The sequence below is a fragment of the Streptomyces sp. NPDC001920 genome (genome assembly GCF_053594495.1).
Map to the genome: position 1 here is coordinate 56,602 of NZ_JBSFEP010000023.1, position 97,331 is coordinate 153,932.

The following is a 97,331-nucleotide window of genomic DNA, read 5'->3' on the forward strand; positions in this document are numbered from 1 at the left end:
GACCTTCGCCGCCATGGCGGCCGGGCTGGCGGGGGCGCGGATGCTGCGCCGATTCGGCCCCCGGCGCATGGTGTGCCTCGGGTTCTGCCTGACGGCCGGCGCGGTGGTGCTGCTGACGGCGATGGGCCGCGCGGACAACTGCGCGCTGATGGTGTCCGGGTTCGTACTGCTCGGCTTCGGCCTGGAGACGACGCTCTTCGGCGCCTACGAGTCGATGCTGAGCGAGGCCCCGGCTGAGCAGGCCGGTGGGGCGGCGGCGATCGGTGAGACCTCGTACCAGCTGGGGGCCGGGATCGGGATCGCCCTGCTGGGCAGCGTGATGAACGCGGCGTACGCCCCTGGGCTCACGGGCGTCCCGGGCGTGCCGGCGTCGGCGTCCACGGCGGCCTCGCACTCGCTGGGGGAGGCCTACGAGGTCGCCGCTCAGCTGGGCGGGCCGGCCGGCGCCGCCCTGCGGCACGCCGCTCGGGACTCGTTCGTGCACGGACTGCATGTGACGTTGCTGGTGAGCGCCGGATTGCTGCTGCTGGGGGCGGCCATGGCGCTGCGGTTGCCGCGGGTGATGCAGTGCGAGGCGCCCGCGGTGGAACTGCCCAAGCCGAGGGAAGTCGCCGAGTCCCGCGTCTCCGCCTGACCGACACGGCGGGCCGCCGGGCCCGTACTGGACGCGCGGGACACCGCGTCGTAGCGTCTGGCCCGAGAGCCGTGACTAGCGCCGCTAGTTTTAGTCGTTGCTGGAGGGTGTCCCATGTCCGCGTCCGCGAAGTTGCCCCCGTTCGACCCGGCCGACCCGCTCGGTATCGACGACCTCCTTGAGCCCGAGGACCTCGCCGTCCGGGGCACCGTGCGGCAGTGGGCGGCGGATCGGGTGCTGCCGCATGTCGCCGAGTGGTACGAGAAGGGCGAGCTGCCGGGGATCCGGGAACTCGCCAGGGAACTGGGAGAGATCGGCGCCCTCGGGATGTCGCTCAGCGGGTACGGGTGCGCCGGGGCCTCCGCCGTGCAGTACGGGCTCGCCTGTCTGGAGCTGGAGGCCGCCGACTCCGGGATCCGGTCGCTCGTCTCCGTGCAGGGGTCCCTCGCGATGTACGCCATCCACCGGTTCGGGAGCGAGGAGCAGCGGCAGCGGTGGCTGCCCCGCATGGCGTCCGGTGAGGTCATCGGGTGCTTCGGGCTGACCGAGCCCGACCACGGGTCCGACCCGGCTTCCATGCGGACGTACGCGAAGAAGGACGGCTCCGACTGGGTGCTCAACGGGCGCAAGATGTGGATCACGAACGGCTCCGTCGCCGGGGTCGCCGTCGTGTGGGCGCAGACCGAGGAGGGGATCCGCGGGTTCGTCGTGCCGGCCGACAGCGCCGGGTTCTTTGCACCGGAGATCAAGCACAAGCTGTCCCTGCGCGCCTCCGTCACGAGTGAGCTTGTCATGGACGACGTACGACTGCCCGCCGATGCCGTGCTGCCCGAGGTCGTCGGGCTCAAGGGGCCGCTCAGCTGTCTGTCGCACGCCCGGTACGGGATCGTGTGGGGCGCCATGGGCGCGGCGCGGTCCTGCTTCGAGGCCGCTGTCGACTACGCGAAGTCACGGGAGCAGTTCGGCCGGCCGATCGGTGGCTTCCAGCTCACCCAGGCCAAGCTCGCCGACATGGCGCTCGAACTGCACAAGGGGATTCTGCTCGCCCATCATCTGGGGCGGCGTATGGACGCCGGCCGCCTGCGTCCCGAGCAGGTCAGCTTCGGCAAGCTCAACAACGTCCGCGAGGCCATCGACATCTGCCGTACGTCCCGGACGATCCTCGGTGCCAACGGGATCTCGCTCGAATACCCCGTGATGCGGCACGCGACCAACCTCGAATCGGTGCTCACCTACGAGGGCACCGTCGAGATGCACCAGCTCGTGCTGGGCAAGGCGCTCACCGGGCTCGACGCCTTCCGCTGAACCCCACCAGGGGGCAGGGCCGGTGAGCGGCCCTGCCTCAGCTCTGGTTGTAGAAGCCGTCCGAGCGGTGGGCGGCCGACTCCCCGTTGATGATCTCGGTGTCGGCCGGAGTCAGCAGGAACACCCGGTTGGACACGCGGTCGATCGAGCCGCGCAGACCGAAGATGAGTCCCGCCGCGAAGTCGACGACCCGCTTGGCGTCGCCGGGCTCCATGGCCGTGAGGTTCATGATGACCGGGACGCCGTCCCGGAACAGCTCGCCGATGGCGCGGGCGTCCCGGAAGCTGTCCGGGGTGACCGTGCCGATGCGGCGGCCCTTCTCCTCGGCGACATCCGTGGCCACCTTGACCCGCGGGTCGGTGACCCAGGCATCCCCGGGCTCGGTCCCCTCGGAGTAGTCGTCGTCGTAGTAACGCTCGTCATCGTTGTCGTCAACGAGGCCCAGCCAGGCACTCGCCTTGCGCACCGATCCCATGGACGCCTCCTCTCACAGCGGTCTCTCTTACATTCCGCATCCCTATGGTCATCCATGATGCGGACGTCGCGCCAAGTGGATAGACGCCGCGCGGGGGGTTTGTGACGGTACTGGTGCACAGCGAATCCGTCGAGAGCCCGTGTCCCCCAAGGGGCGTGCCACAAACGGCTGCTGACTGTGAGTGAAATATGATTCTTCACGGCGTACGGGTGATGCGGGGTGCGTACGGGTGAACGGCGCGGCCGCCGCGATCGGTGCTCCGCTGGGTACGATGCGGCAGTTCAGCGCCGCAGTGCGCCGTCGGGACCTCGGGGGGACGTCATGTTCGGAATGGTCAGGCCGTGCCGTCATCGGCTGGGAGAAAAGTTCACCGGTCAGTGGATGGCGCATCTGTGCGGGCTGTGCCTCGCGTTGCGCGGGGACCACGGCCAGTTCGCGCGGATCGTGACGAACTATGACGGTCTCCTCATTTCTGTTCTGACAGAAGCTCAGGCGGAGAAGAACAGTGAACTGCGGCGTACGGCCGGACCGTGCCCGCTGCGCGGGATGCGTACCGCGTCCGTCGCGCAGGGTGAGGGAGCGCGGCTCGCCGCCGCCGTCTCGCTGGTACTCGCCTCTGCCAAGGTGCGGGACCACGTGGCCGACGGCGACGGACTGCTGGCCCGCAGGCCGGTGGCGCTCGCCGCGCGCCGGGTGGCCGCGGGATGGGGCGCCGCCGGTGCCCGTTCCGGCTCGGCCGTGGGCTTCGACACCGCCGTGCTCGTCGACGCCGTGGACCGGCAGATCGGCATCGAGGCGCTCGCCGGGCTGGGCACGCCGATCCTCGGCGTCACCGAACCGACCGAGACGGCGACCGCCGCCGCCTTCGCGCACACCGCGGTCCTGGCCGGACGGCCGCACAACGCCGGGCCGCTGGCCGAGGCCGGGCGCCTCTTCGGGCGGTTGGCACACCTGCTGGACGCCGTGGAGGACAGGGCGGCTGACGCCGAGTCGGGTGCGTGGAACCCGCTGACGGCCACGGGGACTTCGCTCGCCGAGGCGCGGCGCCTCGCCGACGACGCCGTGCACGGGGTGCGGCTCGCGCTGCGTGAAGTGGAGTTCACGGACGCGGGGCTCGCGCATCTGCTTCTGGTGCACGAGTTGCGGCGCTCGGTGGACCGGGCGTTCGGCACGGTGCCGGTGTGCGCCTCCCACCAGCCCGGTCCCTATGGGCAGCCGCCACAGCACGGGCACGGGCAGGGGCAGGGGCCCTATGGGGTGCCGCCGCAGAATCCGTATGCCGGTGGGAATCCCTACGGGGGCCAGAGCGCGTACGCCGGTGGTGGGGGAGCGCCCGGTGGCGGTGGGGGAGCGTACGGCGGTGGGGGTGGTGGCGGCTTCGGGGGGTTCGGCGGTGGAGCGGCGCCTCAGCCCCCGAGGGGGCGGCGTGGGTTCTGGGCCGGCTGCGGGATGTTCTGGCTGCTGTGCTGCACCTGCCAGTTGTGCTGTGCGAAGGAGTACGAGGGCCCGTGGTCCCGCAAGAAGCGCGAGGGCTGCTGCCGGGACTGCGACGGCTGCGACTGCTGTCCCTGCGACGGCTGCTAGGCGTGCGCCGCGATCGCGGGTGCGGTGGCTGCGGGGTGCGGTGGCTGCCGGGTGCGGCTGTTGCTGGGGCGGTCGGGAGCGGTTCGGCCGAGTCGGGTCGGGCCGGGGGCGGTCGGCCATGGCGGGGCAGGCGACTTCCGGTCACTGCCGGGATTCAGGTGGCCGACGGTGCCCGTCGGGCTTTCCGGGTCGTCCGGGGCGGCCTGGCTGACCGGGTGATGTGAAGGAGCGTCGACCGTGGGGCCGGTGCGTCAAGCGGCGGGGGGCGGAGCGGACTTGGGCTCGCCGCCGCCGCACGCCGGGGGCAAAGGCCGTCAACTTTCGTAGATCATTCAATGGTTGACGGCCGAAAGGTGCTCTTGCGCCTACCGGTCGTTCGGCCGAATACTCCCCCTCAGCGCTTGTCAGGGGCACGGCGTGTTCGGAATCCGGATACGTGACCCTCTGGCTGCGCCTCACGGGCCCCGACCCCACGCGGGCCCCCGACTTCCCTTGGAGGGAACGAAAAGTGAGGATCAAGCGCACCACCCCCCGTAGCGGCATTGCGAGACGGACCCGGCTGATCGCCGTATCCACCGGCCTCGCGGCCGCAGCCGCGATCGCGATCCCCCACGCGAGCGCCGCGGAGACTCCCACCACCTTCAGTGCCGCCCAGCTCAAGAGCGCCAGCGGCTCGGTGCTGAAGGCCGACATCCCGGGCACCGCCTGGGCCGTCGACAGCAAGACCAACCGCGTGATGGTGACCGTCGACAGCACGGTCTCCCAGGCGGAGATCGCCAAGATCAAGCAGCAGGCCGGGGCCAACGCCGACGCGCTCACCATCAAGCGCACCCCCGGCAAGTTCAGCAAGTTCATCCAGGGCGGCGACGCCATCTATGCGAGTAGCTGGCGCTGCTCGCTCGGCTTCAACGTCCAGGACAGCAGCGGCAACCAGTACTTCCTGACGGCCGGCCACTGCACGGACGGCGCGGGCACCTGGTACTCCAACTCCGGCCGCACCCAGGTCATCGGCTCGACCGCCGGCTCCAGCTTCCCGGGCAACGACTACGGCATCGTGCGCTACACCGGTTCCGTCAGCCGCCCCGGCACCGCGAACGGTGTGGACATCACCCGCGCGGCAACGCCCAGCGTGGGCACCACCGTCATCCGTGACGGCTCGACCACCGGTACGCGCAGCGGCCGGGTCACCGCCCTCAACGCGACCGTCAACTACGGCGGCGGCGACATCGTCGGCGGCCTGATCCAGACCACCGTCTGCGCCGAGCCCGGCGACTCCGGCGGTTCGCTGTACGGCAGCAACGGCACGGCGTACGGTCTGACCTCCGGTGGCAGCGGCAACTGCACCAGCGGCGGCACGACCTTCTTCCAGCCGGTCACTGAGGCCCTCAGCGCCTACGGCGTCAGCGTCTACTGACCGCCCGGCCGGACATCGGCACAGGTCGCTTGCGCTGATCGCAGTCGACGGCATCCGAGCCCCCGCACGCCAGTCGTGCGGGGGCTCCCGCTTGTCCGGCGGCGGGGTTGCCGTCGGAGTGCCGGTGGTGCCTCCTGCGGTTCGCGGTCTCGCAGATGACGCAGACGTCTCTGCGGTCCCTCACATGAAGCGGTCGATGGCGCAGCAGGCGAAGGCCGATCGGGAGCGGCGGGCACGGCTGGTCAACGCCGATGCCGAGTTCCAGGCCGCGAAGAAGCCGACCGGGGTCGCCCGTCAGTCGCTCGGGTCTCGCTCGGCCTCGCTCGGATTCGGGTCGCTGAGGGGCGATTTCGAGACAGGAGTAGACCTTACGCGTTGCTTATGAGTCGCTCGCTCGGGGTGTTTGCTGCGCGGAAGGAGCCCGGCGTGACTGTGCACGGTCAAGCCGGTCGGGGGGCGCAACCGTGTTCTACGCGCGTCCTGAAGTCGACCTTGTGCGCTCCCCGTTGGCCTAGGAATAGTGAGCGTTGTTCAACCGGCAGGGGCGCGACTTTTGTTGTGTGACGCCCCTGCAGCCGTACGCCTTCCGGTCCGACGAGGTCCCCACAACCTCTCGGGCCGACCCCCCACAGGAGGACGTGAGTTGAAGCACCGACGCATACCCAAGCGGCGTGCAGCCGTGGCAGGTGCGGGTATCGCCGCACTGGTCGCCGCGGGCGTGACCTTGCAGACTGCGAACGCGAGTGAGACGCCGGAGGCGTCCGCGCCGAAGACCCTGTCGGTCGGCGCGGCCGGAAAGCTCGCCTCGACGCTCGCCAAGGACCTCGGCACCGATGCCGCGGGTACCTACTACGACGCTCAGACCAAGAGCCTTGTGGTGAACGTCCTCGACGAGGCCGCGGCCGACGCCGTCGAGGCGGCCGGCGCCAAGGCCAGAGTCGTCGAGAACTCGCTTGCCGAGCTGAAGAGCGCCCGTACGACGCTCAAGCAGGACGCCACCATTCCCGGCACCTCCTGGGTGACGGACCCGACGACCAACAAGGTCGTCGTCACCGCCGACCGCACGGTCTCCAAGGCTGAGTGGGCCAAGCTCGGCAAGGTCGCCGACGAGCTGGGCGCCACGGTCGAACTCCAGCGGACGAAGGGGGAGTTCAAGCCCTTCATCGCGGGTGGTGACGCCATCACCGATGGCAGCGGGCGCTGCTCGCTCGGCTTCAACGTGGTCAAGGGCGGCGAGCCGTTCTTCCTGACCGCCGGGCACTGCACCGAGGGGATCTCGACCTGGTCGGACTCCAACGGCAAGGAGATCGGCACCAACGAGGTGTCCAGCTTCCCCGACAACGACTACGGGCTGGTCAAGTACACGGCCGAGGTCGAGCACCCGAGCGAGGTCAACCTCTACAACGGGTCCACGCAGGCCATCAGCGGGGCCGCGGAGGCGACTGTCGGCATGGCGGTCACTCGCAGCGGGTCGACCACGCAGGTGCACGAGGGCAAGGTCACCGGGCTCGACGCCACCGTGAACTACGGCAACGGTGACATCGTCAACGGGCTGATCCAGACCGACGTGTGCGCGGAGCCCGGGGACAGTGGTGGCTCGCTGTTCTCCGGTGACAAGGCGGTCGGGCTGACCTCGGGTGGCAGTGGTGACTGCACCTCCGGTGGGGAGACGTTCTTCCAGCCGGTGACCGAGGCGCTGTCGGCCACGGGTACCGAGATCGGCTGACCTGGTCGTCGTGGTTCGTGAAGTCCCGCCCTCGTGAGGGGGCGGGACTTTCGTGTGTGGTGCGGGTGCCTGCGGCGCCTGTGCGGGGTGCCTGCGGCGCCTGTGCGGCGCCTGTGCGGGGTGCCTGCGGCGCCTGTGCGGGGCCGTGCGGGCGGTGGGGGTGCGCGTCGGGTCTGTGGGTGGGGCGGGGCCGTACCGGGGGGTGTCCGTCCTCGGACCGGCGGTTGGGGTACGGCCGAGAAGTGCTGTTTCTTGACGCCGGTCACTGCGGGCGGGCACCCCCCGGTACGGCCCCTCACCGCCGTACGCGGCTGCCGGTCGGTGGGGGTGCGGCCCTTTCCGTCGTCGGCGGCTGTCGGTCGTGGGGGTGCGGCCCTTTCCGTCGTCGGCGGCTGTCGGTCGGTGGGCGGCTATGTGTGGCTCGTTCTTCGGGCTCGCCATGACGTTGCCAGGAGGGTGATCGCGATGCCCCCGGCCGCCCATGCGGAGAGGACCAGGAGGGCTGTGGTGGTGTCGTTGCCCTTGAAGTAGGCGATCGAGCGGGTTGTCCAGGTGGCCGCGCCCGGGGGCAGGGCCGGGCCGATGTCTCGCCAGAACGGGGGCAGGAGCGGGGGCGGGAGGGCGCCGCCCGCGCTGGGGTTGCCCAGGATCACCACGATCAGGATGACCAGGCCGATCCCGGCCAGGCCGAAGACGGCCTGGAAGGCCAGCGTGGCCGCGCCCACCGCGAAGATGGTCAGGGCGCCGACGCCCCAGAGGGCGGCGATGCTGCCGGGCAGGGCGCCCAGGATCGGGCCGACGATCAGGGCGCCGCCGAGGCCGCCGACGACGGCCACGAGGGCCATGGCGATGAGGCGGATCGCTGAGCGTCTCGGGGTGGCGCGGCCGGCGCCCGAACTGAGGGTCATGATCGACGCGCAGAGGTAGCCGCCCACGCACCAGCCGACGGTGACGTAGAAGGACGAGAGCCCGTTGGCGTCGTGCCGGTCGGCCGCGGCCACGTCGACGGTGCGGAGGGTGCGGGCCTCGGATCTTTCCAGGGTGGCGACCAGGTTCTCCAGGGTTGTCGCCAGTGCCCGGCCGCCTCCGGTGGCCACCAGGAGGGTGTCCGTGGTGCCGGAGGGGTCGAGGACGAGGGCGCCGTCGATCTCGCGGTCGAGGATCTTGCTTCGGGCGGTCGCCGCGTCGGCCACCGGGCGGGGGTCCAGGGGGTGGCCGGGCAGGGTGCCGAGTCGGGTCACCGCCTGCTGGGCCGCGGCCCGGGGTGCCGCGACGCCGAAGGGTACGTCCCTGGGTTTCGGATCGTGCAGCGCGCCTACATAGGAGGCGACGAAGAGCAGGGCGAGGGCCACCGTGCCGATCACGAGCAGGGTGGCTCGCGGGGTCACCGCGTCCTTCACCTCGGCGAGGAAGGGGGTGCGGGGAGTGTCGGCGCCGGTGGTCTGCGTCATGCCCCCACGGTCCGAGTCCGGGGGTGTTTGTGCAGGTGGGAGGCGGCCGAACGGATGTCGTACGAGTGTTCGATAACGGTCCCGGAATGGTCTATGGTGGAGGTGGGAGAGTTGGGAACTGATGTTCGAGAGTCGGTGTTCGAGGGCCGCTTCTCGGGCTCCTGAGTACGGGAGGTGCGTGTGCCGGGTTTCACGCATCTGCACACCGTCTCCGGGTTCTCCCTGCGGTACGGCGCCTCGCACCCGGAGCGGCTGGCCGAGCGTGCCGCCGAGCGGGGGATGGATGCCCTGGCCCTCACCGATCGGGACTCGCTCGGGGGTGCGGTTCGTTTCGCCAAGGCCTGTGCGGCGGCGGGGGTGCGTCCGTTGTTCGGGGTGGAGCTGGGCGTGGAGGGGTTCGAGTCGCGGAGGGGAGGGGGAGATCCGCGGCGGGAGCGACGGCGGGTGCCGGTGCGTGGGGGCGCCTTTGTCGATGAGTCGATGCCCAGGGTCACCTTCCTGGCCAGGGACGGTGGCCGCGGGTGGGGCGATCTGTGCCGAATCGTTTCGGCTGCGCATGCCGGGGAGGGGGCGCCGCTGCTGCCACGGGGGGACAACCGGGGGGACGGGGTGGTCGTACTGCTCGGGCCCGACTCCGATGTCGGGCGGGCGCTTGCCGCCGGCCGGCCCGATCGGGCGAGCCGGTTGCTGGTGCCGTGGCGGGAGGTCTACGGCGACTCCCTGCGGTTGGAGGCCGTATGGCACGGGCGTCAGGGCACCGGCCCGGGCTCCCTGCGCCTGGCCGCCCGTACCGTCGGCTTCGCCGCCGACCAGGGCGTCCGGCCCGTGCTGAGCAATGCCGTCCGGTACGCCGATCCAGGGCTGGGCCCGGTCGCCGACGTCCTGGACGCCGCACGCCGGCTCGTGCCCGTCGGTGCCGTCGAGGAACTGGACTCCGGTGAGGCCTGGCTCAAGGGCGCGGACGAGATGGCGCGCGTCGCGGAGCGGGTGGTGGAGGCCGCGGGGTTCCGGCGGGACACCGCTCATCGTCTGCTTGAGCAGACCCGGGAGACGGCCGCCGAGTGCCTGGTCGACCCGGAGGACGACCTCGGGATCGGCACCGTCCACTTCCCCGAGCCGTACCTCGTCGGTGCCGGACGGCGCACCGCCCAGCGGGCGCTCGCCTCGCGGGCGGTGGCGGGCATGGTGCTGCGCGGCTACGACGGGCGGCGGGAGTACTGGGAGCGGATGCACCAGGAACTGGACATCATCGCCCACCACGGGTTCGCCTCCTACTTCCTGACGGTCGCCCAAGTGGTCGATGACGTCAGGAAGATGGGTATTCGAGTGGCCGCGCGTGGCTCCGGCGCCGGATCGCTGGTGAACCACCTGCTCGGTATCGCGCACGCCGATCCCGTGGAGCACGGGCTGCTGATGGAGCGCTTCCTGTCCAAGCGCCGGCTGGTGCTGCCCGACATCGACATCGACGTGGAGTCCGCGCGCCGGCTGGAGGTCTACCGCGCGATCATCGACCGGTTCGGCAGGGAGCGGGTCGCCACCGTCTCGATGCCGGAGACCTATCGGGTGCGGCACGCGATCCGGGACGTGGGCGCCGCCCTGTCCATGGACCCGGCCGACATCGACCGCATCGCCAAGTCCTTCCCGCACATCCGGGCGCGCGACGCCCGCGCGGCGCTGGACGAACTGCCCGAGCTGCGCCGGCTGGCCGGGGAGCGGGAGCGGTACGGCAGGCTGTGGGAGCTGGTGGAGGCTCTCGACGCCCTTCCGCGCGGCATCGCCATGCATCCGTGCGGGGTGCTGCTCTCCGACGCCTCGCTGCTCGCCCGTACGCCCGTCATGCCGACCAGCGGCGAGGGCTTTCCCATGTCGCAGTTCGACAAGGACGACGTCGAGGACCTCGGGCTGCTCAAGCTCGACGTGCTGGGCGTGCGGATGCAGTCGGCGATGGCGCACGCCGTGACGGAGGTGGAGCGGGCCACGGGGGAGCGGATCGACCTGGACGCGCTCGACTTCGAGCGGGGGGACGGCGACCCGGCGACGTACGGGCTCATCCGGTCCACCGAGACCCTGGGCTGCTTCCAGATCGAGTCGCCGGGGCAGCGGGACCTGGTCGGGCGGCTCCAGCCGGCCACCTTTCACGATCTCGTCGTCGACATCTCGCTCTTCCGGCCCGGGCCGGTCGCCGCCGACATGGTGCGGCCGTTCATCGAGGCGCGGCACGGACGGGCGCCCGTCCGCTATCCGCACAGGGATCTGGAGGGGCCGCTGCGGGAGACGTACGGGGTCGTCGTCTTCCACGAGCAGATCATCGACATCGTGCACATCATGACCGGCTGTGGGCGGGACGAGGCCGACCGGGTGCGGCGGGGGTTGTCCGACCTTGAGTCGCAAGGGCGGATCCGGGTGTGGTTCGCGCAGCACGCGGCGGCCAAGGGCTATGACGCGGAGACGATTCAGCGGACCTGGGAGATCGTCGAGGCCTTCGGGTCGTACGGCTTCTGCAAGGCGCACGCGGTCGCCTTCGCCGTGCCGACCTACCAGTCGGCCTGGCTGAAGGCCCATCACCCGGCCGCCTTCTACGCGGGTCTGCTCACCCATGACCCGGGGATGTATCCCAAGCGGCTGCTGCTGGCGGACGCGCGGCGGCGTGGGGTGCCGATCCTGCCGCTGGACGTGAACGCGTCGGGAGTCACCCACCGTATCGAACTGGTGTCTGAATCGAGGGGATCCAGGGGGACTTGGGGACTGCGGCTCGCCCTCTCCGACGTGCACGGCATCAGCGAGGCCGAGGCGGCACGGATCGCGGACGGGCAGCCGTATGCCTCGCTGCTCGACTTCTGGGAGCGGGCGCGGCCGAGTCGGCCGGTCGCGCAAAGGCTCGCGCAGGTCGGTGCGCTGGACTCCTTCGGGGCCAACCGGCGTGATCTGCAACTGCACCTGACCGAGCTGCACCGGGGCGCCCGCGGGGGTGGCGGGGGACAGCTCCCGCTGGCGGGCGGGCGCAAGACGGCTGCGGCCGGGCTGCCCGACCTCACCTCGGCGGAGCGGCTCAGCGCCGAGCTGGGTGTGCTGTCCATGGACGCCTCGCGCAACCTCATGGACGATCACCAGGACTTCCTGGGCGAGTTGGGCGTGGTCAGCGCCCGTCGGCTGCGCGATGCCCGGCACGGGGAGAGCGTGCTGGTCGCGGGCGCCAAGGCGGCCACCCAGACGCCGCCGATCCGCTCCGGCAAGCGGGTCATCTTCAGCACGCTGGACGACGGCACGGGCCTGGTCGACCTCGCCTTCTTCGACGACTCGCACGACGCCTGCGCCCACACCGTCTTCCACTCCTGGCTGCTGCTGGTGCGGGGAGTCGTGCAGCGGCGTGGTCCGCGCAGCTTGAGCGTGGTGGGTTCCGCCGCCTGGAACCTCGCGGAACTGCTGGACGTGCGCCGGGAGGAAGGGCTGGAGGGCGTCGCGGCCCGGCTGGCCGGCGGCGGCGATGGCGGTTTTGGTGACGGTTCCGGCGACGACGGTGAGGGAGCGGCGCGTCGTCGGCTGGCCGGCTCGGACGGGGCGCCCGCCCCGGCCGGATCGGCGGCCCGGGATCCGATGGAGCAGCGGACGATCCGTATGCCCACGGGGTACGAGATGCACCCCTGGGCCGATCTGCGCCCCGCGGGCGAAGGGCCCGCGGGAGGAAGAAAGTTGTGGCACCAGAGCCCGGGGAGTGCGGGATGACCATCCTCTGCGTACGTTTCCAGTTGCCGCCGACGGACGAGGCGGCCCTGCCGGGGCTGCTCGGACTGCTGGAGGACTTCACGCCGGTCGTGCAGGCGCTGCCGCCGGACGGGGCGTTGGCCGATCTGCGGGGCGCCGAGCGGTACTTCGGGCGCGACGCGGTCGAGCTGGCGTCGGTGATCAGGGTGCGCGCCCTCGCCCACCACGGCGTCGACTGCGTGATCGGCGCCGGTCCGGGGCCGATGCTGGCCCGTGTGGCGCTGGGGGACGCGCAGCCCGGGGTGACGTGTGCCGTGCCGGAGGGCGCCGTCGCGGAGTTCCTCGCCGGCAAGCCCGTCGCCGCACTGCCCGGCGTGGGTGCCGCGACCGCCCGCACCCTGTGCGAGTACGGTCTCGACACCCTCGGCCTGGTCGCCGCCGCGCCCCTGTCCACGCTCCAGCGCCTGGTCGGCGCGAAGGCAGGCCGCGAGCTGCACGAGAAGGCGGGCGGCATCGACCGCGGCCGGGTCGTCCCGGACGGCGTGGCGCGCTCGCTCGCCACCGAACGCCCCTTCACCCGCGACGAGCTGGACCCCGGCCGGCACCGCCGCGCCCTGCTCTCGGCCGCCGAGGAGCTGGGCGCCCGGCTGCGCGCCCTGGACAAGATCTGCCGCACCCTGACCCTCACCGTCCGCTACGCCGACCGCTCCTCGACCACCCGCAGCCGTACGCTGAAGGAGCCGACGGCCCACTCGGCGGCGCTGACCAGGGCGGCCTACGACATGTACGACGCCCTCGGCCTCCAGCGCGCCCGCGTCCGCGCCCTCGCCCTGCGCGCCGAGGGGCTCGACCCCGCCGAACGGGCCTCCTATCAGCTCACCTTCGACCCGCTCGACGAGAAGGCCCGCCGCATCGAGGAGGTCGCCGACCGCGCGCGGGCGAAGTTCGGGCCGCGTGCGGTGATGCCGGGGGCGCTGGCCGCATGATCGCGCCGGAAGCGGTCAGTTGGCCCAGGGCGGGGTGATGCGCGTGCCGTCGGCCAGCTCCGCCTCCAGGCCGATGGACGTGGTGACCCAGGTGATCGCCATCCGGTCGGCCGGGTTCTCGACGGTCAGGGTGGCGCCGGGGTTGATGATCAGTGTGTCGCCCGCCGTGATCCGGTCCGTGCGGTCGTCGAGCGTGATCAGCAGTTCGCCGTCGAGCAGGTGCAGGACCTCCTCCCGGTTGACGGTGTGGGCGGGTGCCTTCGTCCCCGCCGGAATCTCGCCGCGCCAGGCGCACAGCTCCTCGGAACCGGTGCGGGGAGTGGCGTACGAGATGAAACGAGCGCCGTGGATCTCGTGGGTGACGGCGTCGGAAGCGCGGATCACGGGCATGGTGCCTCCCTCGACAGATGGTCAAGCAACTTGACTATATGGCCCTATGGTCAAGCTGCTTGACCGATTCGTCAAGGGTGTTTCAATGCCTGCGTGCAGAACTCCGATGCCCTGGCCCTGTCCGCCACCCTGCTCGCCGTCGCCGGTGAGCTCACCCAGCGCATCCACGACGGCGTGGTCGCCCGTGGCTTCGAAGGGCTGAGGCCCGCGCACGGTTTCGCGTTCGCGCGGCTCGCCCCGGACGGCGCTACGGTCACCGACCTCGCCGTGCATCTCGGCGTGACCAAGCAGGCGGCCAGTCAGCTCGTCGACGAGATCGTGCGCAAGGGATACGCCGAGCGCCGGACGCATCCGGGGGACGCGCGTGCCCGGCTGGTCGTGCTGACCGAGCGAGGCTGGGCCTGCACCCGTGCGGCCGAGGAGGCGGCGGCCGATGCCGTCGCGGGGTGGGTGGACGTGCTCGGTGAGGGTGAAGTGCGTTCACTGCTCGACCGGTTGGCGCGTGTGGCGCCCAACGGTCCCATCCGGCCCTCCTGGTGACGGAGGGTCAGGTATCGCGGTCCGGTCTCCGGTCGCCGCTCACTACCACTGAAAGTTTTTACTGACGCGTAACTTCACACGTCTACTACTCGCCCGTAACTTGACGAGTGAACAGCATCCTTCGTGATCCGGATCACAGGGCGTACGGCCGTCGAACCCTCCCCTGAGCCGCAAGGAGATCACCCGATGCTGCCCTGGAAACGACTGCTCAGACCCCTGGCCGCGCTCCTGCTGACCGCAGCGGTCGCCCTCGTCCCCACCGCCACCACCGCCCACGCGGCCGAAACCACGGCCACCTCGGACCACGGCTGGAACGACTACTCCTGCAAGCCGTCGGCCGCCCATCCCCGCCCCGTCGTCCTCGTGCACGGCACCTTCGCCAACTCGGTCGACAACTGGCTCGGCCTCGCGCCCTATCTGACGAACCGCGGCTACTGCGTCTTCTCCCTCGACTACGGCCAGCTGCCCGGCGTCCCCTTCTTCCACGCCCTCGGGCCCATCGACAAGTCGGCCGAGCAACTGTCCGCCTACGTCGACAAGGTGCTCGCCGCGACCGGCGCCGCCGAGGCCGACCTCGTAGGGCACTCGCAGGGCGGCATGATGCCCCGCTACTACCTCAAGTTCCTCGGCGGTGCCGCCAAGGTGAACGCCCTCGTCGGTATCGCGCCCAACAACCACGGCACCACCCTCGGCGGACTCACGCACCTGCTGCCGTACTTCCCCGGCGCCGAGGACCTGCTCACCACCGCCACGCCCGCCCTCGCCCAGCAGGTCGTCGGCTCGGAGTTCATGACCAGGCTCAACGAGGGCGGCGACACCGTGCCCGGCGTCCGCTACACGGTCATCGCCACCAAGTACGACGAGGTGGTCACGCCGTACCGGACCCAGTTCCTGACCGGACCCGGCGTGAAGAACGTCCTGATCCAGGACCTGTGCGCGATCGACCTGTCCGAGCACGCGCTGCTGGGCCTGACCGACCGGATCGCCTTCCACGAGGTGGCCAACGCGCTCGACCCGGCCCGTGCCACTCCCACCACCTGCGCCTCTGCCATAGGTTGAGCGCGTGGCCGCGTGAGCCGGTGTGCACGGGACCCGTGCGGCCGGAACACGCCGGCCTGCAGCCGCACACACCGCCGGGGCCTGACCGGCCTGAGCCGCCGGTCAGGCCCCGGAGTTCCGGATTCAGCGCCCGTGGCGCGCGCCCGCCGCCCGACGGCGCACCGACATGAACAGCACCGCCGAACCGAGCGCCAGGGTGGCGGCCCCGCCCATCGCGAGATATCCCGTGCTGCTGCTCCCGCCGGTCTTCGCGAGGTTCCCGGTGGCTCCGGCGGCCTTCGGCTGGTTGGCCGAGGCGGACTGCGCGTCGCCGTCCGCCGCGGGCTCCGCCGCCGCGGGCTCCGCCGACGTGCCGGCGTCCTGGTCCCCATGACCGCCGTGCTCGACCGTCGACTGGTCGGCGCCGTCCTCGATCTGCTCCTCGGTGGGCGCGGACGCGCTCGGGGCCGGCGCCGCCCCACCGCCGGAGCCCTCGCCGCTGCCGCTGGTACCGCCCCCGCCGAAGGTGACGTCCGAGCAGGAGTAGAACGCCTCCGGGCTGTCCGAGCGCTGCCAGACCGCGTACAGCAGCTGCTTGCCGGAGCGCTGCGGAAGGGTGCCGGAGAAGGTGTAGAAGCCGCCCGACGCGGCCGGGTCGGTCGCCGTCGCCACCGGCTTGGCCAGATCCAGGTCGTCCCAGGCCAGCGGCTTCGTCGGGTCGTACCCGGCCTTGGTGATGTAGACCTTGAAGGTGCCCTTGTGCGGGGCGGTCACACGGTACTTGAAGGTGTACGACCCGCTGCGCACGCTCGTCGCGGGCCAGTCCGCGCGGGCCAGGTCGAGGCCCTTGAACGCCTCGCTGTTCGCGCTGCACAGCTTGCCGTCCGGGATCAGCTCCCGGTGGCGCCCGGCCGCGTCACCGATGCGTATGCCGTTCCAGTCGTAGAGGGCCTGTGTACCGCCGGCGGCGACCGCCGCCCTGCACGCGTCGGACTTCGGGCTCTCCGGGCCCTCCGCGTAGCACTGCGAGACCCGGCTGACCGGATCCCCCATCGACCCGTGCGCCGACGCCGGAGCGGAGGCGAGGGCGGTCAGGGCGAGCGGGGCCAGACCGAGGACCGCGGCAGCGGCGGTCGTGCGGCGTGCGGGCATGGAAGATCTCCTCAGACATGTTCTGACGTGCGGGGTGGATCCCGTGGGGGCGATCAGAAGCTAGCCCGGGAGAGCCGCGAAATCGCCTGCTCCAGGCGGCTGATGGCGATCTTTAGGGTCGCCTTAAGGGAGTGCTCAGACTGCGATCAGGTAGGTACCGTCGCGGCATGACGGACGACGACATCAGGCCCGCGCAAGCCACCGACGTACCCGCCGTGAAGGCCGTGACCGATGCCGCCTACCACCGCTACATCGAGCGCATCGGACGGGCGCCCGTGCCCATGGAGGCGGACCACGCGGCGAACGTGGCCGAGGGCAAGGTGTTCGTCACGGGTGATCCCGTGATCGGGCTCGTGGTGGTCGAGGCGCACGACGACCATCTGTTCCTGGACAGCATCGCCGTCCACCCCGACGCGCACGGCAGGGGGCTGGGGCGGCGGCTGCTGCACTTCGTGGAGGCACGCGCGCGTGCACTCGAACTGCCCGAGATCAGGCTCTACACCAACGCGCTGATGTGGGAGAACCAGAAGATCTACCCGAAGTACGGGTACGAACTCGTCGAGCGGCGCATGGACGGGCCCTACGACCGCGTCCACTACCGCAAGCGGCTCGGCTGACGCGTCCCGTGCGACCGTCTCGTGCGGCCGGCTGAGCGTTTCAGACGTCCGGCCACCAGGTGCGGGCGATGTCCTTGCGGACCTCCGGTCGTCCCGAGGGACGCTCGTCGGCCTCCTCCCGGACACGGCGGGCGTCCGACGCTTTCTTCAGGGGCTTCTGCACGGTCACACGGCGCATGGCTGCCTCCTTCAGTGCCTACCGGGTTCCGCGTTCTCACGGAGGTAGACGCTTCCGGGGAGAGTTCCTCATCGCTGCAGGTCCTGTCAGTGGCCGTGGTCACGAATCCGACTGCCAGTGGCAGGTGTCACCCTCGGGACATTACCGGCGGTGAGCACGTGATCACAGCGGAGGGCCTGGGCCGGGACGCGGCCCGCCGCCTCCTTCGGGTCTCAGGCCAGCAATGACTCCATACCGCCCTCCACCGTGGCGAACGCCTCCAGCTTGTCCAGGGCCGCCACCGCCGCGGCGGCCGCCTCGGGGTCCGACTGCGCCAGACCGCTCTCGGCGAACTCGTCCTCGTCCAGGCGCCGCACGTCCGAGCCGTCGGCCGAGCGCCACAGGTCCAGGTCCAGGTCCTCCACGACCAGCTCGGTCCCTGAGCGGGCGGCCGGGCGGGTGACGTCGCAGTACCAGCCCTTGAGGGCGCCCTTCGCGTCACGGACCTCCTTGACGGCGTACCAGCGGTCACGCCAGTAGTACTCCGTGAAGACGTCGCCCGGCTCGAAGCGGACGAAGCCGAAGTCGCGGACCCCGGCGCCGGACCAGGGGGCCCGGACGGCGACGCGGGTGCCGTCGTCGCAGAGCAGTTCGGCCCCGTAACGGATCTTCGTACGGCCGGCCTTGACGAGGACGACCTCCAGCGCCTGGCCCTGGTCAGCCGAGTTCGCGGACACAGCGCACCTCCGTCGCGCAGATCTCGTACCCGAACCACTTGTTGATCGCGAGCATCGGGTCGTTGCCGGTGTCGTTGCCCGTGAACGCCTCCGTGCAGCCGGCGGCGCGGGCGCGGTGCAGGGAGTCGTTCTTGGCGAGCTTGGCAAGGCCACGGCCTCGGAAGGCGCGGGCCGTGCCGGTCATGCCGGTGCCGTAGCGGCCGGTGCCGTCCGTGCGGGCGGCGCTGAACGCGGCGGGGCGGCCGTCGACCAGCACGACCGAGGTCAGATCGAGGTTGTTCATCGGATCGTGCCAGGTCTCCTGGAGCCATGCCTCGTAGTCCGTGAACCGGGCCTCCACATCACCCGGTTCGTCCGACGTCACCTCCGCGTCCAGCTCGAACAGCGGACGCGGATCGTCCACGAAGTCGGCCGCGGTACGCAGCTCGACGCCCGCGGGGAGGGAGTCGGGCAGCGGCGGCAGCGTGCCGTGGGCGAGGTCGAGGCGGAGGAAGTGCGCGGAACGGCTCGTCCGGTAGCCGCGCCGCTCGGCGAAGGCCCGGTTGGCCGGCTCGTCCAGGGCCCAGACGAACAGCTTCGTCGCGCCCACCGCCGCCAGGTGCTCCTCGGCGACCCGCAGCAGCAGCGAGCCGGCCCCGCGGCGCAGCCGCTCCGGGTGCACGTACACGTTCACGAACCCCTGCCCGGGCTCCGGGCTGTCGTGGGCGACACCGACCTGCGCCGTGCCGATGATCTCGCCGTCCTCCTCGGCGACGAGAGGCCTGGCGTGCGCGTCGGGACGGGCCCGGGTGACGCCGTGGACGACGGCTTGCGGGGTCAGCGGCAGGTAGGGCAGGGCACGGCGCCGGACGGCGACGAAGCCCTCTGCGTCGCCCGGGACTTCGGGACGCAGATCGCGGACGGAGACGGTCATACGGCCGCACGCTACGTGGGGATGTGCTGGGGTGCCTCTCATTTTCCGGCGGGTACGGGACAATCGCCCCGTGACCTTGCAGATCCACATCGACGACAGTGCGGCGCCGTTCGAACAGGTGCGCGCGCAGATCTCCGAGCAGGCGCGGGCGGGCGTGCTGCCGGTGGGGTACCGGCTGCCGACGGTCCGGGGGCTGGCGCAGTCGCTGGGCCTGGCGGCGAACACCGTCGCCAAGGCGTACCGGGCGCTGGAGAGCGACGGGGTGATCGAGACGCGGGGGCGCAACGGCACGTTCGTGGCCGCCGCCGGATCGGCCGCGGAGCGTGAGCTGGCGACGGCGGCGCAGGCCTACGTGGAGCGTGCGCGGCGGCTGGGGTCGGACGAGGACACGGCGCTCGCCGCCGTACGGGACGCCTTGCGCGCGGCTTACGGGGGGTAGGGCACTACCGGTTCCGGGCCGGGCGGGCCTCGGTACCGCCGGACGCGCCAGAGGGCTGAGCGGCGGCCGCTGCGGCGGCGACCCGTACGGGCTCGTACGCGGACGCCGGCCCGCTGTGCCGGACGCCGGTCGAGGCCGCCGGTCGGTGCGGAGGACGATGCCCATGTGTCCTGGCCGAGGTGCCTCGCGCAGTCGCCGCAGCTCGGCGGTCCGCTGGGGACGAAGGGGCGGCCGCAACGGGCGAGCGGCGTGACGAAGGCGGGCGTGGACCTGGGGGAGAGCAGCCCTGTCCAGGGTCGCCGGCGCCGGCTCAGGCGGGAGCCGAGCGCCGGGCGCCGGCCGGCACGTGGTCCGGGGTCCGGGTCGGCCGCAGGGGCGTCGTCGCCGCCGCGTGGGCGAAGGTCATCGCGTCCTGCACCGCCGCTCCCGTCGGGTCGTTGTTGAAGTACGCGTACACGTCGTCGTCGGCGGACCAGGTGTCCGCGATGCGGTGGGCCCACGTGTCCAGGGCCTGCCGGCCGTAGTGCGGCCACCGCCGGGCGCGGCCCTCGTGGAAGCGGACGTATCCCCAGCCGGTCGTCCGCCACAGCGGCGCCACGGGCCGGGCCCTGACGTCCGCCCAGCACAGGGCGGCGCCCCGCGACTCCAGGACCGCCCGCACCTCGGGGGTCCACCAGCTGTCGTGCCGCGGCTCCACCGCGACCCGCGTCGAGGCGGGGAAGCAGGACAGGCAGGCGTCCAGCAGTGCGGCGTCCGCCTTCAGCGTGGGCGGCAGCTGGAGGAGGACCGGGCCCAGGCGGTCGCCCAGGCCCCGGGCGTGGGTCATGAGGCGGTTCACCGGCTCCTCGGGCTCCCGCAGCCGCTTGATGTGGGTCAGGTAGCGGCTCGCCTTCACCGCGACCACGAAGTCCGGGGGCACCCGGTCCCGCCACGCCTCGAAGTTCTCCCGCGTCGGCAGGCGGTAGAAGGCGTTGTTGATCTCGACCGTCGCGAAGTGCGCCGTGTACTCCTCCAGCCACAGCCGCATGGGCACATCGGCCGGATACAGGACGTCCCGCCAGTCCCTGTACTGCCACCCCGACGTACCGACGAACAACGTCATACGTCCATGAAAGCACCGCGAGCCGCACCCGGCCCGTACGGCCGGGCCCTGCAGATCTCGTACGGCCGGGCCCTACAGATACAGCCCCGCGTCCGCGGCCCCCTCCCGCGGTTGAGGCAGCGACGTCGGAGACGTGCCCCGCTTCAGCGCGTACAGCTCCGCGAGGGTGGCGCCCTCACGGCCGACGCCCTCCTCGGTCCCCAGCCAGCTCACCGCCTCCGGGCGCGTCAGCGCCCCCACCTCGATGCGGGCCAGACAGCGGCCGGGGCGGACCACGGCCGGGTGGAGGCGCTCCAGGTCCTCGTTGGTGGTCACCCCCACCAGGACGTTGCGGCCCTGGCCCAGCAGGCCGTCCGTGAGGTTCAGCAGCCGCGACAGCGCCTGGCCCGCCGTGTGCTTCGCCTCACCGCGGATCAGCTCGTCGCAGTCCTCCAGGAGCAGCAGCCGCCAGCGGCCCTTGCCCGTCGCGTCCTCCTCCCCGATCGCGATGTCCATCAGATAGCCGACGTCGCTGAACAGCCGCTCGGGGTCCAGCACGCAGTCCACCTGGCACCAGTCACGCCAGGAACGGGCCAGCGTCCGCAGCGCCGAGGTCTTGCCCGTGCCCGGCGGGCCGTGCAGCAGGAGCAGGCGGCCCGCGATGTCCTGCGGGGTCGTCTTCATCAGGCGGTCCATGGCGTCCGCGACCGGCGCGGTGTAGTTGGCCCGCACCTCGTCCCAGGTGCCCGCCGAGATCTGCCGGGTCGTGCGGTGCGGGCCGCGCCTGGGGGAGACGTACCAGAACCCCATGGTCACGTTCTCCGGCTGCGGTTCGGGCTCGTCCGCCGCGCCGTCCGTCGCCTCGCCCAGCACGCGCGCCGCCAGCTCCTCGCTGGTCGCCGTCACCGTGACGTCGGCGCCCCGGTTCCAGCGGGAGATCAGCAGGGTCCAGCCGTCGCCCTCGGCCAGCGTCGCGCTGCGGTCGTCGTCGCGGGCGGCGCGCAGCACGCGGGCGCCCGGCGGCAGCAGCGTCACCCCGGACTTGACGCGGTCGATGTTCACCGCGTGCGAGTACGGCTGCTCGCCCGTCGCGAAGCGGCCGAGGAACAGCGCGTCGACGACGTCGGACGGCGAGTCGCTGTCGTCGACGTTGAGCCGGATCGGCAGAGCGTCGTGTGGGTTCGCAGACATGCGGCCATGATCTGTCACCCGGCGCCCCCGTGCACCCGGTTTCCGCGGTACGTCCCGCCAACGGTCCACGCCCGGTGTCCCGCGCGAGGCCGCCGCCGCGCCCCGTCCGCCCTGGGACGCGATCGGGTACCGACGAAACCTGCCCGCGCCCCCGCCACCCCCGTTACCGTTGTCCTTGATGGGACGTCATGGGTGGAATTCGGGGGCAGGGCGGTGGCGGCTCACCGCGCTGCTCGGTGTGGGAGCGGCCGCTCTGGCCCTGTTGGTGACCCTGCTCAGCACGCTTCCCGGCAACGGCACGAGCACCGCGGGCACCACGCGCGACGGCGACAAGGTGCACGGCAGCCCGACCGCCACGCCGGACGCCACGAACCCCGAGGTGGGCTGGGGGTTCACGCACACCCGGTTCAGCGCCGACGAGGGCGACTCCGCCGCCGTCGAGCGGGTCGAGGGACGCCTCGCGGACGCCGGGGGACTGCCGCAGATCCAGCACGTCATGGGCTGGGGCGCCGACAATCCGGAGCCGGTCGAGGGGCGTTACGACTTCGAGGCGATGGACAGCCGCATCGACTTCATCCGTGCCTCCGGCGGGACTCCCGTCGTCACGCTGTGCTGCGCTCCGGACTGGATGAAGGGCGGCGAGGCCGGCGTCGGCAACACCGACTGGAGCCAGGCCGCCCTGGAGACGGCGCCCGAGCCCGAGCACTACGCGGACTTCGCCGCGCTCGCCGTGACCGTCGCCAAGCGCTACCCGGACGTACGGCACTTCATCGTGTGGAACGAGTTCAAGGGCTTCTGGAACGACGCCGAGGGCCGCTGGGACCACGAGGGCTACACCCGGCTGTACAACCTCGTCCACAAGGCGCTGAAGAAGGTCGACCCGGACATCATGGTCGGCGGACCGTACCTGGTGATGGACAGCGTCGACCCGCGTGCGCAGGAGGCCTCGAAGGCGCTCCAGGGCCCCTGGGGCGCCCTGGACCAGCGCACCGTCGACGCGTTCCGGTACTGGAACAGGCACAAGGCGGGCGCCGACTTCGTCGTGGTCGACGGCTCCAGCTACACCCGCGACGACGAGCTCCTGCCCGACGAGTTCGCGGCCACCGACAAGTTCACGGACGTCAGCCGGTGGGTGCGCGAGCAGACCGGCGACCTGCCGCTGTGGTGGGCCGAGTACTACGTCGAGCCCGCCGACGGCAACGACGACCGCAAGGGCTGGTCCGAGCCCCGCCGCGTCGCCGTCCAGGCCGCCGGGCTGATGGCGCTGGCCAGGGGCGGTGCCACCTCGGCCTTCTACTGGAACCCGCAGAAGGAGAAGGGCACCGACTGCCCCGGCTGCCTGTGGACGCCGACCTCCACGGCGCGCGGCGGACAGAAGCTGCCCATGTACGGCCTGCTCTCCCGGTTCGCCCGGGAGTTCCGGCCCGGAACCGACTACGAGAACGTGTCCGTGGACGAGCCCGGCGTCCGGGTCCTGGCCACCTCCGAGGTGGTTCTGGCGGTCAACACCCTCGACCGGCAGACCAGTGCGAAGATCGGCGGCAGGAAGGTCGAGTTGCAGGCCTACGAGGTCAAGTGGCTTCGAACCTGAGCCACTTGACCTCGCAGGCCTCCGTCACTCGATCGTCAGGAACCGCTGGACCAGCGAAGCCACCAGCACCGCCAGCAGCGGCAGCGAGAACCAGAAGCTGCTCTGCAGCCATTGCAGTTGCCGCACACCGGGCGCCACCGCGACCCGGACGATCTCGCGGGCCAGCAGCAGCACGATCAGCGCGACCGCCGCGAGCCCTCCGACCACCGACCACGGCGTCCAGGTCACCTGCGGCCCGATCGGGCCGGGATCGGCTTTCGGGACCTCGCCCGCAGGCTGCTTCCTGAGCGTGTACATCGTGACGTCGGCGTTGACGAAGACCTTCTTCAGCTCCTGCCGCTCGTCCAGGTTCCGGATCAGCCGCGACTCCCAGGTCGCCGAATAGCCCACGTCCATCCGCAGATACGTGACCTGACCGCGGTTGATCATCAGATACGAGTTCGGACCGGCGTCCTTCAGCGCCTTCACCAGCCCCGACACCAGTACCGGGTCGGGTGGCGCGAGCGTCGGCAGGTACTCCACCTTCTCCATGTCCCTCGCGCCCCACGGCATCGACGGCGTCACCACGTTCACCGGATCGTCGCTCAGCCACAGCAGTCGCAGGCTCGGGTCGTCATGGGCGTACACGTACTCCATGGCGGCGACCTCACCGGGCCGGACCCGTTCGAACGGCTCGTTGCCCCACCGGGCCACCAGGAAGCCGCCCATGAGGACCAGGCCCGCCATGAGCGCGGCCAGCGGAGCGAGGCTCACCCGGTCCTTGTCGCGCTCCTTCGCGGTGACGCCGGTCCGCGGGAACAGGGCGAGTCCGGTGAGCAGGGCGGCCCCGGGCAGGGCGAACATGAAGACCCGCAGCGCCATCTCACCGCCGTACGACTGCATGCCGAAGCCGAGGAACGGCACGAAGGTGAGGACGAGCAGGGAACGCTCCGTGTAGTGGTGGAAGCGCCGGCGCCACCAGCCCCAGCAGGCCAGGGCCATCACGGTGCCGGCCAGCAGCACGCGTGTGTACAGCACGAGCTTGTGGGTGGAGCTGCCGCCCTCGATCCGGCCGGAGACGGAGGACGACACGTTGGAGCCGACGCCGCCGACCCCGCCGAAGAGCTCGTCGAAGTGCCCGGACCAGTACGGCTCGGCCAGGAACCCGATCCAGGCCGTCACCATGACACCGAACAGGATGGGCAGGCCCCGCAGTTCCGACTTGCCGATCAGGACGAGCCCCGTCAGCACGCCCAGCATCACGAACGGCGTCAGCTGGTGGGCCGGGACGCTCGCCGCGAACAGGCCGGTCACGACCACCAGCAGTACGGCCCGTTGCCGCCGGTCCGTCGGCTCCACCTCGATCTCCCCGGGCCGGCGCTTCGTCCAGATCACCCCGGGCGCCCGGAACCAGACCAGCAGGATCGCCGCGAACACCAGATACAGGAGGTAGGTGAAGCCCTGCGGTGAGAAGTAGTCCTGGCCCACCCAGCCGCTGAGCACGAAGACCCAGATGCCGGTCCACTTCGCGCGCCAGCTCGCCCGCATCGAGCGCACCAGCAGGAACATCGGCACCAGATACAGCAGTTGCATGGTCAGGGGCCACCAGCGGATGACCTCGGTGAGGTCACCGACCCCGCAGGCCTTGGCGACGAACGCGGCCACCGCGAAGAAGCCGGGCCAGCTCCAGCGCGCGTCCAGGTCGGGAACGGCCGACCCGGTGCGGTCGATGTAGTCGAGGAACCCCAGGTGCTGCCAGGCCGTCGCGAACCGCGGTTCGGTCTCGATCAGCGCGGGCAGGGAGTGCAGGGAGACGACCGTGGCGAGCAGCGTGACCAGCAGCAGCGCCCGGTGCTCGCGGCCCAGCCACAGCAGCGAGGCGAACACCACGGCGAGCAGCGCGGCCCCGGCCAGCGTCGGCGGCGGCAGCACCGAGACCAGCCCGAGCCCGCCCATGCCGTCCAGATCGGCCTCGCCGAGCCGCGACGCCGGCACCCAGTACAGCAGCAGCGCCGCGATCAGCAGACAGCCGAGGACGACCCCGAGCCGGGTGGGCAGCAGGCGCTCCCGCCGGCTGGGCGAGGGCGCTTCGGGCTGTCGTACGGCCTCTTCGTGCATGGGTGGCTCTTCCCGTACGACGGCCTCCTCGCGTTTCTCCGGTACGGCGCCGTCGCCGTCCGGACCCGTGTCGAACTCGGCACGGTCGAACGGCGCGTCCACCTCGGCGGGACCCAGCGACGCCTCCGAGCCGGGCTCCCTCCCCCACTCGCGGACGCGCTCGAACGGGGGGACCCCCGGCTCCGCCGGCTGCCCCGCGCCGGGCTTGCGCACCCAGGCCGGCCGGTGTTCCGGCCGGATCAGCGGGGAGCCGGTGGGCGGAGTGCCCGGCCCCGGGCGGACGTCGGGCCGGCGTTCCAGGTGGTCGAAGTCGACGTGCAGGCCCAGGGCGAGGGTGTCGGTGTCGAGCGCCCAGGCGGGCCCCCGCCTGCGCGCCCCCTCCGCCGCGTCGCGCGTTCCCAGGTCGGCGAGGTCACCGTCGGGGGCCGTGTCCTCCGGGATCTCCCCGGCACCGGCCCGCGCCGTCCGGTACAGCTTGGGCGCGGCGATCGCGACGATCACCGCGAGGGAGACGATCTCGGCGACGCCGGCGCCGGCCAGGCCCATGCGGGGGAGCAGCAGCAGCGTCAGTCCGAGCACCAGGGCGCACAGCAGGCCCTGCAGCCAGGCCAGCCCCGCGGTGCGGCTCTGGGCGCGCAGGACCGCGAAGTACGTCTCCATCACGACCCGCAGCAGCGCGCCGACGGCGAACCAGCGCAGCAGCGGGGTGGCCGCGTCCGCGTAGCCCTGACCGAAGACGCCCAGGATCCAGGGGGCCCCGAAGAACAGGACCGCGCAGACCGGCACCATGATCCGTGCCATGCGCCGCAGTGCCGCGCGGGTGTGGGCGGCGAGCCGGCGCGGGTCGTGCGAGCCCTCGACGGTGAGGGAGGCGCCCATGTTGATGGCGAGCAGGTTGACGGTGCCGCCGATGGTGGCCGTGATGTAGAAGTACGCGTTGTCCTCGGCGGACACCTGCGAGGCCACGATCACCGGGATCAGGTAGACCACGGCCAGCGAGAACAGCGAGCCGGTGTAGTCGCCCGCCAGGAACTTCCCGATCTCCCGCAGGGACGGCGGGCGGGTGTGGTCCTCGGTCGCGGCCACATGCCGTGGCACGAGGCGCCGGAACACCAGCCAGCCCAGCGGCAGCACGGACACCGCGATCGCCGCGACCCACGACACGAAGACACCGGCGGTGGGGATCGCCGCCGCGAAGGCCACCAGCAGCGCCAGCTTCACGGCGGAGAACACGGTGTTGCCGACGGGCACCCACACCGCGCTGCGCAGCCCGGTCAGCACGCCGTCCTGCAGCGTGAGCAGGTTCCAGGCGACGACGGCCACGACGAAGAAGAGCCCGCCCGCCGCCCCGTGCAGGAACCGGTACGACGGCCCCCACAGGTCCAGCGTCGCCAGGAAGACGCCCGCGGCCAGCGCCACCACGACGCAACTGCCCGCGTACGTCCGGAAGACGAGCCGGCCGCTCCCGCGCCCCGCCACCGGGATGAAGCGCGCCAGTGCCCCCGTCAGCGTCACCGCCGTCAGCCCCGCGAGGAACTTCATCGCGGCGATCGCGGCGGAACCCTGCCCGACCGCGGCCTCGGAGTAGTAGCGGGCGGCGGCCAGCCAGAAGCCGAGCCCCAGCACGGCGGAGACACCGGTGTTGATCATCAGGGCGTAGGCGTTGCGGAACAGCTGGCTGCCTCCGGAGGACCTGCCCATGCCGGGCAGGCGAAGTCGGCGCCCGGACCGCTCGGGCGCCGCCGCGTCGCTCGACGCGGGCTCGGTCGTGGTCGTCGTGTCAGACACGGCAACCAATGGCCTTCCGGCGGACCTGCCGTGCTCTGCGGACCAGCGCGTACCCCTTGGTGAGGGCACGGTCCCGGGCGAAGGTACGGCCGAGGGCACGGCCCTCGGCCATCCGCGCGAACTCGTCGATGCCGGTGCCGCGGCGCACGGTCAGGCGGGTGAGGGCGTACGGCCCCTGCCGCCGCCGTGCGAGTCCGTTGTTGACGGCGAGCGCCTGGGCGTATCCCGTCTCGCGCACCACCTCGCGCACCCGGCGGCTGGAGTAGCCGTACGGGTAGGCGAACGAGGCCGGGACGGTGCCGAGCTGGTCGCTGATGATCTCCTTGCAGAGGATCAGCTCGGAGCGCAGTCTGCCGTCGGGGAGCTGGTCGAGCTGCGGATGCGTGTGACTGTGGCCGCCGATCTCGACGCCGGCCGCGGCGAGTTCGCGTACCTGGTCCCAGTCGAGCATGGTGTCCAGGCCGCCGCCCGTGTCGTGCGGGCCCTTCAACCAGCCCGTCGAGACGAACACCGTGGCCGGGAAGCCGTGCTCGGCGAGCACGGGCAGGGCATGCCGGTGCACGCCCTCGTAGCCGTCGTCGAAGGTGATCAGCACCGGCCGCTCGGGCAGCGCCTTGCCCGAGCGCCAGCACGCCGCGAGATCGGCGGTGGTGACCGGGGTCAGGCCCAGGTCCGCGATCAGCGCCATCTGCTCCGCGAACGCCTCCGGTGCCACCGACAGAGCCCGGGTGGCGTCGTTCGGCGCGGTGGAGACGGCGTGGTACATGAGAATCGGTACGCGCGGGTCGCTCATCCCGGTCCCCCCTCGATGCCCGGTGCCCCCTCGGCCGCCGCCACCGAGTATGCGACGCCGCCCCGGCGCGCCCGGACACTCCCCACCACGTACCCACCGGCCGCGGTCAGCACCCCCGCGACGATGGCGCCCGCCCGTCCGGCGCCGCCCGGCCGGGCCAGCAGCGCGTCCCGCAGCCCACGTGCCACCCCGGCCGGCAGCACCCGGGTCGTGTACCGGCGCTCCGACTCCAGTCCCTTCTCGGCGCCGACACTTCGGGCCACCAGCGCCTTCGACAGGCCCTCGGCGTACGTGCGGGTGCGGAAGTACCGGAAGCGCTCGCGCGGACCGGGCACCCGGTGGTGGATCACCGCGCGGTCGTCGATCAGCAGGATCGCGTCCGGCCGGGCCCGGGTGAGGCGGATGCACAGCTCCGTCTCCTCGCAGCCCAGTGGCAGCCGGTCGCCGTCGCGCCCGATACCGCTGGCGAAGCCGCCCGCGACGTCGAACGCCGTACGCCGGAAGGAGGCGTTGCCGCCGAGGACGTTGCGCACCTTCACGCGTCCGCGCGGCAGTCCGCGGTAGGTGCAGCCGACCACCCAGTCGAACTCCTCCGGGAACCAGTCCGGCCGGCGGCCCGACGCCCAGATGGGCTCCGTGCGCCCGCCGACCGCCATGACCCGCGGGTCGGCGTATCCCGCGGCGAAGTGCTTCAGCCAGTCACGCTCGGCCACGGCGTCGTCGTCGAGGAACGCGATGACCTCGCCGTACGAGGCGGCGATACCGGTGTTGCGGCCGGCGGACAGGCCGCGCGGGCCCGCGTTGGCCAGCACCCGCACCGCGGCAACGCCTTCGCCGGACTCCTTGTACTCCTTGGTCAGCCGGTCCAGGAGTGCCTCGTTGTGGTCGACGACCAGCAGCGTCTCCGACGCCGGATACGTCTGCGCCCGCACCGAGGAGACCGCCGCGAGGATGTCCTCCCAGCGGTCCTCGGTGTACACGCAGATCACGACGGAGATGTCGGGACCGCTCAAGACACCTCTCCCCGCACCGAGTCGAGCATCGGGGAGGGGTGGCTCCGGCTGCGCAGCGCGCGCCGGTTGGAGCGCTCCTTGAGGATCACCTTGAGCACCCGCAGCCCGTCCCGCACGGCCCGCAGGTTGCTCGTGCCGTGGATGCGCAAATACTCGTGGCTGGGTATCTCCTGCACCTTCAGTCCCGCCTTGACGACCCGGATGTTCATCAGGGTCTCCACCTCGAAGCCGGTGCAGTCGAGGTCGATCTTGTCCAGGCAGTGCCGCCAGAACGCGTTGTAGCCGTAGCAGAGATCGGTGTAGCGGGCGCCGAACTTGCGGTTGACGGCGGTGCACAGCGCCCAGTTGCCGAGCTTGCGGATCGGTGTCATGTCGTCGGTGCCGCCGCCGTTGGCGAACCGGGACCCCTTGGCGAAGTCCGCGCCCGAGACCAGGGCGGAGACGTAGCTCAGGATCTCGTTGCCGTCCGCCGAGCCGTCCGCGTCGACCATCACGATGATGTCGCCGGTGGCCGCCTCGAACCCGGTGATCAGGGCATCCCCCTTGCCCTTCCCGCGCTGCCGCACGACCTTGACGTCCGGCCACAGTTCACGGGCCACCTCGACGGTGTCGTCGGTGGAGTTGCCGTCCACCAGGACCACTTCGTGTATCCAGTCGGGCAGGGTCTTGAAGACGTACGGCAGGTTCTCCGCCTCGTTCATGGCCGGGATCACCACGCTCACCGGCGGCGCGATGGCCAGGTGCGAGGAGACGGGCCGGTACTTGCCGGCTGTGGACGGACCGTGGTCCGCGACCGCCGGGCGCAGAACTGAGCTCATGAGTGTGGTCCCTCTCGTCCGGTGGACCGCCCGCCCCTGGGCGGCCCGGTTAGGTGTCCGGTTCGAAAGGGGGGTTCTCACCTCACGGCACGCAGGAGTGGCACTCCGCGCGCGCACGGCGAGCTGGCATGTGTGGCCGACCACCGGAGAACCGGCGGCCGGTCGCGCGGCACGACTCGGCGGCATGTGCGGACACCGTCACCGAGCACCCCCCTACCGCGCCCCGCGCCGGGACTGTCGCGGACCTGAGCCCTCCCCTGGAGCCGCATGCTGACAGTCCGATGCGGGTGAGATGTACGACGGTATTGATGATTGAGACTGTATGGCAAGAGCTGGAACGAGCTCTCACGTTTTTGTTGGTTTTGACCGTAACCGGCCCGGTTGGCCCGGCCGCTACCCCCGCCCCGAGCGGATCTTCCCCACGCGCTTGAGGAGTCGGTCCGCCGGTTCGAACAGCTCCGGCCGTGCCTGCACGGTGTTGCGCAGCGCCCGGACCGGGGCACGTCGTGCCCGGTGTCCGAACGCGACCGGGTGACGCCGGGTCACCCACCCCTCCGACACGGTCAGCTCGCGTGTCTTCAGGGAGTCCTTGTACTCCTTCTGTCCCCGCCCGAGATCCAGGTGGGCGATGCCGTCAGCGGCGGCCGCCTCGGCCATGCGCAGATGCAGGACCAGCCCCGGGGAGTACTTCGAGAACGCCGGGTCGTAGGCCGGGAACCAGCACGCCAGCACCCGCTCGGTGCGCAGCCCGAAGTGCGCGGCGATCGGCTCGCCGTTCGCGTACAGCACCGACAGGATCCCCGCGAACGGCTCGGAACGGCTGTGGAACAGGTGTTCCACGAGCTGGGTGATCCACTCGTGCGCGAAGCGGTCGCTGCGGCCGGTCCTGCGGTACTGCGCGGACTTCCAGGCCATCAGCGTGCGCAGGGCGGCCGGGTCACGCTCGTCGTGCACGTATCGCACGTCGTCGTGGTCCCGCCCCAGCTTGCGTTCCTTGGCGAGCGTCGTCCGGGTGAACTTCGGTGAGCGCTCGCGCAGTTGGCTCAGGTAGGCCTCGTATCCCCGGTCGACGTCCATGACCGGGGACGGGTACCTGCCGGTGGCCTGCGCCGAGAACGCCGTCTGGCCCTCCACCAGGTGGTCGAACTCCCAGACGGCGAGCCCGCACGCCTTCAGCAGCTCCCGGGCGTCCCAGGTGAAGCCGGGCCGGTGCACCACTCCCTGGGCGTCGGAGACACCGAGGCCGATGGCCCTGCCGACCCCCGTCGGTGTCCGCTGGAACGGGAAGAAGGCGGCCGGTTCGCCGCCTTCCCGTACGACCGCGATCCGCACCCCGCGCCGGTAGCGGCCGACCGCGAGCGCGAACTCGGGGGACAGGAAGGGGTTGCCCAGCTCGGGCGAGCCCTGGAGATGCGCCTTGGACTGCATCGCCGTCCACGCCGCCCGGTCGGCGGAGCCGAGCTCGCCCGGGCGGTACACGCTGATGTCCACGTCAGTCAGTCCGCCTTCGTGTCGTACGGCCGTGCAGCCGCCGTACCAGAACCAGCACGAGAATGAGGGCGCTGATCGCGGTCACCGCCACGATCCCGCCGCGTACCGACCACCGGTGCACGGCCAGCATGCCCTGGGCCACCAGCATGTCGACGACGACCGCACCCGCGACCGCGGCGACGGTGCGGCCGAAAGGCTCCAGCCCGCGCAGCGCGGCGGCGATCGCCGCGGCCGGTGCCGCGAGCAGGAAGAACAACGTGAACGGGCCGCGCAGCGGTGAGTCCGAGTCGACCAGCGCGAGCATCGCGCCGAGTCCCCCCACAGCCGTCGCGGCGCCCGCGAGCAGCGGCGTCAGGTCCCTCCCCGGTCCTGGCCGCGCCCGATCGGTTTCCTGAGACATAACTGTCTTGTTGCGTAAGGTCTGCATTGGCGACTTTGCCCCCCGAAGCGCCGGATGCCGGGCTTCAATGTCGCGCAGCGCCGCATCGGCCGTCAAGATGCGCACGGCCTCTTGACATCTGTTCGTATCCGGCCCCGACGCGGACGTTCCCCGGAGGCGGCGGGCCTCCGGGGAACGGTGGTTCAGGTGGTGCGAGGGCGCGTCACGGCACGAGCTTGAGGAGCCGGTTCGGCGAGCCGGAGCCGGCTCCGGTGACCGCGCCCGTGGTGGCTCCGGCGGTGAGCGCCGAGGCGACCTGGGCCGGGGTGGCGGCGGTGTGGCCCGCCAGGTACACCGCGGCGGCGCCCGCGACGTGCGGCGACGCCATGGACGTACCGGAGATGGTGTTGGTCGCGCTGTCGCCGGTGTGCCAGCCCGCCGTGATCGAGGAGCCCGGCGCGAAGACGTCCAGGACCGAGCCGTAGTTGGAGAAGCTGGAACGGGCGTCGGTGCTGGTGCTGGCGCCGACGGTGATCGCCTCGGCCACCCGGGCCGGGGAGTACGAGGACGCGTTGGCGTTGCTGTTGCCGGCCGCGACGGCGTAGGTCACACCACTGGCGATGGAGTTGCGCACGGCCGTGTCCAGGGCGGCCGAGGCACCGCCGCCGAGCGACATGTTGGCGACGGAGGGCCCGGAGTGGTTGGCCGTCACCCAGTCGATGCCCGCGACCACGCCCGCGGTGGTGCCGCTACCGCTGTTGTTGAGCACCCGCACCGCCACGATCTTCGCCTTCTTGGCGACACCGTAGGTGGAACCCGCGACGGTGGAGGCCACATGGGTGCCGTGCCCGTTGCCGTCCTGGGCGGTGGTGTCGCCGTCGACCGCGTCGTAGCCGTACGAGGCACGGCCGCCGAAGTCGCTGTGGGTGATCCGGACGCCGGTGTCGATGACGTACACCGTCACGCCGCTGCCCGCGCTGTCGGGGTAGGTGTAGGTGCGCGAGAGCGGAAGGGCGGTCTGGTCGATGCGGTCCAGGCCCCACGGGGCGTCGGACTGCGTCGCGTCCGTCCGGACGCGCTGGTTCTGCTCGACGGAGGCCACCGCCGGGTCCGCGGCGAGTCTCCTCGCCTCGGTCGCGGAGAGGGTGGCGGTGTAGCCGTTCAGCGCGGTGCGGAACGTCCTGTCGACCGTGCCGCCGTACTCCTTGATCAGGTTCTTGCCCGCGCTCGAAGCGGCCTTCAGGCCCGCGTTCTTCTTGAGTGTGACGATGTAGCTGTCCTTGATCGCCGTGGGGGAACCGGCGGCCAGGACCCTGCCCTCGGCCGGGGCGGCGTGGGCGGGGAGGGTGGTGAGCCCGCCCACGAGGGCGGCGGCCGCCACGCTGGTTATCGCGGCGAACCGCAGCTTCTTGTTACGCAGTTGTGCCATGACGAGGGAGTCCTCCTCCAGGCGGACGCGCACGGGGGTGGGGTGCGCGCGATGTGGGGGGTGCGCGCGTGCTCGCGTCGCACGGCCCGGAACGTCGCGTTCCCGTCCGGGTCGAGGTAAAGGATCTGTGGTCCCGGCGTGCGGGACAAGGGAGTTGATGACCTGTCAACAATGCTGTCATGAACATGAAATCGAACCGACAGCGAACACACAGGATGAGACCGCGATGACCCCGAAAGTCTTGGCATGGACACTTCCCGTCAACACGCGTAGTTGGTACGACGGTTATGGCAGAGATCCTGCTATAGGGAGGTTCCATGAGACGTTCCCGATTTACCGCATACGTCGCCTCACTCCTCCTCGCCGTCGGCACCGTCCTGACCGGGGCCGCCGCCGCGAAGGCCGCCGACACCGCCGCCACCGGCGGCTATGTGGCCCTCGGCGACTCCTACTCCGCCGGCCTGGGAGCGGGCAGCTACATCACTTCCAGCGGCGACTGCAAGCGCAGCACGAAGGCGTACCCGTACCTGTGGGCCGCCGCGAACTCCCCCTCCACGTTCGACTTCACGGCCTGCTCGGGCGCTCGTACGAGTGATGTGACCGCCAGTCAGCTCGGCCCGCTCAGCTCCTCCACCACGCTGGTGTCCATCACGATCGGCGGCAACGACGCGGGCTTCTCCGACATCATGCAGACCTGCGTGCTCCAGTCCGACAGCGCCTGCGTCTCACGGATCAACACCGCGAAGGCGTTCGTCGACTCCACGCTGCCCGGCCGGCTCGACACCGTCTACTCGGCCATCCGGGCCAAGGCCCCGTCCGCCCATGTGGTCGTGCTCGGCTACCCCCGCTTCTACAAGCTGGGGGTGGCGACGTGCCTCGGCCTGTCCGAGACCAAGCGCAGGGCGCTCAACGACGCGGCCGACCACATCGACGCCGCCACCGAGAAGCGTGCCCTGAACCACGGGTTCACCTTCGGGGACGTACGGCCCGCCTTCACCGGTCACGAGATCTGCTCCGGCAGTTCGTGGATGCACGCCGTCAACTGGCTCGACATCCCCGAGTCTTACCACCCGACGGCCGCGGGCCAGTCGGGTGGTTACCTGCCGGTGCTGAACAGCGCGGCCTGATCCCGCGTCAGGCCGCCACGGGCTCGCCCTACGAGGTCGGCTCCTCGGAAGGCGATGGCGAGACCCCGCCCGTCGGGGTCTCCGTCACACAGGTCACCGAGAACGCGACGGAGTCGGACTTCGTCTCCACCGGCTCGCGCACCTCGACACCGATCTCGCTCTCGAACGTCCCGCTCTCGTCGTAGGTCGTCAGGAACACCCGGTCCTGCTTGCTCCGCCCGCCCCCTTCCGGGAACGAGAGCGTCTTCCATCCCTGGTCCATCACCTCGCCGTCCCCGGACACCCAGCGATAGCTGACCTCCGCCGGCAGCCGCCCCACCGTGAACGTCGCCGTGAAAGCGGGCGCCTCACCGCTCGGCGGCGGACAGGACCCGGAGTACTCCGTGTTCGAGCCCGCCAGCGACACCCGTACGGACTGCGGCGGCGCAGCGGTCGTCCGACTGCTGCTCGGGCTCGGTCTCGGGGTCTCGTCCCCGCCCGTGGTGTTCTCGTCCTCGGTCTGCGCAGTCGGTTCCCGCGTCTGGACGGTGGGGTTGCCGCCCCCTTCGTTCCCACCGCCGCCGTCGCGGTTGAGGAGCACGTACGTCAGTCCCGCCACGGCCAGCGCGAGAGCGGCGACGCCCGCGACCAGGGCGACGGCCGCCCGCCGGTTGCGCTCCGGGCGGACGGGGGCGGTGTCCCGACCGGGGCCGGCGGCCGGTGCGGGACGGGTCGCTCCGGGCGGCGGGAGGGGAGACGTCGGGGCGGTCGGCGTCGGGTGGGCCGCGAGCGTCGGCGGGTAGGGGGCCGCCCGAACGGTGCCGGCGCGCGGTGTGCCGCCCGCACCGACGACGCGCAGCTCCTGTTCGGCCCGGTCGGCCGGCAGCCGCTCGGCCGGGTCCTTGCGCAGCAGTCCCTCGATGACCGGGGCGAGCGGCCCGGCCCGGTGCGGCGGGGGCAGCTCCTCGTCGACGATCGCCCGCAGGGTGCTGAGCGGGGTGTCCTGGCGGAACGGCGAGTTGCCCTCCACCGCCGCGTAGAGAAGCACTCCGAGGGACCACAGATCGGACTCCGGGCCGGGCGTGCGGCCCAGCGCCCGCTCCGGGGCGAGGAACTCGGGGGAGCCGATGACCTCGCCGGTCATCGTCAGCGCGGAGCTGCCCTCCACCATGGCGATCCCGAAGTCGGTCAGGACGACCCGGCCGTCGTTCGACAGCAGCACGTTGGCCGGCTTCACGTCCCGGTGCAGCACCCCGGCCTCGTGCGCGGCCCGCAGCGCGGAGAGCACCTCGGCGCCGATGTGCGCGGCGCGCTGCGGGCTCAGCGGGCCCTCGGCGTCGAGGAGCTCCGCCATCGAGATCCCGCGGACCAGCTCCATGACGATCCAGGGCCGGCCGTCCTGCGTCGCCACGTCGTACACCGTGACGACATTGCGGTTGGCGACCCGCGCCGCCGCCCACGCCTCGCGCTCCAGCCGGGCGTACATCCGCTCGACCTCCGACGCCGGCAGCCCGTGCGGCGCGCGCACTTCCTTGACCGCCACCTCGCGGTGCAGCAACTCGTCATGGGCCCGCCACACCGTGCCCATGCCGCCCTCACCGAGCGGGGACAGGAGGCGGTAGCGGCCTGCGATCAGACGTTCACTGCCCGGTTCTTCGGACACGGGCGTCCCCCGTTCGCCATCCGTGCGAATCTTCCACTCCGTCTTATTTCTTCCCAAAAGTAGCTCAGCCGAGTGCGGATGCCGCCCCCTGGAACACCAATCCGACCCCGAGGAGGACGACGAGGAGCGCCGATCCCAGCGGTGCTGTCCTGCGCAGGAAGGTGGTGACCGGGTGTGCGGTCCAGCGGGGGCGCCGGTCCATGAGCCGGGTGACGCCCGTACCCAGTTTGACGACGGCGAAGCCGGCCGCGGTCAGCGTCAGCGCGAGCCCGACGCCGTAGGCCACGACGAGCAGCAGCCCGAACCACGCCTTGCCGAGCGCCGCGGCGCCGACGAGCACGACGACCGCGGAAGGGCTGGGCACCAGGCCACCGGCGAAGCCGAGGAGGATCGTGCCGCGGAGGGTGGGAGCGGTGGAGTGCGTGTGGGTGAAGCCGCCGTGGGTGTGGGTCAAAAGGCCGTGGGAGTGGGAGTGGGAGTGGGGGTGCGGGTGGGGGTGCGGGTGGGCGGGCTCGGAGGTGCTGTCGGGGGCGTGGCTGTGGCCGTGCTCGTGCCGGGGGCCGGGTGCGGGGACGGGGGCCTTTGACGCGGTGTGCGCGTGCGCGGTGACCAGGACCGGTTCCCGCTGGGGAGCGTGCTCGTGGCTGTGACCGTGGTCGTGGTCGTGGTTGTGCTCGTGCGCGTGGGTGTGGTCGGCGTGATGGTGCGGGTGGCCGTCCGGGCCGTCGTGCGTGTGTGAGTGACCGTGACCGTGGGCGTGCGCGTGCCCGTGTCCGCGGATGTGCCACGCCCGGCGCACCAACGTCACCCCCGCCAGTGCCACCAGGACACCGCTCGCGATGCCCAGCCAGGTGATGACCGACGGTGCCGCCGCCGAGCCGGCCGTGATCAGGACGCCCAGGGCGACCACGCCCAGGGTGTGGGTGACGGTCACCGAGGCGGCGAGGGGCAGGACGTCCTTGAGGCGGGCCTGGCCGCCGCGTGCGGTCGCGACCGCGGCCATGATCGTCTTGCCGTGGCCCGGGGCCAGCGCGTGCATGGCACCGAGGAAGACCGCGATGACCAGGGCGAGGGCGGCGAAGCCGGCGGTGAGGTCCTGGCGGGAGACCAGGTCGTCCAGGGCCCGAGTCCAGCGGTCGGCGCCACGCGGCAGAACGGAACTGCCCGGCGCGGCCGGTTCCTCGTCGGCGAGGGCGGGTCCTCCCGGGCGCACCCGCAGGGACGCGCTCCTGGTGTCGGCGGGGGAGGACAGCAACTCCTCCGGATACTCCGTCAGTTCGCCGGAGAGCGACTCCTTCGGCACGTCCGAGCCGGCCAGCGTCATCCGGTCGCCGCGCGCCGTGATCTCCCGCCAGCCGGGGCCCGCCTCGGCGCCAGCACCCCGGAAACCTACGGCGACCGCGGCCTTCTCGGGGAGCGGCGCCGTCAGCCGGCACTCCACCCGCAGGGTGTCCAGCCCCGCCTGACCGGGCCGCACGCGCGCGTGGCTGCCGTTCAGCGCCAGATCGACCGTACGGCCGTCCACGGTGACCTCACTGCCCCGCGCGGCCTCCTCGCACCGCTGCCGGGCCCAGCCCGCCATGCCCGCCTTCTCGATGTCCGGCTTCGCCTGGGTCGCCGGGATCTCGGCGAGGTCCTCGACATGGTGGACGCGCAGTTCGCCGGGGGCGGCGACCAGGCCGTCGTAGCGGTTGACGGTGAAGTTGCCGAGGGGGTGCGCGCTCGCGGCGGGGGCGGCGAACAGCGCGAGCGCGCAGGTCGTCGTGAGGACGGCCGCGGCCGAGGCGAGCAGTCGACGGGGGGTCACTCGGCGGCCTCCAGAGCCTTCAGGGCCGTACGGGCCTCTCGGGCGCCCGGCGCCGAGAAGCCGGGGTTCAGCTTCAGTGCGGCCCGCAGATGCTCACGGGCCTGCTCGGTGTTGCCGTTGGCGCGCTCGATGATCCCGCGGTGGTAGCGGAACGCGGCGTTGCGGTAACCGGTGGCCGTGGCCTTGCGGGCGTACCCGAGCGCTTCCTCGTCCTTGCCGTTGACGTGCAGCGCCCAGGCGAGCGCGTCCGCGGTGTGCACGGTGTGGCGGCGGTTCCACTCGGCGCGGGCGGCGCGCAGCGCGGCGGCCCTGTCGCCGTGGTCGGCTGCGGCGAGGGCGGTGTCGAGGTCGGCGTTGACGCCGTTGGCGCGGGCCAGGGCCGTCCAGGCGTCCACGAGGGCGTACTGGTCGTCGGCCTTGGCCTTGTCGCCCGTCGCCTCGTACAGCTCGCCGAGTTCGACGAGCGGGCCCGGGAGGGGGGAGCGGGAGACGACGTCCTTCAGGCCCTCGATCGCCGCGGCCCTGTCGCCGTTCGCCGCCTGGGCGCGGGCGCGGCCTTCGAGGGCGGGGACGTAGTCGTCGTCCGCGGCGAGGGCGCGGGCGTAGTGCGTGAGGGCCCTCTCGTGGTCGCCCTGGTTCCAGGCGAGCTGGCCGAGCTGGGTGGCGACGTAGGCGATGTCGCCGGGGGAGGCGGCCGAGGAGAGGGCCTGCTCCAGGACGCGGCGGGCCGTGTCCACGTCGCCGCGCAGTTCGCGCACGTACGCGTAGCGCGTGAAGACCGGGATGCCGGGCCGGCGCTCGTCGGCCGTGTCGGCGGCCTCGGCGGCGTCGGCGTAGCGGCCGAGTTCGACCAGGGCGTCGACGCGCGTGCACAGGGCGCGCTCGCTGTAGGGGTTCTGCTTCAGGGCCTGGTCGGCGTGGTTCAGGGCGTCCTCGAAGTCGTGCCGTGCGGCGGCGAGGGCGGCGCGGCCGGCCAGGGCCTGGTCGTTGCCGGGCTTCAGGTCGAGGGAGCGCTCGAAAGCCCGCTCGGCCTGGGGGTAGCGGGAGGGGTCGCCCTTGGTGCGGGCCTGTTCCACGTACCCGAGGCCGAGGGTGGCCCAGCCGGTGAAGTCCTTCGGCTGGTCGCGCAGGTGGGCCTGGAGGGAGGTGATGCCGGTGTCGAGGTCGGCGGTCGCGAGGAGGCCGGGGGACACGGCGGCGGAGGCGGGGGCGATGCGCCGGCCGTCGTCGTCGCGGGCCGCGCCGATCGCCACGGAGCCGGCGGTGAAGGCGAGGGCGAGGAGGGCGGCGCACCCCGCGAGGTGGAGAGCGCGGCGGCGGCCGGCCGCGGCGGTACGGCGTACGGCGGCGACCCGGCGGGCCTCCTCGCCCCCGACGGCACGGGCCGGCGCCGAGAGCGCGGGACCCTTCTCCCGCTCGCCGTCGGACGCCCGCTCGTGGTCCTTCCGGTCCCGCGCCGCCCTGACCCGCCGCACCGCTGCGACGCGCTCGTCGGCCCCCTCGCCGGTCCCGGGCAGCGCGGGGCCCCCTTGCGAGGCCGTCAGGTCGGCGACGTCGTGGATGTCGTCGTCCCGCTCGGGCTCGTTGTCGTTCGTGCGCGGGGCCATGCCCTCTCCTCGGTCACCTTGCTGTGGACGGGACGTTGTCGCGTGGGGCGGCGCGGCCCGCGCCGTGGGGGGTCGAGTCCTCGCGGGCCGCGCCGGTCGCAGGGCCGGCTAGTAAGCCCGGTTCCGCGTACGGCGCCACCAGGCCAGGGCCGCGCCGATCAGCAGGACGCCCAGCGCTCCCGCGCCCGCCGAGGCGGCGATCAGGGTCGTGTCCTCGGTGCCGGAGGCACCCGCGGGCTGCAGTGCGTCGCCGAGCTGGCTGCGGACGTCCGTCGAGCCGTCCGTGCCCTTGGCGAGCGGGCCGCGCGAACCCTCGGTCGGCAGGGCGACGTACGGGAAGGCCTTCTCGAACTCCTTGTCGTTCTTGTCGACCGCGTCACCCAGGTCGTTCTTGGCGCCCAGCAGTTCACCCTCGACGACCTGGAGCGAGGCGTCGATCACGTCGTCGGTGAGGCGGCGGCCGTTCGGGAAGCCCGCGGTGTCGCCGTCGAGGACGCCGAGCCGCTTGGGCTCAGCGGCCGGTTTGATCGAGGTGTTCAGGCGGAGCATCTCCGACGGTGTGACGTGCGGCGGCTGGTTGAGGTCCTTCACGCCCTTGAGGAAGACGTCGACCAGGTCGTTGCGCGGCTCGGCCGGGGCCGGGATCTTGTAGATGGCCTCGATGAGCTTCGGCAGCTCCGGGTTGGTGACGTTCTTCAGGAACTGCGCGTCGTCCACGGGCAAGGAGGCGTTGAACTTGTCCTTGTCCTTCAGCGGGTTGACGACCTCGTTCACCAGCGGGTTGCCCAGGCGCGAGACCTGCTGGAAGCGGCCCTTGGCGTTCTTGCGCCGGGTCGTCGACCAGATGCCGACCACCGGCTGCTCCGCCGACTCGGCGATCATGTGGTTCGGGACCTGGAGGGCTATGGAGTTGACGTTGTAGCCCTTGAGCGTGTCGTTGCCGACCTCGGAGAGGTTCCCGCCGTACAGCAGGTCGAAGACGCGCAGGTCCAGGAAGAACGGGTCGTCGGCCTGCCCGGCGAACGCGGTGGCGTCGCCCGCGAGCTTGTGCACGGCCTGTTCGCGCAGCTTGGCGTAGTCCGGCATGGACGCCTTGCCGACGTTCGACGGTGCCACCGGCACATCGTTGGCGACCTTCGTCCTGGAGACCGGGTACTGGTTCTTGAGCTTGATCAGCTCGATGTCGTACGTCTGCGTGATGTTGAGGTCCGGGTCGTCCAGACTCTCGACCGGGCCCGTGTTGTACAGGAACGTCTTCTTGTTCTTGACGTGCGTGTCGAACGTGAAGCGGTAGAGCAGGTCGCCCTGCGCGTCACCGTTGTTGTCGATGTTGATGTCGTACTGGGCGTCCTCGGCGAACGTGAAGAAGTTCGGTCCGCCGGCCGGCTCCTCGAACGGGATCCAGTTCGCGATGATCGTCGTCGTGTCCGGCTTGTCCGGACTGACGAACGCGTACACGTCCGTGTTGTCGTACTGCGGAGTCCCCGAGATCAGCGGGGCCTCCCGGTGGCTGGAGGCGGAGGCCGCCCCCGGTTCCAGCGCGGTCACGCCGGCGGCTGCGAGCCCCCCGGCGGCCAGCGCACCACAGATGAGGGTCGCGATGCCCCTGCGTCCCGCACCGCTCCTGGAATTAGGTGTCATGCCGTCCGTCCTCAGTGCCAACTTGCCTGACGCATCCCATTCGGAGCCGTCGCCAGGGTGGATTGGTCGAATCCCAAGCGTTCTTACGGTTGAAGTGAAAAGTTGTTTCATCGTCGGGGGACCCGCGTTTTCGGGCCGCTGATCCGTAACCCCATCCGGAGGTGCGTGCGTTGCGAAGACCTCGTGGGACGGGACGGCCGAGATGCGGTCTTGCTGGAGGGGGAGACGAGTTGGAGGCGGACGAGTTGCTGGTGCTCGTGGCGGGCGGTGACCAGAACGCCTTCGAGCAGCTGTACGGGCTGGTGTCCGGGCCGGTGTACGGGCTCGTACGGCGCGTGCTGCGCGACCCCGCGCAGTCCGAGGAGGTGGCCCAGGAGGTGCTCCTCGAACTGTGGCGGTCCGCCGCGAAGTTCGACCCCGGGCGGGGCAGCGCGCTGTCCTGGGTCCTCACCCTCGCCCATCGCCGCGCCGTCGACCGGGTGCGCAGCGCCCGCGCGGCCGGAGAGCGGGAGCAGCGCGAGGCGCTCCGCGCGAACCATCCGGCCTTCGACCATGTCGCCGAGGAGGTCGAGGCGGGTCTGGAACGTGAGTGGGTGCGCCGCTGCCTCGACCGGCTCACCGCGCTGCAGCGCCAGTCGGTCACCCTCGCCTACTACGACGGCTACACGTACCGTGAAGTGGCCGAGCGGCTCTCCCTGCCGCTGGGCACGGTCAAGACCCGTATGCGCGACGGACTCACCCAGCTGCGCAAATGCCTGGGAGGTGTCGCGTGAGCTTCGTCGGCCGTCTGCTGCGGCGCGAGGACCTGCACTCGCTCGCCGCCCCCTACGCCCTCGACGCCCTGGAAGGCGGCGAGCGGCTCCGATTCGAGAAGCATCTGAAGGCCTGCGACAGCTGCGCCGCCGAGGTGCGGGCCCTGTCCGAGGACGCCGTGCGCCTCGCCTGGTCGGCGGCCGCCCCGGCGCCGGCCGCGATGCGCGACCGGGTCCTGGCCGCCGTACGGACCACTCCGCAGGAGCCCGCCGGGCGGGAGCAGGCACGCGCGCGTGCCACTCAGTTGCCGCCCCATGTGTGGGGAACCCAGCCGCCGCCGCGCACCCGCGTGGCCAGGTCGCGCCCGCTGCTCGTGCCGTTCGCCACGGTCACGGCCGCCGCGGCCCTCGTCGTGGCCTCCCTGTTCGCCGTCCAGGCCGAGCGGACCCAGGACCGGCTCGACGCCCAGCAGGCTCGGGCGAGTGAGATCGCTAACGTTCTGGCGGCTCCCGACGCCCGGGCGACCTCCGGTAAGGACGCGCGCGGGCGGACGATCGGAGTGGTTGCTTCCGCATCGGAGGGGCGGGCGATCGTCACTCTGCGCGGATACAGCGAGTTGCCGAGCGGCCGGGTCCACCAGCTCTGGCTGATGCGCCCGGACGCACAACCGCGCTCCCTCGGGCTCTTCGACGGCGACACGCCCCTCGTCGCGTCCGATCTCGACAAGTCGGCGACGTCACTGGCTGTGACGGTCGAGCCGGACGGTGGCTCGCCGCAGCCCACCAGCCAGCCGCTTGTCCAACTCGCCCTGAAATCGGTTGGATTCGGAGAGTGACGGCGGACGGGTTGTCAACACCCTTACGGGGAAGGTGAATCCTGTGACCGCGATACACGCGTGCCCCGCCGGGGCGATAGGGTTAACCTGCCCGGGCCGGGTGGACTCGTACGGGTGGGGAGTGACATGGAACAGATAACAGTGCGCAGCAGGGCCAGGGTCCCTGCAATCACGTGCGGGAGCAGCGCGACCAGTTCGCGCCTCGACCGCCACCTCTCGGTGCTGGCGGGTCCCGCGGTGCCCCCGACGGAGGCGGCCGAGGCGACCTCGCTGATGCGTGAACTGACCACTCGTGACACCAAGCACGCGGGCAGCGACCGTGGTGCACGGGTCCGCCGCGTCTCGCTCTTCGCCCCGCTGCGTCGCCTGCGCCGTTCGCTCTTCGGCGGACGCTGAGTCGCACCGGCGTTCCTCGAACGACTTCGAGGGCCCGCGTTCGGCGGTCACTTCCGGCCCGGCGCCCATCGCGCTGTCGCCGTCCGTCATCCCCACGGCGGGCAGTGGCGTCCCGGAGTGCCGTCCGAGCGCGGGCACGTCCCTCAACTCCTCCCCGATCCCGCTCATCGGCCGCGACCCGCGCACAACGCCTGCACCGTGCACGGCCGTTCGCCGTCCGGTCGACATCCCCCGGCGACCGTGCACGGTGACGCACTCACCTGCTGTTCACCGCTCCCCGCGCGCGTACCGGCGTACGGCGAGCGGTGTGAACACCGCGAGCAGTACCGCACACCACACCAGTGACCCGGCGACCGGGTGGGCGACCGGCCAGGCGGCGCCGTCCGGTACGGGCGCGTTGCCGAACAGGTCCCGCAGGGCCGTGGTCAGCGCGCTGATCGGATTCCACTCCGCGAGGGTGCGCAGCCAGCTCGGCAGACCGTCGGTCGGGATGTAGGCGTTGGACAGCAGCGGCAGCACGAAGGTCGCCCCGCCCAGCTGGCCGGCGGCCTCCTCGTTGCGGGTGAGCAGGCCGAGGAAGATCCCCACCCAGGTCGTCGCGAACCGGAACAGCAGCAACAGCCCCAGGGCGCCCGCCGCTTCGAGTGCGGACCCCTCGATCCGCCATCCCACCGCGAGCCCCACCAGCAGGAACGGCACCGTCCCCGCGGCCGTCACGACCAGGTCGGCGGCCGCCTGCCCGAGCGGTACGGCGGCCCGGCTCATCGGGAGTGTCCGCAAGCGGTCCGTCACGCCCCGGTGCATGTCCTGGGCGGCCTGGAACATGCCCGTCATGAGGCCGTTCGCCGCCGTCGCCACCAGCAGCCCGGGCACCAGGAAGGACCGGTACCGGGCGCCGGGCATCGCCAGAGCGCTGCCGAAGACGTAGCCGAAGAACAGCAGCATGGTGATCGGCATCGTCTGGGTCAGGATCAACAGCCCCGGGTTGTTGCGGAGCCGCCGCAGCTGCCGGCCCAGCATCGCGCCGCCGTCGAACGCCACCGTGCTCATGCCGCACGCTCCTCGGTCAGTCGCAGGAACACATCGTCGAGCGTGGGAGGTCTGAGACTCGCGTCGAGCAACGGCACACCCGCCGCGTCCAGTTCGCGCACCAGCCGCGGGAGCGTGAGGCCGGCGTCCCGGGTGACCGCGCCGACGGCCCGCCGCTCCTGGTCGAAGTGCGGTTCGCAGCCGGTGAGTTGATCCAGGACGGCCGCCGCCTTCGCCATGACGTCGGTGTCGGCGACGACGACCTCGACGTGTGCGCCGATGGCCGCCTTGAACTGCGCCGGCGAACCGGAGTGGGCCACCCGCCCGCGGTCCACCAGTGCGATGTCGTCGGCGAGTTGGTCGGCCTCCTCCAGGTACTGCGTGGTGAGCAGCACGGTCGTGCCGTCGGCGGTCAGCTCCCGTACGGCGTCCCAGATCCGGTTGCGGCTCGCGGGGTCGAGCCCGGTGGTGGGTTCGTCCAGGAACAGCACCTCGGGCCGGCGGACGAGGCTCGCCGCCAGGTCCAGCCGCCGCCGCATCCCGCCCGAGTACGTGGACGCCGGCCGGTCGGCCGCTTCGGTCAGCTCGAAGCGCTCCAGCAGCTCGTCGGCCCGCTCGGCCGGCCCGCGCACCCGGTGCAGCCGAGCGAACAGCCGCAGGTTCTGCCGGCCGGTGAGATCGCCGTCGACCGAGGCGTCCTGGCCGGTGACGCCGATCCGGCTCCGCACGGCGGCCGGCTCCCGGAGCAGGTCGTGCCCGGCCACCCGGGCCGAACCGCCGTCCGGGCGCAGGAGCGTGGTCAGCAGGCGTACGGCCGTGGTCTTGCCCGCGCCGTTCGGTCCGAGAACACCGCAGACGGTGCCCTGCGCGACGGCGAGATCCAGCCCGCGCAGGGCGTGCACCTCTCCGAACCGCTTCTCCAGACCTTCACTAAGTACAGCGTACGTAGAAGTCATGGGTCGACCATAGCGCACTACGTACGGTGTACGTAACTAGGATGGTGGGCGAGGTGATGATCGATGGCGGGCAAGGCGGCCGAACCCGAGGTGATCTGGGCGCGACCCGAGCGGACCGGGCGAGGGCCCAGGCCCGCGTTCACACGTGCGGACATCGCGGCCGCCGCGGTGCGGATCGCCGACGCCGGCGGGCTGGACGCCGTGTCCATGCGGCATGTCGCGGCCGAGCTGGGCTGCGGGACGATGTCGCTGTACAACTACGTCCCCCGCAAGGAGGACCTGTACGAGCTGATGATCGACGCGATCGGCGCCGAGCACGAGATTCAGGAGCCCACGGGTGACTGGCGTGCCGACATGATCCGCAACGCGCTGGAGACCCGCGCGATCATGCACCGGCACACCTGGGTGCCGCGTCTGATGTCAGGGGTGTACGGCTTCAGTCCCAACACGCTGCGGTATCTGGAGCACTGCCTGGCCTGCCTCGACCCGCTCGACGTTCCCTACAGCGTGAAGATGGAGCTGGTGGCGCTGCTCAACGGCGTCGTCACCACGTACACGGCGAACGAGATCGCCACCGCCGAGCGGACCCGCTCGGTGCCCTGGTCCGCCGAGGAGGAGAACGCGGTCCGCATGGCCTACCTCGGCGGCCAGGTCGCCACCGGCAGGTATCCGCGCCTGGCCGCGTCGTTCATGGAGCACAGCGGTCCCATCGATCTGGAGGCGGTGTTCCGGCGGGCGCTCGAACGGGTGCTGGACGCCTTCGACCCCGCCTCCTAGATCAGCGCGAGTTGTCCCTCGGGCCCCTCCTCGTGCCCGTCCAGCACCGTCGCCGGTCCGCGGGCCGACCCGGGGACCGGCAGGACGCCGGCCTTGCGGAGCTCGGCCGCCGTGACGGTGGACGACAACTCGAGGCCGGCTGCCGGGAGTTCCGCGAGCAGGGCCAGCACCGTGATCAGCTCCAGCAGTTCCGACGTCCACGCCTGCGGCCAGGTCGCCGGGCGGATCGCCGCCAGGGTGCCCGGCTCGGGTTCCATGACACGGGCGGTGAACCACTGCTCCAGGACGTTCACGCCGGCCACCTCGTAGTCCCATGCCTGCGGGGGGACCGGCGAGATGCGGCCCTCGTCGAGCAGCAGGGCTTCCCCGTCGCGGTCGTACGCAAGCGTCAGCGGACGGGAGGGGAGCGGCGCGCGGACGTACGGGCGGCGGCCACCGGGCAGCTTCGGCCGCTCCCCGTCGCGGCGCATCAGCCACAGGGCGCGCCGGCCCGACGCCACGCCGCGGGCCCAGATCCCGGGGTCGTCGGTGAGGGGGACGGTGAGGTCCGGGCGTACGGCCGCCAGCGTCCAGGCGAGGACGTCCAGCGGCTCGACCGGTTCGTCCAGCCGGTCCCGGAGGTGGTCCAGGAGGCCCGGCGCCAGGTTGGGTTCCGCACCGCCAGGCCTGCGGTACAGCGGGCGGACGCGGCCGGGGCGGACCAGCGGGAGCAGCGAGGTCGCCAGCAGGCGGGACTGCGGTGTCTCCAGGACGAAGACCTGGTGCTCGTCCGCCACCCGCCACAGCTCGGGGCGGGCCGCGTCGATCAGGCGGTGGTCCGGGATCAGCCACTGTTCGTCGAAGGGGGCGTGCAGGACGCGTACCGGCTCGGGGCAGGGGCCCGAAGCGCGTACCAGCTTCTCCGTGCCGGTGGACTGGCCGGGCAGCCGGCCGACCGCCGAGTGCAGGGTGCGAGAGCGCGTCGGCTCCAGCAGGGCCTCCCGGTCCGGGCCCTCGGCCTTCACGAAGGCGTCCCAGCGGGCCTTCAGGGACGCCGCGTCGGGGCCCGCCGGCCACCCCCGGCCGAGCCGCGGCGGTGCGACGGACCACGGCATGAGGTCCGCCAGCGGCGGAGCGTCGTCGTGCGTCACGCTGGGCATCGTACGGCCTGAGGGCGACACCGGGGTCAGGAGGCGTCCAGGGTCACCGTGAAGGAGAAGCGGTCGCCCCGGTAGTGGATGACCACCGCGTCCAGCACCTGGCCGTCCCTGTCGTACGTCACGCCCGTGTAGTGCAGGATCGGGCTCAGCAGCGGGACTTGGAGCAGCCGTGCCGTCTCCGGGTCCGCCAGGCGGGCCTGCACGGTGTCCGTGATGCGGCCGATGTCCGCACCGACGACGTCCCGCAGCACCTTGGTCATCGGCCAGCGGACCAGGTCGTCCAGGTCGATGCGCGCGGCCAGTTCGGGGCGGACGTAGTTGCGGGCGTGGTTGGTCGGCTCGCCCGTCTTCTCGTCGGCACGCAGGCGGTGGTACGTCGCCAGCTCGTCGACGTCCGGGAAGTACTCGATGAGTTCGGCGGGCACCGGCACCTTGCCGTGGTCCAGCAGCTCGGTGGCCATGCCGGACTGCTGGGCCACGATCGCGTCCACCGAGCCGAGCAGCCGCACCGGGGTGCCCCGGCGGGCGTCCGGCTCGATGAACGTGCCGCGTCTGCGGTGGCGGGTGATCAGGCCCTCGTCCTCCAACTCCTTCAGCGCCTGCCGCATGGTCAGCACACTCACGCCGTAGTGCCCGGCCAACTGCTCCTCGGTGGGCAGCCGCAGCGGGTCCTGGGGCGAGCGGCCGAGGATCGAGGCGCGCAGCGACTGCGACACCTGGTACCAGAGCGGCAGCTTGCGGTTCAGGACGATCGAGTCCGGGGCGAAGGAGGTCACGGGCCATCCGTACCGGTCGGGAATGTTCAGTGCAAGGGGCGGAAGTGCCGCTCCATGCCCTGCCACACGTCGTCGTAGCGCTGTTGCAGGTGTTCGGCACCGGCAGCCTGCGGGGTGAGCGTCACCGGCCAGCGGGTCTCGAACATGAACGCCAGACCGTCGTCGATCCTCTGCGGCTTCAGCTCGGCGGCGCTCGCCTTGTCGAAGGTCTCACGGTCGGGGCCGTGCGCCGACATCATGTTGTGCAGTGAGCCGCCGCCCGGCACGAAGCCCTCCGCCTTCGCGTCGTAGGCGCCTTCGACGAGCCCCATGTACTCGCTCATCACGTTCCGGTGGAAGTACGGCGGCCGGAAGGTGTCCTCGCCCACCAGCCAGCGCGGCGCGAAGACCACGAAGTCGACGCCGGCCAGGCCCGGGGTGTCCGACGGGGACGTCAGCACCGTGAAGATCGACGGGTCGGGGTGGTCGTAGGAGATGGTGCCGATCACATTGAAACGGCGCAGGTCGTAGACGTATGGCACATGGTTGCCGTGCCAGGCCACCACGTCGAGCGGCGAATGGTCGTACGTGGCGGTCCAGAGGTTCCCGCAGAACTTGTTCACCACCTCCACGGGGCCCTCGACGTCCTCGTACGCGGCGACCGGCGCCATGAAGTCCCGGGCGTTCGCGAGGCCGTTGGCGCCGATCGGGCCGAGGTCCGGGAGGACGAAGGGGGCTCCGTAGTTCTCGCACACATAGCCGCGCGCGGCAGGATCCAGTAGCTCCACACGGAAGCGCACCCCACGGGGGATCAGCGCCACATGTGCGGGCTCCACATGCAGCAGCCCGAACTCCGTGTGCAGCAGCAGCCCGCCGCGCTCGGGGACGATCAGCAGCTCGCCGTCGGCGTTGCTGAAGACGCGGTCCATCGAGGAGTTGGCGTGGTAGAGGTGCACGGCCATGCCGGAGCGCTGGGTGGCGTCCCCGTTGCCGCCCAGGGTCCACAGGCCGGCGAGGAAGTCGGTGCCCGGCGCGGGCTCTGGGAGGGGGTTCCAGCGCAGGCGGTTCGGGTCCGGCACGGTCTCGGTGAAGGGGGCCGTACGGATCGCGCCGTTGGCCGTGCGGGTGAACGCCGGGTGCGCGGCCGACGGGCGGATGCGGTACAGCCACGAGCGGCGGTTGTGGGCCCTCGGTTCGGTGAACGCCGTCCCGCTCAGCTGCTCGGCGTACAGCCCGAGCGGGGCGCGCTGTGGTGAGTTGCGGCCCTGGGGCAGGGCGCCCGGCACCGCCTCCGAGCTGTGCTCGTTGCCGAACCCGGAGAGGTAGGTCAGCCCTTCCGCGGTCTTCCGCGAGTCCCCGCTCATGATCGCTCCCTTGAGATCCGATTCCTATGTAACACCGTAGGATTGCGATTTCCCGCGCGCAAGAGATCGGTCGCATATCGTCTGGATGGAGGACGGGAACCAGACTCAAGGGGGATCCGGCTGTCGTAGGTGTGTTCTAGTCTCCCGGGCATGTCGTGGACCCGGACTCCTCTCGCCGCGCTCGCGGTCTGCGTCCTGCTGCTGACCGGAACCGTGGGCTGTGGCTCCGACGCCGCCCGGGACCAGGGCGGGCACCGCCTGTCGCCGTCCCCTGCGGGCAAGGTCCTCGACGACACCGACAGCCACGGACGCCACTACCGTGAGACGGCCGAGGGGCACGTGCCCGAGGTGGGCGTCGAGGTTCAACCCGGCCCGGACGGCGGCGGGGGAGAGTGGGACGTGCGGGTGACACTGCGCGACTTCCGTCTCTCGCCGGCCGGGGTGCAGCCCCGTGCCGTGGCGGGGCGCGGACTGGCGTACCTCTTCGTGGACGACCGTCTCGTGACCAGGCTGCGCACCTTCGAGCACCGCCTGCCCGCCGGCCTCGTCCCGCGCGGCACCCATCACGTCACCGTCCGTCTGTACGCCGACGACGGCACGGTGTGGGCGGTGGACGGCGAGCCCGTCGAGAGCACGGCCGACATCACGGCGTCGCAGGCCGGGACGGCCGTGACGCCGGCGCCCTCCGCCGAGGCGGGCAGCGCACCGGGCGCCCGGCCCCGTGCTGGGGGCCGAGGTTCACGGGTCCGGGTCGGAAAGGCATCATGAGGAGCGTGCCCCATCCCGCATCGCTACGCCGGGCGCCCGTCCAGCGGCGCAGCGCCGAACGGCTCACCAGGATCCTCGACGCCTGCGCCGACCTTCTCGACGAGGTCGGCTACGACGACCTGAGCACCCGGGCCGTCGCCCAGCGCGCCGGCGTCCCCATCGGCTCCGTCTACCGCTTCTTCGGCAACAAGCGCGAGATGGCCGACGCCCTCGCCCAGCGCAACCTCGAGCGCTACACCGCCCGTGTCGCCGAGCGTCTGAAGGAGGGCGGCGGCGGAGGCTGGCAGGTCGCGATGGACGCCGTGCTCGACGAGTACCTCGCCATGAAGCGCACCGCGCCCGGCTTCTCGCTCGTCGACTTCGGCAACCAGATCCCGGTCGGCACCCGCGGCGAACCCAACCACCGCGTCGCCGACCGCCTCACCGAGCTGCTCTCCGGGTATCTGGACCGTGAGCCGGACGACGATCTGCGCCGCACCTTCCTGATCGCCGTCGAGACCGCCGACACCCTGGTCCACCTCGCCTTCCGGATGGCCCCGGAGGGGGACGAGCGGATCATCGAGGAGGCCAGGCAGATGCTGCGGGCCTATCTGACGCGGGTGCTGGACTGAGGGCGCGCACCGAATCGGATCTCGACCCGCGGAGACGGTGACAAGGTTCCGGCGACGCCGCCGGCACGATTCACGCCGCTGCGGTCGGCCGTGCCCCGGATGGCTTCCAGGGCACGGTCCACCCTCCGTGCCAGAGGCAGGTCAGCCTCGGGCGGTCAGCAGGATGCGTCCACTGTGGTTGGAGTCGTTCACCTTCACGGTGACCTGGCTCTCGTAGACGTAGCCAGGTGTGACGTGCTTGGTGGGTGCGAAGCATCCCCGGGTGAAACCGGGGTTGAGGACCGTGTCCGCGCAGGTGGTGCTGCTGCCGAAGCCGGAGGCGATGGAGCCGCCGAGGCGGACGCCCTTGGGGCCGTTGTTCGTGACGACCAGGACGACCTGCGCGTCGCCCTGAGCGTTCATCACCACACACCCCTGGAAGCCCACGCCGGGATAAACGCCGTGCGTGACGGTCGGCTCGCACTTCCAGGTCGAGTTGGTGTTCACTTCCTTCCAGTTCGTAGCCGCGGATGCCGGGCTGAGCGTCATGGCAACAGCCGCAACAGCTCCCACGGCAAGCGTCGCCGCCCTGCTCACGTGACGAATGTTCATGTTCCCCTCCGTTTGTTCGTACCTCGTACTCGCACTGGTCAGGTGCCGGTACAGCCCGCCACGGATGACACATCCGTTCGGACCGGTTACGCATCCTAGGCACGGATGATCTTTTCGCTCACCTGGTTTACGGCTTGTCCGGGCCCCGCGCGTGTGCCCTGAGCCCGGTGGCTTCCCGAGCTCGCCCGCGGCGAGGGCTCCCCTCCGTCCATACCGGTCGGTATGCTCGGCGGTGAGTCCACGCTTCGTCGTCGCCGCCACCCGGGAGGACCCGTGTCCCGCACCGCACTCCGCATCTGCCCTCTGTGCGAGGCCACCTGCGGCCTGACCCTCACCATCGAGGGGACCTGGGTCACGGGCGCTCGCGGTGACCGCGACGACGTGTTCAGCAAGGGGTTCATCTGCCCCAAGGGCGCGTCCTTCGGTGCCGTCGACAGCGACCCTGACCGTCTGCGCACCCCGCTCGTACGCAAGGACGGCGAGCTGCGCGAGGCCACCTGGGAGGAGGCCTTCGACGTCGTGGCCGCGGGGATCCGCCCGGTCGTCGAGCGGTACGGGCCGAACTCGGTGGGCATCGTGCTCGGCAATCCCAATGTGCACACCATGGCCGGCGCCCTCTACCCGACGGTGCTGATCGCGGGGCTCGGCACCCGCAGCCTCTTCACCGCGTCCACCGTCGACCAGATGCCCAAGCACGTCTCCAGCGGCCTGCTCTACGGCGACGCCAACGCGATCCCCGTACCGGACCTCGACCGCACCGACCACCTGCTGCTGATCGGCGCCAACCCGCTGGAGTCCAACGGGAGCCTGTGCACCGCCCCCGACTTCCCCGGCAAGCTCAAGGCGCTCAAGGCCCGCGGCGGCACCCTCACCGTCATCGACCCGCGCCGCACCCGCACCGCCCGGCTGGCCGACCGGCACCTCGCCGTACGGCCCGGGACCGACGCCCTGCTCCTCGCGGCGATGGCGTACACCCTTTTCGAGGAAGACCTCGTCGACCTCAAGGACCTCGCGCCCGTGGTGGACGGTGTCGCCGAACTCCGCACGGCCCTCGGTGACTTCAGCCCCGAAGCCGTGGCCGACGCGTGCGACGTGGACGCGCCGACCATCCGCACCCTCGCCCGTGACCTCGCCGCCGCCCCCACCGCCGCCGTCTACGGCCGCATCGGCAGCTGCACCGTCCCGCACGGCACGCTCGCCAGCTGGCTCGTCGACGTCCTCAACATCCTCACCGGCAACCTCGACCGCCCCGGCGGAGCCCTGTTCCCGCAGGCGGCCACCGACAGGACACCCCGCCCCGCCGGGCCCGGACACGGCTTCGCGCTCGGCCGCTGGTACTCCCGGGTGAGCCGGCATCCCGAGGCCAAGGGCGAGCTGCCGCTCTCCGCCCTCGCCGAGGAGATCGACACGGCCACCGACGACGGCGAGCCGATCCGCGCCCTCGTCGCCGTCGCCGCCAACCCGGTCCTGTCGGCACCCGACGGCGACCGGCTCGACAAGGCGCTCGGCTCCCTCGACTTCATGGTCAGCGTCGACCCGTACCTGAACGAGACCTCGCGCCACGCCGACGTCGTACTGCCCCCGCCCCCGCCCTCGCAGAGCCCGCACCACGACTTCGCCTTCAACACCCTCGCCGTCCGCAACCAGGTCCGCTACACCCGTCCCGCCGTCCCGCTGGAGCCGGGCCGGATGGCCGAGACGGAGATCCTCGCCCGGCTGGTCCTGGCCGCCACCGGCATGCACGGCGCCGACCCGTCCGCGGTCGACGACCTGGTCATCGGCCAGACCCTCGGCAAGGCGGTGAAGGAGCCGCACTCGCCGGTGCACGGCCGCGACCCGAAGGAGCTCGCCGCACGACTCGACGGCGACACCGGCCCCGAGCGGCGCCTCGACATGATGCTGCGCCTCGGCCCCTACGGCGACGGCTTCGGCGCCCGCCCCGACGGTCTGAGCCTTCAGAAGCTGCTCGCGCATCCGCACGGCATCGACCTCGGACCGCTCACGCCCCGTCTGCCGCAGCCGCTGAAGACGCTCAGCGGCAAGGTCGAGCTGCTGCCCGGGCCCCTCGCCGACGACCTGCCCCGGCTCAGGGCGGCCCTGGGCGAGCGCCCCGACGGACTCGTCCTCGTCGGCCGCCGCCATCTGCGCTCCAACAACAGCTGGATGCACAACGTGCCCGCCCTCACCGGCGGTTCCAACCGCTGCACCCTGCACATCCATCCCGAGGACGCCGAGCGGCTCGGCGTACGGGACGGGGCGGACGTACGGCTCAAGGGTGCCGGGGGAGAGGTGACCGCCCCGGCCGAGGTCACCGACGGGGTGCGTCCCGGGGTGGTGAGCCTGCCGCACGGCTGGGGGCACGACCGTCCCGGCACCCGTCTCGGCCACGCCTCCGCCGACCCCGGCGTCAACGTCAACCAGCTCCTCGACGGCAGCCTGCTCGACCCGCTGTCGGGCAACGCGGTGCTCAACGGTGTGCCCGTCGAGGTCGCGCCGGTCGGCTGAGAAAAGCTCCCCTGCGACCGAAAATGATCAGCCGCTGACCTGAGCAAAGCTCTGACCTGGAGTTTTGCGCTTATTGCTCGCACGTCAACGTCTTGTTAACGCTGCTTGACGAGTCCTAACGTCATCGCACCGCCGGCCCTGGTGGGTCGTTCAAGGGCGAACGTTAGGTATCCACTCATGCTGACCATTCTCGGCTTCGCCATGATCGCGACCTTCCTGGTCCTGATCATGATGAAGAAGATGTCGCCGATCGCGGCGCTCGTGCTCATTCCGGCACTGTTCTGTGTGTTCGTCGGAAAGGGCGCCAAGCTCGGTGACTACGTCATCGAAGGCGTCACCAGCCTCGCCCCCACCGCGGCGATGCTCATGTTCGCGATCGTCTACTTCGGTGTGATGATCGATGTCGGCCTCTTCGACCCGATCGTCCGCGGCATCCTGAAGTTCGCCAAGGCCGACCCGATGCGCATCGTGGTCGGCACGGCGATCCTCGCGTCGATCGTCTCCCTCGACGGCGACGGCTCGACCACCTTCATGATCACGGTCTCGGCGATGTACCCGCTGTACAAGCGCCTGAAGATGAGCCTGGTCGTGATGACCGGTGTCGCCGCCATGGCCAACGGCGTGATGAACACCCTGCCGTGGGGCGGCCCGACCGCCCGCGCCGCCACCGCGCTCAAGCTCGACGCCAGCGACATCTTCGTCCCGATGATCCCGGCTCTGGCCGTCGGCCTCCTGGGCGTCTTCGTCCTCTCCTACGTCCTCGGCATGCGCGAGCGCAAGCGCCTGGGCGTGCTGACGCTGGACGACGTCCTGGTCGAGGAGAAGGCCGGGGAGACGGCCGAGGAGAAGGAGTCCGAGACGGTCCTGGTCGCCGCCGGCTCCGGTGCCGGTGCCTCCGGCGCGCGCAAGGCCGTCGGCGGCTCCGGCTCGGGCACCGACGCCGAGGAGCAGGACGGCGAGGACGAGCGGTTCCAGGCGCTCGACCCGAACCGGCCCACGCTGCGGCCCAAGCTCTACTGGTTCAACGCGCTGCTCACGGTCGCCCTGCTCACCGCCATGATCATGGAGTGGCTGCCGATCCCGGTGCTGTTCCTGCTCGGCGCCGCGCTCGCCCTGACGGTCAACTTCCCGCACATCCCCGACCAGAAGGCCCGCCTGGCCGCCCACGCCGACAACGTCCTCAACGTCTCCGGCATGGTCTTCGCCGCCGCCGTCTTCACCGGCGTCCTCCAGGGCACCGGCATGGTGGACCACATGGCCCGGTGGATGGTGGACGTCATCCCCGAGGGCATGGGCCCGCACATGGCGCTCGTCACCGGTGTGCTGAGCCTCCCGCTCACCTACTTCATGTCCAACGACGGCTTCTACTTCGGCGTCCTGCCGGTCCTCGCCGAGGCCGGCGCGGCGCACGGTGTCTCCCCGCTGGAGATGGCCCGCGCGTCCCTGGTCGGTCAGCCGCTGCACATGTCGAGCCCGCTCGTCCCGGCCGTCTACGTCCTCGTCGGCATGGCCAAGGTCGAGTTCGGCGACCACACCAGGTTCGTGGTGAAGTGGGCGGCGCTCACCTGCCTCGTCATCCTCGCCGCAGGAATGCTCTTCGGAATCATCTGACCCCGACCGACCTTCCGCAAAGGACACGATCATGGTGCCCGGTGGGAACCGCGGCTGGCTGCTCCGCCTCGTCATCGCCTTCAGCTTCGCGCAGGGGGCGGTGTCGATGGCCCGGCCCGCCGTCTCCTACCGGGCGCTCGCGCTGGGCGCCGACGAGCGGGCGATCGGCGTGATCGCGGGTGTGTACGCCCTGCTCCCGCTGTTCGTCGCCGTCCCGCTGGGCCGCCGCACCGACCACGGCCGCTGCGCGCCCCTGCTGCCCGTCGGCGTCGTCCTGATATCCGGCGGCTGCGCGCTCAGCGGCCTCGCCGGGTCCCTCTGGGCGATGGCGCTCTGGAGCGGTGTGATGGGGCTCGGTCACCTCTGCTTCGTCATCGGCGCCCAGTCGCTCGTCGCCCGCCGGTCCGCCCCGCACGAGCAGGACCGCAACTTCGGCCACTTCACCATCGGCGCCTCCCTCGGCCAGCTGATCGGCCCGATCGCGGCGGGCGCGCTGATCGGCGGCCGGGACATGGCGGGCACCAGCGCACTCGCGCTGCTGGTCGCGGGCGCGGGCGGTGCGGTCGCGCTGACGTCGCTGTGGCGCATCGAGAGCCGTACGACCGCCGAGCCCGGGGCGGAACAAGGCGAACGCGTGCCCGTGCGGGGCATATTGAGGGCCCGTGGCGTGCCCGCCGGCATCCTCATCAGTCTCGCCGTGCTGTCCGCGACCGACATCCTCACCGCCTACCTTCCGGTGGTCGGCGAACACCGTGGCATCGCGCCGTCCGTGATCGGCCTGCTGCTCAGCCTGCGCGCGGCGGCCACCATCGCGTGCCGCCTGGTCCTGACGCCCCTGCTGCGGCTGCTCGGCCGCACGCTGCTGCTGACGGTGACCTGTCTGCTGGCTGCCCTGCTGTGCGCGGGCATCGCGGTGCCGGTGCCCGTGTGGGCGCTGGCGCTGATGCTGGCGGTGCTCGGGTTCTGCCTGGGTGTCGGGCAGCCGCTGTCCATGACGACGGTCGTCCAGGCGGCCCCGGAAGGCGCCCGTTCCACAGCGCTCGCCCTGCGGCTGACCGGCAACCGCCTCGGGCAGGTCGCCGCGCCGGCCTCGGCGGGCCTGGTCGCGGGTGTCGCCGGGGTGGCCGCTCCATTTCTGATGCTCGGGGTGGTGCTGCTGCTGTCGGCGGGCGTCGCCGTGCGGACGCCGAAGCGGCCGGACAGGCCCGGAACGGGCGCCCGGGAGCGGCCGAAGCGCTCCGGATTCCGCCGTACGAGCGATCTTTGACGACGCGCCGGGCATCGGTACGGCGAGTCGCTGTGCGCATAGCTGAAAGTCAGGCGAAGGAGCGATTTGTATGAAAATCGTCTGAATCAGAGGAGCGCGCATGCCGACCCTGACACCCTCACGTACGTCCCGCGCCCGCGCGGGCGCCACTGTCGTCCTCGCCGCGCTCGCCGCGGCGGGCACTTCGTGGGTGGCGGCGCCGACCGCGTCGGCCCAGGCGAACGGCGACATCAGGATCCACAGCGAGGGCATGCCCTACGGGACCCCGGACGACGAGTCGGTGGTCTGCCGGTTCTACCTCGACGCCGTCAACTTCGACACCCTCCCCACGATCGAGTACACCATCACCCCGCAGCCTCCGCTGCCCAGTGCGGCCACCGTGACCGGCACCATCCAACTCGCGGGCGGTGCCGGGCACACCGACCTGTTGGGGCTGGCGGACGGCCAGTACATGCTCACCTGGACCGTGGACGTCACCAACACCAAGAGAAAGCTCTTCCGCGTCAAGTGCGGCGACAAGCGCGAGGGACGGCACGGCCCCGAGGGGCGCATCGAGGACCGCGAACACAACGACGAGGGCTGGGGCCGAGGCGACCACGGCCCCAAGGGCGGCGTGCACGCGGGCGGCGGCGGCCTCGTCGACGCCGCGGCCGCGTACGCTCCCGTGACCGCCGCGGCGACCGTGGGCCTGGTGGCCGTCGGCGGCGTCGTGTACGTCCGGAGGAACCGCCGGCAGCGCGATGGTGCCGCGTAGGCGCAGACGCAGGCCCTGGCACCGGACCCGCGCCTACCGCCTCACCAGGACGGCCCTGCTCACGGTCGTCCTGGTGTCGGTGGTGGCCCGGTGCGGGGGAGACGGCGACGTGACCGCACCGGGCGGACGCGACGGTCCTGACACCGTGGCCGCGGGCCGGGCCCACCCCGCCGCCACCCGCCCCACACCGCCGCCCCGCCCGCTGCCGCGCTCCCGGCCGACCTCCCTGCGGATCCCGTCCCTCGGCATCGACGCCCCGATCCTCGGCATCGGGCTCACCGCGTCGCGGGAGCTGGAGACACCGCCGATCGACAGACCGAAGCTGATCGGCTGGTACCGGGGCGGCGCCACGCCCGGAGAGCAGGGCGCCGCCATCGCGGTGGGGCACCGCGACACCCGAACCGGTCCCGCCGTCTTCGCCGGACTCGCCTCGGTGAAGCGCGGCAAGCGGATCGAGGCCCTGCGCGAGGACGGCCGTACCGCCGTCTACACCGTGGACCGGGTGAAGGTCTTCGACAAGGCGAGCTTCCCCGACAAGGAGGTCTACGGCCCGACCCGGCGCCCGGAGCTGCGGGTGATCACGTGCGGCGGACTGTTCGACCGGCGGACCGGCTACACCAGCAACGTGGTGGTCTTCGCCCATCTGACCGCGACGAAGTGACCGATGTCTTCCCCACCCCGGGCACATTCCGTTAACTTCCGTGACTCACAGGCCCCGTACGACCCGCACGGGGCCATCGGACACACGGAGCAGCGGCGCTCCGCACGGCCCCCGGGGGCAGCAGCCATGACACGCGCCATCTCCCTGCACGACGTCAGCAAGTCCTACACACGAGGCACCCGCGTCGTGGACCGCTTCACCCTGGACATCGAGCCCGGCGAGTTCCTCGTCCTGCTCGGGCCCTCCGGCTGCGGCAAGTCCACGGTGCTCAGAATGATCGCCGGCCTGGAGGAGATCGACGAGGGCGACCTGCTGCTGGATGGCGAGTACGCCAACGACCTGCTGCCGGCCGCCCGCCACATGGCGATGGTCTTCCAGAACTTCGCCCTCTACCCCAACATGACCAGTCGCGACAACATCGGCTTCCCGCTGCGCATCGAGTCGCCCGGCGCGAACCCGGCCCCGAGGGTGGACGCCACCGCCCGCATGCTGGGCATCGAGGACCTCCTCGACCGCTTCCCCGCCCAGCTCTCCGGCGGCGAACGCCAACGCGTCGCCATGGGGCGGGCCATCGCCCGCCACCCCACCGCGTTCCTGATGGACGAGCCCCTGTCCAACCTCGACGCCAAGCTCCGAGGCCATCTGCGCGCCGAGATCTCCGGGCTGACCCGGAAGCTGGGCGTCACCACGGTGTACGTCACCCACGACCAGGCCGAGGCGATGTCGCTCGGCGACCGGGTCGCCGTGATGCGCGGCGGCGTCCTGCAGCAGGTCGGCACCCCGCGCTCGGTGTACGCCCTGCCCCGCAACGTCTTCGTCGCCGCCTTCATCGGCACCCCGCGCATCAACCTGCTGCGCGGCGTCGTACGCGCTCCGCTGGACGGCGCGATGACCATCAGCCTCGGCAAGCAGTACCTCCGCCTGCCCGAACCCCTCTCCCACGACCACCAGTTGCTCCGCGTCCAGCAGGGGCGCGAGGTCATCGTGGGGCTGCGCTCCGAGGCCGTGCGCATCGCCAAACCGGCGGCGGCACGTCCGGGGGAGGTGGCGATCACCGGACTCGTCGAGCACGTGGAGTTCCAGGGCCACGAGATCCTCGTCCACTTCGACACCGGTTCCCGGCCCGCCGTCGTACCCGACCTCGAAGCGCCACGCCCCGCCGCCCGTCCCACGAGGCGGCGCCGGCGTGCGGGCGGTGGGGACGGCAGGGTCCTGGACCGGCTCAGGGAGCGAGCAGGCGCCCTGCGCGCCGGCCCGGTGGTGGTCCTCGACCACCCGGCCGACACCCGTGCCGATCCGGCGCCCCCCGAGGGCCGCCTGCCCGGCGACCTCATCGTGCGCACCACCCCCGACATCCAGCTCCGGCACGGCATGCAGGTCCCCCTCCTCGTCGACCTCGCCCACCTGTTCGTCTTCGACCAGCACGGCGACCGCATCTGCCCGGCCCCGGACCGGCTGTTGGACCTGGAGGAGTGAAGTCCGGGCGGGACGGCCAGGTACACCCCATGAATCTGCGTCCGACCCGAACCCGGGCCGTCCTCATCGCCGTCGGCCTCCTGCTGGCCGTAGGAGCACCGACCGCGTACGCCACCCTCGACGACGGCGGCGCATCGACGCCGGCCGCCTCCTCGGCACCGCCCCGCGGGGAGCCGTACGCCGAGACGCGGCTTCTCTTCGGTACCGCGCGGCCCGACGGCGGGCCGGCGGTCACCGACAAGCAGTTCATGGCGTTCGTCGACAAGGAGGTCACACCGGACTTCCCGGACGGGCTGACGGTGCACAGCGGGCGCGGGCAGTGGCGGGACGTGACCGGGACGATCGAGAAGGAGCGGTCGTACGAGCTGATCCTGCTGTATCCGGTGGGCGCGGCCGGGACCAGTGACCGGAAGATCGAGGAGATCCGCCGGGCCTACGAGAAGACCTTCGGGCAGGAGTCGGTGGCAAGGGTGGACGACCGGGTCGCGGTCGACTTCTGACGGGCCGGTGAGGTCGCCGTCGGGGCCTCTGTTCTCATAGGAGCGTCTGGCGCTCAAAAACTATCGCCGCTAGTTTGTGAGTCCACGGCGACAGCCTGACGACGACGCCTGACGACGAGGCGGCCCCGCCCGGGAGGAAGCGCGATGAAGGCACACGACGGCATGTACATCGACGGAGCGTGGCGCCCCGCCGCGGGCCGGGACGTCATCGAGGTGGTGAACCCGGCCGACGAGCAGGTCATCGCCACCGTCCCGGCCGGTACCGCCGCCGACGTCGACACCGCCGTACGGGCCGCCCGCGCCGCCCTCCCCGGCTGGGCCGCCACCCCGCCCGCCGAACGGGCCACGCTCCTCGCGGCCCTGCGGGACGTCCTGGAGGGCCGCAAGGACGAGATCGCCGAGACGGTCACCGCAGAGCTCGGCGCGCCGCTGAAGTTCTCCCAGGCCGTCCACGCCGCGGTGCCGATCGCGGTCGCGGGCTCGTACGCCGAGCTGGCGGCGACGTACGCCTTCGAGGAGAAGGTCGGCAACTCGACCGTGTTCCACGAGCCCATCGGTGTCGTCGGCGCGATCACGCCCTGGAACTACCCGCTCCACCAGATCGTCGCCAAGGCCGCCCCGGCGCTGGCCGCGGGCTGCACGATCGTCCTGAAGCCCGCCGAGGACACCCCGCTCGTCGCCCAGCTCTTCGCCGAGGCGGTGCACGAGGCGGGCGTCCCCGCGGGTGTCTTCAACCTGGTCACCGGGCTCGGCCGGGTCGCCGGCCAGGCACTGGCCGAACACCCGGGCGTCGACCTGGTCTCCTTCACCGGCTCGACCGCGGTCGGCCGGCAGATCGGCGCGGTGGCCGGAGCGGCGATCAAGAAGGTCGCCCTGGAGCTGGGTGGCAAATCCGCGAACGTCATCCTGCCGAGCGCCGACCTCGCCAAGGCGGTCAACGTCGGCGTCGCCAACGTCATGTCCAACTCCGGGCAGACCTGCAGCGCCTGGACACGGATGCTGGTGCACCGGGACCGGTACGACGAGGCCGTGGAGCTGGCCTCGGCCGCCGCCGCCAAGTACGGCGAGCGCATCGGCCCGGTGGTGAGCGCCAAGCAGCAGGAGCGGGTGCTCGGGTACATCAGCAAAGGCGTGGCGGAGGGGGCGCGGCTGGTCGCGGGCGGGCCCGGAGCACCGCGTGAGCAGGGCTACTTCGTCGCGCCGACGGTCCTCGCCGACGTGACCCCCGAGATGACCGTCGCACAGGAGGAGATCTTCGGCCCCGTCCTGACCGTCCTGAGGTACGAGGACGAGGAGGACGCCCTGCGGATCGCCAACGGCACGGTCTACGGCCTCGCGGGCGCCGTCTGGGCGGCGGACGAGGCGGAGGCGGTGGCCTTCGCGCGCCGTATGGACACCGGGCAGGTCGACATCAACGGGGGCCGGTTCAACCCGCTCGCCCCCTTCGGCGGCTACAAGCAGTCGGGCGTGGGCCGCGAACTCGGCGCGCACGGCCTGGCCGAGTACCTCCAGACCAAGTCGCTCCAGTTCTGAGCCAGTTCAAGGGAGTCACCCCGCATGGCCGTCCGTGCCGCCGTCCTGCCCGCCATCGGTGCCCCGCTGGAGGTCACCGAGATCGATCTGCCCGAGCCCGGCCCCGGCCAGGTCCGCGTCCGCCTCGCCGCGGCCGGGGTGTGCCACTCCGACCTGTCGCTGTCCAACGGCACCATGCGCGTCCCGGTGCCCGCCGTCCTGGGGCACGAGGGCGCCGGCACGGTCGTCGCCGTCGGTGAGGGCGTCACCCACCTGTCGCCCGGCGCCGGAGCCGTCCTCAACTGGGCCCCGTCCTGTGGCGGTTGCCATGCCTGCGCGCTCGGCGAGGTCTGGCTGTGCGCCAACGCGCTGAACGGTGCCGCGAACGTCCACGCCCGAACCGTGGACGGCACCGACCTCCACCCCGGCCTGAACGTCGCCGCGTTCGCCGAGGAGACGGTCGTACCGGCCGGCTGCGTCCTGCCGCTCCCGGGCGGCGTCCCGCTCACCGACGCCGCCCTGCTGGGCTGCGCCGTCCTCACCGGCTACGGCGCCGTGCACCACTCGGCACGGGTCAGGGCTGGGGAGACGGTCGCCGTGTTCGGCGTCGGCGGCGTAGGGCTGGCGGCCCTCCAGTCCGCCCGCATCGCGGGCGCGGCGAAGATCGTGGCCGTCGACGTCTCGCCCGAGAAGGAGGAGCTGGCGCGCGCGGCCGGAGCCACCGACTACGTGCTCGCCTCCGAGAACACCGCACGCGAGATCCGGGGCCTGACGGGCAAGCAGGGCGTGGACGTGGCCGTCGAGTGCGTCGGGCGCGCCGCCACCATCCGCGCGGCCTGGGACTCCACCCGCCGTGGCGGCCGCACCACGGTCGTCGGCATCGGCGGCAAGGACCAGCAGGTCACCTTCAACGCCCTGGAGATCTTCCACTGGGGCCGCACCCTCTCCGGATGCGTCTACGGCAACTCCGACCCGGCGCGGGACCTGCCCGTGCTGGCCGAGCACGTCCGGGCGGGCCGCCTGGACCTGGGCGCGCTCGTCACGGAGCGGATCGCCCTGGAGGGCATCCCGGCGGCCTTCGAGAACATGCTGGCCGGCAAGGGCGGCAGGGCGCTGGTGGTGTTCTAGCCCGGCCTTCCGGTCAGCCCTGCCTTCCGGTTCGCCCCGGCCGCCGTGCGCGGCCGGGGCCTTCGGCATGCCCGTGCCCCCCGCCCGTGCCCGCCGTACGGGCAAAACTCCTGCGGCCTGAACCGTTGACGGGCATACCGTCCGGTCAGTACGTTCCGGGGACCCGAGCCACCCCCCGTTCCGTCCCCAGCACCCACCGGAGTGTGCACGCATGGACACGGCACCTTCCGCCCAGCCGCTCGCCCCCACCGCTCCCGCGACCGGCAACCGCCGCCGCGTGGCCACCGCCGCGGCCCTCGCGTCGGCCGTCGAGTGGTACGACTACTTCGTCTTCGGCATAGCCGCCGCCCTGGTCCTCGGTGACCTCTACTTCCCCGCCGGCAGCTCCACGGCGGGCGTGCTCGCCTCCTTCGCCACGTTCGCCGTCGGCTTCCTGGCCCGCCCCCTCGGCGGCATCGTCGCCGGCCAGCTCGGCGACAAGCGCGGCCGCAAGCCGATGCTGGTCCTCGCGCTCACCCTCATGGGCCTCGCCACCACCGGCATCGGCCTGCTCCCGACGTACGAGACGATCGGCGTCGCCGCGCCGATCCTGCTGGTCACCTTCCGTGTGATGCAGGGCATCGCCGTCGGCGCCCAGTGGGGCGGCGCGATGCTGATGGCCACCGAGTACGCCCCCGAGGGCAAGCGCGGTGTCTACGGCAGCTTCGTCCAGCTCGGCGTCCCCATCGGCGTCGTGACCGCCAACACGGTGTTCCTGCTGGCCGGCGCCTTCACGACGGACGCCGCGTTCGCGTCCTGGGGCTGGCGTGTGCCGTTCCTCGTCGGCCTGTTCGTCCTCGTCCTCGCCTGGTACATCCACACCCGCGTCGAGGAGACCCCCGAGTTCCGGGAGGCGGAGAGGAAACTGGCCGAGCAGGAGAAGGCCGAGCAGTCCTCCCCGCTGCGCACGATCCTGCGCGAGCACCTCGGCACAGTGTTCCTCGCCGGCGGCTCCTTCGCCGTGAACACCGCGACCTTCTACATCATCATCACCGGCGTCCTCGACTACACGACCCGCGAGCTCGGCATGCAGAAGAGCGCCGTCCTCACCGTCTCGCTCTGCGTCAGCCTCACCCAGCTCGTGCTGATCCCGGCCGCCGCCGCGCTCTCCGACAAGATCGGGCGGATCCGTGTCTACGCGCTCGGCGCGGTCGGCATCGCCCTGTGGGCCGTACCGCTCTTCCTGCTGATCGACACCGGCTCGCTGCTGTGGCTGGCGGTGGGCACCTTCGTCGCCAGCTGCTTCCTCAGCATCATGTACGGCCCCCAGGCGGCCTTGTTCGCCGAACTGTTCACGCCCGAGATGCGCTACACCGGCGCCTCCCTCGGCTACCAGATCGCGGCGGTGGCCGGTGGCGGCCTCGCCCCGTTCGTCATGGTGCTGCTCCTGGAGGCGACGGGCACCTCCATGGCGGTGTCCGGCTACATCATCGGCCTGTCGGTGATCGCCCTGCTGTCCATCAAGGTCCTGGCGGACCGGGCCCGTTCACGCTGACTCACGGGCCTGCTCGGGTCGTGGCGCCGCCGCCACGACCCGGGCGGAGCGGGCCCGCGACCGCGACACGGCGACCCCCGCCAGGCACAGTGCGCCGCCCGCCAGGGTGAGCGGCCCCGGCACCTCGCCCAGGGCCAGCCACGACATCAGCACGACCAGCGCGGGCACCGCGTAGGTGGTCGCGCCCATACGGCTGGCGGTCGTGCGTGCCAAGGCGTACGCCCAGGTGGTGAAGGCGAGCGCCAGCGAGAAGACGCCCAGGTAGACCATGTTGAGCGTGGCGGACACGGAGGCGTGGGCCACGTCGTCGACCAGTTGCCCGGCGAAGGGCAGGCACAGGACCGCGCCGACCAGGCACCCGTAGGTCGTCACCTGGAGCGCGCTCGCATGGCCGAGCGCCGGCTTCTGCGCCACGACACCGCCCGCGTACCCGACCGCGGCGAGCAGGCACAGCACCACCCCGAGCACCGAGGAACCGCCCCCGCCCGACATCGAAAGCCCCACGGTCACCGCACCGGCGAACGACACCGCCATCCCCGCCAGCAGCCGTGGCGGCATCGGGTCGCCGAGCAGCCGGGCACCCAGCAGCGCGATGAGGACGGGTCCGATGTTCACCACGAGCGCCGCCGTACCCGCGTCCACCTGCTGCTCGCCCCAGTTCAGCGCGACGCTGTAGAAGCCGAACCACAGCAGGCCCGATACGGCGATCCCGGGCCAGGCCGCCCGCGGCGGCAGCCCCGCCCGTCGCACGAGGCAGATGCCGCCCAGCACGACGGCACCGACGAGCAGCCGCCCCAGCGCCAGCGCGCCCGGCGAGTACTCCTCGCCCGCGCTGCGGATCGACACGAACGCCGAGGCCCACAGCACCACGGTCACGACTGCGGCACCGGCGGCGAGCAGTTCGGCGCGGCGGGCGGGGCGGGCAGGGGAGTGGTTCATCATGCTCCAGAGGCTAGGGAGGGGAAGAGGCTGGACGCTCGCGGATTTCCGACCTGGCGCCGCGGCTCAGCGCAACGCCCTCGGATCGACGCCGAGCAGCTCGAACAGCGCGCGCTCGCCGGAGTCCGTCACCTTCACGGCCCGCTCCGAACCGATCCGTACGCACCACCGCGCGTCCAGCGCGTGCCGGCACAGGGCCGCGCCCGCGACGCCCGCGAGATGGGGCCGGCGTTCGGTCCAGTCGAGGCAGGCGCGGGCCAGCGGACGCCGGCCCGTTCGGTCGAGACGGATCCCGGCCGAGTCGAACCAGAGGAGGCCGGAGTCGGTGAGGGCGAACCCGGTGTCCTGCCTCAGCAGCCCGTTCGCGGTGAGCGCGTCGGTGACGGCGATGCCGAGCCGCCCGGCGAGATGGTCGTAGCAGGTGCGGCCGCGGGCCATCGCCGAGCCGGCGCCGGCCTCCCGCAGGCTGCGGGGCCGCGTGGGGTATTGCGGGGCCACCTGGGCGGCCAGGTCCTCCAGCAGCTGGGCGACCCTTGTGTCGGCCAGCCGCACGTACCGGTGGCGCCCCTGCCGCTCCTCGGTCAGCAGCCCACCCCCGACGAGCTTGCCCAGGTGCTCGCTGAGCGTGGACGCGGCGACCCCGGCGTGCCGGGCCAGCTCGCCCGCGGTCCACGCCCGCCCGTCGAGCAGCGCCAGCAGACAGGCCGCCCGCGTCTCGTCGGCGATGAGCCCGGCCAGCCGGGCCAGCTGCGCTGCCTGGGGATTCCTGGTGGTCATACGACCCAGCATGCGGTACGGACGCTTCGGCGCGGGCCGAAGTGTCCTCAGTCGGCCTGCCCGGTCTGCCCGTACTGCTCGTACTGCCGTGACAGCCCGTCCAGCAGCGCCGCCAGACCCGTCTCGAAGGCCCGCTCGTCGATCTTCTCCTGCTGCTCGGCGAGCAGGTGGGCCTGTCCGAGGTGGGGGTAGTCGGCGGGGTCGTACGCGCTCGCGTCGTCCACGAACCCCCCGGCGAACGAGCCGAGCGCCGAGCCCATGATGAAGTACCGCATCAGCGCTCCGATGGACGTGGCCTGGGCCGGTGGCCAGCCCGCGGCCACCATCGCGCCGTAGACGGCGTCGGCGAGCCGGAGCGCGGCCGGGCGGCGGCCGGGGCCGCGGGCCAGCACCGGGACGATGTTGGGGTGGTCGCGCAGGGCGGCCCGGTAGGAGACGGCCCAGTCGTGCAGAGCGGTCCGCCAGTCCCGGCCGTCCTCGAACATCGACAGGTCGACCTGGGCGCTGACCGAGTCGGCGACCGCCTCCAGGATCTCGTCCTTCGTGCGGAAGTGGTTGTACAACGACGGCCCGCTCACGCCCAGTTCGGCGGCGAGCCGGCGGGTGGAGACGGCCGCGAGGCCCTCCCCGTCCACGAGTTCGCGCGCGGTCTCGACGATCCGGTCGTAGCTCAGGAGGGGCTTGCGCGGTCGGGCCATGGCCCACATAGTAGGGCTGCCCAACATAAACTAGCAGTGCTAATTTAAACGTACCGTTTTCAAGGTACGGCTTTCGGTGTCCACCGACTGTGGGGTGACTCGGTATGAATCTGGGGCTCAGCGAGGAGCAGACCGCCGTCCGGCAACTGGCCAGGGACTTCGTGGACCGCGAGATCGCGCCCCACGCCGTCGCCTGGGACCGCGCCGAGGAGGTGGACCCCGCGATCGTCAAGAAGCTCGGCGAGGTCGGCTTCCTGGGCCTGACGATCGACGAGGAGTACGGCGGCTCGGGCGGCGACCACCTCGCGTACTGCCTGGTCACGGAGGAGCTGGGCCGGGGCGACTCCTCGGTGCGCGGCATCGTGTCGGTCTCCCTGGGGCTGGTCGCCAAGACGATCGCGGCCTGGGGGAGCGAGGAGCACAGGCGCCGCTGGCTGCCGGGACTCACCGCGGGCGAGCTGGTCGGCTGCTTCGGCCTCACCGAGCCGGGCACCGGCTCCGACGCGGGCAACCTCGCCACCCGGGCGGTCCGGGACGGCGGTGACTACGTCATCAACGGCACCAAGATGTTCATCACGAACGGCACCTGGGCCGACGTCGTCCTGCTCTTCGCCCGCTCCACCGATGCGCCCGGCCACAAGGGCGTCTCCGCCTTCCTGGTCCCCACCGACGCCCCCGGCCTGACCCGCCGCACCGTCCACGGCAAGCTGGGCCTGCGCGGCCAGGCCACCGCCGAGCTGGTGCTGGAGGACGTACGGGTGCCCGCGACGGCCATGCTGGGGGAGGAGGGCAAGGGCTTCTCGGTGGCCATGTCGGCCCTGGCCAAGGGCCGGATGTCGGTCGCCGCGGGCTGCGTCGGGATAGCGCAGGCCGCCCTCGACGCGGCCGTCCGGTACGCCGGGGAGCGCGAGCAGTTCGGGAGGTCCATCGCCCATCACCAGCTGGTCCAGGAGCTGATCAGCGACATCGCCGTCGACGTGGACGCGGCCCGGCTGCTGACCTGGCGGGTCGCCGACCTGATCGACCGCGGGCTGCCCTTCGCCGTCGAGTCCTCCAAGGCCAAGCTCTTCGCCTCGGAGGCCGCCGTCCGCGCCGCGAACAACGCCCTGCAGGTCTTCGGCGGTTACGGCTACATCGACGAGTACCCGGCGGGCAAACTGCTGCGGGACGCCCGCGTGATGACCCTCTACGAGGGCACCAGCCAGATCCAGAAGCTGGTCATCGGGCGGGCGCTGACGGGTGTCTCGGCGTTCTGAGTACCAGGATGAGTACGTCGGCGGATGTGACCGGCGCCCGCCGCCCCGACCCTGTTCCCATGAGTGACACACCGGTCAAGCAGCAGAGCACGGCGGCCTTCTACGGTCAGGCGGTCGCCTCCTTCGCGGTCGCCATGGCCGCCACGGGCGTCGGCATCTACCAGCTGAACGCCGACGCCTGGGTGCGCGGGTTCCTCGCGATCGCCGTCCTGTACCTGGTGACCTCGGCGTTCACCCTCGCCAAGGTCATCCGGGACCGGCAGGAGGCCGGGCAGATCGTGAGCCGGGTCGACCAGGCACGGCTGGAGAAGCTGCTCGCCGAGCACGATCCGTTCGAGAAGATCTGACGCCCGGGGGGAGGATCACGGCGCCCGTGCGGACGCGACGCCTCCATCGGCCTGCTAAGCGATCGCTCAGTATCGGCGGTATGGTGGTGCCTCTGTCTGTGAGAGGGGCGAGTGAGCGATGAGTACGGCGGAGGAGACGGCCGGCGGCGAGACGTCGGCGTGGGGTGAGGTCACGCCCGACGCGGCCCGGCGACTGCTGATCGCCGCCGTGGAGGCCTTCGCCGAGCGCGGCTACCACGCCACCACGACCCGCGACATCGCGGGCCGCGCGGGGATGAGCCCGGCCGCGCTCTACATCCACTACAAGACCAAGGAAGAGCTGCTTCACCGCATCAGCCGGATCGGCCACGAGAAGGCCCTGGAGATCCTCCAGACGGCGGCCCGGCGCGAGGGCAGTGCGGCCGAGCGGCTCGCCGACGCCGTGAGCTCCTTCGTCCGCTGGCACGCCGGGGGGCGCACCACCGCGCGCGTGGTGCAGTACGAGCTGGACTCGCTCGGCCCGGACGCCCGCGCCGAGATCCTCGAACTGCGGCGGCAGGTCGACGCCGAGGTGCGCGGGATCATCGACGACGGCGTCGCGGCCGGCGAGTTCGACGTGCTGGACGTGAAGGGCACGACCCTGGCCGTCCTCTCGCTCTGCATCGACGTGGCCCGCTGGTTCAACGTCGACGGCCCCTGGACCCCCGACGAGGTCGGCGCACTCTATGCCGACCTCGTGCTGCGGATGGTGGGAGCGAAGTAGCGCGGTCGGCTCTTCGCGGGTTACAGGTAGTACCGCGAGACGGACTCGGCGACACACACGGGCTTGTCCCCGCCCTCGCGTTCCACGGTGAAGGCGACGGCGACCTGGATGCCGCCCGCCACGTCCTCGACCCCGGTGATCGTGGCGGTGGCGCGCAGGCGCGACCCGACCGGCACCGGGGCGGGGAAACGCACCTTGTTCGTCCCGTAGTTGACGCCCATCCTCATGCCGTCGACCTGGATGAGCTGCGGCCCGAAGAGCGGGAGCAGCGACAGCGTCAGGTACCCGTGCGCGATGGTGGTCCCGAAGGGCCCGGCGGCGGCCTTCTCGGGGTCGACGTGGATCCACTGGTGATCACCCGTGGCCTCCGCGAACAGATCGATCCGCTTCTGGTCGACCTCCAGCCAGTCGGTGTACCCCAGCTGCTCGCCCACCGCCGACCTCAGGTCGTCGGCGGAGGTGAAGATCCTCGGCTCTGCCATGTCCAGGCCTCTCGCGTCGCGTTTTCCGGATAGCCATGTCTAAGCAACTGCTTAGCATGCTAGCGCGTGGAGCCCCTGTCAACGGATCGGGGCCGTGACGCGGTAGGTAAGTTTGGGTCGTGCCCCAGATCCCCGAGAAGATCCACGAGCTCACGGTCGGACAGCTGTCCGCCCGCAGCGGCGCCGCCGTCTCCGCCCTGCACTTCTACGAGTCCAAGGGCCTGATCAGCAGCCGCCGCACCGCCGGCAACCAGCGCCGCTACACCCGTGACACCCTCCGCCGGGTCGCCTTCGTCCGGGCCGCCCAACGCGTCGGCATCCCCCTGGCCACGATCCGCGAGGCCCTCGCCGAACTCCCCGAGGAACGCACCCCCACCCATGAGGACTGGGCTCGCCTGTCGGAGACATGGCGCTCGGAACTCGACGAACGCATCAACCAGTTGAACCGCCTCCGCGACCACCTGACCGACTGCATCGGCTGCGGCTGCCTCTCGCTCGACACCTGCGTCCTGTCCAACCCGGACGACGTCTTCGGTGAGCGGTTGACGGGGTCGCGGCTGATGGTGGAGCAGAGGGGGAGGTCGTAGGGGCCGGGCGCCCATGACTTCGGGCCCGGGACCCGGCGGCCGCGGGTCGAGGGCGGCCGGCCGAGCGGGCCCCGCCTCCCGGCGAGCAGTCGTGCCGCCGGTGCGTCAGCGGTGGGTGCCGGCGGGCGCCCGGGCCTTGCCTCGGCCACTCCACCGTGCACCCACCGGCCGACGGCCCCGAGTCACTCGTACTCGGTCCCGCCCTTCCGCGTCAGATACGCCGGACTGACCGCCTTCGCGATCGCCCTGCCGCCGGTCACCGCGCTGTACCGCTCGACAGCCGGCCGTATCACCACGCCCTCCCGCAGGTGCAGTTCCCGCCCCGAGACCGTCTCCCGCCCCGTGGCGACCTCCAGTACCCGCTCGATGTCGTACGGCCCCTCGAACAGCCGTGGCACCAAGGGAAGTTCGCCCTCCAGTACCTCGGCAGGGTCCAGCCATCGCACCCGACCGTCGATCTCCGCGGACACGTCGAACGCGGCGTACCCCAAGGTCTCCCGCCGGCCATCGGCCCCGTACGTCAGGTCCTGCACCCCCGCGCCGTACACCTCGCCGAAAACGCCCACCCGCCGAGCCCCGAGCCGCTCGGCCAGCCTGGCCGCGGCCTCGGCGACACCGTGCCCCCGCACCGCACGCCAGTACAGGTTGCGCGGGTCCTCCCGCAGTGCCAGCGACTTCGAGCCGAAACCCTTGGAGGACACGTACACCCGGTCCTCGTCGGCGGCATACGTCAGCAGGCACGCCGACCCGTGCAGTTTCTCGGTCAGCACCACCGGCTCGCCCGGGGCGAAGATGTCCGGATACCGCTGGATGTTCTCGATGTCCACCCAGGGCAGCAGATCCGGCGCCGACTCCACGTCACCGGACATCGTGGGCGGGATCGGCGGCACCCACTTGGTGATCCCCAGCACCTCCGCGAAGTCCGTCCCCTCCGCCGCCGCCAGGGCCAGGTCGACGTCGCCCAGCGCCTTGGGCCGGCACACGATCCCCTGCGACAGCTCGCCGCGCAGCCGCACCGCCTTGACCCGGTCGGCGCCGCTCCCCGCCAGCCGCCCGGTCAGCCCCAGCTCCTCGATCAGCCCGGCGGGCAGCACGGACTGCTCGGGGATGTACACGGCCGCGTCACCGGTGCGGTAGGCACCCTTGGCGACGACGGCCCGGTACAGGCCCACCTGTGCCAGCTCCAGCGCGTCGGCGTTCGGATGCTCGTGGACGGTCAGGATTTCGGCGGTGACGCGCAGCGTCGACATCTGGGACTCCTCGGTCTGACTCAGGTGTGTTTCATCGCCCCCAACTGTCCGGAAAGGAAAGGGCTGGATCGAACGGATTAGCGGCTGCTATCGTCGCGATCTTCGGCCGGCGGCCATCACTCCTGCCGCGCTCGGAGTCCTGACGGGACGCACTCCCATGCCCTCACCCGCCCTTGCCGCCGCCCTCGCGGACATCGACACAGTCTTCAACGGGTTCGCCAGCCCTACGGAGACCGGCTGCGAGCGCTGCTTCGACCCGGAGGAGACGGCGTATCTGCGCACGCCGTACACGCGCGTGCCCGCCGACCTGGTCCGCAGGTTCGTCTACAAGGTCCCCGGTCACTTCGAGGACCACGCCGCCGTGATGCGGCGCCTGCTGCCGCAGACGGCTCGGGCGATGGCGGACGGCAGCATGGATGTGGCGTGGTGGGGGCACGGGCTGACCCGCGTGGACTGGCGCTCCTGGCCGACGGATCAGTCCGAGGCCGTCCAGGCGTTCCTGGCGGCCTGGTGGCAGGACGCCCTCGCGACCCCCGAGCCGCCGCATCCGATCACGGATGTGTTCGACTGCTGCACCGCGATCGCCGGGACCGTGACCCCTTTCCTCGCCGACTGGATCCGGCATCCCGTCGCCGACGCTCATCTCGTGACCTGCGCACGCCGGTGGCGCACCGATCTCCTCGCCGACGACCTGCCGCTCATGTGCTGGTCGGGCGGGGACCAGGAGGCGGCCGTCGTGGAGCTTCAGTCCTGGTTCGCCCGCAGTGCCTCCACTCGCCTGCGAGCCCTGGGCGAGCCCGGCCTCGCGACCGAGGCAGAGCTCCTCGCCCTGCCCTACGACGAACGCTGGACCCATCCGTACTGGTTCAGAGCCTGAGCCACCAACTGGGCGTTCGACGCGGCCCGTTGTCCGTCCGGCAGGACCAGCGTGTCCTCCAGGCCGATGCGTGTCGCCAGCCCCAGCCGTCCCGCCAGCCGCAGCACCGGCCAGGCGCCCCCGTCCTCCCCGTGCAGCAGCACCGGCCGGCCGAAGGCCGGACCCAGGTCGGCGAGCAGCGCACTCGCGGTCTCCTCGGCCCTCTCGGCGGAGGTGTCCATCACCTCCGCCAGCACCCGCAGCACCCTCGGCCCCAGCCGTGAGGCGGCGAACCGGGCCGCACCGTCGGTGCCGGACCAGATGCCCGCCTCGACGCCCACGCCGCGCTCCAGCAGCGCCGCCGCCACTTCTTCGGCGCCCGGCTCGTGCCAGTTGACGGAGGCGTGGTCGGGCAGCACCGTCCAGCTGCGGATCCGCTCCACCCGCGCGGCCGCGTCCGGCTCGGCCCACGCACCCGTGGTCACCCCGACCGGCACCGTCACCCGGGCCCGGATCGCCTCGATCACCGGCGTGAGCACGCGCGGCGACAGGCTGTCCCGTCCGCAAGGGGTCTTGGGATGGACATGGAGGTCCGTGCCCCCGGCCGCGACGGCCTCGGCCGCGGAATCGGCCAGCGCCTCCGGCGTGAGCGGCACCACGGCACCGTCGCCCGCTGTGCGGGGCCCGTTCAGACACACCTGCATCATGGCTCGATCATGCCCGCCGTCACCGACAGCGGCGCACGGGAGGGGAGGCGACCGCCGACGAAAAGGGGGTGCGGCATCCCCGGCGCACCCCCGTCGTACTAGGCGGACACGAGCAGTCGCCGTCCGCGCCGGGCCGCCGCCAGCGCTTCGGACGTGAGCACCGGACGCGGCACCACGATGCCGCAGTCCGTGCAGACCGGGCCCGACGACGGTTCATGGGCCAGGTCGTACCTCCAGGTCAGCCGATCCCCGTCGCACACCGGGCATTGCGCACCCGGTTCGCGCTCCAGCGCGGAGATCAGCCGGCGCAGCACCTCGGCCAGCGGTTCATGCGGGTGGACCCGGGGGTCGTCGCACCACGCGACCCCGAAACCGCCCCATGTCAGCCGGTGCCAGTCGTCCACACTGCCCGGCCTGCGCAGTCCGTCGTGCTTCTCCTTCTTGCGTCGCTCGGCGAACTCGACCTCGTAGGCCAGCCAGACCGAACGCGCCTCCTCCAGTTCCTCCAGCGCCGCCACGAGCCGCGCTGGATCGGGGGAGCGGTCCTCCGGACCGAATCCCGCCCGGGAGCACAAGTGGTCCCACGTCGCCCTGTGCCCGTAAGGGGCGAACCGCTCAAGGCACTTACGCAGCGAGTAGCGCCGCAGTGCCAGATCGCACCGCGGGTCGCGCACCTGTCTCGCCAGACTCCGAAAACCGGCCATCGCCCTGCACCTCCGTCACACCTGCACCTGTACTTCGGTCACTTCGGCGTAGTCGCACGGACTTCGCGCGACGTTGACGAGTAGACGTATCGACAAGCGATTCGGCTCCATCCGATTTCCGATGACCTCCATAGCGGACCCTGCGGGCTCCAGAAAGTGACGCATGTTCACCTTCAATCTCGGGGATACCGCCGGTAACATCCCGGCCCAGCCTCGTCGGTAGGAGCTGCCATGCCACGGCGCATCCCACGCACCGCCCTCGACACACTGAGAACTCCCGGTCGGTTCCCCGGGTTCCTGAAGACGGCATCCATATGCGCGCTGATTGCCGGTCTTTTGTCGCCTCTTTCCCAAGCCGCCACCGCCGACCGGGCGGCGGCGGCCGAGGCGACGGCCGCTGTCGACCACTGCGGCAACCAGTGCTCCGACATCCTGCCGCCGGGCCAGAACGGCAACGCCACCCTCGCCCAGATCCTGCTCAACCAGGCCTTCGGCAGCATGCCCGAACACGCCTCGGACCAGCTGGGCCCGTACGCCGACCTCGCCAAGGGCCACTCCGGCCTCACCAACGCGACGATCAACACCTTCTTCAACGACGCCTCGTTCGGTGTCCCGTCCGATCAGGTGGCCTCCACCCTGAAGCCCGCCGGACGCACCGACGTCACGATCGTCCGGGACAAGAAGACCGGTGTGCCGCACATCACCGGCACCACCAGGTACGGCACCGAGTTCGGCGCCGGCTACGCGGCCGCCCAGGACCGGCTGTGGCTGATGGACGTCTTCCGCCACGTCGGACGCGGACAGTTGACCTCCTTCGCGGGCGGGGCGCCCTCCAACCAGGGCCTGGAGCAGCAGTTCTGGCGTCACGCCCCCTACACGGAGGCCGATCTCCAGGCCCAGATCGACAACGCGGTGGCCTCCAACGGTGAGCGCGGGCGGCTGGCCCTCGCCGACGCCAAGGCCTACCTCGACGGCATCAACGCCTACATCGACGCCTCCGACAGCGGCCGCTACTTCCCCGGCGAGTACGTCCTGACCGGCCACAAGGACTCCGTCACCAACGCCGGCACCATCGAGAAGTTCAAGATCACCGACCTGGTCGCGCTGGGTTCCGTCATCGGCGCGCTGTTCGGCTCCGGGGGCGGCGGCGAGGTCGACAACGCGATCTCCCTGCTGGCCGCCCAGGAGAAGTACGGCGTGGTCGAGGGCACCAGGCTCTGGGAGTCCTTCCGCGAGCGCAACGACCCCGAGGCGGTCGTCACCGTCCACGACAAGAGCTTCCCGTACGCCACCAAGCCCGCCGACCCCCAGGGCGACGCCCTGCCCGACGCCGGCTCGGTGACCGAGGAAGAGCTCGTGTACGACCGTACGGGCAGCGCGGCCGGCTCCGCCGCGGCCGGTGCCTCGGCCACGGCGGCCGAGGCGGCCATGACCTCCGCCAAGCGGGGCATGTCCAACGCCCTCGTGGTCAGCGGCGAACACACCGCCAGCGGCCACCCCGTGGCCGTCTTCGGCCCGCAGACCGGCTACTTCGCCCCTCAGCTCCTGCTGCTCCAGGAGGTCCAGGGCCCGGGCATCAGCGCCCGCGGCGCCTCCTTCGCCGGTCTGAGCATGTACGTCGAACTGGGCCGCGGCCAGGACTACTCGTGGAGCGCCACGACCTCCGGCCAGGACATCATCGACACCTACGCCGTCGAGCTGTGCCAGGACGACCACCACTACCTGTACCGCGGTACCTGCACCGCGATGGAGAAGATCGAGCAGAAGAACGCCTGGAAGCCGACGACCGCCGACGGCACGCCCGCGGGCTCGTACACGATGCGGGTCTGGCGCACGAAGTACGGCCCCGTCACGCACCGCGCGACCGTCGGCGGCAAGAAGGTCGCCTACACCACCCTGCGCTCGTCGTTCATGCACGAGGCCGACTCGATCATCGGCTTCCAGATGCTGAACGACCCGGACCACGTCAAGGGCCCGGAGGACTTCCAGAAGGCGGTGCAGCACATCAACTACACCTTCAACTGGTTCTACGTGGACTCCGAGCACACCGCCTACTACAACAGCGGCGACAACCCGGTCCGGGCGACCGGCGTCGACGCGGAGTTCCCGGTGTGGGCGCGGCCGGCGTACGAGTGGCGCGGCTGGGACGCGACGACGAACACGGCGCAGTACACGCCGCCGTCCGAGCACCCCGGCTCCATCGACCAGGACTACTACATCTCCTGGAACAACAAGCAGGCCAAGGACTACACGACCGCTCCCTGGGGCGACGGCTCGGTGCACCGCGGCAACCTGCTGGAGAACCGGGTGCGCAAGCTGGTCGCCGCGGGCGGCGTGACCCGGGCCTCGCTGGTGAAGGCGATGGCCGACGCGGGCCTGGCCGACCTGCGGGCCGAGGACGTCCTGCCGGATCTGCTGAAGGTCGTCACCGCTTCCCCGGTGACCGACCCCACGGCCGCGGCCGCGGTGAGCAAGCTCCGGGCGTGGCTCACCGCGGGCGCCAAGCGCACCGAGACGTCGGCCGGTTCGAGGAAGTACGCCGACGCCGACGCGATCCGCATCCTCGACGCGTGGTGGCCCCTGCTGGTCAAGGCCGAGTTCGAACCGGGCCTCGGCAGCGCGCTGTACAAGGCCATGACCGCCAACCTGCCCATCGACGAGGCCCCCTCGGCCGGCCACGGCCCGACCGGCTCGCACGCCGGGAGCTCCTTCCAGTACGGCTGGTGGAGCTACGTCGACAAGGACATCCGGGCCGTCCTCGGTGAGTCGGTGCGTGGTCCGCTCGACCGGAAGTACTGCGGCGGCGGCAGCCTCGGTGCCTGCCGGGACATCCTGATCAGCACCCTGAAGGAGGCCGCCGGCAGGACCGCGGCCCAGGTCTATCCCGGTGACGACCAGTGCGCGGCGGGCGACCAGTGGTGCGCCGACTCGATCGTCCAGCGCACCCTGGGCGGCATCAAGCACGGCCGGATCAGCTGGCAGAACAGGCCGACGTACCAGCAGGTCGTGGAGTTCACGTCACATCGGTGACACTCAGGGGCCGGCGGCGGGCCGTACGACACGGCCCGCCGCCAGCACCAGCTGTGCCAGCTCGCGGTGCACGATGTCGCTGTGCGCTCCCGCCGGCGGACCGCCGCGTCTGACCACCGCCGCCGCGTCCACGTTCACGCACCCCGACGCCGGCAGCGGCTCCCGCAGCGCGGCGGCCAGCGTGAGCGACCGCGTCCCCGGCACCGCCCGCACCCCGCCGTGTCCCATCGCCCCCCACTTGTCGCCCAGCACCCGGCCGATGTCCCACGCCGCGATCCCGCGCGCGTCGCCCGCCATCCGGGCGGCCAGCGGATACATCGTGGACAGGGCCGAGTCGTGCCGTGAGTGACAGCACACCAGCGGTCCGTCGACGCGCTTGTGCTGGCCCTCCAGCAGCCCGCCCGCCCGCGGGTCGTGCGGCAGCCGGGACGCGAACGCGTAGTGCGAGAAGGCGCCTTGGAGCAGCGTGACCGACTTCACCGTGCGCACACCCTTCGGCAGCCCGCGCAACGCGAACGACACCAGCCGCGCACCGAAGCTGTGCCCCACGAGATGCACCCGGGTCCCGGGCGCCCGCACCGCCAGTCGCCCGATGACCGGGCCGAGCCCGCGCTCACCGACGGTCCCCGCGCGCCGCTTCATGGCGTAGTACGTCGCCTGCCGCAGCAACTCGTGCGCACCCTCCCACGGGTTCGGCAGTGAGAAGGAGGCCGGGCCGCGGGCCGCTCCCTGCGGCGCTTCCAGATGCGCCAGCGCCCGCGCGAACTCCTCGCACACCGCCGCCACCGAGCCCGAGAGCATGTCCGGCAGACCCTGCGGCACGCCCTCCGTGAGTGTGTCCGCCGCGAACAGTGCCTGCGGCCCCGGCGGCACGACCTCCACCAGCATGCGCACCAGCCGCCCGAACTCCTCCAACTCGGCCTCCTCGCGCGGCTGCTGGTCGAGCAGCCGGGCGATCCGGTCGATCACGGTGGCCCGCCCGGGGAAGCTCTCCAGCAGCCCGTGCCGCGTGTCCTTGTCGAGCACCGGCCGACGCGGCATCTCGGCCGCCACCGCCCGCGGAAAGTCCGGGATCGGCTCGTCCGAGAACCGCATCGAGGGCCAGACCACGCCGACGTACCCGATCCCCGCCGCCGGAGCGAGCCGGGGGATCGGCGCGAAGAAGCGGTCGTAGAGCCTGGTCGCCCCCGAGCGGTCGCTGTTCCAGCCGTGCGCGAAGACGATCAGCTCACGCACAGGGTGCTGAGCCACCCCGGCGAGCAGCCGGTCCCGCCTCCCGGCGTCCGGGTCCCCGTCCGCGTCGAAGGTCAGCTCCCAGTACGGGCTCACGCTCACCGCCGGTCTGCCCATCACAGGCCCCCTTGTCCCCCGTAGCGACGTGGTACGGGCGCATCGTCCTGCCGGCAGACCGAATTGGCCATACGTCGTCACTCATCAAGGGCGTGTCTCAAGGGCGCTCATTTGTACAGCAGGTACTCCCCGCGCATCCGCCGGAACGCCGCCAGCTCCTGCTGCCAGCCCGCCACCACCTCGTCGGTGTTCGCACCGGCGTCGATCATCGTGCGGACCCGGGCGGATCCGGTGAGCTTGTCGATCCAGTTGTCGGATCGCCAACCGAAGCCGCCGAAGCACTCCTTGGCGGTCACCAGCAGGGCGACGCCGGTGCGGACGGGGTCGTACGCGGCCCGGTCGTGCACATGGATCTGCACGCCGCCCACGGTCCTGCCCTGGAACTTCGAGAACGTGGGCGTGAAGTACGCCTCCCTGAAGCGCACGCCGGGCAGTTCGAGCCGGTTGGCCGCGGCGGCCCAGCGGCCGTCGACGCCCTCCGCGCCGAGCAGTTCGAACGGCCGGGTCGTCCCGCGCCCCTCCGACAGGTTCGTGCCCTCGAAGAGGCAGGTCCCCGAGTACACCAGCGCGGTCTCCGGCGTCGGCATGTTCGGGCTCGGCGGCACCCAGGGCAGACCCGAGGCGTCGTAGAAGTCGGACCGCCGCCACAGCGACATCCGCACCGTCTCCAGCGGTACCGGAGCGGCCAGGAACTCCCCGTTGAACAGCCGGGCCAGTTCCGCGACCGTCATGCCGTGCGCCTGCGAGACGGGCTGGCGGCCGACGAAGGTCGCGAACTCCTTGTGCAGCACGGGTCCTTGGGCCGAGCGCCCGGTGACCGGGTTCGGCCGGTCCAGCACCACGAAGCGCTTGCCCGCCAGCTGGGCCGCCTCCATGCAGTCGTAGAGCGTCCAGATGTAGGTGTAGAAGCGTGCGCCCACGTCCTGGATGTCGAAGACGACGGTGTCCACGCCGGAGGCGGTGAAGATGTCGGCCAGGGGGCGGCCGCTCTTGAGGTAGGTGTCGTAGACCGGGAGGCCGGTCGCGGGGTCGTCGTAGCGGCCTTCGGAGCCGCCGGCCTGGGCGGTTCCCCGGAAGCCGTGCTCGGGGCCGAAGACGGCGACGAGGTTCACCCGGTCGTCGGCGTGCATGACGTCGACGATGTGGCGGGCGTCGCGGGTGATGCCGGTGGGGTTGGTGACGATGCCGACGCGTTCGCCGCTGAGCCGGGCGTAGCCGTCCGCGGCCAGGTTCTCGAAGCCGGTGCGCAGTCGCCTGCCGCGCTCCGCCGCGGCTGCCGGGGCCGTCGTGGTGAGGGAAGCTGCTGCCGTTGTCGCTGCGAGGAGGGCTCGTCTGGAGAGGCGCATGGGGGGCACCGTATTGCTCCGGTGGGTTGTGGGGAAGGTGTCGGTGAGCCGTCCCGGGTCGGCTTCCCCTGCCCTTCCTCAGACACATACCGACCGGTTAGTCTGACGATGTAGTCGAGCCGCGCAGTCGAAGGAGACCGATGGTGGAAGCCGTTCAGGGTGCCGGAGTGGTCGTTACCGGGGCTGGGGGTGGCATCGGTGCGGCCCTCGCCCGCCGCTTCGCCGCCGAAGGAGCTCGTGTCGTCGTCAACGACCTGGACGCCGGGAAGGCCGAGGAGGTCGCCGCGGAGATCGGCGGCGTCGCGGTCCCGGGCGACGCCTCCGCCGTCGTCGCGGAGGCCCGGGACGCGCTCGGCGGCACCGTCGACGTCTACTGCGCCAACGCAGGCGTCGCCTTCGCCGGTGAGGGTCCCGGAGAGCCACTGGACGAGAAGGCGTGGGAAACGTCCTGGGACGTCAATGTCATGGCCCACGTACGGGCCGCCAACGCCCTGCTCCCGGCCTGGCTGGAGCGCGGCAGCGGACGGTTCGTCTCCACCGTCTCCGCCGCCGGGCTGCTCACCATGATCGGGGCCGCCCCCTACGCCGTCACCAAGCACGGGGCGTACGCCTTCGCCGAGTATCTGTCGCTGACCTACCGGCACCGGGGGATCAAGGTCCACGCCATCTGCCCGCAGGGTGTGCGCACCGACATGCTGAACGCCACCGGCAGCGCGGGTGACCTGGTGCTCAAGCCCACCGCCATCGCACCGCAGGACGTGGCGGACGCGCTGTTCAAGGGGATGGAGGAGGACCGCTTCCTGATCCTGCCGCACCCCGAGGTCGCCGGCTTCTACACGGCGCGGGCCGCCGAGACCGACCGCTGGCTGGCCGGTATGAACCACATCCAGCAGAAGTGGGAGGAGACCAGGTGACCGAGTCCCGGTACGCGGCCAAGCCCTGGCTGGCCCTGCTCAACGAAGCCCAGCGTGCCCCCGTCCACCCCGCCGACTCCCTCGTGCACGCCCTGCGCCGGGCCGTCGCCGGGACCCCGGAGCGCCCCTTCCTCGCCTACTTCGACGGCCGCCTGAGCTACCGCGAGGTCGACGAGCTCAGCGACTCCGTCGCCGGCCACCTCGCCGCCCGCGGACTGGAGCGCGGCGACCGTGTGGCGATCCTGCTGCAGAACTCCCCGCACTTCGTGATCGCCCTGCTCGGCGCCTGGAAGGCGGGGGCGACCGTCGTGCCCGTCAATCCGATGTACAAGTCCGGGGAGGTCACCCACGTCCTGCGGGACGGCGAGGCGGCCGCACTGGTCTGCTCCGACCGGGCCTGGGAGTCGTACCTGCGCGAGACGGCGGCCGAGACGCCGGTGCGGATCGTGCTCACCGCCTGCGAGCTGGACTTCCAGACGCGCGACGACGCGCGCGTGCTGGACTTCGAGCGCCTGCCGCAGGCCCCGGACGCCGACGACCTGACGACGGTCGCCCGCGCCGGGCACAAAGCACCCGACGGCCGTGACCTCGGACCCGCCGACATCGCGCTGATCAGCTACACGTCGGGCACCAGCGGCGCTCCTAAGGGCGCCACCAACACGCACGGCAACATCATGTACAACGCCGAGCGGCAGCGGACCGGCATGGACCTGCCCGACCCGCCCGTCTACTTCGCGCTGGCCCCCCTGTTCCACATCACCGGGATGGTCGTCCAGCTCGGCGCCTGCCTCGACAGCGCCGGCACGCTGGTACTGGCCTACCGATTCGAGGCGGGTGTCGTGCTGGACGCGTTCGCCGAGCACGGGCCGCACTACACCGTCGGCCCCTCGACCGCCTTCATGGCGCTGGCCGCCCACCCGGCCGTCACCCGCGACCACTTCGCCTCCTTCCGGATGATCTCCTCCGGCGGCGCCCCGCTGCCGCCCGCCCTGGTGGAGAAGTTCCGGGCCGGCTTCGGACCGTACATCCGCAACGGCTACGGCCTCACCGAGTGCACCGCCCCTTGCGCCTCCGTCCCGCCCGGTCTGGAGGCCCCCGTCGACCCGGTGTCCGGCACCCTCGCCGTGGGCCTGCCGGGTCCCGAGACCGTCGTACGGATCGTCGACGACCTCGGCCAGGAGGTGCCGTTCGGTGAGCACGGCGAGATCCTCGTACGCGGCCCGCAGGTCGTGCCCGGCTACTGGCGGCGCCCCGACGCCACCGCCGAGACCTTCCCGGACGGCGAGCTGCGCACCGGCGACATCGGGTTCATGGACGAGCAGGGCTGGCTGTACGTCGTCGACCGCAAGAAGGACATGATCAACGCGTCCGGCTTCAAGGTGTGGCCGCGCGAGGTCGAGGACGTGCTCTACACCCACCCGGCGGTACGCGAGGCGGCCGTCGTCGGGGTGCCCGACGGGTACCGCGGGGAAACCGTCAAGGCGTACATCAGTCTCCGTCCGGGTGCGGAAACGGACCCGGACGCACTCGCCGCGTACTGCAAGGAGAGACTGGCCGCCTACAAGTATCCGCGTCAGGTGGAGATCCTGCCCGACTTGCCCAAGACGGCAAGTGGGAAAATCCTCCGTCGGGAACTTCGTTCCCGGGACAACGACGCTTAGACAGCACGAAGACCTCGCGAAAGGCAGGTGGCGGCACAGTGGCCAGGACGACGGACGGAGACGGTACGCCCGTCCCGCAGCGGCTGCTCGCCGCCGCCACCCGGCTCTTCGCCGAGCAGGGCTACGACCGCACCTCGGTGCAGGAGATCGTGGAGGCGGCCGGCGTCACCAAGGGGGCGCTGTACCACTACTTCGGCTCCAAGGACGACCTCCTGCACGAGGTGTACGCGCGCGTGCTGCGTGTCCAGCAGGAGCGCCTCGACGCGTTCGCGGAGTCCGACGAGCCCATCGAGAAGCGACTGCGGGGAGCCGCCGCCGACGTCGTCGTCACGACGATCGAGAACCTCGACGACGCGATGATCTTCTTCCGCTCCATGCACCACCTGAGCCCGGAGAAGAACAAGCAGGTGCGCGCCGAGCGCCGGCGCTACCACGAGCGCTTCCGTGCGCTCATCGAGGAGGGACAGGAGTCGGGCGTCTTCTCCAAGGCGACTCCGGCCGACCTGGTGGTGGACTACCACTTCGGCTCGGTCCACCACCTGTCGACCTGGTACCGGCCCGACGGCCCGATGAGCCCCCAGCAGGTCGCCGACCACCTCGCGGACCTGTTGCTGCGCGCACTGCGGCCCTGACCGCCGTATCGAGGTCATGTGCAAGGGGCGACCGCCCATGGCGGTCGCCCCTTGCACATGACCCCTACAGGTACTTCTTCAACTCCCGTCGCGCCAGCGACCGCTGGTGCACCTCGTCGGGCCCGTCGGCGATCATCAGGGTCCGCGCCCCGGCGTACAGCTCGGCCAGCGGGAAGTCCTGGCTGACACCACCGGCACCATGCAGCTGGATCGCCCGGTCGATGATGTCCACGACCGCGCGAGGCGTGGCGATCTTGATCGACTGGATCTCGGTGTGAGCGCCCCGGTTGCCCACGGTGTCCATCAGCCAGGCCGTCTTCAGCACCAGCAGCCGCAACTGCTCGACCGTCACCCGCGCGTCGGCGATCCAGTTGTGCACCACGCCCTGCTGGGCCAGCGCCTTGCCGAAGGCCGTACGGGACACGGCCCGCTTGCACATCAGCTCGATCGCACGCTCCGCCATGCCGATCAGCCGCATGCAGTGGTGGATACGGCCCGGACCTAGCCGGGCCTGGGCGATGGCGAAACCGCCGCCCTCCTCGCCGATCAGGTTGGACACCGGCACCCGCGCGTGATCGAAGATCACCTCGGCGTGGCCGCCGTGGTAGTGGTCCTCGTAACCGAAGACCTGCATCGCCCGCGTGACCGTGACCCCGGGGGTGTCACGGGGGACCAGGACCATGGACTGCTGACGCCGGATGTCCTCGCCGTCCGGGTCGGTCTTGCCCATCACGATGAAGATCTTGCAGTCCGGGTTCATCGCCCCGGAGATGTACCACTTGCGGCCGGTGATGACGTACTCGTCGCCGTCCCGCTCGATGTGCGTGGTGATGTTGGTGGCGTCCGAGGACGCCACGTCCGGCTCGGTCATCGCGAACGCCGAGCGGATCTCACCGGCCAGCAGCGGCTCCAGCCACTGCTTCTTCTGCCGCTCGTCGCCGAACTGGGTCAGCACCTCCATGTTCCCGGTGTCGGGCGCCGCGCAGTTCGTCGCGGTGGGCGCGAGCTGCGGGGAGCGGCCGGTGATCTCGGCGAGCGGGGCGTACTGGAGGTTGGTGAGGCCGGCGCCGTGCTCGGCGTCGGGGAGGAAGAGGTTCCACAGGCCCTGCCTGCGTGCCTCCGCCTTCAGCTCCTCGACCACGGCCGGGGTGTCCCACGGGGAGGCCAGTGCTGCCCGCTGCTCCTCGGCCACCGCCTCGGCCGGATGGACGTACTCGTCCATGAAGGCCAGCAGTCTGCCGCGCAGCTCCTCGGTGCGTGCGTCGAACGCGAAGTCCATGTGTGCTCAGCCTTCCTGAAGAGTGGTCAGACCGTGCTGGATGAAGACCGGGACCAGGTCACCGATGCGGTCGAAGCCCTGGCCGACCGTCTGGCCCAGCGTGTAGCGGTAGTGGATGCCCTCCAGGATCACGGCGAGCTTGAACCAGGCGAACGCCGTGTACCAGGAGACCGCGGTGACGTCGCGGCCCGAACGTGCGGCGTACCGCTCGATCAGTTCGGCCGGGTCCGGGTGGCCCGCGGCCTCGGCGGTGGTGGAGACGGGGGAGTCCGCCGCACCCAGCGGCATGCTGTACATCACGAGCAGACCCAGGTCGGTGAGCGGGTCGCCGAGCGTGGACATCTCCCAGTCGAGGATCGCCTTGATCCTGTCGTCCTCGCCGATCAGAACGTTGTCGAGGCGGTAGTCGCCGTGGATCACCGTCGCCGCGGGAGAGGCCGGCAGACGGCGGCCGAGCGTCGCGTGCAGCTCGTCGATGCCGGCCAGCTCGCGGTTGCGGGAGGCGTCCAGCTGCTTGCCCCAGCGGCGCAGCTGCCGGTCCAGGAAGCCCTCGGGGCGGCCGAAGTCCGCCAGCCCCACCGACGCCGGGTCCACCGCGTGCAGTTCGACGAGGGTGTCCACCAGCGCCAGCACCGCGCCGCGGGTGCGCTCCGGGCCGAGCGGGGCCAGCTGGTCGGCGGTGCGGTAGGGGGTGCCCTCGACGAACTCCATGACGTAGAACGGCGCCCCGAGCACCTCCTCGTCCTCGCACAGCAGTACCGGCCGCGGCACGGGCACGTCCGTCGGGTGCAGCGCGCTGATCACGCGGTGCTCCCGCTTCATGTCGTGCGCCGTGGCGAGGACATGGCCGAGCGGAGGTCGCCGTACGACCCACTTCGACGTGCCGTCGCCGACCGCGTAGGTGAGGTTCGAGCGTCCGCCCTCGATCAGCCGACCGGTCAGCGGGCCCTGCGCCAGACCGGGCCGCTCGCGATCGAGCAGGCCGCGCAGCCGGTCGAGGTCGAGTCCGGGCGGATGGTCGGGGCTCATCATCGCTCCTAAAGGGAGGTGAACGGGACCTCACTCATGATGCCGACCAGTCGGTATGTAGTCCAGTGCGGGAGCGGAACGTGATCGGGGCCACGATATGCCGACAGCTCCCCGCGTGAGGCGCCGGGGAGCTGCCGGGGGTGCCTTCTCGGCCAGTCGCGCCGAGTCCGACGAGGTCTCGGGCCGAGGGCCCGGTGGGTTCAGTGGTCGTCCCAGTGCCCGTCGTGGGCGGCGTGCCGGTGGCCCTCGTGGAGGTAGTCGACGTGGTCGCCGTGCAGGACGCTCTCGTGCCCGCACTCGGCGCCGTGCTGATGGGTGTGGCCCTCGTGGGCGACGTGCCCGTCCGACTCGCACTCGTCCCAGTGGCCGCCGTGCTCGCGGTGCAGGTGGCCGTCGTGCGCGTAGTCGGTGTGGTCGCCGTGCGGCACCGCGGTGTGGCCGCAGTCGGGGCCGTGGGCGTGGGTGTGGGAGGGGTGTTCCAGGTGCTGCGTGGTCATGGTGCTCACCTTCGAAGGTGCGGGTGATGACGTCGGACAGGCTGCCACGCGAACGGTGCATATCGGGCTATTCGGCTTGCGTGGCGCCCTGCCGCCCCGGAAGGTCGGACTCATGAAGGGGATCAGCTACTCACGCTACGGCGGGCCCGAGGTGCTCGCGTACGGCGACGTGCGCGACCCGAGGGTCGGGCCCGACTCCGTACTGGTCAAGGTGCGCGCGGCGGCCGTCAACCCCGTCGACTGGAAGTGCCGCGAGGGCTATATGGACGGGCTGCTCGAACCGCTCTTCCCGGTGGTCCCGGGCTGGGACGTCTCGGGGGTCGTGGTCCAGCCGGGTGTCTCCGTCACGGAGTTCGGCGTCGGCGACGAGGTCATCGGGTACGTCCGCGAGGATCTCCTGTCGCACGGCACCTTCGCCGAGTACGTCGCGGCCCCACTGCGCGCCCTCGCGCGCAAGCCCCGCAACCTCACCTGGGAGCAGGCGGCGGGGCTGCCGCTGGTGGGCCTGACGGCATACCAGGTACTGGTCAAGGTCCTCCAGGTCCGGCGCGGAGAGACCGTCCTCGTGCACGCCGCGGCCGGCGGGGTGGGCTCGATGGCCGTCCAGCTCGCCCGCCACCTGGGCGCACGGGTCATCGGCACGGCGAGTGCGCACAACCACGACTTCGTACGCGACCTCGGTGGCGAGCCGGTCGAGTACGGCGACGGTCTGGTCGAGCGGGTGCGAGGGCTGGCGCCCGAGGGGGTGAGCGCGGTGTTCGACACGGTGGGCGGCGACTCGCTGAACGACTCGGCCAACCTGCTGGCCCCCGAGGGCCGCCTGGTGTCGATCGCCGACCCCGACGTGTTCGACTACGGGGGCCGCTACTACTTCGTCCGGCCGGACGCCGAGGACCTGCTGCAGCTGACCGAGCTGGCGGAACAGGGGGTGGTGTCGGTGCACGTCTCGCAGACGTTCCCGCTGGAGCGGGCAGCGGACGCCCACCGGCTCAGTCAGAAGGGCCGTACCCGGGGCAAGATCGTGGTGACCGTGGAGTGGGAGGCGCAGGAGGGGGCGGCGCCGGAGGGGCTGTGGCAGGGAGCGGAGTAGGGGGTGCGGTCGTTTTCGCCGGTCGTTCCGCCGTTCGCCGGTGCTCGCGGGGGGCGTGGTCCCGCCCTCAGAAGAGCAGGGCGGCGGCACACACCGCGAGAGCGACGGTGAGCAGGGCCGAGGCCGTGGCGTGCCGGGGGGAGAGCGCCGCGGGCTCGGCCGACGTGGCGAGGGCACGAATGCGACGGTGCGCCAGGCCCAGGAAGCCCAGCCACAGCGCGAAGCACAGGGCGCAGCCGACCGTCCCGGCCACCGAGACACCGTCGTGCAGCGCGGCCCTCATGGCCAGCACGGCGGCCACGGTGCCGGAGAGCGTCGTACGGCGCCACGCGAGCCGGGTCCGTTCGGGCTGCAGTCCCGGGTCCCGCACGGGTTCCGCCGGAGCGTCGGGGCTCACCCCTCCCACCCGACGAGCACGACGACGACCATGGCGACGGCCACGACCGCGACCACGAGGCTGAGCACCGCCGGGAAGCGCGACACCGGCAGGTCCTCGCCCCGGCGCATCGCCCGCTCGCAGCGCACCCAGTGATTGACCGCGCGCAGCGAGCACAGCACGCCGGCCGCGAGCAGCGCGAGCGCCAGCCCGACCCGCCAGCCCCAGCGCAGGTCCGGCAGGAACTGGTCCACCGCGAAACCGCCGCCGATGAGCGCCAGCGCGGTACGCAGCCAGGCCAGGAAGGTGCGCTCGTTCGCCAGTGAGAACCGGTAGTCGGGGGTGCCGCCCTCCTGTCGGACCAGCTGCGGTTCGAACCACAGGCGGACGTTTCGTACGAACTCGATCACACGCACGACCCTATCCGGGCGCCTGTCAGGGGGCGTGGTCGGCGCCGGTCGTCCGGTGGGCCCTGAGCCGCTCGTACGCCGCCAGCCCGTCCGGCACCCACGCCCACTCGCCCAGCCGCCGCTCCACCTCGGCCTCGGGGAGGAAGTCGTGCCAGGCGACCTCCTCGACCTGCGGATTCACGGGCAGCTCGCAGCGCACCTCGTACACCGCCGACCACCATGTCTGCCCGGCGCCGTCGTCGTACAGGAACTTGAACAGGTACGAGGGCCGGGGCAGACCGCTGACACCGAGTTCCTCCTCGGCCTCGCGCAGCGCGGCGTCGTCGTACGACTCGCCCGCGCCGACGACGCCGCCGACGAACATGTCGTACCGCGAGGGGAACACCAGCTTGGTCGGGGTGCGGCGATGCACGAAGAGACGGCCCTGCGCGTCGCGGGCCTCGATGAAGACACAGCGGTGCCGCAGGCCCCGGGCGTAGGCCTCGCCGCGCGGGGACCGGCCGATGACCCGGTCGTGTTCGTCGACGATGTCGAGGATCTCGTCAGCAGAGCTCATGGAGTCATCCAAGCAGGGCGGCGCTTCGCGGGGAGGGGAGGTGGGCCGCCCTCGGTCGACCGGTTGACCGGTGACCGATTGTTCCGCTTGTGCCGGTTGTTGACCAGCGCCGGCGGGCCGGGCTGTACCGGCCGTACCCGCGGTCGGGGTGCGCGGGCCGTGTCCGCCGCCAGCTGTCGGGACACGGCCGGCGTCGGTCGGTGCGCGCCGCTGCCCGGACCCGGTGGGGCGTGCACTCCGGCCGCCCGCCCGCCCGCCCGGCACGGGCGAGCCCGCTGCTCCGCGGGGCGTCCGCGTCGGTGTGCGGTCAGCGGGCCGGGACGGCTGCCGGTGCCGTGCGCGGGGCCGGCTGTACCGCGGCGCACGGCATCGCCGGGTGCATGCCGAGCAGGATGATGCCCACCACGATGCCGGCGAGCCCGGCGGACTCCCATGCCAGCGCGCCCGGGTCGGCGCGCAGCCGGTCGCCGAGGAAACCGACGCCGCAGAGGATGCCGGCCAGCGGCTGGGCCGCGGTGAGGGCGGGCAGGGACATGCGCAGGGACGCCGTCTCGAACGCGCTCTGCACGAGCACCAGGCCGGTGAGGCCGAGCGCCACGACGGCGTACGGCTGCCAGCCGGTCAGCACATGTGCCAGGCCGCCCTCGGCGAAACGCTGCCCGGTCACCCGCGTCAGCGCGTCCTGCACGCCGTACAGCAGACCCGCGGCCGTCGCCAGCAGCGCGGGGCCGGAGCCGAGCCGGGAACGCTTGGCGTACGCCGTCAGCAGCAGGGCCGCGCCGACCATGACGCCGATGATCAGCCACTGGCGGAAGGGGCCGTCGGGCGCCGCCCCGCCGTGCGGCCGGCCGGCGACGATGAACGCCGTCACCCCGCCCGCGAGCAGCGCGAGGCCCGCCCAGCCCTGGCGGCCGAGGGGCTGCTTGCTCTGGCGGCGCGAGAGCGCGAGCGCGAACAGCAGGTTCGTCGCCAGCAACGGCTCGACGAGAGAGATCTCGCCCTGGCCCAGCGCCATCGCGCCGAGCGCCATTCCGACCACCATGAGTCCGATGCCGCCCAGCCAGCGCGGCACCTTCATCAGGTCGAGCAGGATCCGCGGCGACAGGAAGTCCTTCAGTGGAGCCTGCTGGGCCGCGTTCTGCTGCAGTACGAAGCCGAAGCCCAGGCAGCATGCGGCGCCGACGGCGAGTATCAGGATCTGGAGCGACACGCTGCGTACCTCGATCATCCTGCCGGGCGGACGGGGATGCGGAGGGGCCGACCGTAGCGGCCCCGAACCCGGCATGCGCGTCCTGCCATCCTGCGGTGCGGTTCTACGGCCGCGCCATGACGTACGCCACACACTTTGAACAAATCCGGCATAGCGGTCACCCCTATTGTCACAACTGCCCCATGGTTAACAGCGGTTGACGCGTGTAACGCGCCGGTCGCCCTTGACGTGAAGTGTTGGCTGCGGCTTTGCTGTCCGTGATCGCTCGATGACAGTCCACACTCGCCCCCCGACAGAACCCACCACGGTGCCCCCACCTCCGCCACCCCTCGGCCGCGGTCGTAAGCGCGCGGCGCACGCCTTCGACGCGGCCCTCGACGACGCCGAGCTCGCCGATGCCCGCACCGCGCTCGCCCAGGGCCGATGGCAGACGGTCCGTTCGCTGCTCGCCCGGACCGGCGACGACTGGGACCGCAGGGGGCACCGCGTCACCGTCCTCGCCCAGGAGTCGTACTGCGCCCCCTGGGCCCGCGACTGGCTGCTCGCCGAGCCGGACTCCGCCGACGCCGCCGTCCTGCTGGCCCTCGCCCAGGTGCAGCGCGCCCTGCGCCGCAAGGAGAAACCGGTACGCGCCCGCGAGTCCTGCCAGGCCGCAGCCGCGCTCGCGCCCGACGACCCCACCCCCTGGCTCGGTCTGCTGATGCTGGAGTGCGCCCTGGGCGCCGAGGCGGAGGTGCGCCGCCTCTTCGCCGAGGTCCGAGCGCGGTACGCCGACCACCACCACGCCCACCACCTGCTGGTGGCCCGGCTCGCCGAGCACCGCTCCGGCGCCGGCGCAGACCCCCTCCACGAGGTCTACGACTTCGCCAACGAGGCCGCCGAGCGGGCACCCGCGGACTCCCCGCTCGCGATCCTCCCGGTCATCGCCCACGCCGAGCGCTACCGCGTCCTCGCGGCGGCGGGACACGAGCCCCCGGACGCGAGCGCCTCCGCGCACTGGACCGGCCGCCGGGCCCGGCAGGTGATGCGGGCCGCGTTCGACTGGTGGCTGGAGTGGGAGCAGGAAGGCCACCCCCGCCGCCTGATCGACCTGAACTACCTCGCCCACGCCAAGGTCTGCGAGGGCCGGGGCGCAGAGGCGGCCGCCCTGTTCCACCGCATCGGCCGGTACGCCACCCCCTCGCCCTGGTCCTACCCGGACCGCGATCCGTACCCCGCCTTCCGCGCCGCACGCGACACCGCGCTCGGCACGGCGTAACCCCCTCCGACCGCAGTCGACCCAAGGACGGTCCCCGATGACCACGGGCAGTTCCAGCACGAGCAGAGCCGCCGCAGGCAGTGACGGCATCAGTACGTTCAAGGGGCAGGACCGCGCCCTGCGCGCCGACCGGCTGGGCACGACGGGCCTGCTCCTGTCCGTGCTCGCCGCGACGGCCCCCCTGATGGTCGTCGCGGGTGTCATGCCCACGACTTTCGGGGTGATGGGTGTCCTCGGACAGCCGCTGCTCTTCGTGATCCTCGGCCTCGTCCTCGCCCTCTTCAGCGTCGGGTACGCCGAGATGAGCCGCCACGTCCACAACGCCGGCGCCTTCTACGCCTACATCTCCCGCGGCCTCGGCGGCACGGCCGGCGCAGGCGCCGCGATGGTCGCGCTCGTCGCCTACAACGCCCTCCAGGTCGGCATCTACGGCATCTTCGGCTTCGAGGTCTCGGGGCTGTTCGCCACCTACCTCGACACCGAGGTCGCCTGGTGGATACCGGCGCTGCTGGCGGTGCTCCTGGTCGGCGGCCTCGGCTGGCTGAAGATCGACCTCAACGCGCGCGTGCTCGGCGTGCTGCTGCTCATCGAGGTCGCCCTAGTGGTCGTCTTCGACGTCGCCGCGATCGCCGACCCCGCCGAGGAGGGCCTGTCGCTGCACGCCTTCAACCCCGACACACTCACCGGCGCCGGCATCGGCACCGCCCTGTGCTTCTGCGTCGCCGCCTTCCTCGGCTTCGAGCAGGCCCCCGTCTACGCCGAGGAGACCAGCCGCCCGCACGTCCTCGTCCCTCGCGTGATGTTCCTGGCCATCGGGGGCATCGCCGTCTTCTACACGATCAGCTGCTGGGCGTACACCGTCGCCGCCGGCCCCTCGTCGATCACGGGCACCGCGCAGGAGCAGAGCGCCGGGCTGCTGTTCTTCCTCACCGAGGACCTGCTAGGAACCGGCTTCACCGACGTCCTGCACGTGCTGTTCGTGACCGGCATGTTCGCGGCGATGCTCAGCTTCCACAACGTCGTCGCCCGCTACGCCTTCGCCATGGGCCGCGAGGGCCTGCTGCCCGGCGCCTTCGGCCGCACCAGCGGCGCGAGCGGCGCCCCCGGCACCGGCTCCCTGCTCCAGACCGCCGTCTCCCTCCTGGTCGTCAGCGCCTTCGCGCTCACCGACGACGGGCCCACCGGAGACCCGACGGCGCCGGTCCTGCACCTGTTCACCTGGATGGGCAGCCTCGGTGCGCTGGGCGTCGCCGCCCTGATGGCCGCCGCCTCGGTCTCGGTGATCGTCTTCTTCGTACGCCGCGGTGCCGCCGCCGCCCAGTTCTGGCGGTTGGCCGCCTCCGGGCTCGCCCTCCTCGCCCTGCTCCTCATCGTCGTGTGGACCGTCAAGGACTTCGACGTCCTCATCGGGGCCGGCCCTGGCTCGTCCCTGAGCTGGGCCCTGCCCGCCGTCATCGCCCTCGCCCTGGCCGCCGGCCTCGCCCAGGGCCTGCTGCTGCGCTCCCGCGCCCCCGAGAAACACGCCCGTATCGGGCTCGGCAACGAGGCGTTCCAGCTGGAGAAGGCGGCCCAGGAGACCCCGTAGCCGGCCGAGCGACTCCCGGTCCGTCAGAGGTCTTACGGAACGCTGACGAGCACCCGCGACTCCTGGTCCCACCCGGGTCGCGGGTGTTCGAATGGACCCGTGAACCCCGAACAGCCCGAAGCCTTCGAAGCGAAGGGCGAGGAGAGGGGCAGGCCCATCGGCCGGCGCGTCCTCCTCGGCACTCTCGGCCTGGGCGCCCTGGGCGTGGTCACCGCGCCCACCCTGCAACGCGGCCTCGAGTCCTTCCTCGCGAACGCGTCCGACAAGGACCCCACCGGCCTGACCGGCCTGCTGCCCAACGGCGGCGGCTTCCGCTACTACTCGGTCGCCGCCTCCGTGCCCCGCAAGGACGATCGCACCTACCGCCTCACCGTCGACGGCCTGGTCGACCGCCCCCGCACCTACACCCTGGCCGACCTGCGTGCCCTGCCGCAGACCCGGCTGGTGCGCGACGTCCAGTGCGTGACCGGCTGGCGCGTGCCCGAGACACCGTTCGAAGGGGTGCGCCTGTCCCGGCTCCTGGACGCCGCGGGAGTGCGCCAGGGGGCCGGGGCCGTGCGCTTCACCTGCTTCGACGGCACGTACTCCGAGAGCCTCACCCTCGACCAGGTCCGCCGCGCCGACGTCCTGGTCGCCCTGCGCATGCAGGACAAGGACCTCAGCCACGCCCACGGCGGCCCGGCCCGCCTCTACGTGGCGCCCATGTACTTCTACAAGTCCGCCAAGTGGCTCTCCGGCATCACCGTCACCAAGCACGTGAAGCCCGGCTACTGGGAGGAACGGGGCTACGACGTCGACGCCTGGGTCGGCCGCTCGAACGGACGCGACGATGAGCCTACGAGCTGACGCGCCCCCCGGCCCCGTGCGCGTCCGGCGCTTCAGCCGGGCCGAGCGCTGGGTGCACCGGACGACGGCCGCGCTGATGGGCGTGTGCGTGGTGACCGCCGCCTGTCTGTACGTGCCGCAGCTCGCCGAGCTGGTCGGCCGCCGCGAGCTGGTGGTCCGCATCCACGAGTGGGCCGGCCTCGCCCTTCCGGTGCCCGTTCTGGCCGGGCTCGCCTCCCGCGCGTTCCGCGCCGACCTGGGGTCCCTCAACCGGTTCGGCCCGTACGACCGGCACTGGCTGCGCGCCGCGGTCCGCCGAGACAGGCGGCCCGCCTCCAGGCCGGCGGGCAAGTTCAACGCCGGGCAGAAGGTCTACGCGGCCTGGATCGCCGGCGCGACGCTGGTGATGCTCGGCACCGGCCTCATGATGTGGTTCACCCGTCTCACGCCCTTGGTGTGGCGTACCAGCGCGACCTTCGTCCACGACTGGCTGGCCCTCACCATCGGCATCGTCCTCGCGGGCCACATCGGTATGGCCCTGGGCGACCCGGAGGCCCGCCGGGGCATGCGGACGGGATCAGTCAGCAAGGAGTGGGCGGAACGGGAACATCCGCTCTGGCGGCCGTGAGGCGGCGGGCGCGACGTCCGGCACCGCACTCAGCAACGACGCCGTCTCACCGGGCGCGTCCGTGCCCGCGCCCGGCTCCTGCACCACCTCGGGGACGGTGACGGTGAACGCGGCCGGCAGGCGGACCTCGGTGCCGGCGTGCCGCACGGCGACATCGGCCGGGCCCGCCTGCAGCGCCGTCGGCACGACGACCGAGAGCACCAGGCGGTCACCCGACTGCGACTTCATGACCGGCGTTCCGGGCACCTCCAGCCCGCCGACGCTCACGCTCGCGGCACCCAGCAGCTCGGCGTGGTCGACGTAGGTGTCCGCCAGCTCGACCGCGACGGTCTCACCCGGCCGGACCTCGCCGTCGCCGCCCGTCTCCACCGAGGCGATCCGGTAGCCGCAGGCGGGCGGGGCGTCAGCCGGCGTCGCGAGCCGCACCCGGGCGTCGGGATGACGCCGGTGGAAGTCCAGCAGCCCGCCCAGCACCGCGTACGCGGCACGCCCCTTGCACGTGTCGACGAGCCCGGCGAGAGCCGCGTGCTCCGCGGTCACCGTCTCCCAGTCGCCGCCTTCGCCCTGCACCGCCAGGCAGGCGGTGGCCAGTGCGCGCAGCAACCGCCACTCCCCGTCCACCGGCTGACGGGGGATCACGCCGAGCGCGGACTCGCACTGGCCGGGGGCGCGGAGCCGGTCGTACATGCCGGCGGGGTCGGCGATGCCGTCGGAGTCGGGCGAAACGGGCCCGGGCGGAAGCCACGGCGGGGCCTGAAGCGCGACGGTGGCACTGCTGCTCGGGGACGGGGCGGGCGCGGCGCTCGGCCTCGTGCCGGCCGCGCCGCCGGGGCGCGCGCCCGGCGTGTCGACGGGTGCGGGGGCGCCCAACTGCCCGTTGGGCGACGGCCGCACGGGCGGCACCGTACCGTGGGCGGCGCCGGTGGGCAGCCCCCGAGGGTCACCGGAGGGCCCCGCGGTCACGATCGTGCCTTTGCCGCCCCGCCCGTCCGCCCTGCCGTCCCCGTCAGTGGTGAAGGCCGCGGCGGCCACCGCCACCGCTCCGACGACGAGCAGCCCCGAGATACGCATCCCGAGGGAAACCGCCATGACGCCCCCCGATGTCCGTGCCCCCGACGGCAGCGGCAGCCCCCGGGAGTCACCTCATCATCGGTCCGACGACGCCCGCGCGGAAGCCGGTTCCTCTGATCGTCCGTGTGAGTTCGGTCGCCGTGCACCGCGCATTGCGGACCCGCACGACCCGAGCGCCCACGGGGTCAAGGCCGTTGCCCCCAGCGGTCCGTGGCCTCGGCCCGCGAAGTCCAGCAGCGCCTCGCGGTCGACCTGGACGCCGTACGGCCCCCAGCCCGCGCCCACGCCCCTGGTGAGCGTCTTTCAGCTGCGGGATGCGGTGCCCGTCGGATTCGGTGGACTCGGGGAGCGGCGCGCAGAGTTGCATGCCCGCGCCGTCGACCAGGATGTCGGGCCGGCCCTCCCGTTCCTCGACCGTCGGCGCGAGCCCGGCGGCGGCCCCGGTGAGCCGCTCGCCGTCCCGTCCCTCGGGCACCACCGTGCGGCCGGCCTCCGCGAGCCCCGGCTGGAGCCCGTGACCAGGGCCGTGCGGCGGCTGATGCCGAACCGGGGACGACTCGTTCCCCGGTCCCGGCCTCGTGGCCCTAGATGATCAGCGACAGCAGCAGGACCACACCACCGGCGACCACCGAGATGATCGTCTCCATGACGGACCAGGTCTTGATGTTCTGGCCGACGCTGAGGCCGAAGTACTCCTTCACCATCCAGAACCCGGCGTCGTTGACATGGCTGAAGAACAGCGAGCCGGCACCGATCGCCAGGACCAGCAGGGCCGCGTGGGTCGTCGACATGTCGGCCGCGAGCGGGGCGACCAGACCGGCCGCGGAGACCGTGGCCACCGTCGCCGAACCCGTCGCCAGCCGGATCGCCACCGCGATCAGCCAGGCCAGCAGCAGTGCGGGGATCGACCAGTCCTCGGAGATGTCGAGGACCATCCGGCCGACGCCCGTGTCGATCAGCGTCTGCTTGAAGCCGCCGCCCGCGCCGACGATCAGCAGGATGCCCGCGATCGGCGCGAGGCTCTTCTCGACCAGCGGCGAGACGCGCTCCTTGCTGAAGCCCGCGGGCTTGAGCAGGGTGAAGATGCCGACGAGCACCGAGACGAGCAGGGCGATCAGCGGGGATCCGATGACGTCGAAGACCCGCTGGACGGTGTTCTCGGGGTCGTCGATCACGATGTCGACCAGCGCCTTGGAGAGCATCAGGACGACCGGGAGCAGGATCGTGCCCAGCGTCGCCCCGAAACCGGGCCGCTTCTCCAGGTCCTCGGAGGCACGCTGCGGGACCATCCGCTCCGGGGCCGGGACGTCCACCCACCGCGCCGCGTACCGGGAGAACACCGGCCCGGCGATGATCACCGTCGGTATCGCGACGAGGACGCCGAGCGCCAGGGTGACGCCCAGGTTCGCGCCGACCGCGTCGATCGCGACCAGCGGGCCGGGGTGCGGCGGCACCAGGCCGTGCATCACGGACAGTCCGGCGAGGGCCGGGATGCCGATGCGCATCAGCGAGTAGTTGCCGCGCTTGGCGACCATCAGCACCACGGGGATCAGCAGGACGACGCCGACCTCGAAGAACAGCGGCAGGCCGATCACGGAGGCGATCAGCACCATCGCCCACGGCATCGAACGGCCGCCGGCCCTGGTGAGGATCGTGTCGACGATCTGGTCGGCGCCCCCGGAGTCGGCGAGCATCTTGCCGAGGATCGCGCCGAGGGCGATCAGCACGCCGACGCCGGCGACGGTGGTGCCGAGCCCGGTGGTGAAGCTGGCGATGACCTTGTCCAGCGGCGCCCCGGCGATGGCGCCGAGGGCCAGCGAGCCGAGGGTCAGCGACAGGAACGCGTGGAGCTTGAACCGGGTGATGAGCAGGACGATGACGGCGATGCCCGCCAGGACGGCGATGCCCAGTTGAGCGTGGCCGGCCGAGGTGATGGGCTCGACGGTGTCCGCTGCCAGCATCTCGACGCTGAGTCTGGTCACGGGGGTTCCCTTGCAGTACGGGGACGGGGGAGAAGGCAGTCAGGCCGCAGAGGGCCTCGGGGATCGGGCCGAGAGGCCCTCGGGTCGGGCCGCAGGGGGCCCGCAGGGAGTCAGGGCCGCAGGGCCCCTCAGGGAGTCGGCTCGGGAAGCGCCGTCAGGGCCGTCGCGGCCCGTCGGGTGATCTCCTCGGGGCTGCCCACCACGTCCACCGCGACGCCCGCCTCGTCCGGCCCCAGAGGCTGGAGGGTCGCGAACTGGGAGTCGAGCAGTGCCGTGGGCATGAAGTGCCCCTGCCGATGCGACATCCGGTCCTCGATGAGCGCGCGATCGCCCGTGAGATGCAGGAAGACGACCCCGGGCGCGGCGGCCCTGAGCCGGTCCCGGTACGACCGCTTCAGCGCCGAGCAGCTGACCACCCCGCCGAGCCCCGCCCGCCCGTTCGCCCAGGCGCCGATGGCGTCGAGCCAGGGCCACCTGTCCGCGTCGTCGAGCGGGGTGCCGGCCGACATCTTGTCGATGTTGGCCCGGGGATGGAAGTCGTCGCCCTCGGCGTAGGGGACGCCGAGCCGGGCGGCGAGCAGCCGACCGATGGTGGTCTTGCCGGTGCCCGCTACGCCCATGACCACGACGACATGGGGGGAGTTCATCGCTGCCTCACTGTCCGCTGTCTTCGTCGACACGTGATGTCGACGCAACTGAAACCCATAGGTACGACGAATTCAAGGCTCTGTGATGAATAAGTCTGACTTTTTGAGTGGGTGATCCGCCGCGTACGCTGAGTGCATGAGCACACCGGGCCGGGGGCTGCACGGCCACGTACTGGACACCCTCGGCCCCGCCATCACCGCGGGCGAGTACCCGCCGGGCAGCGTCCTGCGCACGGACGAACTGGCCCAGCGCTTCGACGTCTCCCGCTCGGTGATGCGCGAGGCGGTCCGTGTCCTGGAGTCCATGCACCTGGTCGAGTCCCGCCGCCGCGTGGGCGTGACGGTGCGCCCGGAGTCCGAGTGGAACGTCTACGACCCCCAGGTCATCCGCTGGCGCCTGGCCGGCGCGGACCGGCCCCGGCAGCTGCGCTCACTCACCGTGCTGCGCTCGGCGGTCGAGCCGGTGGCGGCGGGACTGGCCGCCAAGTACGCCACCGCGGACCAGTGCGCCGAACTCACCGAGTGCGCCCTCGGCATGGTCGCCCACTCACGCGGCCGGCAGCTGGAGGGCTACCTCGTCCACGACATCGCCTTCCACCGCGTCATCCTCAGCGCCTCGGGCAACGAGATGTTCGCGCGCCTCGCAGACGTCGTCGCCGAGGTCCTCGCGGGCCGCACCCACCACGAGGTCATGTTCGAGGACCCCGACCCGGCCGCGGTGACCCTGCACGTCCAGGTCGCGGAGGCGGTCCGCGCGGGCGACGCGGCGCGCGCGGAACACCTGACCCGCGAGATCACGTTCGGCGCCCTCCAGGAACTGGACATCCTGGCGCCGTAGCGCTAGGTCGTGTCCGCAAAGTCCCGTCGTCCGCCCGGAGGGCGGGCCCCGCGGCGTATGGTGCGTGCTCTCGGCGTGCCGGGCGGAAGCCCTCG

Annotated in this window: 89 protein-coding genes and 1 pseudogene (1 of these 90 running past the window's edge); 45 read left to right on the plus strand and 45 right to left on the minus strand. The window is 71.8% G+C overall.

The window, feature by feature from the left end; all coding sequences use genetic code 11:
* Together ACWCPI_RS32155 and ACWCPI_RS32160 are read left to right on the plus strand one after the other, a co-directional pair.
* Nucleotides 1-634, plus strand: partial view of an MFS transporter gene (locus ACWCPI_RS32155; protein ID WP_451041468.1) — the 3' end only. 968 nt of this gene lie to the left of the window's left edge; 634 of the gene's 1,602 nt are visible here — the last part of the coding sequence; its start codon lies off the left edge, out of view; its stop codon occupies nt 632-634.
* Nucleotides 635-748: 114 nt separating this feature from the next.
* Entirely contained in the window at nt 749-1,939 is a 1,191-nt protein-coding gene (locus ACWCPI_RS32160; protein ID WP_451041469.1) for an acyl-CoA dehydrogenase family protein, read from the plus strand.
* A 37-nt stretch (nt 1,940-1,976) separates the two neighbouring features.
* Here ACWCPI_RS32160 and ACWCPI_RS32165 read toward each other — a convergent pair whose 3' ends face one another.
* The gene (locus tag ACWCPI_RS32165) at nt 1,977-2,414 is read right to left on the minus strand and encodes a cell division protein SepF (RefSeq protein ID WP_451041470.1); all 438 of its coding nucleotides are present in this window, start codon (nt 2,412-2,414) and stop codon (nt 1,977-1,979) included.
* Nucleotides 2,415-2,735: 321 nt separating this feature from the next.
* Here ACWCPI_RS32165 and ACWCPI_RS32170 point away from each other — a divergent pair, with 321 nt between their 5' ends.
* The 4 genes and pseudogenes from ACWCPI_RS32170 (at nt 2,736) to ACWCPI_RS32185 (ending at nt 7,138) form a co-directional block, all read left to right on the plus strand.
* The gene (locus ACWCPI_RS32170) at nt 2,736-3,998 is read left to right on the plus strand and encodes a DUF5685 family protein (RefSeq protein WP_451041471.1); all 1,263 of its coding nucleotides are present in this window, start codon (nt 2,736-2,738) and stop codon (nt 3,996-3,998) included.
* Between the two features lie 508 nt (nt 3,999-4,506).
* Nucleotides 4,507-5,412 (plus strand): S1 family peptidase, encoded by a 906-nt coding sequence (locus tag ACWCPI_RS32175; protein ID WP_451041472.1) that lies wholly within the window; start codon nt 4,507-4,509, stop codon nt 5,410-5,412.
* 163 nt (nt 5,413-5,575) lie between these two features.
* Nucleotides 5,576-5,737, plus strand: a pseudogene (locus ACWCPI_RS32180) (slipin family protein); the annotation flags it as partial.
* A gap of 318 nt (nt 5,738-6,055) precedes the next feature.
* A complete protein-coding gene (locus ACWCPI_RS32185) occupies nt 6,056-7,138 on the plus strand; it encodes a S1 family peptidase (protein ID WP_451041473.1) in 1,083 nt (360 codons plus the stop codon).
* 410 nt (nt 7,139-7,548) lie between these two features.
* Here ACWCPI_RS32185 and ACWCPI_RS32190 read toward each other — a convergent pair whose 3' ends face one another.
* Entirely contained in the window at nt 7,549-8,589 is a 1,041-nt protein-coding gene (locus tag ACWCPI_RS32190) for a DUF3533 domain-containing protein (protein WP_451041474.1), read from the minus strand.
* A 180-nt stretch (nt 8,590-8,769) separates the two neighbouring features.
* On the opposite strand from ACWCPI_RS32190, the gene ACWCPI_RS32195 reads away from it, so the two are divergent.
* Together ACWCPI_RS32195 and ACWCPI_RS32200 are read left to right on the plus strand one after the other, a co-directional pair.
* Entirely contained in the window at nt 8,770-12,312 is a 3,543-nt protein-coding gene (locus ACWCPI_RS32195; RefSeq protein WP_451041475.1) for a DNA polymerase III subunit alpha, read from the plus strand.
* Nucleotides 12,309-13,277 (plus strand): DNA polymerase Y family protein, encoded by a 969-nt coding sequence (locus ACWCPI_RS32200; protein ID WP_451041476.1) that lies wholly within the window; start codon nt 12,309-12,311, stop codon nt 13,275-13,277. The genes ACWCPI_RS32195 and ACWCPI_RS32200 overlap by 4 nt, the downstream gene beginning before the upstream one ends.
* A 15-nt stretch (nt 13,278-13,292) precedes the next feature.
* On the opposite strand, the gene ACWCPI_RS32205 is transcribed toward ACWCPI_RS32200, so the two are convergent.
* A complete protein-coding gene (locus ACWCPI_RS32205) occupies nt 13,293-13,667 on the minus strand; it encodes a cupin domain-containing protein (protein WP_451041477.1) in 375 nt (124 codons plus the stop codon).
* 93 nt (nt 13,668-13,760) lie between these two features.
* Between ACWCPI_RS32205 and ACWCPI_RS32210 the strand changes: the two genes are divergently transcribed.
* Nucleotides 13,761-14,207, plus strand: coding sequence for a MarR family winged helix-turn-helix transcriptional regulator (locus ACWCPI_RS32210; RefSeq protein WP_451041478.1), 447 nt, complete (start codon nt 13,761-13,763; stop codon nt 14,205-14,207).
* Nucleotides 14,208-14,393: 186 nt separating this feature from the next.
* Nucleotides 14,394-15,266 (plus strand): esterase/lipase family protein, encoded by an 873-nt coding sequence (locus ACWCPI_RS32215; protein ID WP_451041479.1) that lies wholly within the window; start codon nt 14,394-14,396, stop codon nt 15,264-15,266.
* Nucleotides 15,267-15,389: 123 nt separating this feature from the next.
* Here ACWCPI_RS32215 and ACWCPI_RS32220 read toward each other — a convergent pair whose 3' ends face one another.
* Complete coding sequence (locus tag ACWCPI_RS32220) at nt 15,390-16,397, minus strand: lytic polysaccharide monooxygenase (protein ID WP_451041480.1); 1,008 nt, start codon at nt 16,395-16,397, stop codon at nt 15,390-15,392.
* 167 nt (nt 16,398-16,564) lie between these two features.
* Here ACWCPI_RS32220 and ACWCPI_RS32225 point away from each other — a divergent pair, with 167 nt between their 5' ends.
* Nucleotides 16,565-17,014 carry a GNAT family N-acetyltransferase gene (locus ACWCPI_RS32225; protein ID WP_451041481.1) on the plus strand — a complete coding sequence of 150 codons (450 nt, stop codon included), beginning with the start codon at nt 16,565-16,567 and terminating at the stop codon, nt 17,012-17,014.
* Nucleotides 17,015-17,054: 40 nt separating this feature from the next.
* Here ACWCPI_RS32225 and ACWCPI_RS32230 read toward each other — a convergent pair whose 3' ends face one another.
* From ACWCPI_RS32230 to ACWCPI_RS32240, 3 genes are all read right to left on the minus strand, one after another.
* Nucleotides 17,055-17,192 carry a hypothetical protein gene (locus tag ACWCPI_RS32230; RefSeq protein WP_388806647.1) on the minus strand — a complete coding sequence of 46 codons (138 nt, stop codon included), beginning with the start codon at nt 17,190-17,192 and terminating at the stop codon, nt 17,055-17,057.
* Between the two features lie 212 nt (nt 17,193-17,404).
* Complete coding sequence (locus ACWCPI_RS32235) at nt 17,405-17,908, minus strand: DUF402 domain-containing protein (RefSeq protein ID WP_451041482.1); 504 nt, start codon at nt 17,906-17,908, stop codon at nt 17,405-17,407.
* The gene (locus ACWCPI_RS32240) at nt 17,889-18,821 is read right to left on the minus strand and encodes a GNAT family N-acetyltransferase (RefSeq protein ID WP_451041483.1); all 933 of its coding nucleotides are present in this window, start codon (nt 18,819-18,821) and stop codon (nt 17,889-17,891) included. The genes ACWCPI_RS32235 and ACWCPI_RS32240 overlap by 20 nt, the downstream gene beginning before the upstream one ends.
* Before the next feature lie 70 nt (nt 18,822-18,891).
* Here ACWCPI_RS32240 and ACWCPI_RS32245 point away from each other — a divergent pair, with 70 nt between their 5' ends.
* Nucleotides 18,892-19,260, plus strand: a complete 369-nt coding sequence (locus ACWCPI_RS32245) for a GntR family transcriptional regulator (RefSeq protein ID WP_451041484.1) — start codon at nt 18,892-18,894, stop codon at nt 19,258-19,260.
* A 310-nt stretch (nt 19,261-19,570) separates the two neighbouring features.
* Here the strand turns inward: ACWCPI_RS32245 and ACWCPI_RS32250 are convergent, their stop codons facing one another.
* A complete protein-coding gene (locus tag ACWCPI_RS32250) occupies nt 19,571-20,362 on the minus strand; it encodes a DUF72 domain-containing protein (RefSeq protein ID WP_451041485.1) in 792 nt (263 codons plus the stop codon).
* A gap of 72 nt (nt 20,363-20,434) precedes the next feature.
* Nucleotides 20,435-21,532 carry a DUF5925 domain-containing protein gene (locus ACWCPI_RS32255; protein WP_451041486.1) on the minus strand — a complete coding sequence of 366 codons (1,098 nt, stop codon included), beginning with the start codon at nt 21,530-21,532 and terminating at the stop codon, nt 20,435-20,437.
* A gap of 178 nt (nt 21,533-21,710) precedes the next feature.
* On the opposite strand from ACWCPI_RS32255, the gene ACWCPI_RS32260 reads away from it, so the two are divergent.
* Nucleotides 21,711-23,123 carry a GH39 family glycosyl hydrolase gene (locus tag ACWCPI_RS32260; RefSeq protein ID WP_451041487.1) on the plus strand — a complete coding sequence of 471 codons (1,413 nt, stop codon included), beginning with the start codon at nt 21,711-21,713 and terminating at the stop codon, nt 23,121-23,123.
* Between the two features lie 24 nt (nt 23,124-23,147).
* Here ACWCPI_RS32260 and ACWCPI_RS32265 read toward each other — a convergent pair whose 3' ends face one another.
* The 7 genes from ACWCPI_RS32265 to ACWCPI_RS32295 form a co-directional block, all read right to left on the minus strand.
* Nucleotides 23,148-27,008, minus strand: coding sequence for a lipopolysaccharide biosynthesis protein (locus ACWCPI_RS32265; protein ID WP_451041488.1), 3,861 nt, complete (start codon nt 27,006-27,008; stop codon nt 23,148-23,150).
* On the minus strand, nt 27,001-27,801 hold the full coding sequence (locus tag ACWCPI_RS32270) for a polysaccharide deacetylase family protein (protein WP_451041489.1): 801 nt from the start codon (nt 27,799-27,801) through the stop codon (nt 27,001-27,003). Before ACWCPI_RS32270 ends, ACWCPI_RS32265 begins: the two co-directional genes overlap by 8 nt.
* The gene (locus ACWCPI_RS32275) at nt 27,798-28,814 is read right to left on the minus strand and encodes a glycosyltransferase family 2 protein (protein WP_451041490.1); all 1,017 of its coding nucleotides are present in this window, start codon (nt 28,812-28,814) and stop codon (nt 27,798-27,800) included. Before ACWCPI_RS32275 ends, ACWCPI_RS32270 begins: the two co-directional genes overlap by 4 nt.
* Entirely contained in the window at nt 28,811-29,632 is an 822-nt protein-coding gene (locus tag ACWCPI_RS32280; RefSeq protein WP_451041491.1) for a glycosyltransferase family 2 protein, read from the minus strand. Before ACWCPI_RS32280 ends, ACWCPI_RS32275 begins: the two co-directional genes overlap by 4 nt.
* 393 nt (nt 29,633-30,025) lie before the next feature.
* A complete protein-coding gene (locus ACWCPI_RS32285) occupies nt 30,026-31,123 on the minus strand; it encodes a GNAT family N-acetyltransferase (protein WP_451041492.1) in 1,098 nt (365 codons plus the stop codon).
* Nucleotide 31,124: 1 nt separating this feature from the next.
* Nucleotides 31,125-31,523, minus strand: coding sequence for a hypothetical protein (locus tag ACWCPI_RS32290; RefSeq protein ID WP_451041493.1), 399 nt, complete (start codon nt 31,521-31,523; stop codon nt 31,125-31,127).
* 202 nt (nt 31,524-31,725) lie between these two features.
* A complete protein-coding gene (locus ACWCPI_RS32295; RefSeq protein WP_451041494.1) occupies nt 31,726-32,931 on the minus strand; it encodes a S8 family peptidase in 1,206 nt (401 codons plus the stop codon).
* Nucleotides 32,932-33,248: 317 nt separating this feature from the next.
* On the opposite strand from ACWCPI_RS32295, the gene ACWCPI_RS32300 reads away from it, so the two are divergent.
* Nucleotides 33,249-34,058, plus strand: coding sequence for an SGNH/GDSL hydrolase family protein (locus ACWCPI_RS32300; RefSeq protein WP_451041495.1), 810 nt, complete (start codon nt 33,249-33,251; stop codon nt 34,056-34,058).
* A gap of 28 nt (nt 34,059-34,086) precedes the next feature.
* Here ACWCPI_RS32300 and ACWCPI_RS32305 read toward each other — a convergent pair whose 3' ends face one another.
* From ACWCPI_RS32305 to ACWCPI_RS32320, 4 genes are all read right to left on the minus strand, one after another.
* Nucleotides 34,087-35,700: a protein kinase domain-containing protein gene (locus tag ACWCPI_RS32305; RefSeq protein WP_451041496.1), complete on the minus strand. Its 1,614-nt coding sequence runs from the start codon at nt 35,698-35,700 to the stop codon at nt 34,087-34,089.
* A 64-nt stretch (nt 35,701-35,764) separates the two neighbouring features.
* The gene (locus ACWCPI_RS32310; RefSeq protein WP_451041497.1) at nt 35,765-37,507 is read right to left on the minus strand and encodes a nickel transporter; all 1,743 of its coding nucleotides are present in this window, start codon (nt 37,505-37,507) and stop codon (nt 35,765-35,767) included.
* The gene (locus ACWCPI_RS32315) at nt 37,504-39,114 is read right to left on the minus strand and encodes a tetratricopeptide repeat protein (RefSeq protein ID WP_451041498.1); all 1,611 of its coding nucleotides are present in this window, start codon (nt 39,112-39,114) and stop codon (nt 37,504-37,506) included. Before ACWCPI_RS32315 ends, ACWCPI_RS32310 begins: the two co-directional genes overlap by 4 nt.
* A gap of 108 nt (nt 39,115-39,222) precedes the next feature.
* On the minus strand, nt 39,223-40,755 hold the full coding sequence (locus tag ACWCPI_RS32320) for a DUF4331 domain-containing protein (protein WP_451041499.1): 1,533 nt from the start codon (nt 40,753-40,755) through the stop codon (nt 39,223-39,225).
* Between the two features lie 230 nt (nt 40,756-40,985).
* Here ACWCPI_RS32320 and ACWCPI_RS32325 point away from each other — a divergent pair, with 230 nt between their 5' ends.
* The 3 genes from ACWCPI_RS32325 (at nt 40,986) to ACWCPI_RS32335 (ending at nt 42,739) form a co-directional block, all read left to right on the plus strand.
* Nucleotides 40,986-41,528 (plus strand): sigma-70 family RNA polymerase sigma factor, encoded by a 543-nt coding sequence (locus tag ACWCPI_RS32325; RefSeq protein WP_451041500.1) that lies wholly within the window; start codon nt 40,986-40,988, stop codon nt 41,526-41,528.
* On the plus strand, nt 41,507-42,343 hold the full coding sequence (locus ACWCPI_RS32330; RefSeq protein ID WP_451041501.1) for an anti-sigma factor: 837 nt from the start codon (nt 41,507-41,509) through the stop codon (nt 42,341-42,343). Before ACWCPI_RS32325 ends, ACWCPI_RS32330 begins: the two co-directional genes overlap by 22 nt.
* A 126-nt stretch (nt 42,344-42,469) precedes the next feature.
* Nucleotides 42,470-42,739, plus strand: coding sequence for a hypothetical protein (locus ACWCPI_RS32335; RefSeq protein WP_451041502.1), 270 nt, complete (start codon nt 42,470-42,472; stop codon nt 42,737-42,739).
* A 267-nt stretch (nt 42,740-43,006) separates the two neighbouring features.
* Here ACWCPI_RS32335 and ACWCPI_RS32340 read toward each other — a convergent pair whose 3' ends face one another.
* Nucleotides 43,007-43,789, minus strand: coding sequence for an ABC transporter permease (locus ACWCPI_RS32340; RefSeq protein ID WP_451041503.1), 783 nt, complete (start codon nt 43,787-43,789; stop codon nt 43,007-43,009).
* Nucleotides 43,786-44,724, minus strand: a complete 939-nt coding sequence (locus ACWCPI_RS32345; RefSeq protein WP_451041504.1) for an ATP-binding cassette domain-containing protein — start codon at nt 44,722-44,724, stop codon at nt 43,786-43,788. Before ACWCPI_RS32345 ends, ACWCPI_RS32340 begins: the two co-directional genes overlap by 4 nt.
* 63 nt (nt 44,725-44,787) lie before the next feature.
* On the opposite strand from ACWCPI_RS32345, the gene ACWCPI_RS32350 reads away from it, so the two are divergent.
* A complete protein-coding gene (locus ACWCPI_RS32350) occupies nt 44,788-45,501 on the plus strand; it encodes a TetR/AcrR family transcriptional regulator (protein ID WP_451041505.1) in 714 nt (237 codons plus the stop codon).
* Here the strand turns inward: ACWCPI_RS32350 and ACWCPI_RS32355 are convergent.
* From ACWCPI_RS32355 to hmgA, 3 genes are read right to left on the minus strand one after another with little or no spacing between them, the layout of a single operon-like run.
* The gene (locus ACWCPI_RS32355) at nt 45,498-46,640 is read right to left on the minus strand and encodes a type ISP restriction/modification enzyme (RefSeq protein WP_451041506.1); all 1,143 of its coding nucleotides are present in this window, start codon (nt 46,638-46,640) and stop codon (nt 45,498-45,500) included. The genes ACWCPI_RS32350 and ACWCPI_RS32355 overlap by 4 nt on opposite strands.
* A gap of 26 nt (nt 46,641-46,666) precedes the next feature.
* A complete protein-coding gene (locus tag ACWCPI_RS32360) occupies nt 46,667-47,416 on the minus strand; it encodes a GntR family transcriptional regulator (RefSeq protein WP_451041507.1) in 750 nt (249 codons plus the stop codon).
* Nucleotides 47,417-47,442: 26 nt separating this feature from the next.
* The gene (hmgA, locus tag ACWCPI_RS32365) at nt 47,443-48,759 is read right to left on the minus strand and encodes a homogentisate 1,2-dioxygenase (RefSeq protein WP_451041508.1); all 1,317 of its coding nucleotides are present in this window, start codon (nt 48,757-48,759) and stop codon (nt 47,443-47,445) included.
* A 150-nt stretch (nt 48,760-48,909) separates the two neighbouring features.
* On the opposite strand from hmgA, the gene ACWCPI_RS32370 reads away from it, so the two are divergent.
* Together ACWCPI_RS32370 and ACWCPI_RS32375 are read left to right on the plus strand one after the other, a co-directional pair.
* The gene (locus ACWCPI_RS32370; protein WP_451041509.1) at nt 48,910-49,527 is read left to right on the plus strand and encodes a hypothetical protein; all 618 of its coding nucleotides are present in this window, start codon (nt 48,910-48,912) and stop codon (nt 49,525-49,527) included.
* Entirely contained in the window at nt 49,524-50,138 is a 615-nt protein-coding gene (locus ACWCPI_RS32375) for a TetR family transcriptional regulator (RefSeq protein ID WP_451041510.1), read from the plus strand. Before ACWCPI_RS32370 ends, ACWCPI_RS32375 begins: the two co-directional genes overlap by 4 nt.
* 141 nt (nt 50,139-50,279) lie before the next feature.
* On the opposite strand, the gene ACWCPI_RS32380 is transcribed toward ACWCPI_RS32375, so the two are convergent.
* Nucleotides 50,280-50,729: a hypothetical protein gene (locus ACWCPI_RS32380; protein ID WP_451041511.1), complete on the minus strand. Its 450-nt coding sequence runs from the start codon at nt 50,727-50,729 to the stop codon at nt 50,280-50,282.
* A 273-nt stretch (nt 50,730-51,002) separates the two neighbouring features.
* Here ACWCPI_RS32380 and ACWCPI_RS32385 point away from each other — a divergent pair, with 273 nt between their 5' ends.
* From ACWCPI_RS32385 to ACWCPI_RS32430, 10 genes are all read left to right on the plus strand, one after another.
* On the plus strand, nt 51,003-53,234 hold the full coding sequence (locus ACWCPI_RS32385; protein WP_451041512.1) for a molybdopterin oxidoreductase family protein: 2,232 nt from the start codon (nt 51,003-51,005) through the stop codon (nt 53,232-53,234).
* Between the two features lie 141 nt (nt 53,235-53,375).
* Entirely contained in the window at nt 53,376-54,845 is a 1,470-nt protein-coding gene (locus ACWCPI_RS32390; protein ID WP_451041513.1) for a CitMHS family transporter, read from the plus strand.
* Between the two features lie 31 nt (nt 54,846-54,876).
* Nucleotides 54,877-56,112 (plus strand): MFS transporter, encoded by a 1,236-nt coding sequence (locus tag ACWCPI_RS32395; RefSeq protein ID WP_451041514.1) that lies wholly within the window; start codon nt 54,877-54,879, stop codon nt 56,110-56,112.
* Between the two features lie 100 nt (nt 56,113-56,212).
* A complete protein-coding gene (locus tag ACWCPI_RS32400) occupies nt 56,213-56,866 on the plus strand; it encodes a hypothetical protein (RefSeq protein WP_451041515.1) in 654 nt (217 codons plus the stop codon).
* Nucleotides 56,853-57,527 carry a class F sortase gene (locus ACWCPI_RS32405; RefSeq protein ID WP_451041516.1) on the plus strand — a complete coding sequence of 225 codons (675 nt, stop codon included), beginning with the start codon at nt 56,853-56,855 and terminating at the stop codon, nt 57,525-57,527. Before ACWCPI_RS32400 ends, ACWCPI_RS32405 begins: the two co-directional genes overlap by 14 nt.
* A 126-nt stretch (nt 57,528-57,653) precedes the next feature.
* A complete protein-coding gene (locus ACWCPI_RS32410; RefSeq protein WP_451041517.1) occupies nt 57,654-59,003 on the plus strand; it encodes an ABC transporter ATP-binding protein in 1,350 nt (449 codons plus the stop codon).
* Between the two features lie 29 nt (nt 59,004-59,032).
* Nucleotides 59,033-59,503, plus strand: coding sequence for a DUF3574 domain-containing protein (locus ACWCPI_RS32415; protein WP_451041518.1), 471 nt, complete (start codon nt 59,033-59,035; stop codon nt 59,501-59,503).
* A 144-nt stretch (nt 59,504-59,647) separates the two neighbouring features.
* A complete protein-coding gene (locus ACWCPI_RS32420) occupies nt 59,648-61,036 on the plus strand; it encodes an aldehyde dehydrogenase family protein (protein ID WP_451041519.1) in 1,389 nt (462 codons plus the stop codon).
* 24 nt (nt 61,037-61,060) lie between these two features.
* Nucleotides 61,061-62,143, plus strand: a complete 1,083-nt coding sequence (locus tag ACWCPI_RS32425) for a Zn-dependent alcohol dehydrogenase (protein ID WP_451041520.1) — start codon at nt 61,061-61,063, stop codon at nt 62,141-62,143.
* A 211-nt stretch (nt 62,144-62,354) separates the two neighbouring features.
* Entirely contained in the window at nt 62,355-63,677 is a 1,323-nt protein-coding gene (locus ACWCPI_RS32430) for an MFS transporter (RefSeq protein ID WP_451041521.1), read from the plus strand.
* On the opposite strand, the gene ACWCPI_RS32435 is transcribed toward ACWCPI_RS32430, so the two are convergent.
* The 3 genes from ACWCPI_RS32435 to ACWCPI_RS32445 form a co-directional block, all read right to left on the minus strand.
* On the minus strand, nt 63,669-64,619 hold the full coding sequence (locus ACWCPI_RS32435; protein ID WP_451041522.1) for a DMT family transporter: 951 nt from the start codon (nt 64,617-64,619) through the stop codon (nt 63,669-63,671). The genes ACWCPI_RS32430 and ACWCPI_RS32435 overlap by 9 nt on opposite strands.
* Before the next feature lie 63 nt (nt 64,620-64,682).
* A complete protein-coding gene (locus tag ACWCPI_RS32440; RefSeq protein WP_451041523.1) occupies nt 64,683-65,405 on the minus strand; it encodes an ArsR/SmtB family transcription factor in 723 nt (240 codons plus the stop codon).
* 35 nt (nt 65,406-65,440) lie between these two features.
* Nucleotides 65,441-66,091 (minus strand): TetR/AcrR family transcriptional regulator, encoded by a 651-nt coding sequence (locus ACWCPI_RS32445; protein ID WP_451041524.1) that lies wholly within the window; start codon nt 66,089-66,091, stop codon nt 65,441-65,443.
* Nucleotides 66,092-66,195: 104 nt separating this feature from the next.
* Here ACWCPI_RS32445 and ACWCPI_RS32450 point away from each other — a divergent pair, with 104 nt between their 5' ends.
* The 3 genes from ACWCPI_RS32450 (at nt 66,196) to ACWCPI_RS32460 (ending at nt 68,436) form a co-directional block, all read left to right on the plus strand.
* Nucleotides 66,196-67,347 carry an acyl-CoA dehydrogenase family protein gene (locus ACWCPI_RS32450; RefSeq protein WP_451041525.1) on the plus strand — a complete coding sequence of 384 codons (1,152 nt, stop codon included), beginning with the start codon at nt 66,196-66,198 and terminating at the stop codon, nt 67,345-67,347.
* A gap of 59 nt (nt 67,348-67,406) precedes the next feature.
* On the plus strand, nt 67,407-67,694 hold the full coding sequence (locus tag ACWCPI_RS32455; RefSeq protein WP_062701451.1) for a YiaA/YiaB family inner membrane protein: 288 nt from the start codon (nt 67,407-67,409) through the stop codon (nt 67,692-67,694).
* 118 nt (nt 67,695-67,812) lie between these two features.
* Nucleotides 67,813-68,436, plus strand: coding sequence for a TetR/AcrR family transcriptional regulator (locus ACWCPI_RS32460; protein ID WP_388806726.1), 624 nt, complete (start codon nt 67,813-67,815; stop codon nt 68,434-68,436).
* A 20-nt stretch (nt 68,437-68,456) separates the two neighbouring features.
* On the opposite strand, the gene ACWCPI_RS32465 is transcribed toward ACWCPI_RS32460, so the two are convergent.
* Nucleotides 68,457-68,918 (minus strand): MaoC family dehydratase, encoded by a 462-nt coding sequence (locus tag ACWCPI_RS32465; protein ID WP_451041526.1) that lies wholly within the window; start codon nt 68,916-68,918, stop codon nt 68,457-68,459.
* 119 nt (nt 68,919-69,037) lie between these two features.
* Here ACWCPI_RS32465 and soxR point away from each other — a divergent pair, with 119 nt between their 5' ends.
* Nucleotides 69,038-69,505 (plus strand): redox-sensitive transcriptional activator SoxR, encoded by a 468-nt coding sequence (gene soxR / locus ACWCPI_RS32470; protein WP_388806729.1) that lies wholly within the window; start codon nt 69,038-69,040, stop codon nt 69,503-69,505.
* 182 nt (nt 69,506-69,687) lie between these two features.
* Here the strand turns inward: soxR and ACWCPI_RS32475 are convergent, their stop codons facing one another.
* Complete coding sequence (locus ACWCPI_RS32475; RefSeq protein WP_451041527.1) at nt 69,688-70,755, minus strand: RNA ligase (ATP); 1,068 nt, start codon at nt 70,753-70,755, stop codon at nt 69,688-69,690.
* A 157-nt stretch (nt 70,756-70,912) separates the two neighbouring features.
* Here ACWCPI_RS32475 and ACWCPI_RS32480 point away from each other — a divergent pair, with 157 nt between their 5' ends.
* Entirely contained in the window at nt 70,913-71,632 is a 720-nt protein-coding gene (locus ACWCPI_RS32480; RefSeq protein ID WP_451041528.1) for a hypothetical protein, read from the plus strand.
* On the opposite strand, the gene ACWCPI_RS32485 is transcribed toward ACWCPI_RS32480, so the two are convergent.
* Both ACWCPI_RS32485 and ACWCPI_RS32490 read right to left on the minus strand, forming a co-directional pair.
* On the minus strand, nt 71,590-72,318 hold the full coding sequence (locus ACWCPI_RS32485; RefSeq protein ID WP_451041529.1) for a 3-keto-5-aminohexanoate cleavage protein: 729 nt from the start codon (nt 72,316-72,318) through the stop codon (nt 71,590-71,592). The two genes, ACWCPI_RS32480 and ACWCPI_RS32485, sit on opposite strands and share 43 nt — an antisense overlap.
* Nucleotides 72,319-72,416: 98 nt before the next feature.
* Nucleotides 72,417-73,022: a hypothetical protein gene (locus ACWCPI_RS32490; RefSeq protein WP_451041530.1), complete on the minus strand. Its 606-nt coding sequence runs from the start codon at nt 73,020-73,022 to the stop codon at nt 72,417-72,419.
* 231 nt (nt 73,023-73,253) lie between these two features.
* Here ACWCPI_RS32490 and ACWCPI_RS32495 point away from each other — a divergent pair, with 231 nt between their 5' ends.
* Nucleotides 73,254-76,052, plus strand: coding sequence for a penicillin acylase family protein (locus tag ACWCPI_RS32495; RefSeq protein WP_451041531.1), 2,799 nt, complete (start codon nt 73,254-73,256; stop codon nt 76,050-76,052).
* 3 nt (nt 76,053-76,055) lie between these two features.
* Here ACWCPI_RS32495 and ACWCPI_RS32500 read toward each other — a convergent pair whose 3' ends face one another.
* Together ACWCPI_RS32500 and ACWCPI_RS32505 are read right to left on the minus strand one after the other, a co-directional pair.
* On the minus strand, nt 76,056-77,402 hold the full coding sequence (locus ACWCPI_RS32500) for a serine-threonine protein kinase (protein WP_451041532.1): 1,347 nt from the start codon (nt 77,400-77,402) through the stop codon (nt 76,056-76,058).
* 107 nt (nt 77,403-77,509) lie between these two features.
* Nucleotides 77,510-78,748, minus strand: coding sequence for an exo-beta-N-acetylmuramidase NamZ family protein (locus ACWCPI_RS32505; protein ID WP_451041533.1), 1,239 nt, complete (start codon nt 78,746-78,748; stop codon nt 77,510-77,512).
* Between the two features lie 140 nt (nt 78,749-78,888).
* Between ACWCPI_RS32505 and ACWCPI_RS32510 the strand changes: the two genes are divergently transcribed.
* Genes ACWCPI_RS32510 through ACWCPI_RS32520 form a run of 3 tightly spaced genes read left to right on the plus strand, consistent with a single transcriptional unit; the run spans nt 78,889 to nt 81,955 of the window.
* The gene (locus tag ACWCPI_RS32510; protein ID WP_451041534.1) at nt 78,889-79,662 is read left to right on the plus strand and encodes an SDR family oxidoreductase; all 774 of its coding nucleotides are present in this window, start codon (nt 78,889-78,891) and stop codon (nt 79,660-79,662) included.
* A complete protein-coding gene (locus ACWCPI_RS32515) occupies nt 79,659-81,323 on the plus strand; it encodes a class I adenylate-forming enzyme family protein (RefSeq protein ID WP_451041535.1) in 1,665 nt (554 codons plus the stop codon). Before ACWCPI_RS32510 ends, ACWCPI_RS32515 begins: the two co-directional genes overlap by 4 nt.
* A 38-nt stretch (nt 81,324-81,361) precedes the next feature.
* Nucleotides 81,362-81,955, plus strand: coding sequence for a TetR/AcrR family transcriptional regulator (locus ACWCPI_RS32520; protein WP_388806746.1), 594 nt, complete (start codon nt 81,362-81,364; stop codon nt 81,953-81,955).
* Between the two features lie 64 nt (nt 81,956-82,019).
* Here the strand turns inward: ACWCPI_RS32520 and ACWCPI_RS32525 are convergent, their stop codons facing one another.
* The 3 genes from ACWCPI_RS32525 to ACWCPI_RS32535 all read right to left on the minus strand — a co-directional run bounded on the left by ACWCPI_RS32525 (nt 82,020) and on the right by ACWCPI_RS32535 (nt 84,760).
* Nucleotides 82,020-83,234 (minus strand): acyl-CoA dehydrogenase family protein, encoded by a 1,215-nt coding sequence (locus ACWCPI_RS32525; protein WP_451041536.1) that lies wholly within the window; start codon nt 83,232-83,234, stop codon nt 82,020-82,022.
* Nucleotides 83,235-83,240: 6 nt separating this feature from the next.
* Nucleotides 83,241-84,263 (minus strand): phosphotransferase family protein, encoded by a 1,023-nt coding sequence (locus ACWCPI_RS32530; RefSeq protein ID WP_451041537.1) that lies wholly within the window; start codon nt 84,261-84,263, stop codon nt 83,241-83,243.
* Nucleotides 84,264-84,463: 200 nt separating this feature from the next.
* Entirely contained in the window at nt 84,464-84,760 is a 297-nt protein-coding gene (locus ACWCPI_RS32535) for a hypothetical protein (protein ID WP_019757251.1), read from the minus strand.
* Between the two features lie 112 nt (nt 84,761-84,872).
* Between ACWCPI_RS32535 and ACWCPI_RS32540 the strand changes: the two genes are divergently transcribed.
* Nucleotides 84,873-85,850 carry an NADP-dependent oxidoreductase gene (locus ACWCPI_RS32540; RefSeq protein ID WP_451041538.1) on the plus strand — a complete coding sequence of 326 codons (978 nt, stop codon included), beginning with the start codon at nt 84,873-84,875 and terminating at the stop codon, nt 85,848-85,850.
* A 67-nt stretch (nt 85,851-85,917) separates the two neighbouring features.
* Here the strand turns inward: ACWCPI_RS32540 and ACWCPI_RS32545 are convergent, their stop codons facing one another.
* The 4 genes from ACWCPI_RS32545 to ACWCPI_RS32560 form a co-directional block, all read right to left on the minus strand.
* On the minus strand, nt 85,918-86,247 hold the full coding sequence (locus tag ACWCPI_RS32545; protein ID WP_451041539.1) for a DUF202 domain-containing protein: 330 nt from the start codon (nt 86,245-86,247) through the stop codon (nt 85,918-85,920).
* Nucleotides 86,244-86,636, minus strand: a complete 393-nt coding sequence (locus ACWCPI_RS32550; RefSeq protein WP_451041540.1) for a YidH family protein — start codon at nt 86,634-86,636, stop codon at nt 86,244-86,246. Before ACWCPI_RS32550 ends, ACWCPI_RS32545 begins: the two co-directional genes overlap by 4 nt.
* 25 nt (nt 86,637-86,661) lie before the next feature.
* Nucleotides 86,662-87,192, minus strand: coding sequence for an NUDIX hydrolase (locus ACWCPI_RS32555; RefSeq protein ID WP_451041541.1), 531 nt, complete (start codon nt 87,190-87,192; stop codon nt 86,662-86,664).
* A 307-nt stretch (nt 87,193-87,499) separates the two neighbouring features.
* Complete coding sequence (locus ACWCPI_RS32560; RefSeq protein ID WP_451041542.1) at nt 87,500-88,402, minus strand: DMT family transporter; 903 nt, start codon at nt 88,400-88,402, stop codon at nt 87,500-87,502.
* 307 nt (nt 88,403-88,709) lie between these two features.
* Between ACWCPI_RS32560 and ACWCPI_RS32565 the strand changes: the two genes are divergently transcribed.
* From ACWCPI_RS32565 to ACWCPI_RS32580, 4 genes are all read left to right on the plus strand, one after another.
* Nucleotides 88,710-89,660 (plus strand): hypothetical protein, encoded by a 951-nt coding sequence (locus ACWCPI_RS32565; protein WP_451041543.1) that lies wholly within the window; start codon nt 88,710-88,712, stop codon nt 89,658-89,660.
* A gap of 37 nt (nt 89,661-89,697) precedes the next feature.
* Entirely contained in the window at nt 89,698-91,245 is a 1,548-nt protein-coding gene (locus ACWCPI_RS32570; RefSeq protein WP_451041544.1) for an APC family permease, read from the plus strand.
* Nucleotides 91,246-91,344: 99 nt separating this feature from the next.
* Nucleotides 91,345-92,091 (plus strand): molybdopterin-dependent oxidoreductase, encoded by a 747-nt coding sequence (locus ACWCPI_RS32575; RefSeq protein ID WP_451041545.1) that lies wholly within the window; start codon nt 91,345-91,347, stop codon nt 92,089-92,091.
* Nucleotides 92,075-92,698: a cytochrome b/b6 domain-containing protein gene (locus tag ACWCPI_RS32580; protein ID WP_451041546.1), complete on the plus strand. Its 624-nt coding sequence runs from the start codon at nt 92,075-92,077 to the stop codon at nt 92,696-92,698. The genes ACWCPI_RS32575 and ACWCPI_RS32580 overlap by 17 nt, the downstream gene beginning before the upstream one ends.
* Here the strand turns inward: ACWCPI_RS32580 and ACWCPI_RS32585 are convergent.
* The 3 genes from ACWCPI_RS32585 to ACWCPI_RS32595 form a co-directional block, all read right to left on the minus strand.
* Nucleotides 92,648-93,787 carry a hypothetical protein gene (locus ACWCPI_RS32585; protein WP_451041547.1) on the minus strand — a complete coding sequence of 380 codons (1,140 nt, stop codon included), beginning with the start codon at nt 93,785-93,787 and terminating at the stop codon, nt 92,648-92,650. The two genes, ACWCPI_RS32580 and ACWCPI_RS32585, sit on opposite strands and share 51 nt — an antisense overlap.
* 566 nt (nt 93,788-94,353) lie before the next feature.
* Nucleotides 94,354-95,751: a GntP family permease gene (locus tag ACWCPI_RS32590; RefSeq protein WP_451041548.1), complete on the minus strand. Its 1,398-nt coding sequence runs from the start codon at nt 95,749-95,751 to the stop codon at nt 94,354-94,356.
* Nucleotides 95,752-95,879: 128 nt separating this feature from the next.
* Nucleotides 95,880-96,398, minus strand: coding sequence for a gluconokinase (locus tag ACWCPI_RS32595; protein ID WP_451041549.1), 519 nt, complete (start codon nt 96,396-96,398; stop codon nt 95,880-95,882).
* Between the two features lie 136 nt (nt 96,399-96,534).
* On the opposite strand from ACWCPI_RS32595, the gene ACWCPI_RS32600 reads away from it, so the two are divergent.
* Nucleotides 96,535-97,236, plus strand: coding sequence for a FadR/GntR family transcriptional regulator (locus tag ACWCPI_RS32600; protein ID WP_451041550.1), 702 nt, complete (start codon nt 96,535-96,537; stop codon nt 97,234-97,236).
* The last annotated feature ends 95 nt before the right edge of the window (nt 97,237-97,331 follow it).

What these genes read in the sequence shown, in the direction of transcription:
- ACWCPI_RS32160 (WP_451041469.1), top strand. Translation starts at nt 749, where the DNA reads ATGTCCGCGTCCGCGAAGTTGCCCCCGTTCGACCCGGCCGACCCGCTC.
- ACWCPI_RS32165 (WP_451041470.1), bottom strand. Translation starts at nt 2,414, where the DNA reads ATGGGATCGGTGCGCAAGGCGAGTGCCTGGCTGGGCCTCGTTGACGAC.
- ACWCPI_RS32170 (WP_451041471.1), top strand. Translation starts at nt 2,736, where the DNA reads ATGTTCGGAATGGTCAGGCCGTGCCGTCATCGGCTGGGAGAAAAGTTC.
- ACWCPI_RS32190 (WP_451041474.1), bottom strand. Translation starts at nt 8,589, where the DNA reads ATGACGCAGACCACCGGCGCCGACACTCCCCGCACCCCCTTCCTCGCC.
- ACWCPI_RS32200 (WP_451041476.1), top strand. Translation starts at nt 12,309, where the DNA reads ATGACCATCCTCTGCGTACGTTTCCAGTTGCCGCCGACGGACGAGGCG.
- ACWCPI_RS32205 (WP_451041477.1), bottom strand. Translation starts at nt 13,667, where the DNA reads ATGCCCGTGATCCGCGCTTCCGACGCCGTCACCCACGAGATCCACGGC.
- ACWCPI_RS32215 (WP_451041479.1), top strand. Translation starts at nt 14,394, where the DNA reads ATGCTGCCCTGGAAACGACTGCTCAGACCCCTGGCCGCGCTCCTGCTG.
- ACWCPI_RS32220 (WP_451041480.1), bottom strand. Translation starts at nt 16,397, where the DNA reads ATGCCCGCACGCCGCACGACCGCCGCTGCCGCGGTCCTCGGTCTGGCC.
- ACWCPI_RS32225 (WP_451041481.1), top strand. Translation starts at nt 16,565, where the DNA reads ATGACGGACGACGACATCAGGCCCGCGCAAGCCACCGACGTACCCGCC.
- ACWCPI_RS32230 (WP_388806647.1), bottom strand. Translation starts at nt 17,192, where the DNA reads ATGCGCCGTGTGACCGTGCAGAAGCCCCTGAAGAAAGCGTCGGACGCC.
- ACWCPI_RS32240 (WP_451041483.1), bottom strand. Translation starts at nt 18,821, where the DNA reads ATGACCGTCTCCGTCCGCGATCTGCGTCCCGAAGTCCCGGGCGACGCA.
- ACWCPI_RS32250 (WP_451041485.1), bottom strand. Translation starts at nt 20,362, where the DNA reads ATGACGTTGTTCGTCGGTACGTCGGGGTGGCAGTACAGGGACTGGCGG.
- ACWCPI_RS32255 (WP_451041486.1), bottom strand. Translation starts at nt 21,532, where the DNA reads ATGTCTGCGAACCCACACGACGCTCTGCCGATCCGGCTCAACGTCGAC.
- ACWCPI_RS32260 (WP_451041487.1), top strand. Translation starts at nt 21,711, where the DNA reads ATGGGACGTCATGGGTGGAATTCGGGGGCAGGGCGGTGGCGGCTCACC.
- ACWCPI_RS32270 (WP_451041489.1), bottom strand. Translation starts at nt 27,801, where the DNA reads ATGAGCGACCCGCGCGTACCGATTCTCATGTACCACGCCGTCTCCACC.
- ACWCPI_RS32280 (WP_451041491.1), bottom strand. Translation starts at nt 29,632, where the DNA reads ATGAGCTCAGTTCTGCGCCCGGCGGTCGCGGACCACGGTCCGTCCACA.
- ACWCPI_RS32290 (WP_451041493.1), bottom strand. Translation starts at nt 31,523, where the DNA reads ATGTCTCAGGAAACCGATCGGGCGCGGCCAGGACCGGGGAGGGACCTG.
- ACWCPI_RS32295 (WP_451041494.1), bottom strand. Translation starts at nt 32,931, where the DNA reads ATGGCACAACTGCGTAACAAGAAGCTGCGGTTCGCCGCGATAACCAGC.
- ACWCPI_RS32300 (WP_451041495.1), top strand. Translation starts at nt 33,249, where the DNA reads ATGAGACGTTCCCGATTTACCGCATACGTCGCCTCACTCCTCCTCGCC.
- ACWCPI_RS32315 (WP_451041498.1), bottom strand. Translation starts at nt 39,114, where the DNA reads ATGGCCCCGCGCACGAACGACAACGAGCCCGAGCGGGACGACGACATC.
- ACWCPI_RS32320 (WP_451041499.1), bottom strand. Translation starts at nt 40,755, where the DNA reads ATGACACCTAATTCCAGGAGCGGTGCGGGACGCAGGGGCATCGCGACC.
- ACWCPI_RS32330 (WP_451041501.1), top strand. Translation starts at nt 41,507, where the DNA reads ATGCCTGGGAGGTGTCGCGTGAGCTTCGTCGGCCGTCTGCTGCGGCGC.
- ACWCPI_RS32335 (WP_451041502.1), top strand. Translation starts at nt 42,470, where the DNA reads ATGGAACAGATAACAGTGCGCAGCAGGGCCAGGGTCCCTGCAATCACG.
- ACWCPI_RS32340 (WP_451041503.1), bottom strand. Translation starts at nt 43,789, where the DNA reads ATGAGCACGGTGGCGTTCGACGGCGGCGCGATGCTGGGCCGGCAGCTG.
- ACWCPI_RS32345 (WP_451041504.1), bottom strand. Translation starts at nt 44,724, where the DNA reads ATGACTTCTACGTACGCTGTACTTAGTGAAGGTCTGGAGAAGCGGTTC.
- ACWCPI_RS32350 (WP_451041505.1), top strand. Translation starts at nt 44,788, where the DNA reads ATGGCGGGCAAGGCGGCCGAACCCGAGGTGATCTGGGCGCGACCCGAG.
- ACWCPI_RS32355 (WP_451041506.1), bottom strand. Translation starts at nt 46,640, where the DNA reads ATGCCCAGCGTGACGCACGACGACGCTCCGCCGCTGGCGGACCTCATG.
- hmgA (WP_451041508.1), bottom strand. Translation starts at nt 48,759, where the DNA reads ATGAGCGGGGACTCGCGGAAGACCGCGGAAGGGCTGACCTACCTCTCC.
- ACWCPI_RS32370 (WP_451041509.1), top strand. Translation starts at nt 48,910, where the DNA reads ATGTCGTGGACCCGGACTCCTCTCGCCGCGCTCGCGGTCTGCGTCCTG.
- ACWCPI_RS32375 (WP_451041510.1), top strand. Translation starts at nt 49,524, where the DNA reads ATGAGGAGCGTGCCCCATCCCGCATCGCTACGCCGGGCGCCCGTCCAG.
- ACWCPI_RS32380 (WP_451041511.1), bottom strand. Translation starts at nt 50,729, where the DNA reads ATGAACATTCGTCACGTGAGCAGGGCGGCGACGCTTGCCGTGGGAGCT.
- ACWCPI_RS32395 (WP_451041514.1), top strand. Translation starts at nt 54,877, where the DNA reads ATGGTGCCCGGTGGGAACCGCGGCTGGCTGCTCCGCCTCGTCATCGCC.
- ACWCPI_RS32400 (WP_451041515.1), top strand. Translation starts at nt 56,213, where the DNA reads ATGCCGACCCTGACACCCTCACGTACGTCCCGCGCCCGCGCGGGCGCC.
- ACWCPI_RS32405 (WP_451041516.1), top strand. Translation starts at nt 56,853, where the DNA reads ATGGTGCCGCGTAGGCGCAGACGCAGGCCCTGGCACCGGACCCGCGCC.
- ACWCPI_RS32410 (WP_451041517.1), top strand. Translation starts at nt 57,654, where the DNA reads ATGACACGCGCCATCTCCCTGCACGACGTCAGCAAGTCCTACACACGA.
- ACWCPI_RS32415 (WP_451041518.1), top strand. Translation starts at nt 59,033, where the DNA reads ATGAATCTGCGTCCGACCCGAACCCGGGCCGTCCTCATCGCCGTCGGC.
- ACWCPI_RS32420 (WP_451041519.1), top strand. Translation starts at nt 59,648, where the DNA reads ATGAAGGCACACGACGGCATGTACATCGACGGAGCGTGGCGCCCCGCC.
- ACWCPI_RS32425 (WP_451041520.1), top strand. Translation starts at nt 61,061, where the DNA reads ATGGCCGTCCGTGCCGCCGTCCTGCCCGCCATCGGTGCCCCGCTGGAG.
- ACWCPI_RS32430 (WP_451041521.1), top strand. Translation starts at nt 62,355, where the DNA reads ATGGACACGGCACCTTCCGCCCAGCCGCTCGCCCCCACCGCTCCCGCG.
- ACWCPI_RS32435 (WP_451041522.1), bottom strand. Translation starts at nt 64,619, where the DNA reads ATGATGAACCACTCCCCTGCCCGCCCCGCCCGCCGCGCCGAACTGCTC.
- ACWCPI_RS32440 (WP_451041523.1), bottom strand. Translation starts at nt 65,405, where the DNA reads ATGCTGGGTCGTATGACCACCAGGAATCCCCAGGCAGCGCAGCTGGCC.
- ACWCPI_RS32445 (WP_451041524.1), bottom strand. Translation starts at nt 66,091, where the DNA reads ATGGCCCGACCGCGCAAGCCCCTCCTGAGCTACGACCGGATCGTCGAG.
- ACWCPI_RS32450 (WP_451041525.1), top strand. Translation starts at nt 66,196, where the DNA reads ATGAATCTGGGGCTCAGCGAGGAGCAGACCGCCGTCCGGCAACTGGCC.
- ACWCPI_RS32455 (WP_062701451.1), top strand. Translation starts at nt 67,407, where the DNA reads ATGAGTGACACACCGGTCAAGCAGCAGAGCACGGCGGCCTTCTACGGT.
- ACWCPI_RS32460 (WP_388806726.1), top strand. Translation starts at nt 67,813, where the DNA reads ATGAGTACGGCGGAGGAGACGGCCGGCGGCGAGACGTCGGCGTGGGGT.
- ACWCPI_RS32465 (WP_451041526.1), bottom strand. Translation starts at nt 68,918, where the DNA reads ATGGCAGAGCCGAGGATCTTCACCTCCGCCGACGACCTGAGGTCGGCG.
- ACWCPI_RS32475 (WP_451041527.1), bottom strand. Translation starts at nt 70,755, where the DNA reads ATGTCGACGCTGCGCGTCACCGCCGAAATCCTGACCGTCCACGAGCAT.
- ACWCPI_RS32480 (WP_451041528.1), top strand. Translation starts at nt 70,913, where the DNA reads ATGCCCTCACCCGCCCTTGCCGCCGCCCTCGCGGACATCGACACAGTC.
- ACWCPI_RS32485 (WP_451041529.1), bottom strand. Translation starts at nt 72,318, where the DNA reads ATGATGCAGGTGTGTCTGAACGGGCCCCGCACAGCGGGCGACGGTGCC.
- ACWCPI_RS32490 (WP_451041530.1), bottom strand. Translation starts at nt 73,022, where the DNA reads ATGGCCGGTTTTCGGAGTCTGGCGAGACAGGTGCGCGACCCGCGGTGC.
- ACWCPI_RS32495 (WP_451041531.1), top strand. Translation starts at nt 73,254, where the DNA reads ATGCCACGGCGCATCCCACGCACCGCCCTCGACACACTGAGAACTCCC.
- ACWCPI_RS32500 (WP_451041532.1), bottom strand. Translation starts at nt 77,402, where the DNA reads ATGGGCAGACCGGCGGTGAGCGTGAGCCCGTACTGGGAGCTGACCTTC.
- ACWCPI_RS32505 (WP_451041533.1), bottom strand. Translation starts at nt 78,748, where the DNA reads ATGCGCCTCTCCAGACGAGCCCTCCTCGCAGCGACAACGGCAGCAGCT.
- ACWCPI_RS32510 (WP_451041534.1), top strand. Translation starts at nt 78,889, where the DNA reads ATGGTGGAAGCCGTTCAGGGTGCCGGAGTGGTCGTTACCGGGGCTGGG.
- ACWCPI_RS32525 (WP_451041536.1), bottom strand. Translation starts at nt 83,234, where the DNA reads ATGGACTTCGCGTTCGACGCACGCACCGAGGAGCTGCGCGGCAGACTG.
- ACWCPI_RS32530 (WP_451041537.1), bottom strand. Translation starts at nt 84,263, where the DNA reads ATGAGCCCCGACCATCCGCCCGGACTCGACCTCGACCGGCTGCGCGGC.
- ACWCPI_RS32535 (WP_019757251.1), bottom strand. Translation starts at nt 84,760, where the DNA reads ATGACCACGCAGCACCTGGAACACCCCTCCCACACCCACGCCCACGGC.
- ACWCPI_RS32540 (WP_451041538.1), top strand. Translation starts at nt 84,873, where the DNA reads ATGAAGGGGATCAGCTACTCACGCTACGGCGGGCCCGAGGTGCTCGCG.
- ACWCPI_RS32555 (WP_451041541.1), bottom strand. Translation starts at nt 87,192, where the DNA reads ATGAGCTCTGCTGACGAGATCCTCGACATCGTCGACGAACACGACCGG.
- ACWCPI_RS32570 (WP_451041544.1), top strand. Translation starts at nt 89,698, where the DNA reads ATGACCACGGGCAGTTCCAGCACGAGCAGAGCCGCCGCAGGCAGTGAC.
- ACWCPI_RS32580 (WP_451041546.1), top strand. Translation starts at nt 92,075, where the DNA reads ATGAGCCTACGAGCTGACGCGCCCCCCGGCCCCGTGCGCGTCCGGCGC.
- ACWCPI_RS32585 (WP_451041547.1), bottom strand. Translation starts at nt 93,787, where the DNA reads ATGGCGGTTTCCCTCGGGATGCGTATCTCGGGGCTGCTCGTCGTCGGA.
- ACWCPI_RS32595 (WP_451041549.1), bottom strand. Translation starts at nt 96,398, where the DNA reads ATGAACTCCCCCCATGTCGTCGTGGTCATGGGCGTAGCGGGCACCGGC.
- ACWCPI_RS32600 (WP_451041550.1), top strand. Translation starts at nt 96,535, where the DNA reads ATGAGCACACCGGGCCGGGGGCTGCACGGCCACGTACTGGACACCCTC.